At 73.7% G+C, this 100,107-nt stretch carries 87 protein-coding genes and 3 pseudogenes; 61 read left to right on the forward strand and 29 right to left on the reverse strand.

The window, feature by feature from the left end; genetic code table 11:
• From PAI11_RS26665 to PAI11_RS00845, 8 genes and pseudogenes are all read left to right on the forward strand, one after another.
• Positions 1-596: hypothetical protein (locus PAI11_RS26665; RefSeq protein ID WP_040597501.1), on the forward strand; the 596-nt coding region annotated here is incomplete at its 5' end.
• Positions 593-955 (forward strand): annotated as a pseudogene (locus tag PAI11_RS28395) (MlaD family protein); the annotation flags it as partial. The gene PAI11_RS26665 and the pseudogene PAI11_RS28395, both read left to right, overlap by 4 nt.
• 445 nt (positions 956-1,400) lie before the next feature.
• Positions 1,401-2,027 (forward strand): hypothetical protein, encoded by a 627-nt coding sequence (locus tag PAI11_RS27965; RefSeq protein WP_040597502.1) that lies wholly within the window; start codon positions 1,401-1,403, stop codon positions 2,025-2,027.
• On the forward strand, positions 2,024-3,547 hold the full coding sequence (locus tag PAI11_RS27970) for an MlaD family protein (RefSeq protein ID WP_040597504.1): 1,524 nt from the start codon (positions 2,024-2,026) through the stop codon (positions 3,545-3,547). Before PAI11_RS27965 ends, PAI11_RS27970 begins: the two co-directional genes overlap by 4 nt.
• Complete coding sequence (locus tag PAI11_RS00830; RefSeq protein ID WP_040597505.1) at positions 3,544-4,803, forward strand: MlaD family protein; 1,260 nt, start codon at positions 3,544-3,546, stop codon at positions 4,801-4,803. The genes PAI11_RS27970 and PAI11_RS00830 overlap by 4 nt, the downstream gene beginning before the upstream one ends.
• Positions 4,803-6,227, forward strand: a complete 1,425-nt coding sequence (locus PAI11_RS00835) for an MlaD family protein (RefSeq protein WP_040597507.1) — start codon at positions 4,803-4,805, stop codon at positions 6,225-6,227. Before PAI11_RS00830 ends, PAI11_RS00835 begins: the two co-directional genes overlap by 1 nt.
• A gap of 81 nt (positions 6,228-6,308) precedes the next feature.
• Positions 6,309-7,181: a hypothetical protein gene (locus tag PAI11_RS00840; protein WP_007569840.1), complete on the forward strand. Its 873-nt coding sequence runs from the start codon at positions 6,309-6,311 to the stop codon at positions 7,179-7,181.
• A 15-nt stretch (positions 7,182-7,196) separates the two neighbouring features.
• Positions 7,197-8,594, forward strand: coding sequence for a cytochrome P450 (locus PAI11_RS00845; protein ID WP_007569842.1), 1,398 nt, complete (start codon positions 7,197-7,199; stop codon positions 8,592-8,594).
• A gap of 20 nt (positions 8,595-8,614) precedes the next feature.
• Here the strand turns inward: PAI11_RS00845 and PAI11_RS00850 are convergent, their stop codons facing one another.
• The 5 genes from PAI11_RS00850 to PAI11_RS00870 are packed head-to-tail and all read right to left on the reverse strand — an operon-like array spanning position 8,615 to position 13,242.
• Positions 8,615-10,075 (reverse strand): cytochrome P450, encoded by a 1,461-nt coding sequence (locus tag PAI11_RS00850; RefSeq protein ID WP_007569844.1) that lies wholly within the window; start codon positions 10,073-10,075, stop codon positions 8,615-8,617.
• Between the two features lie 21 nt (positions 10,076-10,096).
• Complete coding sequence (locus PAI11_RS23695) at positions 10,097-11,275, reverse strand: aminoglycoside phosphotransferase family protein (RefSeq protein ID WP_138974028.1); 1,179 nt, start codon at positions 11,273-11,275, stop codon at positions 10,097-10,099.
• Positions 11,272-12,081 carry a hypothetical protein gene (locus PAI11_RS00860; protein WP_007569848.1) on the reverse strand — a complete coding sequence of 270 codons (810 nt, stop codon included), beginning with the start codon at positions 12,079-12,081 and terminating at the stop codon, positions 11,272-11,274. Before PAI11_RS00860 ends, PAI11_RS23695 begins: the two co-directional genes overlap by 4 nt.
• 2 nt (positions 12,082-12,083) lie before the next feature.
• Positions 12,084-12,734, reverse strand: coding sequence for a TetR/AcrR family transcriptional regulator (locus PAI11_RS00865; RefSeq protein ID WP_007569850.1), 651 nt, complete (start codon positions 12,732-12,734; stop codon positions 12,084-12,086).
• 22 nt (positions 12,735-12,756) lie between these two features.
• Positions 12,757-13,242, reverse strand: a complete 486-nt coding sequence (locus PAI11_RS00870) for a hypothetical protein (protein ID WP_040597508.1) — start codon at positions 13,240-13,242, stop codon at positions 12,757-12,759.
• 128 nt (positions 13,243-13,370) lie between these two features.
• On the opposite strand from PAI11_RS00870, the gene PAI11_RS00875 reads away from it, so the two are divergent.
• The 8 genes from PAI11_RS00875 to PAI11_RS00910 all read left to right on the forward strand — a co-directional run bounded on the left by PAI11_RS00875 (position 13,371) and on the right by PAI11_RS00910 (position 21,162).
• Entirely contained in the window at positions 13,371-14,360 is a 990-nt protein-coding gene (locus PAI11_RS00875; protein ID WP_007569852.1) for an ABC transporter substrate-binding protein, read from the forward strand.
• Positions 14,361-14,554: 194 nt separating this feature from the next.
• Entirely contained in the window at positions 14,555-15,427 is an 873-nt protein-coding gene (locus PAI11_RS00880; protein ID WP_007569853.1) for an ABC transporter permease, read from the forward strand.
• A 38-nt stretch (positions 15,428-15,465) separates the two neighbouring features.
• Positions 15,466-16,275, forward strand: a complete 810-nt coding sequence (locus tag PAI11_RS00885) for an ABC transporter ATP-binding protein (RefSeq protein ID WP_007569854.1) — start codon at positions 15,466-15,468, stop codon at positions 16,273-16,275.
• Between the two features lie 3 nt (positions 16,276-16,278).
• Positions 16,279-17,139 (forward strand): ABC transporter permease, encoded by an 861-nt coding sequence (locus PAI11_RS00890; protein ID WP_007569855.1) that lies wholly within the window; start codon positions 16,279-16,281, stop codon positions 17,137-17,139.
• 226 nt (positions 17,140-17,365) lie between these two features.
• Complete coding sequence (locus tag PAI11_RS00895; RefSeq protein WP_007569856.1) at positions 17,366-17,803, forward strand: VOC family protein; 438 nt, start codon at positions 17,366-17,368, stop codon at positions 17,801-17,803.
• A gap of 93 nt (positions 17,804-17,896) precedes the next feature.
• The gene (locus PAI11_RS26670; RefSeq protein WP_007569857.1) at positions 17,897-18,784 is read left to right on the forward strand and encodes an MBL fold metallo-hydrolase; all 888 of its coding nucleotides are present in this window, start codon (positions 17,897-17,899) and stop codon (positions 18,782-18,784) included.
• Between the two features lie 2 nt (positions 18,785-18,786).
• Positions 18,787-19,605 carry an MBL fold metallo-hydrolase gene (locus PAI11_RS00905; protein ID WP_170320669.1) on the forward strand — a complete coding sequence of 273 codons (819 nt, stop codon included), beginning with the start codon at positions 18,787-18,789 and terminating at the stop codon, positions 19,603-19,605.
• Between the two features lie 18 nt (positions 19,606-19,623).
• Entirely contained in the window at positions 19,624-21,162 is a 1,539-nt protein-coding gene (locus PAI11_RS00910) for a PucR family transcriptional regulator (protein ID WP_007569859.1), read from the forward strand.
• Here PAI11_RS00910 and PAI11_RS00915 read toward each other — a convergent pair.
• Both PAI11_RS00915 and PAI11_RS28400 read right to left on the reverse strand, forming a co-directional pair.
• Positions 21,115-22,182 (reverse strand): PucR family transcriptional regulator, encoded by a 1,068-nt coding sequence (locus tag PAI11_RS00915; RefSeq protein ID WP_138974030.1) that lies wholly within the window; start codon positions 22,180-22,182, stop codon positions 21,115-21,117. The two genes, PAI11_RS00910 and PAI11_RS00915, sit on opposite strands and share 48 nt — an antisense overlap.
• Positions 22,183-22,317: 135 nt before the next feature.
• Positions 22,318-22,749: pseudogene (locus PAI11_RS28400) on the reverse strand (GAF domain-containing protein); the annotation flags it as partial.
• A gap of 143 nt (positions 22,750-22,892) precedes the next feature.
• On the opposite strand from PAI11_RS28400, the gene PAI11_RS00920 reads away from it, so the two are divergent.
• The 10 genes from PAI11_RS00920 (at position 22,893) to PAI11_RS00965 (ending at position 35,658) form a co-directional block, all read left to right on the forward strand.
• Positions 22,893-24,494, forward strand: a complete 1,602-nt coding sequence (locus tag PAI11_RS00920; RefSeq protein ID WP_040597509.1) for a fatty acyl-CoA synthetase — start codon at positions 22,893-22,895, stop codon at positions 24,492-24,494.
• A gap of 69 nt (positions 24,495-24,563) precedes the next feature.
• On the forward strand, positions 24,564-25,595 hold the full coding sequence (locus PAI11_RS00925; RefSeq protein WP_007569863.1) for an amidohydrolase family protein: 1,032 nt from the start codon (positions 24,564-24,566) through the stop codon (positions 25,593-25,595).
• A gap of 30 nt (positions 25,596-25,625) precedes the next feature.
• The gene (locus PAI11_RS23700; protein WP_138974031.1) at positions 25,626-25,961 is read left to right on the forward strand and encodes a NifU family protein; all 336 of its coding nucleotides are present in this window, start codon (positions 25,626-25,628) and stop codon (positions 25,959-25,961) included.
• Positions 25,958-26,404: a GlcG/HbpS family heme-binding protein gene (locus PAI11_RS00935; RefSeq protein WP_007569866.1), complete on the forward strand. Its 447-nt coding sequence runs from the start codon at positions 25,958-25,960 to the stop codon at positions 26,402-26,404. Before PAI11_RS23700 ends, PAI11_RS00935 begins: the two co-directional genes overlap by 4 nt.
• Before the next feature lie 2 nt (positions 26,405-26,406).
• Positions 26,407-27,759 (forward strand): 3-isopropylmalate dehydratase large subunit, encoded by a 1,353-nt coding sequence (gene leuC, locus PAI11_RS00940; RefSeq protein WP_007569868.1) that lies wholly within the window; start codon positions 26,407-26,409, stop codon positions 27,757-27,759.
• On the forward strand, positions 27,756-28,322 hold the full coding sequence (gene leuD, locus PAI11_RS00945) for a 3-isopropylmalate dehydratase small subunit (protein ID WP_007569870.1): 567 nt from the start codon (positions 27,756-27,758) through the stop codon (positions 28,320-28,322). Before leuC ends, leuD begins: the two co-directional genes overlap by 4 nt.
• Entirely contained in the window at positions 28,319-29,347 is a 1,029-nt protein-coding gene (leuB, locus tag PAI11_RS00950; protein WP_007569873.1) for a 3-isopropylmalate dehydrogenase, read from the forward strand. Before leuD ends, leuB begins: the two co-directional genes overlap by 4 nt.
• Positions 29,344-32,895: an indolepyruvate ferredoxin oxidoreductase family protein gene (locus tag PAI11_RS00955; protein ID WP_007569874.1), complete on the forward strand. Its 3,552-nt coding sequence runs from the start codon at positions 29,344-29,346 to the stop codon at positions 32,893-32,895. Before leuB ends, PAI11_RS00955 begins: the two co-directional genes overlap by 4 nt.
• 240 nt (positions 32,896-33,135) lie before the next feature.
• Complete coding sequence (locus tag PAI11_RS00960) at positions 33,136-34,245, forward strand: carboxypeptidase-like regulatory domain-containing protein (RefSeq protein WP_007569876.1); 1,110 nt, start codon at positions 33,136-33,138, stop codon at positions 34,243-34,245.
• A gap of 240 nt (positions 34,246-34,485) precedes the next feature.
• Positions 34,486-35,658, forward strand: coding sequence for a winged helix DNA-binding domain-containing protein (locus tag PAI11_RS00965; RefSeq protein WP_007569878.1), 1,173 nt, complete (start codon positions 34,486-34,488; stop codon positions 35,656-35,658).
• Between the two features lie 33 nt (positions 35,659-35,691).
• Here the strand turns inward: PAI11_RS00965 and PAI11_RS00970 are convergent, their stop codons facing one another.
• Entirely contained in the window at positions 35,692-36,036 is a 345-nt protein-coding gene (locus PAI11_RS00970) for a nuclear transport factor 2 family protein (RefSeq protein WP_007569880.1), read from the reverse strand.
• Positions 36,037-36,053: 17 nt separating this feature from the next.
• Complete coding sequence (locus PAI11_RS00975) at positions 36,054-36,839, reverse strand: SDR family oxidoreductase (RefSeq protein ID WP_007569882.1); 786 nt, start codon at positions 36,837-36,839, stop codon at positions 36,054-36,056.
• A 90-nt stretch (positions 36,840-36,929) separates the two neighbouring features.
• Between PAI11_RS00975 and PAI11_RS00980 the strand changes: the two genes are divergently transcribed.
• Positions 36,930-37,652 carry a TetR/AcrR family transcriptional regulator gene (locus tag PAI11_RS00980; protein ID WP_007569883.1) on the forward strand — a complete coding sequence of 241 codons (723 nt, stop codon included), beginning with the start codon at positions 36,930-36,932 and terminating at the stop codon, positions 37,650-37,652.
• 75 nt (positions 37,653-37,727) lie between these two features.
• Here the strand turns inward: PAI11_RS00980 and PAI11_RS00985 are convergent, their stop codons facing one another.
• Together PAI11_RS00985 and PAI11_RS00990 are read right to left on the reverse strand one after the other, a co-directional pair.
• Positions 37,728-38,408, reverse strand: coding sequence for a TetR/AcrR family transcriptional regulator (locus PAI11_RS00985; RefSeq protein ID WP_007569885.1), 681 nt, complete (start codon positions 38,406-38,408; stop codon positions 37,728-37,730).
• 68 nt (positions 38,409-38,476) lie between these two features.
• Positions 38,477-39,940 (reverse strand): MFS transporter, encoded by a 1,464-nt coding sequence (locus tag PAI11_RS00990; protein WP_040597510.1) that lies wholly within the window; start codon positions 39,938-39,940, stop codon positions 38,477-38,479.
• A gap of 271 nt (positions 39,941-40,211) precedes the next feature.
• Between PAI11_RS00990 and PAI11_RS00995 the strand changes: the two genes are divergently transcribed.
• Positions 40,212-40,970, forward strand: a complete 759-nt coding sequence (locus tag PAI11_RS00995; protein ID WP_007569891.1) for an SDR family NAD(P)-dependent oxidoreductase — start codon at positions 40,212-40,214, stop codon at positions 40,968-40,970.
• Positions 40,971-41,000: 30 nt separating this feature from the next.
• Here PAI11_RS00995 and PAI11_RS01000 read toward each other — a convergent pair whose 3' ends face one another.
• Complete coding sequence (locus tag PAI11_RS01000) at positions 41,001-42,689, reverse strand: helix-turn-helix domain-containing protein (RefSeq protein ID WP_007569893.1); 1,689 nt, start codon at positions 42,687-42,689, stop codon at positions 41,001-41,003.
• A gap of 134 nt (positions 42,690-42,823) precedes the next feature.
• Between PAI11_RS01000 and PAI11_RS01005 the strand changes: the two genes are divergently transcribed.
• Genes PAI11_RS01005 through PAI11_RS23705 form a run of 9 tightly spaced genes read left to right on the forward strand, consistent with a single transcriptional unit; the run spans position 42,824 to position 54,741 of the window.
• Entirely contained in the window at positions 42,824-44,380 is a 1,557-nt protein-coding gene (locus PAI11_RS01005; protein WP_007569895.1) for an AMP-binding protein, read from the forward strand.
• A 12-nt stretch (positions 44,381-44,392) separates the two neighbouring features.
• Positions 44,393-46,273: a hydantoinase/oxoprolinase family protein gene (locus PAI11_RS01010; RefSeq protein ID WP_007569896.1), complete on the forward strand. Its 1,881-nt coding sequence runs from the start codon at positions 44,393-44,395 to the stop codon at positions 46,271-46,273.
• Positions 46,270-46,650 (forward strand): acetone carboxylase subunit gamma, encoded by a 381-nt coding sequence (locus tag PAI11_RS01015; RefSeq protein WP_007569898.1) that lies wholly within the window; start codon positions 46,270-46,272, stop codon positions 46,648-46,650. Before PAI11_RS01010 ends, PAI11_RS01015 begins: the two co-directional genes overlap by 4 nt.
• A complete protein-coding gene (locus PAI11_RS01020) occupies positions 46,647-48,836 on the forward strand; it encodes a hydantoinase/oxoprolinase family protein (RefSeq protein WP_007569900.1) in 2,190 nt (729 codons plus the stop codon). Before PAI11_RS01015 ends, PAI11_RS01020 begins: the two co-directional genes overlap by 4 nt.
• 11 nt (positions 48,837-48,847) lie before the next feature.
• Positions 48,848-51,064, forward strand: coding sequence for a hydantoinase B/oxoprolinase family protein (locus PAI11_RS01025; protein WP_007569902.1), 2,217 nt, complete (start codon positions 48,848-48,850; stop codon positions 51,062-51,064).
• A 9-nt stretch (positions 51,065-51,073) separates the two neighbouring features.
• Positions 51,074-51,901 carry a uroporphyrinogen decarboxylase family protein gene (locus tag PAI11_RS26055; RefSeq protein ID WP_007569903.1) on the forward strand — a complete coding sequence of 276 codons (828 nt, stop codon included), beginning with the start codon at positions 51,074-51,076 and terminating at the stop codon, positions 51,899-51,901.
• A gap of 32 nt (positions 51,902-51,933) precedes the next feature.
• Positions 51,934-52,260 (forward strand): Zn-ribbon domain-containing OB-fold protein, encoded by a 327-nt coding sequence (locus PAI11_RS26675; RefSeq protein WP_007569905.1) that lies wholly within the window; start codon positions 51,934-51,936, stop codon positions 52,258-52,260.
• Complete coding sequence (locus PAI11_RS01040) at positions 52,257-53,432, forward strand: thiolase C-terminal domain-containing protein (protein ID WP_007569907.1); 1,176 nt, start codon at positions 52,257-52,259, stop codon at positions 53,430-53,432. The genes PAI11_RS26675 and PAI11_RS01040 overlap by 4 nt, the downstream gene beginning before the upstream one ends.
• A 31-nt stretch (positions 53,433-53,463) precedes the next feature.
• Positions 53,464-54,741, forward strand: a complete 1,278-nt coding sequence (locus PAI11_RS23705; RefSeq protein ID WP_007569909.1) for an RsbRD N-terminal domain-containing protein — start codon at positions 53,464-53,466, stop codon at positions 54,739-54,741.
• 46 nt (positions 54,742-54,787) lie between these two features.
• Here the strand turns inward: PAI11_RS23705 and PAI11_RS01050 are convergent, their stop codons facing one another.
• The 3 genes from PAI11_RS01050 to PAI11_RS01060 are packed head-to-tail and all read right to left on the reverse strand — an operon-like array spanning position 54,788 to position 58,603.
• Complete coding sequence (locus tag PAI11_RS01050) at positions 54,788-55,807, reverse strand: MDR family NADP-dependent oxidoreductase (protein ID WP_007569910.1); 1,020 nt, start codon at positions 55,805-55,807, stop codon at positions 54,788-54,790.
• Positions 55,808-55,847: 40 nt separating this feature from the next.
• Positions 55,848-57,314, reverse strand: coding sequence for an aldehyde dehydrogenase family protein (locus PAI11_RS01055; protein ID WP_007569912.1), 1,467 nt, complete (start codon positions 57,312-57,314; stop codon positions 55,848-55,850).
• Between the two features lie 26 nt (positions 57,315-57,340).
• Positions 57,341-58,603: a cytochrome P450 gene (locus tag PAI11_RS01060; RefSeq protein ID WP_007569915.1), complete on the reverse strand. Its 1,263-nt coding sequence runs from the start codon at positions 58,601-58,603 to the stop codon at positions 57,341-57,343.
• 107 nt (positions 58,604-58,710) lie between these two features.
• On the opposite strand from PAI11_RS01060, the gene PAI11_RS01065 reads away from it, so the two are divergent.
• Positions 58,711-59,958 carry a PucR family transcriptional regulator gene (locus PAI11_RS01065; protein WP_007569917.1) on the forward strand — a complete coding sequence of 416 codons (1,248 nt, stop codon included), beginning with the start codon at positions 58,711-58,713 and terminating at the stop codon, positions 59,956-59,958.
• A 30-nt stretch (positions 59,959-59,988) separates the two neighbouring features.
• On the opposite strand, the gene PAI11_RS01070 is transcribed toward PAI11_RS01065, so the two are convergent.
• The gene (locus tag PAI11_RS01070) at positions 59,989-60,555 is read right to left on the reverse strand and encodes a TetR/AcrR family transcriptional regulator (RefSeq protein WP_007569918.1); all 567 of its coding nucleotides are present in this window, start codon (positions 60,553-60,555) and stop codon (positions 59,989-59,991) included.
• A gap of 89 nt (positions 60,556-60,644) precedes the next feature.
• Here PAI11_RS01070 and PAI11_RS01075 point away from each other — a divergent pair, with 89 nt between their 5' ends.
• A complete protein-coding gene (locus PAI11_RS01075) occupies positions 60,645-61,544 on the forward strand; it encodes an SDR family oxidoreductase (protein ID WP_007569921.1) in 900 nt (299 codons plus the stop codon).
• Positions 61,545-61,574: 30 nt separating this feature from the next.
• Here PAI11_RS01075 and PAI11_RS01080 read toward each other — a convergent pair whose 3' ends face one another.
• Entirely contained in the window at positions 61,575-62,813 is a 1,239-nt protein-coding gene (locus PAI11_RS01080) for a PucR family transcriptional regulator (protein ID WP_007569923.1), read from the reverse strand.
• Positions 62,814-63,046: 233 nt separating this feature from the next.
• Between PAI11_RS01080 and PAI11_RS01085 the strand changes: the two genes are divergently transcribed.
• Positions 63,047-63,781, forward strand: a complete 735-nt coding sequence (locus PAI11_RS01085; protein ID WP_007569924.1) for a type 1 glutamine amidotransferase domain-containing protein — start codon at positions 63,047-63,049, stop codon at positions 63,779-63,781.
• Positions 63,782-63,816: 35 nt separating this feature from the next.
• On the forward strand, positions 63,817-64,239 hold the full coding sequence (locus tag PAI11_RS01090) for a GFA family protein (protein ID WP_007569926.1): 423 nt from the start codon (positions 63,817-63,819) through the stop codon (positions 64,237-64,239).
• 67 nt (positions 64,240-64,306) lie between these two features.
• Here the strand turns inward: PAI11_RS01090 and PAI11_RS01095 are convergent, their stop codons facing one another.
• Positions 64,307-64,951: a TetR/AcrR family transcriptional regulator gene (locus tag PAI11_RS01095; protein WP_007569928.1), complete on the reverse strand. Its 645-nt coding sequence runs from the start codon at positions 64,949-64,951 to the stop codon at positions 64,307-64,309.
• Between the two features lie 73 nt (positions 64,952-65,024).
• Here PAI11_RS01095 and PAI11_RS01100 point away from each other — a divergent pair, with 73 nt between their 5' ends.
• The 5 genes from PAI11_RS01100 to PAI11_RS01120 are packed head-to-tail and all read left to right on the forward strand — an operon-like array spanning position 65,025 to position 70,374.
• Positions 65,025-65,975 (forward strand): fumarylacetoacetate hydrolase family protein, encoded by a 951-nt coding sequence (locus tag PAI11_RS01100; RefSeq protein ID WP_007569930.1) that lies wholly within the window; start codon positions 65,025-65,027, stop codon positions 65,973-65,975.
• A complete protein-coding gene (locus PAI11_RS01105) occupies positions 65,975-67,450 on the forward strand; it encodes a bifunctional 3-(3-hydroxy-phenyl)propionate/3-hydroxycinnamic acid hydroxylase (protein ID WP_007569931.1) in 1,476 nt (491 codons plus the stop codon). The genes PAI11_RS01100 and PAI11_RS01105 overlap by 1 nt, the downstream gene beginning before the upstream one ends.
• Positions 67,447-68,226 (forward strand): NmrA family NAD(P)-binding protein, encoded by a 780-nt coding sequence (locus tag PAI11_RS23710; protein WP_007569932.1) that lies wholly within the window; start codon positions 67,447-67,449, stop codon positions 68,224-68,226. Before PAI11_RS01105 ends, PAI11_RS23710 begins: the two co-directional genes overlap by 4 nt.
• A 4-nt stretch (positions 68,227-68,230) precedes the next feature.
• Positions 68,231-69,154 carry a VOC family protein gene (locus PAI11_RS01115; RefSeq protein ID WP_040597512.1) on the forward strand — a complete coding sequence of 308 codons (924 nt, stop codon included), beginning with the start codon at positions 68,231-68,233 and terminating at the stop codon, positions 69,152-69,154.
• 44 nt (positions 69,155-69,198) lie between these two features.
• The gene (locus tag PAI11_RS01120; RefSeq protein ID WP_007569934.1) at positions 69,199-70,374 is read left to right on the forward strand and encodes a cytochrome P450; all 1,176 of its coding nucleotides are present in this window, start codon (positions 69,199-69,201) and stop codon (positions 70,372-70,374) included.
• On the opposite strand, the gene PAI11_RS23715 is transcribed toward PAI11_RS01120, so the two are convergent.
• The 5 genes from PAI11_RS23715 to PAI11_RS01145 all read right to left on the reverse strand — a co-directional run bounded on the left by PAI11_RS23715 (position 70,352) and on the right by PAI11_RS01145 (position 76,161).
• Positions 70,352-70,969 (reverse strand): TetR/AcrR family transcriptional regulator, encoded by a 618-nt coding sequence (locus tag PAI11_RS23715; protein ID WP_007569935.1) that lies wholly within the window; start codon positions 70,967-70,969, stop codon positions 70,352-70,354. The two genes, PAI11_RS01120 and PAI11_RS23715, sit on opposite strands and share 23 nt — an antisense overlap.
• A 94-nt stretch (positions 70,970-71,063) precedes the next feature.
• Positions 71,064-72,674, reverse strand: coding sequence for a right-handed parallel beta-helix repeat-containing protein (locus tag PAI11_RS01130; protein WP_081488180.1), 1,611 nt, complete (start codon positions 72,672-72,674; stop codon positions 71,064-71,066).
• Between the two features lie 249 nt (positions 72,675-72,923).
• Positions 72,924-73,709 carry an enoyl-CoA hydratase-related protein gene (locus PAI11_RS01135; RefSeq protein ID WP_007569938.1) on the reverse strand — a complete coding sequence of 262 codons (786 nt, stop codon included), beginning with the start codon at positions 73,707-73,709 and terminating at the stop codon, positions 72,924-72,926.
• Complete coding sequence (locus PAI11_RS01140) at positions 73,706-74,938, reverse strand: 3-hydroxyacyl-CoA dehydrogenase (protein WP_007569939.1); 1,233 nt, start codon at positions 74,936-74,938, stop codon at positions 73,706-73,708. The genes PAI11_RS01135 and PAI11_RS01140 overlap by 4 nt, the downstream gene beginning before the upstream one ends.
• Entirely contained in the window at positions 74,935-76,161 is a 1,227-nt protein-coding gene (locus PAI11_RS01145) for a thiolase family protein (protein ID WP_007569941.1), read from the reverse strand. The genes PAI11_RS01140 and PAI11_RS01145 overlap by 4 nt, the downstream gene beginning before the upstream one ends.
• A gap of 47 nt (positions 76,162-76,208) precedes the next feature.
• Between PAI11_RS01145 and PAI11_RS01150 the strand changes: the two genes are divergently transcribed.
• The 7 genes from PAI11_RS01150 (at position 76,209) to PAI11_RS01180 (ending at position 82,810) form a co-directional block, all read left to right on the forward strand.
• Entirely contained in the window at positions 76,209-77,006 is a 798-nt protein-coding gene (locus tag PAI11_RS01150; protein WP_007569943.1) for an SDR family NAD(P)-dependent oxidoreductase, read from the forward strand.
• Entirely contained in the window at positions 77,003-77,830 is an 828-nt protein-coding gene (locus PAI11_RS01155; protein ID WP_007569945.1) for an enoyl-CoA hydratase family protein, read from the forward strand. Before PAI11_RS01150 ends, PAI11_RS01155 begins: the two co-directional genes overlap by 4 nt.
• 3 nt (positions 77,831-77,833) lie before the next feature.
• The gene (locus PAI11_RS01160; RefSeq protein ID WP_007569947.1) at positions 77,834-78,247 is read left to right on the forward strand and encodes a RidA family protein; all 414 of its coding nucleotides are present in this window, start codon (positions 77,834-77,836) and stop codon (positions 78,245-78,247) included.
• Positions 78,244-79,422, forward strand: a complete 1,179-nt coding sequence (locus PAI11_RS01165; RefSeq protein WP_007569949.1) for an acyl-CoA dehydrogenase family protein — start codon at positions 78,244-78,246, stop codon at positions 79,420-79,422. The genes PAI11_RS01160 and PAI11_RS01165 overlap by 4 nt, the downstream gene beginning before the upstream one ends.
• Positions 79,419-81,812: a bifunctional salicylyl-CoA 5-hydroxylase/oxidoreductase gene (locus tag PAI11_RS01170; RefSeq protein WP_007569951.1), complete on the forward strand. Its 2,394-nt coding sequence runs from the start codon at positions 79,419-79,421 to the stop codon at positions 81,810-81,812. The genes PAI11_RS01165 and PAI11_RS01170 overlap by 4 nt, the downstream gene beginning before the upstream one ends.
• A 73-nt stretch (positions 81,813-81,885) precedes the next feature.
• Positions 81,886-82,506: a TetR/AcrR family transcriptional regulator gene (locus tag PAI11_RS01175; protein ID WP_007569952.1), complete on the forward strand. Its 621-nt coding sequence runs from the start codon at positions 81,886-81,888 to the stop codon at positions 82,504-82,506.
• Positions 82,507-82,603: 97 nt separating this feature from the next.
• Positions 82,604-82,810 carry a hypothetical protein gene (locus PAI11_RS01180; protein WP_007569954.1) on the forward strand — a complete coding sequence of 69 codons (207 nt, stop codon included), beginning with the start codon at positions 82,604-82,606 and terminating at the stop codon, positions 82,808-82,810.
• Between the two features lie 69 nt (positions 82,811-82,879).
• Here PAI11_RS01180 and PAI11_RS01185 read toward each other — a convergent pair whose 3' ends face one another.
• The gene (locus PAI11_RS01185) at positions 82,880-83,758 is read right to left on the reverse strand and encodes a sigma-70 family RNA polymerase sigma factor (protein ID WP_007569956.1); all 879 of its coding nucleotides are present in this window, start codon (positions 83,756-83,758) and stop codon (positions 82,880-82,882) included.
• Positions 83,759-83,858: 100 nt separating this feature from the next.
• On the opposite strand from PAI11_RS01185, the gene PAI11_RS01190 reads away from it, so the two are divergent.
• On the forward strand, positions 83,859-84,482 hold the full coding sequence (locus tag PAI11_RS01190) for an NADPH-dependent FMN reductase (RefSeq protein WP_007569957.1): 624 nt from the start codon (positions 83,859-83,861) through the stop codon (positions 84,480-84,482).
• On the opposite strand, the gene PAI11_RS01195 is transcribed toward PAI11_RS01190, so the two are convergent.
• Complete coding sequence (locus PAI11_RS01195; RefSeq protein WP_007569959.1) at positions 84,479-85,696, reverse strand: serine hydrolase domain-containing protein; 1,218 nt, start codon at positions 85,694-85,696, stop codon at positions 84,479-84,481. The genes PAI11_RS01190 and PAI11_RS01195 overlap by 4 nt on opposite strands.
• Positions 85,697-85,700: 4 nt before the next feature.
• Positions 85,701-88,982 carry a hypothetical protein gene (locus tag PAI11_RS01200; protein WP_007569961.1) on the reverse strand — a complete coding sequence of 1,094 codons (3,282 nt, stop codon included), beginning with the start codon at positions 88,980-88,982 and terminating at the stop codon, positions 85,701-85,703.
• Positions 88,983-89,268: 286 nt separating this feature from the next.
• Between PAI11_RS01200 and PAI11_RS28520 the strand changes: the two genes are divergently transcribed.
• From PAI11_RS28520 to PAI11_RS01215, 4 genes are all read left to right on the forward strand, one after another.
• Positions 89,269-89,385 (forward strand): zinc ribbon domain-containing protein, encoded by a 117-nt coding sequence (locus tag PAI11_RS28520; RefSeq protein ID WP_482811930.1) that lies wholly within the window; start codon positions 89,269-89,271, stop codon positions 89,383-89,385.
• Positions 89,386-89,401: 16 nt separating this feature from the next.
• Positions 89,402-90,079, forward strand: coding sequence for a Crp/Fnr family transcriptional regulator (locus tag PAI11_RS01205; protein ID WP_007569965.1), 678 nt, complete (start codon positions 89,402-89,404; stop codon positions 90,077-90,079).
• Positions 90,080-90,146: 67 nt separating this feature from the next.
• The gene (locus PAI11_RS01210) at positions 90,147-93,302 is read left to right on the forward strand and encodes an adenylate/guanylate cyclase domain-containing protein (RefSeq protein ID WP_007569967.1); all 3,156 of its coding nucleotides are present in this window, start codon (positions 90,147-90,149) and stop codon (positions 93,300-93,302) included.
• Between the two features lie 107 nt (positions 93,303-93,409).
• On the forward strand, positions 93,410-94,624 hold the full coding sequence (locus tag PAI11_RS01215) for an oxygenase MpaB family protein (protein ID WP_040597515.1): 1,215 nt from the start codon (positions 93,410-93,412) through the stop codon (positions 94,622-94,624).
• Positions 94,625-94,668: 44 nt separating this feature from the next.
• On the opposite strand, the gene PAI11_RS01220 is transcribed toward PAI11_RS01215, so the two are convergent.
• Both PAI11_RS01220 and PAI11_RS01225 read right to left on the reverse strand, forming a co-directional pair.
• Positions 94,669-95,238, reverse strand: a complete 570-nt coding sequence (locus PAI11_RS01220) for a hypothetical protein (RefSeq protein ID WP_007569971.1) — start codon at positions 95,236-95,238, stop codon at positions 94,669-94,671.
• A gap of 126 nt (positions 95,239-95,364) precedes the next feature.
• Positions 95,365-96,339, reverse strand: a complete 975-nt coding sequence (locus PAI11_RS01225; protein WP_040597518.1) for a VOC family protein — start codon at positions 96,337-96,339, stop codon at positions 95,365-95,367.
• Between the two features lie 106 nt (positions 96,340-96,445).
• Between PAI11_RS01225 and PAI11_RS01230 the strand changes: the two genes are divergently transcribed.
• Both PAI11_RS01230 and PAI11_RS28405 read left to right on the forward strand, forming a co-directional pair.
• Complete coding sequence (locus PAI11_RS01230; RefSeq protein ID WP_007569974.1) at positions 96,446-96,952, forward strand: RrF2 family transcriptional regulator; 507 nt, start codon at positions 96,446-96,448, stop codon at positions 96,950-96,952.
• 154 nt (positions 96,953-97,106) lie between these two features.
• Positions 97,107-98,045 (forward strand): NEW3 domain-containing protein, encoded by a 939-nt coding sequence (locus tag PAI11_RS28405; RefSeq protein WP_425280451.1) that lies wholly within the window; start codon positions 97,107-97,109, stop codon positions 98,043-98,045.
• Positions 98,046-98,520: 475 nt separating this feature from the next.
• On the opposite strand, the pseudogene PAI11_RS28410 reads toward PAI11_RS28405, so the two are convergent.
• Positions 98,521-98,703 (reverse strand): annotated as a pseudogene (locus PAI11_RS28410) (TetR/AcrR family transcriptional regulator); the annotation flags it as partial.
• Between the two features lie 148 nt (positions 98,704-98,851).
• On the opposite strand from PAI11_RS28410, the gene PAI11_RS01245 reads away from it, so the two are divergent.
• The coding region (locus PAI11_RS01245; RefSeq protein ID WP_211656533.1) for an alpha/beta hydrolase at positions 98,852-100,107 on the forward strand (1,256 nt) is incomplete at its 3' end.

Below are 100,107 nucleotides of genomic sequence, written 5' to 3' on the forward strand. Positions count from 1 at the left end.
GGCGGCTGCCGGCGATGCTGGCCGAGGCCGACGGCGGGCTCGACGCGCTCGACCGGACCGCCGTCCGGCTGACGCCGCTGGTCCGCGACCTGCGGGCGAGCGCCCCGTCGCTGCGGCGGTTGACCACCGTGCTGCCACGGTTCGCGCGCACCGGCACCCCGGCGCTGGGCGACCTCCAGCGGCTGGCCCGCCGTGGCCGCCCGCAGCTGGCGGCGCTGCGGCCGCTGGCTCGCGACGTCGAGCGGCTGGTCGGCCGTCTCGGAGCCCCGCTCGACCGCGCCCGGCGGCTACTGGTCGACACCCGCGACCGCGGCGGGATCGACGAGACCCTGCGGCTGCTCTACTCGCTGTCGACCGTCACCGCGCTGCGCGACGACGTCTCGCACATCGTCAGCATCTTCGCCGGCGTCTACCCGCAGTGCCTGCTGAACCGCAGCGCCCCGGGGTGCAGCCACGTCTACGCGGCGCCGGGCAAGGGCCTGGTGCCGGTCAACGACCCGGCGTCCGGCCCGCAGGAGGCGACCGACCGCGCCGCCGCCGACCCCGATCCGACCGTCGAGCGGCTGCGCCGGCGGCTGCGGGAGCTGCTGCGATGAGCGCCGCGACCCGTCGCCGCGCGGACGGCCGCGGACGGCTGCTGGCGATCGGCCTGGCCGGGATCGTGGTCGTGCTGGCGATCGTCGTCGTCGCCTACCGGGCCAACAGCGGCCTGCCCTTCCAGCCCGTCTACGGGATCACCGTCGAGGTGCCGAACGCGTTGCGGCTGGTGCGCAACAACGACGTCCGGATCGCGGGCGTGCGGGCGGGGCGGATCGACCGGGTCGAGGCGGTGGTCGGCGGCCGCAGCACCCACGCACGGCTGACCCTGGCCCTGCGCGAGGACGTCGGGCCGCTGCGCTCCGACACCCGCACGCGGGTCCGGCCGGCGTCGATCCTGGGCACCAACTACCTCGACCTGCTGCCGGGCGAGCACGGGCGCGAGCTGCCCTCGGGGTCGGCGCTGCCGCTGGCGCGGGCCTCCTCGACCGTCGAGCTGACCGACCTGCTGGACGTCTTCGATCGCGCCAGCGGCCGTCGGCTGCAGGCGCTGCTGGGCGAGGTCGGTCCGGGCCTCGCCGGCCGCGGCCCGGGTCTGAACCAAGCGCTCGGCGATCTGCCCGGGACGCTCCGCGAGCTGGCGCTGGTCAGCCGCGCGCTGGCCCGTCCGGCGACCCGCCTGGGCCCGTTCGTGGTCGCGCTCGATCGTGCGGCGCAGGCGCTGGCGCCGGTCCGCGGGGCGCTGGCCGGGGCGATCGAGGGCGCGGCGGGCACGCTGGCCACGCTCGCCGACCACGGTCCGGCGCGGGCCGCGGCCCTCGACGGCGCGGCCGCCGGCCGAGGCGTCGACCACTCGCGCCTTCGTGAGGCTGCGGCCGGCGCTCGACGACCTGGCGCGGCTCTCGACCGCGCTCGAGCCGGCGGTCGGGCTGCTGCCGCGGGCGGTCCCGACCGTCAACCGCACGCTGACCGCCGGCCTTCGCCCGCTGCGCGACCTGCGGCCCTTCGCCGGCGCCCTCGGCGCGAGCCTGGTCGGGCTCGGCGACCTGGCGCGCACGACCGGCGTCCGCGGTGCCGTCCAGCGCGCCGCCGACGCGATCACCGCCGCCGACGGCACCCTCCGGACGCTGCTGCCGGCCCAGCTCCAGTGCAACGTGATCGGGCTCTGGGCGACCAACTTCGCGTCGACCTTCGGCACCCTCGGCACCGGCCAGGGCCCGGCGGTGGCCAACATCGGCGTCACCCACCTGGGGGCCGAGGGCGAGCTGCTGCAGAACCCGCGGCCGTCGCGCAACGCGAACATCAACCTGCTGCCGAACGCCGACCGCCAGGAGTGCGAGTCGGGCAACGAACCGGTCGACGGCGGCCAGCAGCTCGGCAACCCGCGCGGCCGCCAGCCGGCGTCGACGCGCGAGACCCGCCAGCAGCCGGCGGTCCGGCGGCTGGCGGACCGCGCCGGCCTGCTCGACCGCGGGAGGGACGGCCGGTGAGCGCCGAGGTGGTCCGCCGCCGCGCTCGTCGCGCCCGCACCCGCCGGCTCGCCGCGGCGCTGATCGCGCTGGCGCTGCTGGCGGCGATTGCCTTCGTCGCCTTCTGGCGCGGCGCGCTCTCGGGCGGCTACGAGATCGAGGCGGTCGTCGGCACCGCCAACCAGCTGCGGCCGGGGGCGGCGGTCCGGGTCGCCGGCCTCGACGTCGGCCGGCTGGAGGCGATCGAGCCCGGTCCCGGGGCCAGCTCGCGGCTGCGGCTGCGGATCGACGACGACGCGCCGCCGATCCACGACGACGCCGGGGTCCGGATCGCGCCGCGGCTGTTCTTCGAGGGCAACGCCGCGATCCGGATCGCCCCTGGCACCGCCGGTCGGCCGCCGATCCGCCCCGGGGCCACGATCCCGCGCTCGCGGACCAGCGTCGCGGTCCAGCTCGACCAGGTGCTCGACGTGCTGACGACGCCCGTCCGCGATGGGCTGCGGCGGACCGCGGCCGAGCTGGACCGCGGCTTCGGCGGCCCGGCCGGGCGGAGCGGCGCCGACGGTCTGCGGCGGGCGACGCGCGAGCTCGACGGCGCCCTCGCTGACGTGACGACGGTCGAGCGTGCCGTCCGCGGGGTCCGGCCGGGGGACCTGGAAGGGGCGATCGCCGGCACCGCCGACAGCGCCGAGCAGCTGGTCCGCGACCCGGCGGCGCTCCAGGGCGTGGTCACCAACAGCGCCCGCCTGCTCGCCGCGCTGGCCGACCGCGAGCGGCAGCTGGGGGCGTCGGTCGACGGTCTGCTGGCGGTCCTCGGCGACGCTCCGGCGACGCTCCGGCGGCTGGACCTGGCGCTGCCGGTGGTCGACCGCTTCGCCGGCGCGCTGCGGCCGGCGCTGGCGGCGGCCCCGCGGCCGCTGCGGCGGACGGCCGAGGCGCTGGAGCAGGTGCGCGCGATCACCGCCCCCGGCGAGCTGCCGGCGACCCTCGATGCGCTGCGCCCGATCACCGCCGACCTGCCGCCGCTGGCCGAGCGGCTGACGGGGACGCTGCCGCTGCTGGCCGACGCGATGCGCTGCGTCGACCGCAACGTGCTGCCGACGCTGCGGATGCAGGTGCCCGACGGCAAGCTCTCGACCGGGCGGCCGGTCTGGCAGGACGCGCTCCACATGGGCGCGGCGCTGGCCGGCGCGTCGCCGAACTTCGACGGCAACGGCACCACGATCCGGCTCGGCGTGACCGAGGGCGAGCAGGCGCTGGAGGGCGTGCTGCCGGGGATCGGGACCGTCTCGACGCTGGCCGCCGACGGCGTCGGATCGCTCAGCCCGGCCTGGCTCGGCTACGGGGTCTCGCCGCCGTTCCGGCCCGACGTCCGCTGCACGACGCAGACCCTGCCCGACCTCGACGCGCGGTCGAGCGCCCGGCTCCAGGGCTTCCGGCGGACGGCGGCGACGCCGGCCAAGGAGGCCCGGGCGCAGCAGCGCGTGGCCTCACGGACACTGCTCAGCCGGCCGCCGCTCGGCGGGAGGGGCGCGCGATGACCCGCCGCACCCTCGGCCTCCTGGTCGTCGTCGCCGCGATCGTCGTCACCGGCGTGGCCGCGGCCGCCTACGTGCTCGTCCACCAGCGGCTGCCGGTGCCGTTCCGCGACGTCTACGAGCTGCGCGCGTCGCTGGTCGCCGCCGACGGCGTGGCGCCCGGGCTGGGCCAGCCGGTCCAGGTGGCGGGGGTCAAGGTCGGCACGATCACCGCCGCTCGGGTCGAGCGCGGGCGGGCGCTGGTGACGCTGGAGATCGACCGCCGCGAGCTGCCGACGGTCCACGCCGACGCCAGCGTCGCGCTGCGGCCCGTGACGCCGCTCGACGACATGCGGATCGAGCTCGACCCCGGCCACCGCGCCAGCGGGCCGCTGCCGCCCGGCGGTCGGATCGACCAGGCCCGGACCACCACCCCGGCCGCGCTCGACGAGCTGCTCGGCGCGCTCGACGCCGATACCCGCGACTTCCTGGCCTCGCTGATCTCGTCGCTCGACGCCGGCACCGCGGGCCGCGGCGACGACCTCCGGCGGGCGCTGCGGACGCTCGGCCCGACGGTCGGCCAGGTGCGGCGGATCGCCGCCTCGTTGGCCGGCCGCCGCCGCGAGCTGTCGCGGCTGGTCGGCAACGTCGCGGTGATCACCCGCGCCGCCAGCCGCGACGACCGCCTGGCCGCGCTGGTCGCCGACGGCAACCGTACGCTGCGCGCGGTCGCCGACCAGGACGCGGCGCTGCGCCAGGCGCTGACCCGCCTGCCGCGGACGTTGACGACGACCTCGCGGGCGCTGCGCTCGGCCGGCGGCCTGGCCGCCGAGCTGCCGCCGACGCTGACCGCGCTGCAGCCGGCCGTCCGCCGGCTGCCGGCGACGCTCGCCGCGCTGGAGCCGTTCAGCGGCCGCCTGCGCGACGCGCTCCGCGACGACGTGCGGCCGCTGGCCCGCGAGCTGACCCCGCTGCTGGGCGAGCTGCGTCCGGCCGTCTCCGGCCTGCGGACGGCGGAGCCCGACCTGCGTGGGGTGCTGCAGTCGACGAACTACCTGCTCAACAGCCTGGCCTACAACCCGCCCGGCGACGACGAGGGCTTCCTCTTTTGGGCCTCGTGGTTCGTCCACAACTGGAACTCGCTCTTCAGCACCGCCGACGCCCACGGCGGCATCGGCCGCGCGATGGTGATGGTCAACTGCGGCCAGCTGACCCAGCTCGCCGACCTCGGTCCGCTCCTCAAGCTGCTGCTCGGCAGCCCGACCCTCTGCCCCGGCTGATGGAGACCCGCACCCCGACCCTCCGCCAGCTGCTGCTCCCGATCGGGTTCGCGCTCTTCTGCGCCGTGCTCGCGCTGGTGGTCTGGCGCAGCTTCGGCGGGACCGTGCCGCTGGAGCCGCGCGAGTACCGGATCACCGCCAGCTTCCCGCAGGCGTCGAACCTCTTCGCCCAGGCCGACGTGCGGGCGGCGGGGGTCGACATCGGCCGCGTGACGCGGGTCCACCGCCGCGGCCGGCGGGTCGACGTCGAGATGGCAATCGATCCCCGGATCGCGCCGCTGCGGCAGGGTGCGCGGGCGATCGTGCGGACCAAGACGCTGCTCGGCGAGACCTTCGTCGAGGTCGCCCCCGGCTCGCGGCGGGCGCCGCTGATCGAGGACGGCGGCCGGTTGCCGGCGGGCAGCGTGCGGGCGGCGCAGCGACTCGACGACGTGCTGGAGACCTTCGCTCCCGGCACCCGCCGCGACCTGCGCGAGCTGATCGCCGGCAGCGCGCGGGCGTTCGCCGGCCGCGCCGGCTCGCTCAACGGCGCCGCGGCCCAGCTGGCGCCGGCGGTTGGCGGCGTCGGCGCGGTCCTCCACCGGGTCCGGCGCCAGGAGGACGGCCTGCGGCGGCTGGTGGCCGGCTCCGGCGACGTGCTGGCGGCGGTCGGCGAGCGCGACGGCGAGATTCGGGCCGCGATCCGGGCGACCGACCATGTGCTGGCCGTGACTGACCGGCGGCGGGCGGAGCTGGGGGCGACGATCGAGGCGCTGCCGCCGTTCCTGCGCCAGCTGCGGCGGACCGCCGACGACCTGGCTGGGGCCGCGCCCGACGTCCGCCGCGCGTCGGCGGCGCTGCGGCGGGCGGCCCCGGCACTGCCGGCGGCGCTGACCGCGGTGGTCCGCGACGGGCCGGCCTTCGAGCGGCTCTTCCGCGAGCTGGCGCCGGTGCTGCGGACCGGCCGCCGGAGCCTGCCGGCGCTCGACGAGACCGCCTCCGCGGCCCGCTCGGCGCTGCCGGTGGCCGACGTCGCGATCCGCCAGCTGGTGCCGGTGCTGCGGCTGCTGGAGGCCAACCGCAGCTCGGTCCACGGGGTGCTGGCGAACGTCGGCCAGATCCAGAACGGCACGATGGCCGGCCCCGGCAACCGGGTGATCCACTACGGCAACGGCCTGCCGACGATCTGGAACGAGATCGTCGGCGGCTGGGTCAAGCGGCTGCCGACCAACCGGCTCAACCCGTACCCGAAGCCGGAGAGCCTGCGCGACATCGCCAGCGGCGGGCTCAAGGCCTACGACTGCCGCAACACCGGCAACCCGCTCTACCTGCCGCCGATCGGCCCCGGCGCGCCGCCCTGCGTGGAGCAGGGCCCCTGGACCTTCGACGGCGTCCGCGCCTACTTCCCGCGACTGCGCGAGCAGCCGCCGACCCTCCGTCCCTGATGACCCTTCGACCTTCCCGACGCGGGCCGATCCAGGCGCGCATCTGACAAGAGAATTGTCACTTATCCCGAGGAGCACCCGATGCCCACCGCACTCCTGACCGCCACGATCGAGCTCGGCGCCCAGCGTCCGGGCGACGGCCAGATCCCGCTCGCCCCCGTCCTTCACGCCGACCACACGGCCGCCCTCGTGATGGTGATCGCGGCCTTCGCCGGCGCCGCCGCCGCGCTGGTCTGGGCGCTGGTCAAGCTCGTCCGCGGCGGCGAGACGCTGCCGCTGGTGCTGCTCGCGGCCGGCGTCGTGGCGGCGAACATGGAACCGCTCGGCGACCACGTCGGCCTGATCGTCTACGCGCCCGACGTGCCGTGGTTCGACTACTGGCTGATGGGCCGCCAGATGCCCTCCTTCATCGCCGTCGGCGAGGCCAGCTACATCGCCTTCGGCGGGTACTACGCCTACCGGATGCTGGCCACGGGCCGCTCGGTCGGGCGGGTGGTGCTGATCAGCGCGGTGCTGGTCGGGATCCCCGAGATCCTGGTCGAGGTCGGCTGGCACCACTGGGGGATCATCAGCTACTACGGCGACAACCCGACCCGGATCCTCGGCGTCCCGCTCTACTCGATCGTCCAGAACTCGACCCTGCTGCCGGTCCTCGGCCTGGTCGCCTTCCTCGGCGCCGAGCACCTGCGCGGCGTCCAGCGGCTGTGGCTGGTGATCGCGGTCCCGGCGGTCACGATCGGCTACATCGTCGGCGTGAGCTGGCCGGTCTACGTGGCGATCCAGTCCTCGGCCGCGGCCCCGATCGCGTGGGCGGCGGCGCTCGTCACCTGCGCGGCCTCGATCGGCGGCGCCTGGGCGGCGATCAACTACCCGGCCGTCCGCCGGCTGCGCAAGGCCGCGGCCGGCGGCCCGGCCCCGGCCACCAGCCCCGCGACCGCGACCGCCGCGGCCTGAGCCCGGAGCACGACGATGAGCCCCACGCTTCACGCCCCGACCCCGACCCCGACCACCCTCGCCCCGTCGGCGCTGCCGCTGCCGCCGGGCCCGCGCGGCCCCGCCCGGCTGCCGGCGCTGCTGCGGCTGATCCGCGACCCGTGGTTCGGCCCGGCCGCGCTCCAGCGCCGCTACGGCGACGTGATCCGGCTGCCGGTGCCGTTCGCCGAGCTGATCCTGCTCGGCCACCCCGACCAGATCGCGCAGGTCAACGTCGCCCACCGCGAGCGCTACGGCCGCGCGGCGATGGTCACCGACACGATGCGGGTCCAGGGCTCGCCCCACCACGCCTCGTGGTTCGAGGACGACGACGGCGAGTGGGCCCGTGGCCGCAAGCTGCTGCAGCCGCACTTCACCCAGAAGGCGCTGGCCGAGCTCGGCGGCCTCTTCACCGAGGCGATCGTCGAGCAGGTCGACGGCTGGGGCGCGGCGGCCGACCGCGGCGCCCCGCTGGAACTGCACGAGCAGCTGAAGGCGCTGGCCCTGGCCGTCCTCTACAACGCGATGTTCTCGCGCCGGATCGGGCCCGACGAGATGCACCGTCTGCTGACGACGCTCGACGATCGGATGGTCGCCACCACCGTCCGGACAGCGACGTTCCCGCTGCCGGGCTGGCTGCCCCGACCGCGCCAGGCGGCCGGCGCCCGCGGCGACGACTGGCTCGACCACCACCTGGCCGAGCTGGTCGCCGACCGCCGCGCCGCGCCGACCGACGTGACCGACGTCCTCAACGTGCTGCTCGACGCGCGCTACGGCGACGGGACCCCGCTCGAGGACCACAAGATCCGGACCGAGATGCTGTTCCTCGTCATCGGCGGTCACGAGACGACGGCGGCCGGGATGGCCTGGACCTTCGCGCTGCTGGCCCAGCACCCCCAGATCGCCGAGCGGGTGCGGGAGGAGGTCGACGCGCTCGGCGGCGCCGCGGTCGGCCCCGAGCACCTGGGGCGGCTGCCGTTCGCCCGCGCCTGCTTCGACGAGGCCTCGCGGCTCCAGGGCAGCCTGGTGATCAACCCGAAGCTGGCGCTCGAGGACGACGAGCTGGGCGGCTACCGGATCCCGCGCGGGGCGACGGTCCTGTGGTCGAACGTCACCCTCCACCGCGACCCGCGCTTCTGGGGCGCCGACGCCGACCGCTTCCGGCCCGACCGCTGGCTGGAGGGCAACGCGCCGGCGGCCGCGTTCCAGGCCTTCGGCCGCGGCCCGCGGATGTGCCTCGGCAAGCGGCTGGCCTACATCGAGGCGGTCTGCACGCTCGCCACCGCCTTCCAGCGCTACCGCTTCGCGCCGCCGCCGAACTGGGAGATCCGGCACCAGTACCGGATGTCGATGGGCGTCCGCGGCGGGGTGCCGCTGCGGCTCGCGCGCCGCTGACCCGCGCGCCGCGCTCCGCCTCAGCGGGGGAGCGCGGCGGCCCGCGGCGGGTGCAGCGTGACCGGGCAGCCGCCCTTCATCCCGGTCGAGATGTGGAACTGGTGGCGGGGGACGAATCCGGGCGCCAGCCGGAAGCGGTAGCGGCGGCGCGCGGTCACCAGCGCGAAGGCGGCCTCCATGTAGGCCAGCCGCATCCCCATGCACTTGCGCGGCCCGAGGCCGAAGGGCAGGAAGGCGCCCTTGTGGATCTCGTCGCGCGCGAAGCGGGCGGGGTCGAAGCGCTCCGGGTCGCGCCAGTGGCGCGGGTCGCGGTGGAGCGCGTAAGGCGAGATCCAGACGATCGACCCGCGCGGCACCCGGTGGCCGCCCAGCTCGGTGTCCTCGATCGGCGTGCGACTGAACATCGGCCCGCCCTGCAGCCGCTGGGCCTCGTCGAAGACCGCGTGCAGGTAGGGCAGCCGGTCGAGGTCGGCGGCGGTCGGTGGCGCGTCGCCGAGGGCGGCGATCTCGTCGTCGAGCGTCGCCGCCACGTCGGGGTGCAGGTCGAGCATCGCGACCGTCCACGAGAGCGCCGAGGCGGTCGTCTCGAAGCCGCCGAAGATCAGGCCGAACAGCTCGCTGCGCAGCTCCTCGTCGGTCATCGGCCGGCCGTCGTCGTCGACCGCGTCGAGCAGCATCTGGAGAATGTCCGAGCCGCCGTCCGGCAGCTGCGCGGCGCGGCGCTCGCGAACCATCCGGTCGAGGAAGGCGTGGATCCAGCGGATCGCCCGCTCGCCGCGGCGCTGGTAGGGCAGCGGCAGCCCGCGCGGGGCGTTGGTGGCGATCATCTTGAAGGCCGCGTAGTAGGCGAAGGTCCGGAAGGCGACCACCGCCTCGTCGATCGTGCGGTCGTCGATCCGGGTGGTGAACATCGAACGCAGCAGCACCGACATCGTCAGGTCGCTCCAGGGCCCGTCGAGGTCGACCGGGCGGCCGCTGCCGACATGCTCCTGCCAGCGGTCGATCCGCTCCTCGATCGCCTCTCGCACCAGCGGGCTGACCGCCTCCAGCTGGCGGGCGCCGAACTTCGGGCTCAGCAGCCGCCGCATCCGCTTCCACGGCTCGCCGTCGGAGACCGGCAGCGGCAGGTGGCGCTCGCTGCTGAAGAGGGCGTAGTTCATCTCGCCCTTGCCGTAGTCGCTCGCCCGCCGGTTGAAGACCTCGACCACCAGGTCGGGATCGTTGACCAGGATCAGCTCGGCCCGCCCGGGGACCGGCACGCGCACGACGTCGCCGTAGCGGTCGCGCAGCCGCTCGGGCGCGCGGTAGATGTCGCGCAGCAGCAGCGGCAGCGCGCCGACCGCGGGCCAGCCGCGGGGCCCGGGCGGCAGGGAAGCCGGCCGCGGCGGTGGCGCGGGCCGGGCGCCGTGGTCGACCGGGCAGCGCGGGTCGGCCGGCGCGGGCGCTGCGGGGCAGGAGGAGGTCGGCTTGGGAGGCGTCATCGGGAGCGGTTCGCGGGGAGGTCAGGCGGCGACGGCGGCGAAGGCGTCGTGGTCGAGGCAGGCGCTGCCGATCCGGCGCAGCATCTCGCCGGAGACCTCGCGCGGCTGCATGTCGCCCGGCATCAGCCGCGGCGGGCTGAAGGTCGGCGCCCAGAAGGCGAGCGCGCCCCACAGCTGGGCGCGGTAGCGGTCGCGCAGCGCCGGCGGGTCGGCGGCGGGCCCGCCGCGGCGGTGCAGCTCCTCGCCGTAGAGCGCCAGCAGGTCGTCCTCCCAGGCCCGCCGGTCGTCGACGGCGAGGACGGTCGAGAGCGCGTAGGCCAGGTCGCGGGCGCCATCGCCGAGCACTACCCCCTGCCAGTCGCATAGCCCGATCCCGCCAGCGGCCGGGCGGTACCAGTTGCCCAGGTGGACGTCGTTGTGGAGCAGCGTCGGCGGCCGGCTCTCGTGGGCGGCGATCGAGGCCAGCACCGCCCGCCAGGTGCGCGCCGGATCGGCCCGCAGCGAGCGGTCGAGCAGCTCGCCGCACTCGCCCAGGCAGCGGCGGAAGGCCGACTCGACGTCGACCAGGGCGAAGGCGTCGCGCCACTGCCGCCCGTAGCTCTTGAAGCCCGCGGGGGGACGGCCGGCGAAGGTCGCGTGGACGGTGGCGAGGGTCCGCACCACCTGCTCGGCGTCGGCCTGGTCGACCTGGTCGCTCGGCTGCAGGAAGGTCGCGCCCTGGGTCGCCACCAGGTCCTCGAGCAGCAGCACGGTGGCCATCCGCCGCTGGTCGTAGGCGCCGTGGTGGCAGCACGGGGCGGCGACGTCGAGCTGCTCACGCAGCTGCAGGTAGAACCGCGCCTCGACGAGGCCGCTGATCGCCTGCGTGATCCGCTGCAGGACGCCGGGGCTGGACTTCGCGAAGACCGTCTCCGGCAGGCCCAGCGGAGCCGGGTCGCGGTCGTAGCGCAGCCGCAGCCGGTGTCGGCTGGTGGTGCCGTGGGAGCCGTCGATCAGGTCGACGGCGACGACCCGCGCGCGCCCGTCGGGACAGAGGGCGCGGCTCATCCAGGCCGGCGTCAAGTCGGCCACCCGCGTCGGCGCGACGGTCGGATCGTCGCTGCGGACAGGGCGCAGCCGCTCGACCGCGACGCTGGCGGCGATCCGTCCGAGCTGGGGCACGGCACGGGCACGGCCGCCCCACCGTCGCAGCGGGCTCACGCGGGCTCCGCCGTCGTCGTCGGCGGCTGGGCCGGCACGGCGGTCCGCTGGCGGTCGAGCGTGAAGCGCAGCATCGCCAGCGGGATCGCGGCGTTCATCATCGCGGCCAGCGCCCCGAGCAGCAGGAACGGCACCGTGCTCGCTCCGCCGTGCAGGGCCAGGTAGGCGGGCCAGGTGCAGAGCAGCGCGACCGCGTAGTAGCAGCCGGGGATCACCGGCAGGAACAGCAGCGCTCGCCAGCCGCGCAGGTGGGGCGCCGCCAGCGTCAGGATCGAGGCCATGAACACGTAGAGGAAGGCGTTCTGGACCATGCTCGTGATCGGCAGCCCGAAGATCCGCGTCGGGTTGTCGCCGTAGTACTCGAAGACGTTGGCCTGGATCGCCATGATCTCCAGCGGCCAGTCGATCACCCCGGCGACGACCGCGATCAGCACGATCCGCTGGAACGACGCGCCGCCGACGATCAACCGGTGCAGGAACCAGGTGAAGAGCGAGAACATCGCCCCGATCCCGAGCGCGCTGACGGGGATCACCCGACCGGCCAGCGTGTAGAGCTCGCCCGGCGCATCGGACGCGTACTGGAAGCCGAGGATCGCGTCGATGAACGGCTCGTTCGGCAGCCAGGCGGTGGCGCTCGCCAGCACCACCAACGGCAGCGCCGAGCGCAGCCGCAGCGCCTCGCGCCCGGCGACCAGGAACGACGCCGCGACCATCGCGAACGTCGCCCCGGCGAAGATCCAGAAGACCGTCGCGCTGGCCCCGGTCAGGGGGCCGGCCGGATCGAGGAAGCCGCTCTGCGCGCCCACGGTCAGGCGGCCTCGACCGCGGCCCGGACGACCGTGTCGGCGAGCGTCCGCAATCGCTGGCCCTCGGCGTCGAGCAGCACGCCGTCGCGGGTCAGGAAGAACGACGCGTTGAGCCGCACCACCACCTCGGCCATCCGCCGCGCATGAACCGGATCGAGGTTGCCGGTCGGGTCGACGAAGCGGGCCAGCGCGGCGGTCGCGGCGCGCAGCCACGGTCCGCCGCGGTCGGTCAGGTGGGGGACGATCGCCCCCGGCTCCTCGGCCAGCAGGTGCGAGGCCAGCGGGTGCTCGGCCGCGGCGCGGGCGCCGACGGCGAACGCCTCGACCGCGCGGTCGACCGGGTCACGCAGGGACTCGGCGGCTGCGGTCAGTGTGACGAAGAACGCGTGGGTCTCGCGCACGAGGATCCGGCGCAGCAGCTCGTCCTTGCCGCCGAGTCGGCGGTAGGCGGTCGGGCGAGAGACGCCGGCGCGGCGGGCGATGTCGGTCAGCGAGGTGCGCGCCACGCCATAGCGGGCGAACTCGGCGGTGGCGACGTCGAGCAGCGCCTTCAGCTCGCCGTCGCCGCTCGCCTCCGGGTCGACGGCGATGTCGAGCAGGGCGGCGAACGGGGCAGCAGCGTCGGCGGGCAGGTCGGGAGAGGGCGAAGGCATGAGACGGCTAGACGATAGCGTCTCATCGACTCTCGTGGTCGCTTTTGATCGCGCTGCACCTGCTTGCGGCGGATCGCGGCCGGCCGGCGAGCGCCATCCGGAGCGCGTCGAGGACCAGGTCGGTGCGCGGGTGCGACGCGAACTGCCAGCCGACCACTCGACGCGAGAGCATGTCGAGCACGACGCTGAAGAACGCGGGTCCCCTGCCGTCGCGCAGCAGCGCCTTCCAGGCCCGGTGAGACCCGTACGCCGCGTAGCTCGCGGCGTGCACCTGCCGGATCCGCTTCAGCAACACCCCATCCCCAATCGCCCGGCTGGACGAGGTGCGTCGTCGAGGCACGTCCGCTCCGCGAGCGTCCTCGACCAGTGCCAGATCGGCGATGTCGTCCTGAATGCGGAACCGCCCCCGTGTTTTCCCCGAATCGGGCGAAGTTTCGCTGATCGGCTCCCGCCTACAGTCGCGAAACCAGCCCGTTCGATCGCTGTGGCCGCAGTCGTGGCGATGCATGCGAGCCTCACGGCATCGGACGGTCCGGGGAGAGACGGTCGGCCGGCGGGTTCGGAACTCGTTCGCCTGAAACTGAGGAGAGAGCAATGTCCCTATGTACTTCGAGGCGGGCGCAACCGTGGTCGCGCGTGCTGTGCGTCCTCGCGACGGTCGGCCTCGCGGTCGGTGCGGTCGGATGTGGCGGCGACGACAGCTCGGGCTCGCGGCCCGCGGCCGCGGCCGGATCGTCCGGCGCGCTTCAAGAGGCGCGCGTCGTCGCCTTCCCGGCGAGCCAGATGCTGACGCCGTACATCGCGCGTGACGAAGGGCGGTTCGAGGCGGTTGGGCTGCCCGTCAAGATCGAGATGTTCTCGGCCGGGTCCACCGCGAACATCCTTCCGCAGGTCCTGGCCGGCAAGCTGCAGATCGCGCAGACCGCGCTGGCCGACATCGTGCCCGCGATCGCCAGCGGCCAGCCGCTCCAGGTCCTGCCTGGATTCGGCACCCTCATCGAGGGCAGCGTCGAGACGAGCACGAACACGATCGTCACCGACGACCCGTCGATCAAGGAGTTGAAGGACCTCGCGGGCAAGAAGGTCGGCCTCAACGCGCTCCGCACGTCCCACGAGCTCTACCTGCGCGCGCAGCTCGAGAAGGCCGGAGTCGATGCCGACTCCGTCACGTTCGTCGCCGTGCCCTTGGCCAACATGGCCGCGTCGATCAAGAAGGGCCAGATCGACGCCGGACAGGCGCTCGAGCCCTTCATCAGCCTCGCGGAGGGCGCAGGGATGCACCGCGTGGCGGCGATCGGGGCGGGCGTCGCCGACGGCCTGCCGTCGGTGGTCTTCTGGACGAGCCGCAAGTACGCCCAGGAGCACCCGGACGAGATCGCGGCCTTCGCGAAGGCGATGAAGGCGACGATCACGGAGTCGCTCGCGTCCAACCCGAAGGGCGTTGCCGACTACATGAAGAAGTACACGGAGATCCCGCCCGAGGCGATCAGCCAGATCGCCAACTTCGGGACCTTCTCGACCGACGTGACCCCGGAGAAGATCGAGCAGGTCGCCAAGGTGCTCGAGCAGGCCGGCGGCATCAAGTCCGTTCCTCCGCCGAGCGAGTGGATCGTCGGCCAGCAGTGACGCGCTGAGCGAGGGGCGCGACGCCGTTGCCGGCGGCGTCGCACCCCGCGATGCGCAGTTGTCGGCGGCCTCCTGGCCCTCGACGCGCCTGTTCTCGTCCTGAACGCGGAGAGTTGGCTGATTCGTCATCAGCTCGAGACGAAGTCGCGACTTCGGCCCGCTCGTAGCATCGATCTGTCGTGGAGGTCTCGTAGGTGCTGTCATCCTCATTCTCCGTCCGGCGGGCGGCTCGCGCCGGCGAGTCCCGGCCCGAGCGCCGCCGCGTCCGGCGGTCGTGGCGTGCCCGGATCGCTCGCTACGCCGTCGCGGCCTGGCTTCCGGTCACCCTGATCGGCCTCTGGGCGTGGACGTCGCGGGCCAGCGCTGATCCGTTCTACCCGCCGCTGGCCGACATCCTGGATCGGCTGCGCGAGCAGTGGCTCGTGGCCGAGCGGCTCACCGAGGACATCCTGCCGAGCCTGATGTCGCTGGTGGCGGGGCTCGCGCTCGCGACCGCCGTCGGCGTCGGTCTCGGGACGTCGATCGGTCTCTGCCGTCCCGTGCGCGTCGCGCTCGCGCCGTTCCTGGACCTGTTCCGTTCGCTTCCCGGGCTGGCGCTGATGCCGATCTTCGTCCTCGTCTTCGGGATCGGCAGCGGCGGTGAGATCGCGCTGATCGCGTTCGCCTGCCTGTGGCCGATCCTGCTCAACACGATCGACGGCGTGGCGGGGATCGATCCCGGGCACCGCGACGTCACGCGCTCGCTGCGTCTCGGCCGCCTCCACGGACTGCGGTACGTGATCCTCCCGGGCGCGTCCCGCTCGATCCTCGCCGGCGTGAACCTGAGCATCGCGATCGGCGTGATCTTCATGATCGCCGTCGAGATGTTCAGCTCCAGCCGCGGCGTCGGGTACCAGCTGATCCTCGCGCAGCGCAACTACGACGTGCCGGCCTCGTACGCGGGCGCGATCGTCGGCGGCCTGCTCGGCTACCTGCTGGCCGTGGGAGCGGCGCAGCTCGAGCGCCGGGTGCTCCTGCGCTGGCACTTCGAGCAGCAGGAGGCTTCGAGCGGGGGAGCGCCGCGATGACGAATGCCGCACACCACCGCAAGGAGGTCACACGACCCATGCTCGAAGTCCGATCGCTGTCGATGACGTACGCCGGGCCGGAGAGCCCCCGCGCCGTGCTCGACGATCTGAACCTCGAGGTCGCGGCCTCGGAGTTCGTATGCCTGGTGGGTCCTTCCGGCGTCGGGAAGACGACGTTGCTGCGCTGCCTGTCCGGCCTGCAACGGCCGACCCACGGCGAGGTGCGGGTCGGCGGCGGCCTGGTGGTCGAACCGCCCGCGGCGCTCTCCGTGGTGTTCCAGGACTACAGCCGGTCGCTCTTTCCGTGGATGTCGGTCGTCGACAACGTCGCGCTGCCGCTCCGCGCCCAGGGCGTGAAGCGGGCGAAGCGCCTGGCCCGGGCCGCGGAGATGCTGGACGAGGTCGGGCTCGCCGACGTGCGCAAGCAGTACCCCTGGCAGCTGTCGGGCGGCATGCAGCAACGCGTCGCGATCGCCCGTGCCCTGGTGGACGCGCCGCAGATGCTGCTGATGGACGAGCCGTTCGCGTCGGTCGATGCGCAGACCCGCTTCGACCTCGAGGACCTGGCGCTGACGATCCGCCGCGACACCGGAGTCTCGATCCTGCTGGTCACCCATGACATCGACGAGTCGGTGTACCTCGGCGATCGCATCGTCGTCCTGTCCGGCCGGCCGGCGTCCGTCGCGACCATCCTCGACGTGCCGTTCGGTCACCGTCGCGACCAGATCCGCACGCGGGCCGACCCGCGCTTCGCCGAGATCCGCACCGAGGTCCTCGTGCGAATCCAAGGCGCGGGAGAGTCCGAGGCCGCACCCGCGTCGGCCGCGAACCTCGACCTCGTGGGCTGAGCGATGAGCACGACCGCGGAGACGACGAGCACCCGGCCGACGCCCGGGGCCGACGAGATCGAACCCCGCTCGCGGACGTTCGCGGAGTGGGCTCAGCACGAGCCCAGCTTCCGGACCGTCCTCGGCCTGCGGGCGGTGATCCTCGCGTGCCTGCTCGTGGCGTGGCAGCTGCTGCACGCGCTCGAAGTGGGAGGGCCGGGCACGATCCCCTCGGTGCCAGGGGTGGTCCGCGAGCTCGCCGCCGTCACCACCGAGGCCGGGTTCGCCTCCGTCCTCTGGCAGACGGTGGGCCCGTGGCTGCTCGGGCTCGTGATCGTCGTGGTCGGAGGCGTGGCGATCGGGGTCGTCCTCGGGACGTTTTCCTTTGCCTATCGCAGCACGCGCGCCACGATCGACTTCGTGCGGTCGTTCCCCCCGGTCGCCGTGATTCCGCTGGCGGTCCTCACGCTCGGGGTCTCGACCAAGCTCAAGGTCGTCTTCATCGTGGCGACGTGCATCTGGCCGATGGTGCTGCAGACGATCGTCGGCGTCAGGTCCGTCGACCCGATCTCGCGCCAGGCGGCTCGGAGCATGCGCCTCTCGTGGTGGCAGGCCGTGCGCTGGGTCGTGCTGCCGGCGACGATGCCCTACGTGGCGACCGGCCTGCGGATCTCGGCCGTGATGGCGCTGCTCGTCACGATCGGCGTCGAGATCCTCGGCGGCGTTGCGGGACTGGGACAGAGCATCGCGACCTTCGAGGCGGCGGGGGACGTCGACACCATGTGGGGGTACCTGCTGACCGCGATGCTCCTCGGGGTGATCGTCAGCCAGGGCTTCTCGCGCTTGGAGCGCTTCGCGCTGCGCTGGCACGCGTCGCAGCGGTGACCGCTGCGGCTAGGCTGGACGGAACGTGTCACCGGCTGCGTATCCGAAGCGCGGGACGCCGTCTCCCACTCGGAAGCCGGAGGGGGCACGCGGGGCGCCCCGAGACCCTGGCGACCCGCAGGGCGAGCACGGAGTTGGGGGAGCCGTATCGGCCCTGCCGTTCCGGGGCGCGATCGCGCCCCTGCGGTTCCCGCAGATCCGGCTGGTCACGTCCCGACCGGACGCGGTGGCGGCGTGGTACGAGACCGTCGTCGGGACGCGGGCGACGCTGGACGGCGAACGGCTCGGCGGCGCTGGGCCGATCGTCCTGACGGTCGGGGAGCCGAGTCCGACGCGACGCTCGATCGACTTCCGCTATGCGTCGATCGACGATCTGCTCGCGAACTACCTGCGGCTCCAGCTCTTCGAGATCAGCCCGGTGGAGGCCGCGCTGATCGGCGACCAGACCGAGATCCGCTACCGCGACCCGGACGGCAACGGCGTCGCACTCGGGTACGTGCACGACTGCTGGAGGCCGGCGGGGACATCCGCGCCCGTGGGCGAGCACGCCTTCGATCCGAGGATCGTGCTCGACGCCCGGAAGACCGGCGCCTCGGTCAGCGAGATCACGTCGATGCTGCGGCGCGCGGTTGCCGCCGAGCCGACTGGTCCGGCCGAGTCCTGATCGCCGCGGTTCGTCGCGTCCGACCGAAACCCGACCGTTTGTCCCCAGCTGAGACGAAGATCCCGCCCGTGACCCGGGGATAGCGTCCGCTGCGTGTCCAGGGAGATCGTGACCATCACCGACGGTGCGGCGTACGCGCTGTGCAACTCGATCGTTCTGAGCGGCATGGAATCGTCGCACCCGGCCGAAGCCCGCGGCGTCACCAGCTCGAACTGCTACCTGCTCGTCGAGGGCGAGCACGCGCTCATGGTCGACACGGGCTTCGCCGTCCACCAGCGCGCGCTCGTCGCGCAGCTCGAGCAGCTGCTCGACGAGCGGTCGCAGCTGGCGCTGCTGCCGTTGCGCTTCGGCGAGTTCGCCGGCGTCTGCAACGTCCGGCCGATCGCGGAGCGCTTCGGCGCCACGCAGCTCTACGGGCGGTTCTTCGGAGAGCCGGACGAGTGGCTCGACTTCAGACCGGACCTCGACGCTCCGGGAGCTCCCGGCGGAGGCCTGGCGGAGCTGCGCTCCGTGCCCACCCCGGCAGACGGGCGGATCGCCGTCGACCCCGTGGGGCGAAGGGTCGTCGAGATCCTGGTCGCCCCGGTCCGGCTGCTGCCGGAACCGTGGGCGTACGACCACCGCACGCGGACGCTCTTCACCGGTGACCTGTTCGGATGGGTCGACTTGGAGTCGGAGGGCTCGGCGGCCGTCCTCCAGGAGTCCGACGAGGACGCCACGACGGTCGAAGCCGTGGGGACGTACCTCGAGCGCAACCGCTTCTGGTGGTTGGCCGGCGGCGACACCGAGAGCCTGCGCAACGGCATGTCGTCGCTCGCAGAGAGGCTCGAGATCGAGACGATCGCACCCGGCAACGGACGGGTGCTCCGCGGTCGCCCGGTGGTGGAGCGTCACCTCACCATGTTCGACGAGGCCCTGGCCCAGGCCGAGCAGCGTCCGTCCGTCGGCGTCGCGGCCGGCACGTGGCCGTTCGGAGGTTGATGATGCGCAGCGTTTCCGACCACAATCCGCTTCCCCGTGAGCTTGCGCCGGGCGTGTACTGGCTCGGGCAGTGCTCGATGCTGGAGTTCGGTGGCCGGGTGCTCCACCAGTACGCATCGACCTTCCTCGTGACCGGGAGCCGGACGTCGGTGCTGGTCGAAGGTGGCCTGACCCGCGACGTGCCCTGCATCCTCGAGCAGCTTGAGGGGCTGTTCGCGCAGGGCGTGCCCGAGCCCGAGTACCTGTTCCTGACGCACACCGAGATTCCGCATGCAGGTGGCATCGGGCGGTTTCTCCAGCGGTTCCCGGACGCCGTCGCCTGCGGCGAGGTGCGAGACCTCCACCTGACCTTCCCGCAGTACGCGGAGCGGTTCGTCGCGATGGATCCGGGAGACGTCATCGATCTCGGCGATTCGCAGTTCCACGTCGTCGAGGCGGTCTTCCGCGACCTCGCCTATACGCGGTGGGGCTTCGATTCGCGGCGGCGGATCCTCTTCGCGGGCGACCGATTCTCGTACTCGCACTACCACGACGTCGGGCACTGCGGCGCGGTCGCCGAGGAGGTCGACGGACTCGAGGTCGCCGACGAGGTCGCGCTCTTCGCGATGGCGGCCTTCTTCTGGACGAAGTTCGTCGACGTCGAGCCCTACATCGCTCGCCTGAACGAGCTGATCGTCGACGAGCTCGGGGTCGAGATCATCGCGCCGACCCACGGCCTGCCGATCACCGATCCGGCCGCCACCATGCCGGCGATCGAGCGAGGTCTCCGGGCGGGCAGCGCCAGCGGCATGGTCGCGAATCCGCTGGACAACCCCGGGTGATCGCTGGATCATCGGACGGTGCCCGGTCCCGAGCTCGATCCGGCCTACCGCACAGCGGTTGCCGGCGCCCTACGCGAGATCCAGAGCACGGAGCATGATCGTGCGGCGCTGCTCGACGTCGTCGCCCGTCACGCGGCGGGGCTGACCGGGGCCGACCTCGGCCTCGTCGCCCTGCGAGCGCCCTCGGGGACCGAGGAGGTGATCGCGGCCTTCCCCGTCGACGGCGGGATGGAGGGGGTGGACCCTGACGGCGCGCTCGACGCGGCCGGCCTGGCGCGCATCCGGCGCGTCGCCGTCGGGGGCGAGGGCGGCCCGGTCGGATCGGTGTGCGTCGCCTGGCGGTCGCACGCGGCGCCTCGTCCGCACGAGGCCTGGGTGCTCGAAGCGCTGGCGAAGCACGCGGCGATCGCGCTGGAGCATGGTGAGCTGCGGGATACGGTTCGGGTTCGGGTCGAGATGCTCACGCGCTACTTCACGGCCTTTCGCGAGATGACGGCCGCGACGGTCGAGGACCTGGGCGTGGTCGGGCTCGTTGGGCTCGTCGAGCGGTTCCTCGAGCGCACGGTCCGCATCGCGCCGTCGGCGGACATCGCTCCGTATCTGCCCGCGGTCGTCTGTCGCGACGCGGATCCCGGGCCGGCCGACGCGGGGACGTGGCCGATCGAGACCGACACCAAGTACCTCGGGCAGCTGGTCGCCTCCGGCGCTCGGCTCGGCGCACTCGAGGAGGGCATCCTGCGCTACGGCGCCCGCCTGATCGCGATCGAGGCCCATCGGTTGCGCAGCGCTCGCGAAGCCCAGTTCCGACTCCGCGCCGAGCTGCTCTCCGAGGTGCTGGCCGGCCGACCGATCGAAAGCGAGCCCATCCGGCACCTGGCGGCCCGTCTCGACGTCCGTCTCGACGTCCCCTACGCGGCCCTGGCGGTCTGGGTCGACGACCCTCGTCGCAGGTTGGATGCGCTCTCGGCCGTCCGCGAGCTGGAGACGAGCGGCGGCTCGATGCTGGCCGTCGAGCGCGAGCGATCCCTCGTCATCGCCGTCCCCGACGGCGCGGAGGTCGAGGAGATCGCCGCCCGGCTGCTCGCGGTGCTGGCCCGGCAGGAATGGCGGCCGAGCATCGGGGTCGGTCGGACCACGGCCGATCTCGCCGCGGCGGCGCGCGAGGCGATCGCGGCGGCGAGGCTGGCTGCCGCCGCGGACGGCGGCCTCCTGCACGCAGCGGAGCTCGGGCCGCTGGCGTTCCTCCTGGACGCTCCGGACCTGGCGAGCGCGTCCGAATCGGTGCTGCGGATCCTCGGGCCGCTGGAAGCCCACGACGCCCGGGCTCGCGTGCCGCTGACGCCGACGTTGCGCGCGATGATCGAGGGTGACGGCCACCACCCGACCGTCGCCAAGCGGTGCGGCATCCATGCCAGCACGCTGAAGTACCGGCTGGGGCGGATCGAGCATCTGCTCGGGGTGCGGCTCGCCGACCGGCGCGTCAGGATCGAGCTCGCGCTGGCGATCCGGCTACGAACGCTGCTCGAGGATCTCGGTCGCCGGCCGCTGGTCGGCTGAGAAGGGTGATGCTCCCCGGGCTTCCAGGATGCGCAGCGTGGTGACGGCCGTCTGGAACCGCAGCGCCGCGTCGGGGTCGGCGATCGACGGTCCGACGACCGACTCGACGATCCCGAGCCGGTACTTCAGCGTGCTCGGGTGGATATACAGGCGGTCCGCGAGGGACGAGCGGGTTCCGTCGGACTCGATGTAGGCCACGAACGTCTCGAGCAGCGGGATTCGCATCGTGCGGTCGGTCGCGACGAGCTCGCCGAGCACCTCGCTGACGAAGCTCCGCGATTGGCCCAGGTCCGGGACGGAGAGCAGCGCCGCGAGCGGTCCGAGGTCCTCCGCCCGCAGGACGCCTCCGTCGTCGCCGCGATCGCGCAGGATCTGGAGGCAGGTGATGGCCTGGAGGTGCGCGTCCGCGACGTTCGTCGTGGATCCGCTGACACCCACCAGGACCGGCAGCCCCACATCGGCCAGATGGCTGGCCAACTGGCTCGCCAGGTTGCGCACCATCGAGTCGCCGTCGGAGCTGTGCGTGGCCAGGACGATCCGTCCTGCCCGCTCGAAGGCGAGCACCTTGCTGACCATCTGCCCGGAGAGTCGCGCCGCGCCGTCGCGGACGCGACGCAGCACGTAGGTCGGGTCGATGGCGGTGTCGACGGCCTGCAACGCGATCAGCGGCGTGACGCGGAGAAGATCGAGGCCGGCCTGCTGCAGCCTCAGCGCGATGCGGGCCCGGGCACCGGACGCACCGTCCGGAAGGTCCACCAGCTCTTCGAGCAACGTTCCCCGGAAGGTCGATTCCGCTTCGTCGACCGCCTGCTGCCGGCGAAGCTCGATCGCGACCAGCCGGGCGGCATCCGCGACGAGGTACCGGTCGACGGTCGTCATCCTCGACGACCCGCCCTCCACGACGATGCAGCCGAGCTGGGAGCCGGCCGACATGATCGGCTCGCCGTGATCCTCGGGTGCGTCCGGCGCCGCGTCCGGCGCTACGAGCACGCGCGTCGGCGGGGAGACGAGGTCGTCCAACGCACGCTGGAGCTGCTGGAGCCCCTCGTTGCGGAAGAGCACGCCCGTGAGGCGATAGGCCCCGGCGAACGCCTCGCGAAGCGTCAGGGCCTCGGCGGCCGCGCTGGCGTGGCGCCGACCGCTGTCCAAGCCGACGGCGGCGTGACTGGCGATCAGCTCGAGCGCCGGCAGGTCGTCAGGGCCGTGCGCCCCCGCGATGCACAGGACGCCGAGGATGCGGTCGGCAAGCGCGACCGGAGCCGCGGCCACCCGAGTCGGCTGGCCGCCCGGGCCGGGGACCACGGTCGTGATCGCCGATCCCCCGCGGCGTGCCGCGTCTTCGACGCCCTCGCGGGGAACCGCCTCGACCCAGTCCAGCGGATCGTTCCCGGCGAGATGGGTGCGGCCGTCGGCGCCGTCGTCCGAGAACCACCCGGCGGTCGCCCCGAACAGCTCGACGCTGAGCGCGACCACGGCGTCGAGCATGTTGGGCGGATCGAGCTCGTAGCGCTGGATGGCTTCCAGCGCGTCCCAGATCGTGGTCGCGGGCTCGTCGCCGGGGTGCCGGTGTCGTGGCGGGGCGAGCACGTCCCGATCCTACGTCTCGCGACCTCAGCTCGGGCGACCGGAAGTCGGCCCGAAGTTCGTCGTCCGAGGTGAAGTCGCCCGCGAGCTCGGCGGATTGAATGGCCCCAGTCGTTGTCGGACGCACCGATCTCGAGCAACCACCCATGCCTTACGCACGTACCGCCTCTCCCGTCCCGACCCCCACCGCCGAGACCGCCCGCGCCCGCCGGCAGACGATGGGGGACTTGCTCAGGTGGTCGGCGGCGCGCCATCCGGAGCGCCTGGCGCTGGTGTCCGCCGGTCGGCGCGTGAGCTACGGGGACCTCGACCGCGAGGTCAACCGAACGGCGAACGCGATCGTCGGCGCCGGTCTCCGCCGAGGGGATCGCCTGGCGCTCCTGGCGCGCAACTCCCACGAGTTCGTGGTGCTCTACTACGCCTGCGCCAAGGCCGGGGTGATCGTCGTCCCGATCAACTTCATGCTCCAGGCGCACGAGGTCTCCTACATCCTCGAGGCCTCGGGAGCGGTCGCCTTCGTGGTCGACGATGCGCTCCACGTCGTGGGGGCGACTGCTCTCGGTGGCGAGCTCGGCGAGCAGGTGCGCGTCCGCGCGATGATCGGGGCGGCCAAGCCCGGGTGGCTCGACGTCGACGACTGGGCCCGGTGGGGGGACCCGACCGAGCCGATGGTCGAGCTCGACGACGACGATCCGCTCGAGCTGCTCTTCACCAGCGGGACCGAATCGCGTCCCAAGGCCGCCGCGCTCTCGCATCGCAGCGTGATCGCGCAGCACACCAGCTGCATCGTCGGCGGTGAGATGACCGCCGCCGACGTCGAGGTGCACGCGCTGCCGCTCTACCACTGCGCGCAGCTGCACTGCTTCCTGACCGTGGACATCCAGCTCGGGGCGACGAGCATCGTGCTCCCCGGAGCCGACGCCGGACAGATCCTGGCCACCATCGAGCGGGAGAAGGCCACCAAGCTCTTCTGTCCGCCGACGGTCTGGATCAGCCTCCTCCGTCACGAGGACTTCGAGCGGCGCGACCTGTCCAGCCTGCGCAAGGCCTACTACGGAGCCTCGCCGATGCCGGTCGAGATCCTGCACGAGCTCCACCGCCGGCTCCCCGGTGTGCGGCTCTTCAACTTCTACGGGCAGACCGAGCTCGCGCCGATCGCGACGATCCTGGCTCCGGAGGATCAGGTTCGGAAGGCGGGCAGCGCCGGCCGTCCGGCGGTCAACGTCGAGACCCGGGTGGTCGACGACGCCGGAGCGACGCTGCCTCCGGGCGAGGTCGGCGAGATCGTCCACCGCTCGCCCCAGGCGACGCTGGGCTACTGGGATCAGGCCGGCAAGACCGCCGAGAGCTTCGCGGGCGGGTGGTTCCACAGCGGCGATCTCGGGGTGTTCGACGAGGAGGGGTACCTCACGGTCGTCGATCGCAAGAAGGACATGATCAAGACGGGTGGGGAGAACGTGGCCAGCCGTGAGGTCGAGGAAGTGCTCTACGCACATCCGGACGTCACCGAGGCCGCCGTGTTCGCCACCGATCATCCCGTCTGGATCGAGGCGGTCACCGCAGCGGTCGTACCGCGTTCCGGCGCGGCGCTGACGACGCAGTCGGTCATCGACTTCTGCCGGGAGCGACTCGCGCCCTACAAGGCGCCGAAGTACGTGGCGATCGTCGAGGACCTGCCGAAGAACGCCAGCGGAAAGATCCTCAAGCGCGAGCTGCGCACCCGGTTCGCGGAGATCGCCGCCGCCTAGCTGCCGCGGTCGTCGACCGCCGACGTGGCCTCGGCGCCACCGTTTTCATCAACTCAGGAGGAGCAGCACATGCACGACGGGATGTTCATCTTCGACAACGCGATCCACGCGTACGACAACAGCAGCATCAACGTGCTCGAGAGCGACCGCGCAGCGGCCGATCACTTCACGGTGGGCCCGGGAAGCGTGGGCCAGACGCTCGCCGTCTTCCCCCAGCTCGATCGCAGCGGTCGGCTGGAGAGCGATCCCGACTTCGGCCACAAGCGGCTCGGGGTCGACGAGGCGCTGAAGCTGCTGTTCGAGGACTCCGACACCGACATGGCGATGGCCCAGACGGTGCCGATCAAGGACTTCTGGAAGGACTTCCTCTACCCGCTCCAGCTCAACTACGAGCTCAAGCAGGCGGCGCCGGATCGGATCCTCTTCTGCGGAGCTGTGGACCCGACGACGATGACGACCAAGGAGTGCCTGGCGTCGATGGAGCACCAGGTCCGCGAGCTGGGCGCGACGAGCTTCAAGTTCTACCAGTCAGGTGCAGACGAGCAGCACTGGATGGCCGACGACCGCGAGGTGGCCTACCCGATCTTCGAGAAGGCGCTGGAGCTGGGGGTCACGTGCTTGCAGTTCCACAAGGGCTTCGCGTTCTCGCAGCAGATCATGGGTCCGTGGCTCCGCTGCGAGGACCTCCAGCGCCCGGCCCGCGACTTCCCGGAGGCGACCTTCGTCATCCACCACCTCGGCTGGCCCTACGAGGACGCGAGCATCCAGATCGCCAGCCGCTTCCCGAACATGGTCATGTCGTACGCCGGCCTGATCCAGTTCTACCCGCTGATGCCAGACCTCACGCTGCACGCCCTCGGCAAGGCGCTGCTGTTCCTCGGCCCCGACCGCGTGCTGTACGGCAGCGAGGGCTTCGTCTGGCCGAACGTCCAGTCGACCATCGAGATGTTCAACGAGATGCAGTTCTCCGACGAGATGCAGGATCGCTGGGGCTACCCGGAGATCACCCGCGACATCCGCGAAAAGCTGTTCGGCCGGAACTTCGCGCGGATCATGGGCGTCGACATCGACGCCAAGAGCAAGCTCCTCGGGGTGTCCTGACCCGTGCGGTCGGACCTCCGTGCTTCCGTCATGGCGACGCACCGCCGTCCCGAGCGCCATGCCGTGCAGGCGGCCCTCGACGAGATCCGCCCGCGCATCCACGCGCACCACGGGGACGTCGAGATCCGGGATCTCGACGAGGACGGCACGCTGCGGCTGCGCTTCACCGGCAACTGCGTCGGCTGTCCCTACCAGGCCGTGACGTTCGGCGCCGCCCTGCACGACCAGCTCGCTGCCGTGGACGGCGTCTCCGACGTGCAGATCGAGGGACGTGTCGTCCCGCCGGCCGCTCTCGCGCGGATCAGGCGGTTCCACGGCCCCGCCCTTCCCATGTCCTCACCCTCGAATCAGGAGCCCAGGCAATGACCCAGGACACCACCACGACCACGTTCTCGCAGACCCAGATCAGCGAGGCCACCGCCCGCGCGCTCGTCTCCCGTGCCGTCGCGGTCGCCGAGCGCCAGGGCAGTCCGATGGCGATCGCCGTGTGCGACACCTCGGGCACGCCGAAGGCCATCGCCCGCATGGACGGGGCGTCGTCGCTCACCTACGACATCGCGATCGACAAGGCGCTGACCGCGGCGGCGTTCGGGCTCTCGACCCACGAGATCAAGGGCTTCCTGGACCAGGACGCGGGCGCCGCCAACCTCTCGCAGGTTCCGCGGCTGACCGCGGTTCCCGGCGGGTACCCGCTCTTCGCGGACGGGGCGTTGATCGGGGCCGTCGGCGTGTCCGGCGGTCACTACAGCGAAGATCAGGCCGTCGCCGAGGGTGCGATCGCGGAGCTGGGCCTCGGGTCGGCCGGCTAGTCGTGGGACAGACGCTCGTCGAGAAGATCTGGGCCGCGCACGAGGTCGAGCCCGGGCTGCTGTACGTCGACCTGCACCTCCTTCACGATCTCGGAGGTCCGCTGGCCTTCGAGGGCCTGAAGGCGGCAGGCCGACCCGTGCGGCGCCCGGACCTGACGCTCGCGACGGCGGACCACAACGTGCCGACGGACGGCGTGACGCGCAGCGCGCAGATCGACGACGAGCTGAGCCGGGTGCAGGTCGGTCTGCTCGAGGCCGGCTGCGCCGAGTTCGGGATCCCGCTCCACTCGATGGGTGCCCCTCAGCAGGGCATCGTGCACGTCATCGGACCGGAGCTCGGGCTGACCCAGCCCGGCATGACGATCGTCTGCGGTGACTCGCACACCTCGACGCACGGTGCGTTCGGCGCCCTGGCGTTCGGCATCGGGGTGAGCGAGGTGGAGCACGTCCTGGCAACGCAGTGCGTCGTGCAGGAACGACCCCGGACGATGCGCATCCGGTACGTGGGCGACCTGCCCTTCGGCACCACGGCGAAGGACCTGGCGCTGCACACGATCGGACGGATCGGCACGAGCGGCGCTGCCGGCCACGTCGTCGAGTACGCGGGGCCGGCGATCGAGGCGCTGACGATGGAAGGGCGCATGACGCTGTGCAACATGACGATCGAGGCCGGTGGGCGCGCGGGCCTGATCGCGCCGGACGCCATGACGCTCGACTGGATCGACCGCCACGGCGGCACGGTGGACGATGCGCGCGGGCGTCTCGCGACGGACGGCGACGCGGAGTTCGACCGCGAGGTCGAGATCGATGCGCGCGAGGTCACGCCGCAGGTGACGTGGGGCACGACGCCGGAGATGGTCGCCGGCGTGCTCGATCGCGTGCCCGAGCCGAGGACGGAGGCCGAGCGCCGGGCCCTCGACTACATGGGCCTGGAGCCCGGGACGCGGCTCGTGGACGTCGCCATCGACCGCGTGTTCATCGGCTCGTGCACCAACGGCCGCCTGTCGGACCTGCGTCACGCTGCGGAGCTGATCGCGGGCCGTGCCGTCGCCCCGAACGTGCGCGCGATGGTCGTTCCCGGATCGATGCGCGTCCGGCGAGCTGCCGAGGCCGAAGGGCTCGACGCGATCTTCACGGAGGCCGGCTTCGAGTGGCGCGGCGCGGGGTGCTCGATGTGCCTGGGCATGAACGCCGACACGCTCGATCCGGGCGAGCGCTGCGCCTCGACGTCGAACCGCAACTTCGAGGGCCGACAGGGTCGCGGAGGACGCACGCACCTCGTGTCGCCGGAGATGGCGGCCGCGGCCGCCGTGACCGGGCATTTCGTCGACGTGCGCGACTGGAGGCGCTCGTGAAGGCCGTGTCGCGGGTCGAAGGTCCGGTCTCGACGCTCCTGCGCGACGACATCGACACCGACGTGATCATCCCGAAGCAGTTCCTCAAGCTCGTGCAGCGCACCGGATTCGGTCCGTATGCGTTCTACGACTGGCGCGAGGACCCCGCATGGGATCTCCCCAGCCGGCCGATCCTGGTCACGGGGGCGAACTTCGGCTGCGGCTCGAGCCGGGAGCACGCCGTGTGGGCGCTGGCCGACTACGGCTTCGCCGCGATCGTCGCACCGAGCTTCGGCGACATCTTCCGCACCAATTGCATGAAGAACGGGCTGCTTCCGGTCCGCGTTCCGCAGGAGATCCGGGACCAGATCGCGGAGGCCGGCGAAGCAGCGGTCGACCTACGAGCCGGCACCGTGGCGTGGGCGGGCTCCAGCTATCCGCTCGACTACCCGGACGAGGCACGGCGTCGTCTCGTCCACGGCCTCGACGACGTGGCGGTGACGCTCGAGTCCGAGGACGCGATCGCGGCGTACGAAGGCCGGCGTGACACGACGATGCCCCGAACGAAGGCAGGACGAGCATGAGTGGACAGACGGTCGTCGTCCTGGGGGGCGACGGGATCGGGCCCGAGGTCACCGACGCGGCTCTCGCCGTGCTCCGGCGCGTGGCCGGAGACGTCGACTTCGACGAGCGACTGGTCGGCGTCTCCGCGATCCGCGCCGACGGGACGGCGCTGAGCGCCGCGACGCTCGCAGCGTGCAAGCGCGCCGATGCAGTGCTCGTCGGTGCGCTCGGCGATCCGGGCTTTCCACCCGGAAGCGATCCCGACCCGGGCGAGGCGCTGCTGACGCTCCGCTCGGAGCTCGGCGTGACCGTGAACCTGCGGCCGATCGCCGCGCGATCGACGCTGGCGGAGCTCGGCCCGATCCGCGCGAGTCACGTTCAGGACGTGGACTTCCTGATCGTCCGCGAGCTGAGCGGGGGCCTGTACCGCGGCGGGCGGCACGCGCGCGACGCCCGAGCGGCGCTGGACGAGTGCGTCTACACGCGCGAGCAGGTCGAGCGGGCGGCTCGGGTCGCCTTCGGCGCCGCCCGAACCCGCGTGACGAGCGTCGACAAGGCCAACGTGCTGGAGACCAGCCGCCTCTGGCGCGAGGTGGTGACCGAGGTGGCCCGGGAGTTCCCGGAGATCGAGCTCGAGCACATGCTGGTCGACAACGCGGCGATGCAGCTGCTGCTGGACGCGCGTCGGTTCGACGTCCTGCTGACCGAGAACCTCTTCGGCGACGTGCTCAGCGACGAGGCGTCGATCTACTGTGGATCGATCGGCATGCTGCCGAGCGCATCGCTCGGCACGGACGGGTCGCCGGGGCTGTTCGAGCCCGCGCACGGCAGCGCGCCCGACATCGCCGGCCTCGGTGTGGCCAACCCGGTCGGCGCGATCCTCTCCGGGGCGATGCTGCTTCGGCACGGGTTGGACCGCACCGCCGCCGCCGATGCGGTCGAGCGCGCCGTCGCGGCGGCGATCGATGCCGGAACGCGCACCCGTGACCTGCAGGGGACCGCGACCACGGGCGAGTTCACCGCCGCCGTCCTGGAGGCACTGTGACGAGCTTGACGGTCGATCGCACGGTCGCGCTGGCGGACCGGTACGAGCTGCGCGACGGGACGGTCCTGCTGAACGGGGTGCAGGCGCTGGTGCGGTTGCCGCTCGAGCAGCGGCGGGCCGACCGCCGGCGGGGCAACCGGACCGCCGGATTGATCTCGGGGTACGAAGGGTCTCCGCTCGGCGGGTACGACCTGGAGCTCGGGCGGAGCCGAAAGCTGCTGGACGAGCACGACATCGTCCACCAACCGGCGGTCAACGAGGAGCTCGCGGCGACGGCCCTGATGGGCAGTCAGCAGGCGCACCTGCAACCGAGTGCCCTGTTCGAGGGCGTCTTCGGGCTCTGGTACGGCAAGGCGCCAGGTCTCGACCGGGCGAGCGACGCGCTGCGTCACGCCAACCTGATGGGCGTCGACCGCCGGAGCGGCGCGCTCGTCTGCGTCGGCGACGACGCCCGGGCGAAGTCCTCCACCGTGCCGTCGTCGTCGGAGCTGGCGCTGATGGACCTGATGATTCCCGTGCTCCTGCCCGCCGATCCGCAGGAGGTGCTGGCCTTCGGCCTCCACGGGATCGCGATGTCGCGCTGCTCGGGGCTCTACAGCGGCCTGAAGATCGCGACGAACGTCGCCGACGGCACCTCTTCGGTCTCGATCTCCGAGCAGTTGGTGGTCCCGGTCGAGCCCGACACGGAGATCGACGGGCGGCCGTTCCGGCACCGGGTGTCGGCGCGCATGCTCGGCGCGCCGCTGCTCGAGCTCGAGGAATCGATGGTCGGGCCGCGGCTGGAGATCGCGCGCCGCTACATCGTCGCGAATCGGCTCAACCGGATCGCGTCGCGGGGACCTCAGGACACGGTCGGGATCGTGGCGGGAGGCAAGGCCTGGCGCGACCTGATCGAGGCGCTCTCGATCCTCGGCGTCCGCGACCGGCTCGAGTCGCTCGGGATCCGCCTGCTCAAGATCGGCGCTCCGTTCCCGCTCGACGTCGAGCAGGTCCGCGAGTTCGCCGGCGGCCTGCGAGAGGTCGTCGTCGTCGAGGAGAAGCGTGCGTTCCTCGAGCTGCTCGTCAAGGAGGCGCTCTACGGTGCGCTCGACCGTCCGATCGTCGTCGGCAAGTCCGACGATCGGGGTGCACCGCTGTTGCGGGCATCGGCCGATCTCGATCCGGGACTGATCGCGGCGGCGCTCCGTCGCCGGCTGTCCGAGCACATGGACCTCGACCTGGAGCCGACCCCGCCGGCTTCGACGGTGAACGTCACCCCGGCCTCCCGCGCGCTTCCGCTCGCCCCGTCGCCGGTGACCCGTACCCCCTACTTCTGCTCGGGCTGTCCGCACAACTCGTCGACCAAGGTCCCGTCGGGCACGTTGGTCGGCGGCGGCATCGGCTGTCACGGCCTGGCGCTGCTGATGCCCGAGGAACGCGTCGGCATGCTGACCGGCCTCTGCCAGATGGGCGGCGAGGGGGCCACCTGGATCGGGATGTCGCCGTTCGTCTCCGCGAACCACCTCGTCCAGAACGTCGGGGACGGGACGTTCCACCACTCGGGCTCGCTTGCCGTGCGTGCGGCGGTGGCCTCGGGCGTGAACCTGACGTTCAAGCTGCTGGTGAACTCGGCCGTCGCGATGACCGGGGGCCAGGCGATCGTCGGCGGGCGGACGGTTCCGGAGCTCTGCCGGTTGCTCGAGAGCGAGGGCGTCGCGCGGGTGATCGTGACGACCGAGGACGTCGGTCGGTACCGGGGCGTGAAGCTGACAGGGAACGTCGAGGTCTGGGACCGGTCGCGGCTGATCGAGGCGCAGGAGGAGCTCGCGAAGGTCGCCGGCGTCACCGTGCTGCTGCACGACCAGGAGTGCGCGACGGAGCTGCGGCGCAAACGCAAGCGGGGACGGGCCGAGACGCCGTCGCAGCGGGTCTTCATCAACGAGCGCGCGTGCGAGGGCTGCGGCGACTGCGGCGCGAAATCCAACTGCCTGTCGGTGCAGCCGGTCGAGACCTCCTTCGGTCGGAAGACCCGGATCCACCAGGCGTCATGCAACGTCGACGTCTCGTGCCTCGAGGGCGACTGCCCCTCGTTCCTCACCGTCACCCCGTCGAAGCGCGCGGCGACGCCGACCGAGGCGACGCGGACCGAAGCGGCGCGGATCGGTGACGGGATCGTGCTGCCCGATCCGGCCGTGCGCCGCCCCGGTCAGGCGGTCACGGTCAGGCTGGCGGGCGTCGGTGGCACGGGAATCGTCACGACGGCGCAGGTCCTCGCCATGGCGGCTCACGTCGACGGGCTGCACGTCGCGGGCCTCGACCAGGTCGGCCTGGCGCAGAAGGGCGGGGCAGTGATCTCCGACCTCAAGTTCGGACCGGAGCCGATCGAGGGGGCCAACAAGCTCGACGAGGGTTGCGACGCGTATCTCGTCTGCGATCTCGTGGCCGGGACCGCGGCCGAGAACCTCGCTCCGATGCGGCGGGAGTCGACGGTCGCGGTGATCTCGACGAGCGTCGCGCCGACGGCCGAGCAGGTGATCGCCGTCGACGCGGCGAGCTCGCCGGTCGACGAGCTCGCCACGCGGATCGAGCAGCGGTGCACCAGCTCCATGCGCCTGCGCGCGCAGGACATCGCGACGGCGCTGCTCGGGACCGATCAGGTGGCGAACACGCTGGTCGTCGGGGCGGCCTTCCAGCGCGGCGTCCTCCCGCTCAGCCTGGCCGCGCTGGAGGAGGCGATCGCCCTCAACGGCACCGCAGTCGATCTCAACCTGGAGGCGCTGCGCCTGGGACGGCTGGCCGTCGTCTCCCCCGAGACCGTCGATCGGGCTCTGGAGGGCTCGCGGCCCGTCCGGGAGGCGCCGCCGGTCGGCGCGTCGGTCCAGGCGATCATCGACGCGGTAGGCGCCGAGGCCGGGAGCGAGCTCGGGGAGATCGTCGTCGAGCGCGTCCCCGATCTCGTCGCCTACCAGAGCCGGCGCTACGCGCAGGCGTACGCCGACCTGGTCCGGGACGCCCAGCGCGTGGAGCTCGAGCGCACGGGCGTCCAGGACGGACCGCTGAGCCGTGCGGTCGCCAGGTACGCGTACAAGCTCATGGCGTACAAGGACGAGTACGAGATCGCCCGACTCAGCATCGACCCGGCGCTGACGGCAGCCGTCGAGCAGGAGTTCGGGCCGGGTGCGCGGTACGCCTACAAGCTGCACCCGCCGCTGCTCCGTGCGCTCGGGCTGAAGCGCAAGCTGACGCTCGGCCGGTGGTTCCGCCCGGCGTTCCACGTGCTCTACCGCCTGCGCAGGCTGCGGGGGACGGCGTTCGACCCGTTCGGCCGGGCCGAGGTCCGACGCGTCGAGCGCGCGCTCGTGAGCGAGTACCGATCGCAGATCGAACAGGTGCTGGAGGTCCTGAGCCCGGCCAACCACGAGGCGGCAACGTCGCTGGCCGAGCTGCCGGACCTGGTGCGGGGGTACGAGGAGCTGAAGCTCGCCAACGTCGCCCGCTATCGCGAGCGGATGGCGGCCGCCTGGAACCAGCTGCGCTCGGGCCCGTCACCGACCGCTCGACCCGGGTGACCGTCGGATCCTGGTCGTGGACCGGATTGCTCGCGTTCGTCTTGCGCTTCGATGCGCCCTTCGCCGTGGTGGGCCCCGAGCCGCTCCGCGTCGCAGCAGGGGTCCTTGCCGACCGATTGCGAGCCGCGCAAGGCCAAGCGGGCGATGCGCGCCCGAGCGGGTCGGCGCGAGTCGGCCGCTCAAGGTCCTCCTTCCGGCGGCCGATGCGGTGTGCACCGTCGCCGTTCGACCGGACGCTCCGTGCCGCCCGCCTTCGCTCTCCGCCCGCTTCTACTCTCGCTGCTGCTGCTCGTCGTGGCCGTCGCGGCGCCCGCCGCCGCCCGCGCGCAGGCGCTGCCACCTGAGCAGCCGGTGACCGGGACGGTGGTGAGCGCCGTCGACGGCACACCGGTCGCGGGGGTCCACGTCCGCTTCGCCAGCACCAGCGCCGACGTCCGCACCCGCGACCCCTCCGACGCCGAGGGCCGCTTCGGCCTGAAGATCCGGGCGGGGACCTACATGGTCGAGGCCACCAACGACGACGCCGAGCCGTTCACGGGGACCGACGACCGCTGGCTGGTCGGTCCGAGCGACGGGTCGTCGAACTACGAGACCGCGCCCCGGGTCACGGTCGCGGAGGGCCAGCCGCTGATCGGCGTCGTCGTGCGAGTGGCGCCCCGCCCGCGCTACGACGTCTGCCGCGACGGGTTGCTGCTCGAGGGCTACGAGGGACCCGATCCCGCTGGGCCGCCCGCCGGCTGCCCCCGGGGCCGGATCCCGAGGATCACCAGCCTGCCGTGGGACTACGCCGCCGTGGTCTACGTGCTCGGCACCTTCCGTCCGACCGACGCCCAGCTCGCCGCGGCGGGCTTCACGCGCGACAGCCTGCGTGCGGCCGGCGAGTGGATCCTGGCGCACCCCGACGCCGGCTGGCCGACCGTCAACTCCGGCGTGATCGCGCTCCTCCGCCACGGGATCGCCCAGATGGAGGCCGAGGCGCAGCGGCACGGGACGCCGTCGCCGGTGATCCCGTTGCCCTCGGTGGCGCCGGTGGTGCTCGGCCAGCCGACGCGGGTGCCCTCCAACGGCTCGTTCGGGATGCCGGTCGCCTGCGTCGGCAGCGACACGTGCCGCGGCACGGTGACCCTGACCACCCGCGCGCCGGCCGCCGGCCGCCGCGGCAGCGCCCGCATGGTCACGATCGCCCGCCGGAGCGTCCGCTCGCGCCGGACCGGCACCGTCGCCCGCCTGCGGCTGAACGCCACCGGCCGCCGCCTGCTCCGCACCCGCAAGCGGATCGTGGTGACCGTGGCGTGGAAGGCCCCGGGCCAGCGCACGGTCAGCGAGCGGCGCACCGTCCGGCGTCGCTGACGCGTGGGCCGGTCGGCGGGGTTCACCGTGGCGTAGCTGGCGGGAGCGGGCTCGGCGGGCTCCGGCCTCCGTCCGGGTGGCGCAAGCGGGACCCCGATGTCGAACCACGATCAGGTCAGCAACTGGCCTATATGTGCGGCAGGCTGCCGAGGACGGCATCCGGCCCCGCGCCTCCCGTCGCGCCCGAGCGCGACGGGAGCGAACCGGCTGCCGCGCAACCGCGAGCAACGAAGGAGACCCATGGGTTCCCCGGCCGACAGCGTGTCGTGGGACGAAGCGTCCGCTCGGCGCCTGGAGCGCAGCGCTCTTGCGACGCCCGCCGCCACGGCAGGCCCTGCCGAGCTGGTCCGCGCCCTCTGCGGTGCGCACGCCCAGGTCCTGTCCGCCGCCGAGCTGTCGGTCGGCATCAGGTCCGCGGTCGCGACCCGCAGCGACATCCGCGCCGCCCTGTGGGAGGAGCGCAGCCTGGTCAAGACGCACGGCCCCCGCGGCACCGTCCACCTGCTGCCGACGGCCGACCTGCCGATGTGGATCGGCGCCCTGTCGACCATGCCGCATCCGGCCAATCCGTTCCCGGAGCACATCCGGTTGACCGACGAGCAGACGGAGCAGGTGGTCGCCGCGATCGGACAGGTGCTGGCCGGCGCCGAGCTCACCGTCGACGAGTTGACCGAGGCGCTCGTCGAAGCCACCGGGCCGTGGGCCGGCGATCTGGTCATGCCCGCGTTCCAGGAGATGTGGCCGCGCTGGCGGCAGGCGGTGACCCTGGCCGCGTACCGCGGGGTGCTGTGCTTCGGCCCGAGCAAGGGCCGCAAGGTCACGTACACCAACCCACGGCGCCACCTGCCGAGCTTCGAGCCCGTCGACGGGCCCCTTGCGCAGGCGCGGCTCCTGGAGCGCTACCTGCACGCCTACGGCCCCGCCACCCCGCAGAGCTACGCGAAGTGGCTGAGTGCACCGCGCAGCTGGGCCACCGAGCTGTTCGGCTCCCTCGAAGGCAGCGGACGCATCCAGCGCATCGGCCTCGACTCGACCCCCGCCTGGGTGAACGCCGGCGACACCGGGTTCTCCCAGGCGCCGCCGCGCGGGGTGCGCCTGCTGCCGTACTTCGACGCCTACGTCGTGGCCGGCCAGCCACGCGAGCGGCTCTACCCCGGCCGGGCGGCCGAGCGTGCCCTCACCCCGAGCGGGCAGGCAGGCAACTACCCGGTGCTCCTGATCGACGGCGTCGTCTCAGGCGTGTGGCACCAGCGGCGCTCCGGCAAGAGGCTCTCGATCACCGTGGAACCGCTCGGCGAGCTGTCCACGGCGCACCGCGCCGCGCTCGACGAGCAGGTCGAGCGGGTCGCGGCCGTCCTGGAGGGCAGGCCGGAGCTCGCGATCGGCACGGTGACCGCGGGGGCGCACGCCTGACGGGCGAGCGCGACGGGACCACGCAGGGCCTTGCTACCCCGCGTGGGGCAGGACCATCAGCGCGGCGATCTGGTCGTCACGGAGCGCGAACAGGAAGTCGAGGTCGACGACGCCGCCCGGGAAGTCTCCTTCGAGGTGCTGCACGAGCTTGAAGCCGTCGCGCCCCGACGCGCCCCGGGCGACGACGGTCGCCGTGAACGTGACGGCATCCGCGGTCGCCTGGCGCCAGGCGCGGATCTCGTCGCGGCCGACGAAGGTCCGTCCCTCGTCCAGCACGACGCCGTGAGGCAGGAAGCAGGCGGCGAAGGCCGCCCAGTCCGCGGCCTCGGTGGCCTGCAGGAAGCGGTCGATCACGGCCGGGGTCTTGGTGGTGCTCATCTGCGTACCGCCGTTTCCTAGATGGTGGAGAGGGTGCCGCCGTCGATCACGTGCTCGCTCCCGGTGATCGCCGAGGCGCGGTCGGAGACCAGGAAGGCGATCAGCTCGGCGACCTCCTCGGGGCGAGCGAAGCGCCCGAGCGGGACGCCTCCCAGCGAATCCAGCAGGCCCTGGAGCGCCTCGGCGGTGCCGATGCCCTGGCCGTGGGCGATCCGCGCCACGAGCGCGTCCGCCGCGGCGGTCTGGATCCCGCCGGGCGCGACCGTGTTGACGCGGATGCCCTTCGGCGCGAGCTCGGTGGCCAGGCCCTTGCTGTAGACGCTCAGCGCCGCCTTGGCCGCCGCATAGGCGAGGGTGGCGTCGTGGAGCGGCATGCGTCGCTGGATCGACGAGACGTGGACGATCGCGCCGCCGCCCCGCTCGATCATCGCGGGGATCAGGCGCCGGTCCAGGCGCACGGCACCGAGCAGGTTGAGCTGCAGCTCCGCCAGCCACGTCTCGTCGGTGAGCGCGGCGAAGCCCCCCGCCGGGGCGCTCGATCCTCCGACGACGTGGACGACGACGTCGACCGCCTGGTTCCCCTGGAGCCGATCGGCGATCTCGTCCGCCCCCGCGGGCGTCGTGGCGTCCGCCGCGATGAACAGCTCCGGATGCGGGTAGCCGTGGGGCATCGAGCGGGCGGTCGCGAGCACCGTCGCTCCCGCCGCCCGCAGCCGCTCCACGGTGGCGGCGCCCGTGCCCTTCGTGCCGCCGGTCACCAGGGCGCGACGTCCCCGCAGGAACCGCTCGGAGTCGGTGGTCATCGTTCGTGTCCCTTCATCGATTCGATACAGAAGATCCTATAGCGATCGGATAGAGAATGTAGCATCGCTATACGCGCTATCGTCGAAGCCGTGGCCAAGAGCGACTCCGACGGCAGCAGCACCCGGGACCGGCTGCTGCTCGCGGCCGCCGATCTGCTGGAGGCCGCGCAGGGCGGCGAGGTCTCGACCCGCGCGATCTGCGAGGCCGCCGGCGTCCAGGCGCCGACGCTGTACCACCACTTCGGCAGCAAGCAGGAGCTGCTCGACGCGGTCGTCACCCACGGGTTCAAGGCGTTCCTCGCCGAGCGGCCGTCGCCGATCCGGGACGACGGCGACCCGATCGAGGACATCCGCCGCGGTTGGGACCTGCACGTCCGCTACGGGACCGAGAACCCGGGCTTCTACTCGCGCGTCTACGGTCGAGCCATCCCCGGACGCCCGTGCGGCGTCGTCGCCGAGGTCGAGGCGATGATCCTGCACGCGCTGCAACCCGCCGCGCGGCAGGGACGGCTGCGGATCGCGCCCGAGCGGGCCGCGCGACAGATCCTGGCCGCCAGCACCGGCGTGGTCCTCACGCTGATCAGCCAGCCGGACGCCGACGCCGACCCGACCCTCTCCGAGGCCGTCCGCGACGCGGTCCTCGCGCGGATCAGCACCGACTCCGACGGCGGCGACCACCCCGCGGAGCCCGGCGCCGCGACCGCCGCGACGGCGATCGCGCTGCGCGCCGCCCTGCATGAGGACGCCGGACCGCTCGGCCCCGCCGAAGCCGCCCTGCTCGACGAGTGGCTGGACCGACTCAGCCGCGGATGACGGGACGTGGCGCCCGCGCTGGCGGCAGGTTCGAGCGCCACGGCTCGGGCCGTTCGCGGCCGGGCACCGAGGCGCTCACCCGCCCGCGCGGGCGTGGAGCCCGATCGCCAGCGTGGTGAGGTAGTCCGCGAGCGTGGCGGGGAACTCGATCTGGTGGAGCGCGAGGCGCGGGTCGGCCGCGCAGGCCTCGAGCAGGGCCGCGGGCGGCCGGGCGTGCGGCCACAGCGACGAGGTCATCACCCAGATCGCGACCAGGTACTTCCAGGCGCCGTCCTCGTCGAGCTCGGGGAGGGCGTCGCGGACCAGCCCGGTGAGGGCCTCTCCGTCGGCGAGGCCGGCGAGCTTGTGGCGGGTGATCGCCTCGACGGAGACGTTGCGCTCGAGAACCGTCGACTGCGCGCTGATGAGGTCGCAGAGCGCCGGCCGCTCCGCGAGCGAGGCGGCGATCGCGCCGGCGAGCTGCTCGGCGCGGCGCGCGAACCCGGCGCGGGGCCGGACCGCGGACGGCAGCTCGGTCGCGAGCTGGGCGAGCCACTCGCGGATCGAGGCCTGGAGGAGCTCCAGCAGCACGGCCTCGCGCGAGTCGAAGTAGCGCAGGACGTTGGACTTCGCGAGGCCGACGCGGCGGCTGAGCTCGTTGAGCGAGAGCTCCGCGACGGGCATCTCCTCGAGCATCGCGGCGGCGGCGGCGAGGATCGCCTGGCTGCGGACGGCGCGCTGCTCGTCGTTGCGGGCGCGTTGGAAGGTGGCGGCCATCTGCTCAGATCCTAGGGACCGGTGGTCTGTTTCGGGGCGGGCGAGATCGCCCGCCCCGTCCGTCCCGGTCAATGGGCGAACACCGGCTCCCGGTCGGGAGCGGCGTCGGGCGCCGCGGCCGGCAGCAGCAGCCAGGCCGCGATCGAACCGGCGGCGAAGATCGCCGCGGCCCAGGTGAAGGCGGCCGCGTACCCGTGCACGGCGCTCTGCGCGGCGACGTCGGCGACCGTCCGGTGCGACGACGCGTAGCTGCTCGCCGCGCTCGCCGCCAGCGTGCTCAGGAGCGCGGTGCCGATCGAGCCGCCGATCTGCTGGCCGGTGTTGACCAGTGCCGAGGCGACGCCCGCGTCGGTGCCCTCGACGCCGCGGGTCGCCGTCTCCATCGCGGTCCCGAAGATCAGGCCGAGCCCGACGCCGAGCACGAGCAGCCCGGGCAGCACCGCCGTGGCGTAGGACGAGTCGACCTCGACGCCGGTGAACAGCAGCATCGCGGCGGCGCTGAGGACCATGCCGCCGGCGACCAGCGGCCGGGGGCCGACGCGCGGCAGCAGGCGGGTCTGGCCGATCGCGCCGACCGGCATGATCACCGCCATCATCGGCAGGAACGCCAGGCCGGAGACCAGGGGCGAGAAGCCGAGGGTCTGCTGCAGGTAGTAGGTCAGGAACAGGAAGACGCCGAACATCCCCGCGCCGACGATCGCGATCGAGAGGAACCCGCCCGCCCGCGGCCCGTCGGCGATCACGCGCAGCGGCAGCAGCGGATGCTCGACGCGCCGCTCGACGGCGACGAACGCGCCGATCAGGGCGACGCCGGCGGCGAGGCCCGCGATCGTCAGGGCCGAGCCCCAGCCGTGGGACTCGGCGTTGGAGAACCCGTAGACCAGGGCGAACAGGCCGGACGAGGCGGTGAGCGTGCCGGGCAGGTCGATCGGTGCGCGGTCGCCGGCGGTCGCGTCGCGGCTGAGCAGCCGCAGCGCCGCGACGGCCGTCGGCACGGCGAGGGCCAGGTTGACGAACATCGTCCAGCGCCAGTCCAGCAGCTCGGTCAGCGCGCCGCCGAGGATTAGGCCCAGTGCGGCGCCGGAGGCGCCGATCACGCCGAAGACCGAGAACGCGCGGTTGCGCTCCTCGGCGACGGTGAAGGTCGTGGTGAGCAGGCTCAGCGCCGCGGGCGCGAGCAGCGCGGCGAACGCGCCCTGGAGCGCGCGGGCGCCGACGAGGACGCCGAGGCTGTCGGCGAAGCCGCCGAGCGCGGACGCAGCGGCGAACCCGGCCAGCCCGGTGACGAACACGCGCTTGCGGCCGAAGACGTCGCCGAGCCGGCCGCCGAGCAGCAGCAGGCTGCCGAACGACAGCGCGTAGGCGGTGATGATCCACTGGCGCGACTCGTCGGAGAAGCCGAGGTCGGCCTGGGCGGACGGCAGGGCGATGTTCACGATCGTCGCGTCGAGCACGACCATCAGTTGCGCGATCCCGATGATCGCCAGGATCCACCAGCGACGTCCGCTGGCCTCCGTGGGTGTCGTGGGCATGGGCCCGTCCTCTCGTGATTTGCAGACCGGCGGTCTGTTGTGTCACCAGTACAGCGAACCACCGGTCTCTTGTCAAGAGACCGGTGGTCGATTATTTGGCGGCGCGAGCGGGCCGAGCCTCGTGGAACGTCGTCTTGCCGAAACCTGCGAACCGCGGCGATCGGGTTCGTCGATCGCGACGACATCCGGCGGCGGGGCCGTCGTTACGTTCGCGGCGGGTGGGTCGCCGAGGGCTGCTCCACCCGCGGATCCCCTGCAACGGAAGGAACCCATGACGGAACTGCACGGCCGTCGCGCGCTGGTCACCGGCGGCGCGAGCGGCATCGGCCGGGCCATCGCCGAGTCGCTCGTCGCGGCCGGGGCCCAGGTGGTCATCAGCGACATCGACCGGGAGGCGGGCTCGGCGACGGCGAGCGAGATCGGCGACGCCGTCCGCTTCGTGGCCTGCGACGTCACCGACGGCGAGCAGGTCGCGGCGGCGGTCTCGTTCACGACCGGCGAGCTCGGCGGCCTCGACATCCTCGTCAACAACGCGGGCGTGGAGATCCTCAAGCCGCTGCTGGAGCAGACCGACGAGGAGTTCCGGCGGCTGATGGACATCAACGTGACCGGGGTCTTCCTGGGCATGAAGCACGCGCTGCCGGCGCTGACCGAGAGCCGCGGGGTGATCGTGAACATGGCGTCGGTGGCCGGGATCAACGGCTGTCCGCTGCTCGGCTCGTACTGCGCGTCGAAGGCCGGCGTGATCCAGCTGACGCGGGTCGCCGCGCTCGAGCTGCGCGACGCCGGGATCCGGGTCAACGCGGTCTGCCCCGCCTTCGTCGACACGCCGATGGTCGACCGCGCCGGCCCGATCGTCGAGAGCGCGCTCGGGACGCCGTTCTCCGGGATCGTCGAGCAGGTCCAGGGCCGGCTCGGCACCACCGCCGAGGTCGCCGAGGTGGTCCGGTTCCTCGCCTCCGACCGGGCGTCCTGGACCACCGGCTCGCACTACGTCGTCGACGGCGGCATGACCGCCAACCTGCTCTAGGACCGCCGTGGGGCCGGCGGCCCGGCGCGGTCACGCCGGGTCGCCGGCCCCGATCGCGTCCATCAGGTCGAGGATCTTGAACGCGAGCGCCAGGCGGAACGCCAGCTCGGGGTCGCTCGGATGCGCGCCCAGCACGCGCTCGACCTGCTTGAGCCGGTAGCGCATCGTGTTGACGGCGATGAAGCAGCGCTCGCTCGCCCGGGCGTAGTTGCCGCCGCACTCGACGAACGCGCGCGTCGTCTCGACCAGCGGCGTGCGACTGCGCCGGTCGTGCTCGATCAGCGGGTCCAGCGGCTCGCGCGCGACCGCCGCCGCGTGGCGGACGCTCTTGGCGTCGAGCAGGAAGCGCAGCGATCCCAGGCGGTCGTAGTGGATGACGGCCTCGGCGTCGGCCACGTTGGTCGCCAGCCGCAGGCACCCGACCGCCCCGCGGCAGCTCGCGGCGAGGTCGGCGTCGGCCGGGCCGATCCCGACGCGCAGCGGCCCGACCGGCTTGCGCGCCGACTCCTGGATCGCCTCGGCGATCTGCGACGCGTGCCGCTCGAGCGCCGGCGGCAGCGCCAGCAGCACCTCCTGCCCGCGCTTGACGGCCAGCGCCTGGCCCCCGCTCCCCGGGGAGCGCTTGGCGATCGCGCCGCGCGCGATGTCGAGCAGCGCCCCCGACGACGTGCCGCTTGCCTGGGCCGGCGCGATCGCGAGCATCCGGTGCGGCGCGTCGACGTCGACGTTCAGGCGGGCCGCCCGTCGCGCCAGGCTCTCGGGGATCGCCCCCGGCGTCTCGAGCAGCTCCTCGAGCAGCTCGCCGCTCATCCGCCAGCCGACCTCGATCGCGGCCTGCTGCTTGAGCAGCTCGAGGGCCAGCAGCGTCGTGCCCAGCTCCACCGCCTTCGCCTGCAGCGGGGTCAGCGCGGTCACCCCGTGGATCAGGATCGTCCCGAGCCGCCCGCCGCCGCCGGCGATCGGGAACGTCACGCGCGGCCCGTCCGCCGACTCGCGGGGATCGGCTCCGGTGCGGTGGAGGTAGGGCTCGCAGATCTCCTGCTCGACCGTCAGCGGGCAGCCGACGAGCTCCGTCAGCAGCTCCGCCAGGCCGAGCAGGCCGGCCTCGTCCAGGCTCGCCTCCATCAGCCGGCGGTGGACGCTGAACGACTGCTCCAGCAGTTCGTTCTGGGTCGTGATGCGGCGGTAGAGCCGGCGACTCTCGATCGCCACCGACGCCTGCGTCGCGAGCGCGCCGAGCAGCCACGCGTCCTCGGTCGTGAAGCGCGCCGGCCGGCGGTCGGCGACGTAGAGGGTGCCGACGAGCTGGCCGTCGCGGAGCATCGGGGCGCAGACCATCGCCGCGGCGCCCTCCGCCAGCATCGTGTCGCGGACCTGGGCCGTGGTCTCGTGGGCGAACGACGCGTAGTCGTCGACGATCAGCGGCTGCTGGCGCGCGATCGCCGTGCCGCCGACGCCGAGCCCGATCGGCAGCTCGGCCTGCAGGAACGCCTGGCTGCGAAAGCCGCGGATCACGACCGGCCGCAGCACGCCGCGCTCGGCGAGCACGAGCCACGCCAGGTCCGCCTCGAGCAGCGACTGGGCCTGCTCGACGATCAGGTCGAGGGCGGCGTCGACGTCGCCGGACGCGCCGTGCAGGCGGTTGCCGATCCGCACCAGCGCCGCGTAGGCGTCCGTCCGGTCGACCGGACGGACCGTGTCGTCGCGGACGGTCCCCATCGCCCAGTCGTACCAGCCGCGCTGCGCCGTGGCCAGCTTTCGCGCTGATCGGCGACTGCGGCGGCCGATCTTCGTCGGATTGGGCAACACCGGCCGAGAAGGCCCCGGATAGCGTCGTCCCAGGTCAACCCTCCATGCGAGTCATCGACTATTTCGACAAGGGCGTCGCCCTCGACCCGGACCGCGAGCTGGTGGTCAGCGATGGCGCGTCGGTGCGCTTCGGCGAGGCGCGCGACCGCTCGCTCGCCCTGGCCGCGGCGCTTCACGCGTCGGGCTTCGCGCTCGGCGATCCGGTCGCCGTCCTGGCCCCCAACGAGGCGTCCGGGTTCGTCGCGATGCTCGGCCTGTGGCGGGCGGGCGGTTCCTGGGTGCCGCTCAACCACCTCAACGCGCCGCAGGCGAACGTCGACTTCCTCAACGACGTCGGCTGCCGCTGGCTGCTGGTCCACGAGCGGTTCGCCGGGCTCGCCGCGCAGGTCCGCGCCGCGGTGCCGTCGCTCGAGCACGTCGTCAGCCTCGGCGACGCGTTCCCGGGAGCCGTCGCGTGGAGCGACTTCCTCGCCCGCGGCGCGGGCCACGAGGTCCCCGACTGGTCCGATCCGTTCGGCGCGCCGGAGGCTCGCTGCGCGCTCTGGCCGACCGGCGGCACCACCGGCCGCTCGAAGGCGGTCGTCTGGACCAACCGCGTCTGGTCGGCGCTGAACGACCTGGCGACCCGCCACTGGCCCGCGGTCGAGCGGCCGGTCAACCTGATGGTCGCGCCGATCACGCACGCGGCCGGGGTGATGGGCGTCCTGCTGGCGTCGGTCGGCGCGACGGTCGTGATCCGGCCGGGCTTCGACGCCGACGACGTGCTCGACCAGATCGAGCGCCGCCGGGTCACCCACATGTTCCTGCCGCCGACCGCGTACTACGCGCTGCTGACGGCGCAGCAGGAGCGTCCGCGCGACGTGTCGAGCCTGGCGATGCTGCTGATCGCGGCGGCGCCGGTCTCGCCCGACAAGCTCCGGCAGGGCGTCGAGGTCTTCGGCCCCTGCGTGGCGCAGTGCTGGGGCCAGGGCGAGGCGCCGTTCCTGATGACCTACCTCTCGCCGGAGGAGCTGGCCGCGGCCGCCGCCAGCGGCGATCGCGCGCGCCTGGCCAGCTGTGGCCGGCCGACGTTCTCCTGCCAGGTCGCGACGATGGACGACGCGGGCGCGCTGCTTGCGCCCGGCGAGGTCGGCGAGCTGGTCGTCCGCGGCCAGCTGGTCACGCCCGGCTACCTCGGGCGACCCGACGCGACCGCCGAGGTCCGCGAGCGCGGCTGGCACCACACCGGCGACGTCGGGCGGATCGACGAGCACGGCTACGTCTCGATCCTCGACCGCAAGAAGGACATGGTCATCAGCGGCGGGTTCAACGTCTACCCGGCCGAGGTCGAGGCGGCGATCCTGACCCTGCCCGGCGTCCGCGAGTGCGCGGTGATCGGCGTCCCGCACGACCACTGGGGCGAGGTCGTCACCGCGATCGTCGTCGCCGCCGACGAGGACGCGGACCGGATCGTCGCGCACGCCAAGGCGGCGCTCGGTCCCGTCAAGGCCCCGAAGCTCGTGCGGTTCGTCGACGAGCTGCCGCGGACGCCGGTGGGCAAGACCGACAAGAAGGCGCTCCGCGCCGAGTACTGGCAGGGCCTCGAGCGGGCCGTCAACTAGAGGAGCCACACCGTGGTCGCGACCGACAACCGCATCACCATCGACATCGACACGGGTGGCACGTTCACCGACGGTGTCGTCAGCACCGGAGCCGAGACCTGGCCGATCAAGGTCCTGACGACGCCCCACGACCTGACGATCGCGCTGCGCGAGCTGATCGGCGAGGCCGCCGGCCAGGTCGGGGTCGACGAGGAGACCCTGCTCCAGCGCGTCGACTCGATCCGCTACTCGACGACGCTCGGCACCAACACGCTGATCGAGCGGAGCGGGCCGCGGATCGGCCTGCTCGTCAACGCCGGCGGGGCCGCGGCGGTGGCCGCGGCACCGCCGGGCTCCCTGGTCGCGGACATCCTCGACCCGGTCGAGCACCACCTGCGCCGCATCGACCTGAGCGGCGACGAGACCACCGACGCCGAGCCGGTCCTGCAGGCGGTCGAGGAGCTGCTCGACGGCGGCGCCGAGCGGCTGGTGATCGTCCTCGACGACCAGGCGGCCGAGGAGCAGGTGCGCCGGATCGTCTTCGACGAGTACCCGCGCCACATCCTCGGCGCGCTGCCGGTGCTCTTCGGCGGCGAGCTGACGTCGGATCCCGACCTGGCGCGGCGGGTCGCCACCTCGCTGCTGAACGCGTACCTGCACCCGCAGCTGGAGACGTTCCTCTACGAGGCGGAGTCGGTGCTGCGAGCGCGCGGCCTGCACCGCCCGCTGTTCGTCTTCTGCAACGACGGGACGACCAACCGCGTCGCGAAGGTGACGGCGCTGAAGACCCACAACTCCGGCCCGGCCGGCGGCGTCGAGGCGGCGGCCGCCCTGGCTCGCCACTACGGCCTCGGCCAGGTGGCGACGATCGACATCGGCGGGACCAGCACCGACGTCGCGTTCCTGACCGACGCCCGGATCGAGGAGCGCCGGCGAGGCGGGATCGAGGGCACCGAGTGCTCGATGCCGATGCGCAAGATCGACGCCCTCGGCGGCGGTGGCGGGACGATCGCCGAGGTCGGCGCGGACGGCCGCCTGCAGCTCGGCCCGCGCAGCGCCGGGGCCGCGCCCGGCCCGGCCTGCTTCGGCTTCGGCGGCACCGACGCCACGGTCACCGACGCCAACCTGACGCTCGGGGTGTTCGATCCCGAGCAGCGCTTCGCCGGCCGCGTCGCGCTCGATCCGGAGCGGGCGCGGAACGCGATCCAGGAGCACGTCGCGGGACCGCTCGGCCTGTCGGCCGAGGCGGCCGCCGACCGGGTCCGGGTCGCGCTCGAGGAGCGGATCGGCGGCTACCTCCGCGACGGCCTCGGGTCGCGCGGCGCCGGCGAGCGCGTGTTGATCGCGTTCGGCGGCGGCGGAGCCGTGCACGCCGCGCGGATCGCCGAGCACGCCGGGATCGACCGCGTGCTCGTGCCCGGCCTGTCGTCGGTCTGCAGCGCGTTCGGGATCGGCTTCGCGGACGTCGAGCACCGCTACGAGCGCGTCGTGCCGGGCGGCGGCGAGCAGCTGGCCGCCGAGGTCGAGCGGGAGCTGACCGAGCGGGCCCGGATCGACATGCGCGGCGAGGGCTTCTCGCTCGACGACGTCGTCCTCGACGTCGCCCGGGGCGAGGACGACGAGGGCCGCCTGACCGTCGGCCTGACCGCCCGCGCCCCGCTCCCGCACCTGGCCTTCGCCGCCACCGAGCGGCCGACCGACCCGCCGACCCCGAGCGGCGAGCGCGACGTCTGGTGGGACGGGACGGCCCCGCGCCGGACGCCGATCTACGCCGACGCCGACGTCCGCGCCCGCAACGCGCGGATCGCCGGCCCGGCGATCGTCGCGGGCGACATCGTGACGGTCTGCGTCCCGCCCGGCTGGGCGTTGGAGCGTGACGCGTTCGACCAGTCGTTCCTGACCCGAGAGGCATGAGCATGACCACGATCGAGCGAATCACCGAGTACCTCGAGGTCGACCTCGACAGCGAGCGCTGGCGCTGCGTGCGCTGCGGCCACGTCCACGGGCCGGCTCGCGAGAGCTACAAGCGGGGCCTGCTGGTCCACCGGCGCGATCCGGCCGAGATCCACCGCCCGCTGGTCGACGCCGAGAGGTACGAGTACACGTTCGCGCCCGACGCGCAGTGGTGCCAGATCCTCGAGTACTACTGCCCCGGCTGCGCCGTCATGGTCGAGGTGGAGTACCTCCCGCCCGGCCACCCGATCACCCACGACATCGAGCTCGACCTCGAGTGGCTGAAGCGCCGCGTCGCGGAGCGAGCCGCCGGCACCGGGACGGAGGCGACGGCATGAGGCGCATCAGCGTCGACATCGGAGGCACCTTCACCGACTGCTTCCTCGTCTGGGACGACGAGCGGATCGAGGCGAAGGCGCTCACCACCCACCACAACCTCTCCGAGGGCTTCCTCGAGGCGCTCGGCGCCGCGGCGCAGGACCTCGGCCAGGGGGTCGACGACGTCCTCAGCGGCGTCGAGTCGGTCCGCTACGCCACGACCCTCGGCACCAACGCGCTGATCCAGCGCTCCGGCCCGAAGCTCGGCCTGATCACGACGCTCGGCTACGAGGACACGATCATCCTCGGCCGCGGCCTGCAGTACGGCGACGGCCTGACCGATCTGGAGAAGTCCGACCTGCCCGGCGCCGACCGGCCGCTGCCGCTGATCGAGCCGGAGAACATCGTCGGGATCCGCGAGCGGGTCGACCACGCCGGCAACGTCGTCGTCCCGGCCGACCGCGACGACATCCGGGCCGCGGTGCAGCGGCTCGTCGAGCAGGGCGTGCGCGGGTTCGTCGTGGTGCTGCTGCACTCGGTGATGAACCCGTCCCACGAGGACCTGGTCGAGGAGGTCGTCCTCGACGAGTACCCGGGCTCGTACCTCGGCGCGTTCCCGATCGTCTGCTCGCACGACGTCTCGCTGAAGAAGGGCGAGTACGCGCGCTCGATGTCGACGATCCTCGACGCGTACCTGCACCGCGAGATGCAGCACGGGCTCCGCTCGCTCGAGCGAGCGCTGCGCGACCGCGGCTACCGCCGGCCGATGCAGATCGTCCACAACTCCGGCGGCATGTCGCAGCTCAACCGCACCCACGCGCTGCAGACGGTCCACGCCGGTCCGGTCGCCGGGCTGAGCGCGGCCGAGCAGGTCGCCGACGAGCTCGACGTCCCGGAGCTGATCACCGTCGACATGGGCGGGACCTCGTTCGACATCGGGATGGTGACGGGCGGCGGGATCCGCTTCTACGAGTTCGACCCGATCGTCGACCGCTGGCGCGTGCAGATCCCGATGGTGTCGATGGTCGCGCTCGGCGCCGGCGGCGGCTCGATCGCCAGCTACGACTCGACCCACCACGACATCCAGGTCGGGCCCGACAGCGCCGGCTCGGACCCCGGCCCAGCCTGCTTCGACATGGGCGGGCGCCACCCGACGGTGACCGACGCCGACCTGCTGCTCGGCTACCTCGACCCCGACTACTACCACGGCGGCGAGCTGAAGCTCAGCCGTCGCCGGGCCGAGCAGGCCTACAAGCGCCTCGGCAAGCCGCTCGGCCTCGAGCCGCTCGAGGCGGCCGCCGCGGTCCGCCGGATCGTCGACAACAACATGGCCCAGGGGATCTTCAAGGAGGTCGCGCTGAAGGGCTACGACCCGCGGCGCTTCACGATCCTCGCCTACGGCGGCAACGGCCCGACCCACGCCTGCGGGTTCGCGGAGGACCTCGGCGTGCAGCGCGTGCTCGTGCCGCGCAACTCGGCGATCTTCTCCGCGGTCGGCGCCGGCAACATGGACCAGCTGCACATCCACGAGCGGTCGGTCTACCTGTCGCTCTACGAGGCGCTGACGCAGTCGCTCTTCACCGACTACGAGGTCCTCAACGGCCACATCGACGAGCTGCGCGAGCGGGGCCGCAAGGACATCGTCCGGCAGGGCTGGGCGTCGGAGGACGTCGAGTTCCGCGTCGAGTTCGACATGCGCTACGGCGACCAGCTGCAGCTCACGTCGATGATCGTGCCCTTCGACCGCTTCACCTCGGCGCGCCAGGTGCTCGACATGATCAAGCGCTACCACGCCTCCTACGGCGAGCGGTTCGGCGAGGGCACCCAGACGCCGGAGACCGGCATCAAGGTCAACCAGATCCGGGTCGTGTCGTACGTCCCGCTGGAGAAGGTCGTCTTCCGCGACAGCGCTCCCCCGGGCGGCGTCGCGGGGACCGGCGCGATGGCCGCGGACGCCGGCGACGGCGGATCCGGCGGGGTCGCGACGGCGCTCGCCCCGGCGAAGCTCGTGAAGGGCACGCGCGAGGCCTGGTTCGCCGGCCGGCCGACCGAGACGACCGTCTACGACTACGCGGCGATCGGCCCGGACGACGTGATCGAGGGCCCGGCGCTCGTCGAGGCGCCGCACACGACCTTCGTCGTCGGGCCCGGCTGGCGGCTGAGCCAGCGCGACAGCTACTTCATCGAGATGCGCCACGCGGCGTAGGAGGACGGCTCATGGCTACCAACCCGACGACTCCCGATTCGACCGAGGACGAGGCCGCCGCCCTCGAGGCGGAGGTCCAGGAGTTCCTCCACAAGACGGTCCTGTACCGCGGTCCCGATCGCGAGATCATGCGCAACCACAAGCCGGCCCCGCGGACCGCGCTGGAGGAGCGGGCGATCGCCGCGGGCACCGACGACCTGACGAAGACGATCATCCGCAACCGGCTGCAGACCTCGGCCAACGAGGCGAAGGACATGCTGATGCACATCGCGTCGGCGCCGTCGGCGAAGTGGGGCGACCTGATCTCGGGCATCTTCACCGCCAGCGGCGACCTCGCGGTCGCGTCCTCCAGCGGCGTGCTGATCTTCTCGGTCCTGGCCGGACCGCCGATCAAGTACATCCTCAAGCACTGGAAGGACGAGGAGACGGTCGGCGTCCGCGACGGCGACATCTTCATGCACAACGACGCGCGCTTCGGCAACGTGCACAACACCGACCAGAGCTGCCTGATGCCGGTCTTCCACGAGGGCGAGCTGATCGCCTGGGTGGGGACGATCATCCACGAGGGCGAGAACGGCGCCACCGAGCCGGGCGGCATGCCATCGGCGGCCGAGAGCCCCTACGACGAGGGCCTGAAGATCAGCCCGATGAAGATCGGGGAGAACTTCCGCCTGCGCGAGGACCTGGTCACGTACTTCCAGAACTCGGTCCGCGACCCGAAGCTCCAGCTCGAGGACATGCGCTCGCGCCTGGCCGGCACGATGCGGCTGCGCCAGCGCCTGCTCGAGGCGGTCGAGGAGTACGGCCGCGACGCCGTCATCGCCGTCACGCGCGGGACGCTGGAGTTCACCGGCGCCGAGGTCCGCCGCCGGCTCGCCGCGATCCCCGACGGCAAGCGGCGCGTCGTGCGCTTCTGCGACAACACCCTCCGCGAGCCGATCCTGCTGAAGATCAACTGCACGATCGAGATCAAGGGCGACGAGATGATCATCGACCTGCGGGGCTCGGGCCCCGAGTTGATGAACCGCGCCATCAACACGGTGCTGGCGTCGCTGAAGGGCATGATCGCGCAGGTCTTCCTGACCTTCGTCTGGCCCGACCTGCCGCGCAACCAGGCGGCGTTCGAGCCGGTGACGGTCCTGACCGACGAGGGCTCGGCCTTCGACTGCTCGGCCGAGGTGCCCAACGCCGTCTCGATGATGACGTTCTTCCCGAGCTTCTCGGCGGTCGAGCACTGCCTCCAGAAGTTCCTCTACAACGACAAGCACACCGGCGACGAGGCGAAGTCGACCGAGATCCACGCGTCGTGGTGGCCGATGATCAACGGCTTCCTCTTCGGCGGCTACACGCAGCACGGGTACTTCGTCGGCAACGTCATGACCGACATCAACGGGATGGGCGGCGGCGCGCGCTCCGACCGCGACGGCGAGCACGCGCTGGCGCCGATCTTCTGCTCGATGTCCGACCTCGGCGAGAACGAGATGGTCGAGGACGAGCTGCCGGTGCTCTGCCTGGCCAACCGCCGGATCATGCGTGACAACCAGGGCTTCGGCCGGTTCCGGGGCGGCCACGGCCACCAGCAGGTGATGACCTTCAAGGACTCGCCGCTGTGGGGCTGGATGGCGATCGCGATCGGCTCGAAGTTCCCGCTCGCCCTCGGCCTCTTCGGCGGCTACGGGTCGCCCTGCCAGCCGCTGATGAAGGTCAAGGGCGTCAACCTGCTGGAGGCGATGCGCGAGGACCGCTCGCTGACGGTCGACGACCCGGTCGCGCTGATGAACGAGCGGCCGTTCGCGGACGCCGAGTACTCGACGGCGCACACCGGCATGCAGTTCGAGATGGCGGCGCCGGGCGAGGTCTACGCGATGAGCCAGGGCGGGGGCGGCGGCTACGGGGACGTGCTCGAGCGCGATCCCGAGGCGGTCGTCCGCGACCTGCGGCGCGATCTGATCTCGGCCTGGACGGCCCGCAGCATCTACTTCGTGGCCGTCGATGCCGCGACCGGGGCGCTCGACGCGGCCGAGACCGAGCGGCTGCGCGACGAGGAGCGACGGGCTCGGCTCTCCCGCGGGGTGCCGTTCGACGAGTTCGAGCAGGCGTGGACGACCGACCAGCCGCCGGCCGGCCTCCCGTACTACGGCAGCTGGGCCGACCGCACGGTGATCCACGCCGGCGGCCCGGACGTCACGATGCCGGCCGACGCCCTGCAGCCGGTCGCGATGCTCTAGGACGACGCCATGACCCTGCCCTACACCCCGGCCGGCGGCGGGCCGGCGTTCGTCCCCCGGACCTGCGACTTCGGCGCGCGCCTGCTCGGGATCGAGCCGGCCGCCGCCCGCACCCGGGCCGCCGACGCGATCGTCGCGGCCCGCCAGGAGCGCGACCTGCTGCGGCCCGACCTGCTCCTGCTCGGGGCGGACGGCACGCTGCTGCCGGACGCGCTCGGGTGCCCGCTGGCCCTGACGGCCAGCGGCGGCTGGACGGTCGACGGCGACGCCGGGCTGTCGCCGGAGGAGTGGGAGGAGGTCGAGCTGGGGGGCGCCGACGCGCTGCCGGCGCTCGGGACCGCGCTCGAGACGGTGCGGGCGCTGGCGGCCGAGCAGCCGACCGGCGTCCTGCTGTCGGGGCCGGTGACCCTCGCCGCGCACGTCGCCGGCCGCCGGCTGACGCTCGGCGACGACGGCGCCGAGGAGCTGGTCGACGCCTGCGGGCTCGTCGCCTGCGACGCGGCCAAGGCGGTGCTCGACGCGGGCGGCCATGTGGTGATCGAGGAGCGCTGGGCGCCGACGGACGACGAGCTGGAGCTGTGCTCGCCGCTGCTGAACCTGCTCGCGCACCGCGGCCGCCCGGCGTTGGCGCTGGTCCACGGCGACGAGCCGGGCGCCCTGGCGGCGGGCGAGGCGCTCGGCGGGGTCGCGTTCGGCCCGGCGCTGCCGGCGTGGGGCGACGGCTGGCACCCGGACGCGACGCAGGTCGCCTTCGCGCCGTCGGTCGCGCCCGCGGCCTCGCCCGAGCGGGTCCAGGAGCTGGTCCGCGGGATCCGTCCGGGAGCGCCGGCGCGGTGAGGCGGTCGAGCGCTCATCCGCACGCCACCTGGGTGCGCTGCCGCGCCTGCGGCGCCGGCTTCTATCCCGCCCAGCGACGCTGCACCGCCTGCGGCGCGTGGGACCAGCTGGACGACGAGCCGCTGCCGCGGGCCGGGTCGCTGTTCGCGTGGACGGTCGTCCACGTCGCGGCGGCCGATCCGCCGCTGCCGGTGCCCTATGCGGTCGGCTACGTCGACCTCGACGACGGCCCGCGGGTCCTCGGCCCGATCGCGGTCGACGGCGACCCGGAGACCGCGCTGCGCTCGGGCCAGCGGCTGACGCTGGTGCCGCACGATCCGGCCGACGACGTCCCCTTCCACCTGGAGGTCGCGGCATGAGCGCGACGAGCGAGCGGACCGTCGCCATCCGCGGCGTCGGAACGACGACCTTCGGGCGTCAGCCGGGCGAGACCGACCGATCGCTGGCGGAGCGCGCCGTCCAGCTGGCGCTCGCCGACGCCGACCTCGACCCGGCGGCGATCGACGCGGCGTGGATCGGCAACGTCACCGGTGGCCAGCTCGGCGGGCAGATGTCCGCGCTCGGGCAGCTGGCGCTGCGGCCGTTCGGCGTCGGCGGGCTGCCGGTCACGCGGCTGGAGAACGGCTGCGCCAGCGGATCGGTCGCGGTCCGCTCGGCCTACCTGGCGGTCGCAACGGGCCAGGCCGACGTCGCGCTCGCCTTCGGCGCCGAGCACATGACGGCCGCCCCGACGCCGCTCGCGATCGAGGTGCTCGCCGGGGCCAGCGACCTCGAGGCCGAGGCGCGCTTCGGGATCACGTTTCCCGGGGTCTTCGGCATGATCGCCCGGCGCCACATGGAGGTCCACGGCACGACCCCCGAGCAGCTCGCGGCCGTGACGGTGAAGAACCGCGCCAACGGCGCCCGCAACCCGATCGCGCAGTTCGATCAGGCGGTGACCGTCGACGACGTGCTCGGCGCGCGGCGGATCGCGTCGCCGCTCGGCCTCCTGGACTGCTGCGCGATCTCCGACGGCGCCGCGGCGGTGATCGTCGTCGCCGAGCACCTGGCCCGGCCGGGCGACCCGCGGATCGCCGCCTCGGCGCAGACGTCGAGCGACTTCGAGCCGTTCGGCGAGATGACCGGCTTCGCGCTCACGCGCCGGGCCGCCGAGGAGGCGTACGCCCAGGCCGGGATCAGCGCCGACGACGTCGACCTGGCCGAGGTCCACGACTGCTTCACGATCGCCGAGATCCTCCACACCGAGGACCTCGGGTTCTGCGAGAAGGGCGCCGGAGGCCCGTTCGTCGAGGAGGGCCAGACCGCGCGCGACGGGCTGGTCGCCGTCAACCCGTCCGGGGGCCTGGGAGCCCGGGGCCATCCGGTCGGCGCGACCGGGTGCGCCCAGGTCGCCGAGGCCGTGCTCCAGCTCCGCGGGGATGCCGGGGAGCGCCAGGTCGACGGCGCGCGCGTGGCGCTGACCCACACGCTCGGCGCGTTCGTCCACGGGGCCGCGGCGAACTGCGCGCTCCACGTCCTGGTCGCCGCGTAGCGCGGCCGCCCGCTCCGGGAGGAGGGAATCCGTGCCGACCCACGAGGTACTGCCCACCGCTCCGGCGACCGTCCCGAGCCCCGGGCGCGATCTGGTCGCCGCCCTGCTCGACGCCCGCGCCGACCTCGCGTCGCAGATGGCGGAGGACGCGCACGCGCGGGTCCCGGAGCTGGGCGAGGTCGTCGACCAGCGAGCGGCGCTGGCCGAGACCGAGGGCGCCTGCCGGGCGAGCGTCGAGCAGATCGCGGAGCTGCTGCGCGACGGCCGGCCGGCGACGGCGCTGATCGTCCCCGAGGCGGCCCGCGAGCACGCCGTCGGGCTGGTGCACCGCCGGATCACGCTGGCCGCGCTGCTGCGGACCTACCGGGTCGCGCAGAACGTCCTCTGGTCGGCGGCGTCGCGCCACCTGCGCGAGACGGCCGACGACGACGTGGTGGCCCCGACGCTCGAGGCGCTGGCCGGGTTCCTGTTCGAGTACGTCGACCTGCTCTGCGACGACCTGGTCGACGCCTACCGCGACGAGCAGGATCGGTGGGTTCGCAGCGCCGCCGCGGTGCGCGCCGACACGACCCGCGAGCTGCTCGGCGGGCAGGCGCTGGACGACCAGGTCGCCTCGAGTCGGCTGCGGTACGAGCTGTGCGGTCACCACGTCGGGCTCGTCCTCGCGACCGATCGAGGGCTCGGAGGCGGCCGCGTCCTCGAGCGCGAGGCCGCCGCGGCCGCGCGCACGCTCGGGTGCGGCGAGCCGCTGCTGGTGCCCGACGGCGCGTCGGTGCTGTGGGCGTGGTGCGGCGCCGCTCGAGCGCCGAGTGCCGAGGCGTTCGCGCGGCTCGAGCGCTACGAGCCGCGGGACGGCGTGCGGCTGGCGATCGGCCGCCCGGCGCGCGGGATCGCGGGGTTCCGCGTGACCCACGACGAGGCCCGGCACGCCGCCGGCCTGAGCCGCCGCTCGCCCGCCGCGGTCGGCCCTACGGTGTCCTACCGCAGCGTCGAGCTGGTCTCGCTCCTGGCCACCGACGTCGACCGGGCGCGGCGCTTCGTGACGAGCGAGCTGGGAGGGCTCGCCGCGCGCGAGGCCCACGTCGGCCGCCTGCGCGAGACCCTGCTGTCGTTCCTCGCCCACGGGGGCAGTCACCTGCTGGCCGCCGAGGCGCTCCACCTCCACAAGAACACGGTCTACACCCGGGTCCGGCGCGCGGGCCAGCTGCTCGGGGCGCCGATCACGCACCGCCGCGTCGAGTTGCAGACCGCCCTGATGCTCGCCGTGACGTTGGGCGACGAGGTCCTCGGCCCTCGCGGCGACCGGTGACGGGGCAGGAACGAGGCGCGGTCGCCGAGCCCCGGACGATCGAGGCTCAGCCGGGATCGTCGGCGACGCGGACGAGCCGTTTCCCGACGTTCTCGCCGGCCAGCATCCCGATCAGCGCCTCGGGGGCGCGATCGAGGCCGACGAGCACGTCCTCGAGCACGCGCAGGGCCCCGGACTCGACGTGCCGGACGAGGTTCGCCGTGGCGTCGGCCCACCGGTCCACGAGGTCGAGGACGATGAACCCCTCGATCCGCAGGCGGTGCGTCACGACGCGACCGGGGACCTGCCGCAGGCCGCTCCAGGCCGACGCGTCGTCGTACGCGGAGACCGCGCCGCAGCAGACCACGCGGGCGTTGCGGCTGGTGCACCGCAGGACGACGTCCAGGAGCGGCCCGCCGACGTTGTCGAAGTACAGGTCGACGCCGTCGGGACACGCCGCGCGGAGCGCCCCGAGCACGTCGGGATCGCGGTGGCAGACCGTCGCGTCGAAGCCCAGGTCGCGCTCGAGCATCGCGTTCTTCTCGGGCGACCCGGTGATCCCCACGACCCGGGCGCCCGCGATCCGCGCCAGCTGTCCCGCGACGTTGCCGGTGGCGCCGGCCGCGGCCGACACGACGACGGTGTCGCCGGCCCGGACGCGCCCGACGTCGTGCAGGCCGAGATGGGCGGTCAGGCCCGAGACGCCGAGGACGCTGACGTGATGGGTCAGCGCGGCGACGCGCCGCACCGGCGTCGCATCGGTCGCCGGGACCGTCGCCCACTCCTGCCAGCCGGTGTCGGCGAGGACCAGGTCGTCGGCGGCGAACGCGGCGTCGCCGGCATCGACGACCTCCGCCAGTGCGTACCCGGCCATGACGTCTCCCGGCACGAGTTGCGGGCGGTACGTCGGCCCGTTCATCCACGCGCGGCTGGCGGAGTCGATCGACAGCACGATCGGTCGCACGAGCAGCTCTCGTGGACCGGGGACCGGCCGCGCTCCGTCGCGGGCGACGAAGTGCTCGAGCCGCAGCGGGCCGGATCCGGGCAGCTGGGCCAGGACGATCTGGCGGTTGCGCGACTCGCTCACGGTCGACCGGCCCGGCCGCGGCGCACGGCCACGGCGACGCTCATCCGCCGTACGCCGCGTCGAGGATCGCCCGCGCCTTCTCGTCGTAGGGCGGATACAGCGCATCGATGCTGTCGCCGCTGCCACGGACGACGACGCCGCGGGCGGTGCTGAACTCGCGGAAGCCCTCGATGCCGTGGTGGCGACCCATGCCGCTGGTCCCGCTGCCCCCGAACCCGAGCGTCGGCAGGGCCCCCTGCAGCGCGCACGTGTTGATGCAGGCCCCGCCCGACCGTGCCCGGCTGACGACCTGCTCGCACTCCTCGACGTCGGCGCCGAAGACGTAGAGGGCCAGCGGTCGGTCGTCGGCGTCGATCGCGGCGACGGCGTCGTCGAGGTCCTCGTAGGGCAGCAACGGCAGGATCGGCCCGAAGATCTCCTCGCGGCAGAGGCGCAGGTGCGGCGGCGGATCGACCACGAGCGTGAGCGGCATCCGTCGCGTCGAGGGGTCCGCGCGCACCCCGGGCTCGAGCTCCACGATCCGCGCGCCGGCCGCCCGCGCCTCGTCGAGGAGCTGCTCGATCCGGGCCAGGTGGCGGTCGCTGACGATGCCGGTGCAGTCCGCCGTCCGCGAGTGCTCGGGCACCGTGTCCCGTGCGTGTGCACGCACGAGCTCGACGAAGTCGTCCACGCGGTCGACCGGCAGGCGGACGTGGTCGACCGAGATGCACATCTGGCCGTTCTTGACGAGCTTCGTCCCGACGATCGACTCCGCCGCCTGCGCGGTCACGCCGCTGGCGGTCAGGACCGCGGGGCACTTGCCGCCGAGCTCCAGGGTCACTGGGACGAGGTTCTCGGCCGCGGTGCGCATGATCTCGCGCCCAACGGCCGGGCTGCCCGTGTAGAGGAGGTGGTCCCACGCCAGGCTCGAGAACTCGCGGGCCAGCTCGAGTCCCCCGACGGCCACGGTGACGTGCTCGCGGTCGAACGTCGACGCGACGAGCTCCTGGAGCAGCGCGCCGCAGGCCGGCGTCAGGTCGGAGGGCTTGACGATGACGCGGTTGCCGGCCGCCAGCATCTCGACCAGCGGACCGCAGCCGATCTCGAACGGGAAGTTCCACGGGGCGATGTTGCCGATCACGCCCTTCGGCTCGTAGCGCATCGTGGCACGCGCCGTGCCGTAGACGTCCGGGTTGGCGGCCCGCTCCGACGGGGCCATCCAGTCGGCGAGGTGCTCGATCGCGGTGGCCGCGCGGCCGGCGGGCCCGAGGATCTCCAGCAGATCGGTGAACACGGCCGGGTGGCTGCCGAAGTCCTCCGCGATCGCGTCCGCGATCCGCTCCCGATTGGCCATGAGCATCGCGGCCAGGGCACCGAGGTGTTCGATCCGCTGGGAGATGTCGGGGTGCGGATCGCGACGGAACGCCGCCTGCTGGAGCGCGAAGCTCTCGTGCAGGGTGGCGATCGCGGACGCGTCGGTCGGTCCGTCGACCGGGCGGTCGACGAGGGGCGAGGTCTGGAGCGACATGGTGGTGCTTCCGTTCGGGATCGTGGTCAGGCCGCCACGTGCGGGTGCCGCACGGGCGTGAAGGTCAGCGGGACGTGCTTGAAGCCGTCGACGAACCCGGAGCGGATCCGCTCCGGGGTGCCGGCCAGGCGGAGGTCGTCGACGCGCGCGAGCAGCTCCTCGAAGAACACGGTCAGCTCCAGCCGCGCCAGGCCGGCGCCGAGGCAGAAGTGCCGGCCCCCACCGCCGAACGCATGGTGCGGGCACCGCTTCCGGCCGCGGGTCACGTCGAAGCGGTCGGGGTCGTCGATCGCCCGGGGGTCGCGGCTGGAGGACTGGAGCCAGACGACCACGGAGTCGCCGGCCCGGATCGCCTGGCCGCCGAGCTCGACGTCCCGCGTCGCGGTCCGGCGCTGGTGGGTGAAGGCCGGCGTCCAGCGCAGGATCTCCTCGACCGCTCCCGGGATCAGGCTGGCGTCCTCGCGCAGGAGGGCCAGCTGCTCGGGGTGCTCGAGCAGGGTCAGGACGCCGTTGCAGATCGTGCCCTTGGTCGAGTCGATCCCGGCCGCGAAGAGCTGCGAGAAGACGCCGACTTGCTCGTCGGCCGGCATCGGCCGGCCCTCGTACGTCGCGACCCCGAGGGCCGTGATGAGGTCGTCTGCCGGCTGGTCCCGGCGCTGCTGCATCAGGCCCGCGAGGTACTGCGCCGAGGCCAGCATCGCCTCGTCGCCGCTCATCCCGCCCGCGACTTCGTCGTCGGACGACAGGAAGGCGTCGGTCCAGCGGTTCAGCTGCTCACGGTCCTCCTCGGGGACTCCCAGGAGGCCGCAGACCGTGGCGTTGGCGAGGGGACCGGCGAGGTCCGCCGCCAGGTCGCAACGCCCCGCCCCGGCGACGGCCTCGATCAGCTCGGCGACCCGCGCGCGAAGCTCGTCCTCCAGGTCGCGGACCCGCCATGGGGTGAAGGCCTTGTTGACGGTGCCGCGCATGCGGGAGTGCTCGGCGCCGTCCTTGCCGATCATGACGCTGCGCTGGACCTCGATCGACCCGACCTCGCCGGCTCGCATCGTGAACCCGCCCAGCGCCGACGAGAACGTCTCCGGGTCCTTGCTCACGCGCTCGACGTCCTCGGCGCGCGTCACGTTCCAGAAGCCGGGCTGGTCCTCCTCCGGCCACCACGCGGGCGCGGTGGTCCACATCACCGGCGCGTCCTCGCGCATGCGGGCGAAGAGCGCGTGCGGCGGACCGTCGGCGAACGTCTCGGGATCACCCAGGTGCGTTTCGAAGGGCTCGTATCGCGTCTCGACCATGACGCGACGCTAGCCCCGGCCCACCGACCGCAGCTTGTGCGGCTCTGCCTGATTCGAGCGGGCGCCCTTGGGCACATGGCGCACCCGTGGCGTGCGATGCTCGTCGCATGGGCAGCGGCCGCTCGCGGAATCCCCAGGCGGAGGCCGAGGCCCTGATCCGCCGTGCCGCCGAGGCCCACGCCGCATCGATCCCGGAGCTCGCCGAGGCGATCGTCGCCCGTCTTCGCGCGACGGTGCCCGAGTTCTTCGCGGACGACGACGTCGCCTACGACATGGCGGCCGCGATCGACGCGAACGTCGCGCGCGTGCAGGCCCTCCTCGCCGCGGCCCCGGCCGGCGCCCGGGCGGAGGCGCTGCCGCTCGAGGCCAGCGACCTGCTGCAGAGCACCATCCAGCACGGGATCCCGCTGATCTCCCTGCTGGAGGCCTATCGGAGCGCGCAGGGACTGGCCGTCGAATGGTGGCAGGGACACCTGGATCGCACGGCGGGTCCGCGGCTCCTGGGCCTGGCGGCGACGACGCTGAACCGGCTCATCGTCGCCTACATCGACGCGGCCGCGACGCAGATCCGTGCCTCGTACGAGGCCGAGCGGCAGGCGCACGAGAGCAGCGCCGAGGGCCGCCGGGCGCACCTGATCCGCAAGCTCCTCGCCGGAGAGGCGATCGATCCCGTCGCGGCCGCTCGCACGCTCAACCATCCGCTCGACGTCCGGCACGTCGCCGTCGTCCTCTGGCGGACCGACGCGGACGGGCCGGACGATCTCCTGCACCGGGTCCTCGACGACCTCGCGGCCGCCGTCGGCCCGGGCGTGCGGACGCTCACCACGGCCGCTCGCCACCGCGTCTACGCATGGCTCAGCGCGAGCCGGCCGCTCGACATCCGGCGGTTGGAGCGCACCGCGGTCCCGTCCGGCGTCCGCGTCGCCGCGTCGGGCGCGCACGGCGGGGTCGACGGCTTCGTCCGCGCCCACGCCGACGCCCTCCACGTGGCCGCGATCGCCCGCGAGCACCGCACCGTCGACCGTGCGATCGCGGTCTACGACGACATCGAGCTGGTGTCCCTGCTCTCTCGCGACCCGGACGCCCGGGACCGCTTCGTGCGGCGCGTCCTGGGGGCGCTCGCCGAGGATGCGCCGGGCGCGGAGCGCACGCGCGAGACGCTCGGCGCCTACCTGGCCGCGGGATCGAGTCCCTCCCGTGCCGCCCGCCGCCTGGGGGTGCACCGGAACACCGTGACGTACCGGCTCGCCGGCCTGCCGATCGCCACCGACGCCACCGACGACGTCCGCCGGCTCGAGACCGAGCTCGCACTGCGCATCGTCGCGCAGCTCGGTGCGCCCGCGCCGCTGCACTAGCGTCGCCGGCAGCGGCCGGTCCGCCTCGCATCAACCGTCGAGGACCACGTCGCGCAGGTCCCTGCGCGCCGCGTGCATCAGCGAGCGCAGGGTCTGCCGCGCCCCCGGCGTCGCCCACCGCCCGAAGGCCACCTGGAAGATCGCGACGCCGGCGCGCGCGGTCAGCAGCGCGCGGGCCTCGGCGACTCCGCGCTCGCGCAGGGCGGCCGTGATCGCGGTCGTCAGCCGCTCCAGCTTGATCAGCTCGCGCTCCTGCAGCTCGGGGTGCGCGGTGATGACCGCCTGGCGCGCGGTCGCGAAGGCCCGGCGCTCGTCGAACATCGCCGCCGTCGCGTCCAGGCCGGCCATGACCGCGTCCAGCGGCGCGGCGTCAGGGGGCGCGGCGGCGAGCCCGGTCACGATCAGCCGCTCCAGCTCCTCGGAGCCCGAGAACAGCACCTCGCGCTTGTCGGCGAAGTGGCGGAAGAACGTGCGCTTGGTCAGGCCGGCGCGCTCGGCGATCTCGGCGACCGTCGTGCGGTCGTAGCCGTGCTCGCCGTAGAGGTCGAGCGCGGCCTTCGCCAGGCGGCTGCGCGCGTCGGGTTGCCATCGGGCCATCGCGCCCTGAAGGCTAGTCGATGACACCCGGTGTCATCGCCGTGCTAGGGTGATGACACCAGGTGCCATCACTTCTCGCGGAGGTTCTCATGCGCGTCTTCATCACCGGAGCGTCGGGCCACGTCGGCTCGGCGCTCGTCCCCGAGCTGCTCCAGAACGGCCACGCGGTCGTCGGCCTCGCCCGCTCCGAGGCCTCCGCCGCCGCGCTCGAGCGGGCTGGGGCCGAGGTCCGCCGCGGCGACCTCGACGACCTCGACGGCCTGCGCGCTGCGGCCGCCGACGCCGACGGCGTCGTCCACCTGGCCTTCAAGCACGACCTGATGTTCTCGGGCGGCGCCGAGGAGGCCGTCGCCGCCGACCTCCGCGCGATCGAGGCGCTCGGCGACGGGCTGGCGGGCTCCGGCAAGCCGTTCGTCGGGACCTCGGGCACGCTGATGCTGGCGGTCGGCGGCGTCGAGGGTCGCGCGGGCACCGAGGACGACGCCTTCGCGGGCGGTGGGCGTATCGATGCCGAGAACGCCGTCGTCGCGCTGGCCGACCGCGACATCCGCTCGTCGGTCCTCCGCCTCCCGCCGACCGTCCACAGCGACCTCGACCTCCACGGCTTCATCCCGTCGCTGATCGGGATCGCGCGCGACACGGGCGTCGCCGGCTACGTCGGCGACGGCGCCAACCGCTGGCCCGCCGGTCACACCCGCGACGCCGCGCGCCTCTACCGCCTGGCGCTGGAGTCCGCGCCCGGCGGCTCGCGCCTGCACGCGGTCGGCGACGAGGGCATCCCGTTCCGCGACATCGCGGCGGCGATCGGCGAGCAGCTCGGCCTGCCGGCGCAGGCGCGCGACCCCGAGCACTTCGGCTGGCTGGCGGGTCTCGTGGTCCTCGACAACCCGACCTCGGCCGCCAGGACGCGCGCGCTGCTGGGCTGGGAGCCGACGCATCCGGGCCTGCTCGAGGACCTGCGCGCCGGGTTCTACTTCGCCGCCCGCTAGCGCGTCGGCGGCGCCCGCCGCGACGCCGGGTCAGGCGCCGAGCGACTGCGCGAGCAGCGGCAGCCGCGAGAGCCGCAGCGCGACGTGCAGCTCGGTGCGACGCTCGTGCAGCGGGTGGTCGAGCGTGGTCTCGAGGCGGCGCAGGCGCTGGCGGATCGTCTGCTCGTGGACCCCGAGCAGCGCCGCGGCCCCGACGTAGGAGCCGGTCGTCAGCCACGCGTCGAGGGTCGCGTGCATGCGCGCGGTCAGCAGGCCCTCGTCGATCGCCGGTCCGAGCTCGCGCCGGATCAGCGCGTGGGCCCCGCGGGCGTCGCCGAGAGCGAGGATCTCGATCCGCACGTCGTCGGCCCAGATCACCCGCGGCGCGTTGTCGCCCAGCATCGCCTGGACCTTGGCGGCGTTGCGGGCGGACTCCATCGTCCGGCGGAACCCGGCCAGCTCGCGGTCGACGTCCCCGAAGGCCAGGCGGGCGCCGGCATCGGCCGCGGCGGCGTGCAGCGCCTGGCGGGTGGCCGCGGTCATCGGCCCCCGCAGCCCGAGCCAGAGCTCGCCGATGCCGTCCGCGCGGCTGAACAGCAGCGAGTCGCGCTCGTGGCAGGCCTCCTTGAGCGCGGCGACGACCCGTCGGCGGTCGGCCTCGCCGCCGTCGATCACGCCGGCCAGGTGATGGCCGTCGAGGGCGTAGTTGAGGAATCGCTCGGTGCCGACGCCCGGGTCGGTGAGCGTGCCGTCGAGCAGCTGCTCGACCAGGCGCAGACGCCGGTGCTCGAGGGACTGGCGGCGCTCGGCGACCGCGCCGTGGTACGCCGCGAGCGAGCCGAACAGGAGCCGGTCGACGAAGCCGAAGAGCAGCGGGATGCTGGCGCGGGCGACGTCGATGACGGGGGCGCCGGTGGCGTGCCCATGCCGCTGCACGACGTCCATCCACCAGTCCCAGAGCGCCTCCTGCCCGACGCGGTAGGACCGCTCGAAGACCTGCTCGGAGACGCCCTGGCGACCGACCTCGGCCGCGAACAGCAGCGACGAGGGCGCGTCGACGTCCTCGAGCGCGACGTCGCCGGCGATCAGCCCGACCAGGCATGCCGCCTTCTCGCGCGTCGCGCGCTGCAGCGGCGCGCGCAGGACGTCGGGGTCGATGACCTGGCCGTAGACCTCGTCGAGCATCACCTCGGTCAGGTGCGCGCTGAGCGCGTCGACGTCGATCGTGGCCGCGAGCGGGCGAAGGTCGACGGTGTCCCGGCGCTGCTCGGCGCTGTGCTCGACGGACAAGGTGGGCCTCCGCGGGGAATCGACCCGCGACCGGCCGGCGTGGCCGCTCGACGGATCCGTGCGTGCCGGAGTCTACGCCGGCGTCGCGACCCTCCGACCCACGAGATCCGTGTCTCGGCATGGCGAACTCCACGGAAGTCGCAGGTCCCGGCGGAGCGGGCGCGGCCTAGCGTTGAGGGCGGTTCGGATCGACGACCGCCTGCCCTGGGGGCCGGCTCCGAGAGGGAGAGACGATGACCAACGTGCTGATGGTGGTGTCCGGCGCTCACGCCTGGACGCTCGCCGACGGATCCGCCCACCCGACCGGCTTCTGGGCCGAGGAGCTGGTGGCCGCCGACCGCGCCTTCCGCGACGCCGGCTGGACGGTCGAGATCGCGACGCCGGGCGGTCGCGCGCCGCAGGTCGACCCCAACAGCCTCTCGCCGCAGTACACCGGGGCCGACGAGGCGGCGCTCGCGGACCTGCGCGCCCACCTGGACGCGCTGGGCGACGAGCTGACCCGGCCGACCGCGCTCGAGGAGGTCGACGTGCTGTCCTTCGACGCGCTGTTCCTGCCCGGCGGGCACGGGCCGATGGAGGACCTCGCGGTCCTTCCCCTGATGGGCGAGACGATCGTCGCGATGCTGGACGCCGGTCGTCCGGTCGCCGCCGTCTGCCACGCCTCGGCGGCGCTGCTCTCGGCCGACCGGCCCGACGGCTCCTGGGCGTTCGACGGCTGGCGCCTGACCGGCTTCACGAACGCGGAGGAGGAGGCCGTCGGGCTGGCGCCGCTCGCCGCCTGGCTGCTCGAGGACCGGCTGCGCGAGCGCGGCGCCCAGTTCGCGTCCGGCGAGCTGTGGGCGCCGTTCCTCGTCGCCGACCGCAACCTCTACACGGGGCAGAACCCGGCCTCCTCCGGGCCGCTGGCCGAGCACGTCGTCGGCGTCGTCGGCGCGGCCGCCGCGCCGTCGGCGACGTCGACCCGCTGACCCCTGACCCCCGACGAACCCGAGGAGCACGACCGATGCCGAAGATGAGCGGACACTGCCTGTGCGGCAACGTGTCCTACACCGTGAGCGCCGACCCGGTGATCACCGCGATCTGCCATTGCGACACCTGCCAGCGCCAGACCGGATCGGCCTACTCGCTGGTCGTCGGCGTCCCGCGTGAGAGCCTCGCGGTCTCCGGCAGCACGCTGGCGTCGTTCCAGACCACGACCGAGGCGACGGGCACGCCGACCCAGCGGCAGTTCTGCAGCAACTGCGGCTCGCCGCTGGCGACGCTCCCCGAGGCGCTCCCGGCGCTGGCCATCATCAAGGCGGGAACGCTCGACGACCGCAAGGGCCTGGCCCCGGCGGTCGAGGTGCACTGCGACAGCGCGCTCGCCTACCTGGCGGAGGAGTCCTCGGAGCGTCAGCGCTTCCCCGCCGACCTGCCCGCCGGCTGACGCGGGCCACCGCCCGGCCGCGCCCTCACCCGCGCGGGCCGGGCCGCGGGGCCCGAGCGCCGCGGGCCTAGCGCGGCGTCGCCGGCGTGGGCGCCGGCCGCGTGGGCAGCGGTCGGCGGGCGACCTCGTGGGCCTCGTCCCGGTCGAGGCCGAGCAAGCGGAGGACGCCCTCCGCGTGGTGGACGTCGGCGTCTGGCGGGGCGGCTCCGTCGAGCACCAGTCGCATGACGGCGAGCAGCGCGCCGCCCATCGCGTAGAGCGCGATCGTCTCGTCCGGCACCTGCAGCCGGCCGCTCGCGACGCCCACGCGCAGGTCGCTCTGCGCGTAGGGCCCGAGCGACGCGCGCAGCACCCCGTGCGACATGTCCAGGCGCAGCAGCAGCCAGCCCCAGTCGGGGTCGCTGCGCGCGCGACGCACGAACGAGCGGTGGGCGGCCGCGACGACCTCGGCGGGGTCGTCGATCGCGGCGGTCAGCGCGTCGATCGCGGCGGCCTGCGCGGCGATGGTCTCGGCCAGGACGGCCTCGACGATCGCGTCCTTGCTCTCGAAGTGGTTGTAGAACGACCCGAATCCGACGTCGGCCTCGTCGGTGATCTCCTGGATCCGCGTGCTGTCCGCCCCCTGGCGGGCGATCAGGGTCCTCGTGGCGGCGACCAGCTTCGCGCGGGTCGCCTCGCGGCGCCGGGCGTGGCGGTCGGGGGCATCGGCCATGCCCGAACGGTACCTCGATCGGCACTCGCCGTCATATTTGACGAGATCATCAGATTTGCGTAGGGTCGTCAGCATGAAGCTCCGGATGACCGCAGAGGGCCTGATCGCCCACGACGCCGAGCGCGATCGCTGGGTCCGGCTGCCGGGCGAGGACGACCTGGTCGCCTTCCTGGCCGAGGGCGCGCCGGCCCGGGCGCGGGCGGCGGCGGCGCTGGCGTCGCCCGACGCCGTCGAGGTCGATCCCGCGACGGCGGTGCTCCCGTTCCGGCCGCGGTCGATGCGGGCCTTCATGCTCTGGGAGTCGCACGTGATCGGCTCCAGCCGGATGCTGGTCAAGCACTTCTTCCCGGCGCCGATCTGGCGGATCGTCAGCGCCTTCGAGAAGACCGGCCGCACGTTCCCGAAGCTGAAGCCGACGAAGGGCTTCTACGAGCACCCGACCTTCTACGTCGCCAACCACACGATGGTCCTCGCCGACGGCCAGGACATGTGGTGGCCGTCGCACACCACCGCCCTGGACTTCGAGCTCGAGCTGGCGTTCGTCCTGACCAAGCCGCTGGTCGACGCCACGCCGGAGGAGGCCCTCGACGCGGTCGGCGGCTGGTTCGTGCTCAACGACTGGAGCGCGCGGGACGTGCAGGCGGACGACGCGCGGCACAACGTCTTCGGCCCGGTCATCAAGTCGAAGACCTTCGCCAACTCGATCGGCTGCGACGTCGTCACGGCCGACGCGTTCGGCGACTGGAAGGCCGCGACCGGCCGCGTGCGGGTCGACGGCGAGCTGTGGTGCGAGGGGGGAACCGCCGGACCCGCGCACGAGCTCGGGGCAATGCTCGCCTACGCGTCCCGGGGCGAGCGGCTGGACGCCGGCGACGTGATCTCGACCGGCACGATGCCCGGCTGCTGCGGCCTCGAGCTGGAGCGCTGGATCAGGCCCGGGCAGACCGTGCAGCTGGAGATCGACGGGATCGGCACCCTGACCAACCGCGTGTCGGCCGAGGCGGTCCCGGCGACCGCGGTCTGATGGACGCCGACGTCCTGATCTGCGGGCTCGGGCCGGTCGGCCAGCTGCTCGCGCTGCTGCTCGCCGACCTCGGCGTGCGGACGATCGCCGTCGACGAGGCGCGCGAGCCCCACCCCCTGCCGCGCGCGGCGGTGGTCGACGACGAGGTGCTGCGGATCTTCCAGGCCGTCGGCCTCGACCAGCGGATCCTCGCCGACGCGCAGGTCCAGCAGACGGTCAGCTTCGTCACCGCCCGCGGCCGCGCGATCCCGGCGCTGCGCCCGGTCCACGGCGACCTCGGGCAGCCGCCGCTGGTCTCGATCCACCAGCCGTCGATGGAGCGCACGATGGTCGCCGCGCTGCAGGAGCGGGAGGCGGCGCAGCTGCGCTGGGGTCAGCGGCTCGAGGTCCTCGACCGCCGTGCCGAGGGGGTGACGGCGTGGGTGCGGCCGGTCGAGGGCGGACGGGCCACGCGGCTCGACGCCCGCTACCTGGTCGGCTGCGACGGCGGACGCAGCGCGGTTCGCGGCCGCCTGCAGGTGCCCTTCGGCGGCTCGACCTTCGTGCAGCGGTGGCTGGTGCTCGACGCGCTCGTCGACCGCCCGATCGCCCGCGTTCCGCACCCCTGCTTCGTCGGCGATCCAGCGCGCCCGATCGTGACGCTGCCGATGTCGCCGGGCCGCCACCGCTGGGAGTGGATGCTGCACCCGGGAGAGGACGCCGCCGCGTTCCTCGACCGCGACCGGATCGACGCGCTGCTGGCCCCGTGGATCGGCGACGAGCAGGTCGAGGTCGAGCGGGCGGTGGCCTACACGTTCCACGCCCGCACGGCCGACCGTTGGCGGGCCGGACGGGTCCTGCTTGCCGGCGACGCCGCGCACGTGATGCCGCCGTTCGTCGGCCAGGGGTTCTCGTCGGGCGCGCGCGACGCCGCCAACCTGGCGTGGAAGCTCGACGCGGTCCTCCACGGCGCGCCGGATGGCCTGCTGGACAGCTACGAGGCCGAGCGCCGCCCGCACGTGACGAGCATGCAGCGGCTCGCGGTGCGCTGGGGCGGGCTCGTGCAGACCACCGCTCCCCGGACCGCGTGGATCCGCGACGCCGCGCTGGCGCTGCTGGACCGCAGCGGCGCGCGCGAGTGGATCAGCGAGCAGGCCAAGCCGCTCCCCACCTACCGTGCGGGCGCGTTCGCCCGCACGCCCGACCGGCTGCCGCTCCGCCGCCGCGTCGGATCGCTGTTCCCGCAGCCCGACCGGCTCGACGACCGGCTCGGCCGCGGCTGGGCGGTCGTCGCGAGCACGCCGGAGGCGGCCAGCGGCTGGCGCGCCGCCGGCCTGCACGTCGTCGAGCTGCCGCACGAGCGCGACTGGACCCTGCTGCGACCGGACCGCTACGTCTTCGCCTGCGAGGACCGGCCGCAGGCGCTCCGGGCCCTGCGGGCCACGGTCGGGTCGGGGCTGCGCACCGGTCGGCCGGCGATGGCGGTCGCCGCATGATCGCCGTGCTCGGGGCGACGGGCACGATCGGCCGCCGGGTCACCGCCGAGCTGGCCGAGCGCGGCGTCGCCCATCGCCCGCTGCGCCGGCCGGCGGTCGACCTCCGCGACCGGCGATCACTCGACGCGGCCCTGGAGGGCGTCGAGCAGCTCTTCCTGCTGACCCCGCACGACCCCGACCAGGATCGATGGGAGGCCGACGCCGTGGCGGCCGCCGTCGCCGCCGGCGTCCGGCGGATCGTCAAGCTGTCGGGCGGCGCCCCGGCGCTCGGCCCCAACGGCCCGACGAGCACCGCCGTCGCGCACTGGCGCAGCGAGCGGCGGATCGAGGAGTCGGGGCTGCGCTTCGCCTTCCTGCGGCCGTCGTTCCTGATGCAGAACCTCGCCACGATGGCGCCGCGGGCGGGGCTCCTGCTCGCGCCGATGGGGCACGGGCCGATCGCGATGGTCGACGCGGCCGACGTCGCGGCCGCGGCGGTCGCGGCGCTCCGCGACGTCGACGGGCCGGACCGGGCGTGGCACCTGACCGGCCCGGCGGGCGTGACCTTCGACGACGTCGCCCGCGCGATCGGCGCCCGCTACGTCAGCGTGCCGCCGCGGCTGGCCGCCCGGGCGCTGCGCCGTCGCGGCGCGTCGGACTTCGAGGTCGACCACGCCCTGCGGATGGCCGCCTACTTCGCCACCGGCGCCGACGGCACGCCCACCGACGACGTCCGCCACCTCACCGGACGCGCCCCGCGCTCGCTGCGCCGACACCTCTCCGAGAAGGACGCCTGACGACATGGTCACCACCCGCATGGGGCACATCGGCCTCCGCGTTCCCGACCTCGACGCCGCCGTCGCGTTCCAGCGCGACGTGATCGGCATGGTCGAGGTCGAGCGGACCGCCGGCGCGGCCTACCTGACCTGCAACGACCGCCACCACGAGCTGATCCTGATCCAGGACCCGGTGCGCCGCGGCTACGACCACATCGGCCTGGAGGTCGCCGACCCGGCCGCGCTCGACCAGGCGGCGCGCACCGTGCCGGCGGCCGGCGGCACGGTGCTGGGCGCCGTCTACGACGGCGAGCCGGGCATCGACCGGGCGCTCCTGGTGCGCAGCCCGGAGGGCCACGTGTTCAAGCTCTTCTGCGGGATGCAGCGCGGCATCGAGCTGGAGCCCGGCGACCGCCCGCTCAAGTTCGAGCACGTCTCGGTCAAGGTCCGCCGGCCACGCCGGTTCGAGCGCTTCCTCCGGGACGGCCTGGGCTTCCGCTTCTCCGACCGGATCTTCCCGATCGCCAGCTGGTGGCACTGCGACGCCGATCACCACGGGATGGCCGTCGTGCTCTCGCCGACCGTCGAGCTCTCGCACTACGCCTACGCCTGGCCCGACCTCAACGCGCTGGGCCGCGTCGCCGACCGCCTGAAGGCCCGGCGCGGCGCGAAGCCGATCTGGGGCCCCAGCCGGCACGGGCCGGGCAACAACCACTTCCTCTACCACCACGACCACGACGGCGCGATGGTCGAGCACTGCTCCGAGCTGGAGCAGATGCCGCCGGCGGGCGACTACCAGGCTCGCTCCTGGCCGCTCCTGCCCGATCCGATCAACCAGTGGGGCGGCTCGCCGCCGCTGCGGTTCGTGCTGACCGGGTTCCCGGCGCTGGAGCCGGCGGCCGGCCGGCCGAGCTGGGCGATGGGCCGGGACGACGGCGCGGCGGCCTGATGCCGAGGGGCCCGTCCGCTGCTCGCGGGTCCGATGCGCCGCGGGTGGACCTCGACCTCTACGGCGACGCGGCGCTGCGCGACCCGGCCGCCACGTACGTCGCCGTCCGCGACGCCGGCCCGGCCGTCTGGCTGCCGCGCCACGCGCTCTTCGCGATCGGCCGCTACGCCGACGTCCGCGCCGCCCTGAAGGACGCCGAGACGTTCACCAGCGGCCACGGGGTGGCGGCCAACCCGCTCGCCAACCGGCTCGGCCGCCGCACGACGATCTCCGCCGACGGCGCCGCTCACGCCACCCGCCGCGGCGTCCTGTTGCGCTCCGTCGGCGCGCGGGCCCTCGGGGACCTCGACGAGCAGGTGCACCGCGAGGCCGCGGCGGTGGTGGCCGAGTTGCGGCGGGCCGAGGGGTTCGACGGCGTGCGGGACTTCGCCAGCGCGCTGCCGCTGCGCGTCGTCGCCGACCTCGTCGGCGTCCGCGTCCCGCGCGAGCAGCTGCTCACCTGGGGGCGGGCGACGTTCGACGGGCTCGGGCCGGCCAACCGGCGAGGCATGCGCGCCGCGCTCGCCGCGCTCGACCTCTGGCGCTACAGCCGCCGCCTGCGTCGCCGGATGGTCGTGCCCGGCGGCTGGGCCGAGACGGTCTTCGACGCCGCCGACGCGGGCGAGATCACCCAGCTGGAGGCGCGGACGATGGTGATCGACTTCGTCGCCCCGAGCCTCGACACGACGATCCTCGCCTCGGCCGCGCTGCTGCGGCACCTGGCCACGGTCGACGGGCTCTGGGCCCGGCTGCGCGCGGAGCCCGACCGGATCCCCGCGGCGGTCGTGGAGTCCGTCCGCCTGTCCTCCCCGATCCGCGGGTTCACGCGCCGGATCGCGCGCACGACCGTCGTCGACGGCGTCACGCTCCCGGCCGGCAGCCGCGTCGCGCTCCTGTTCGCCGCCGCCAACCTCGACGAGCGGCAGTTCCCCGATCCGGAGCGCTTCGACCTCGACCGCCGGCCGGCGGCGAACCTCGGCTGGGGCAACGGGCCGCACACCTGCGTCGGCATCCACCTCGCCAAGCTCGAGATGCGGGCGCTGCTCCAGGCGATGGTCCCGGCCGTCGCCGCGGTCGCGACGGGCGAGCCGCGGCTCCTGCGGAACAACACCCTGCAGGGGCTGGTCCGGCTGCCGGCGCGGTTCCTCGCCGAGGGCGTCAGCGGGGCCGCAGGCCGTTGAGCAGCAGGTCGACCATGCCGCCGAGCGCGTCGGCGGTGGTGACGCGGCTGGTGCGGGTGAAGTCGGGGTCGGTGAAGGTGAGGACCGACGCGAACATCACCTCGGCGACGACGCGGCCGTTGACGGGGCGGATCTCGTGCTCGGCGATCGCGCGGGCGATCAGGTCCTCGAGCATGTCGCGGCAGACGGCGATCCAGTGGTCGAGGAGCATCCGCGCGGGCGGGTGGCTGCGGACGGCGTCGAGGTAGCGCGGGCCGAGGTCGGCGAAGTCCAGCGCGCCGCTGGTGAGCATCGCGCGTATGCGGTCCATGTTGCTGCTCGCCTCGTTGATCGCGGCGGCGCCGCGGAGCGAGATCCGGCGCATCATCCGGTCGAGCACCAGGAGGAACAGGTCCTCCTTGCTGGGGGCGATCTCGTAGAGGGTGCTGCGCGAGCAGTTGGCCGCGGTGGCCAGGTCGCCCATCCGGACCCCGCGCAGGCCCTCGCGGCGGAACAGCGTCTCGACGGTGTCGATGACCTCTTCCTGGCGGGGAGAGAAGCGTTGCCGGCCGGGGGCGAGGACGCCGGAGTCGGCGATCCGCGCCGGGTAGCTCATCGGCCGAGGCTAGCAGCGGTCCGTTCGCTCGCCGCGGCTCGACCGGCGGCGGCCGGACCCCGTGGGGCCGGCCGCCGCGCGTCGAGTCGTCCGCCTAGTTGACCTCGTGGAACCCGCGGGTCGGGGCGGCGGTGGCGGAGACGGGGCGTCCGAAGAAGTCCCGTCCGCCGTTGTCGGGGATCAGCGCGCCGGTGCCCACCGCGGGCGAGGTCGGGGCCAGCTGGTAGCCGCCGACGTTGGCGATGCCGTACGGCGCGGTGTCCGACGGCGCGAGCATCTGCGGGTCGGCCGTGATCTTCTGCGGATCGGCCGGCTCACCGGCGGTGTGGTTGCCGTAGATCAGGTTGTTGCTGATCGTCGTGCCCGCGCCCTTCGGCAGCGCCCAGGTACCGGTGCCGTGGTTGACGACGACGTTGTTGCGGAACCACCAGCCGTTGTTGTTGTCGCCGCTCCAGCCCTGCTGGGCGATCGGCGGGGAGTTCAGGCCGGCCTTGATGTAGATCGTGTTGTTGTAGATCTTCGAGCCGTTCAGCAGGCCGCTGGACAGCGACACGATGCCCTTGTCGCCGGCGAAGCCGTCGTTGACGCTGAGGTTGTAGCGGACGGTGGCGTTGCTGCCGGAACCGAGGCCGCCCATCAGCAGGATCAGCCCGCCCTCGTTGTCGTGGCTGTAGTTGTGCTGGACGATCGTGTTGTAGGCGAACAGGTCGACGTCGTAGGCGTGGCCGTCGACGACGTGCGTCTGCACGCGGGAGACCTCGTTGAACTGCATGACGGTGTTGGTGGTCTTGGCCACGAACATGCCGACCGTGCCGGGCTGGGTTCCCGAGACGGTGACCGAGCCGGCACCGTCGACGGTGTTGTGCTCGATCAGGTTCTCCTTCGAGCCACGCAGGATGATGCCGTCGCTGTCGATGTCCTTCAGCGTGTTGCGCGCGATCGTGACGTTCTTGCTCAACGCGTCCTGCGAGACGAAATAGAGCAGGAAGCCGGTCGAGTAGTCGTCGAAGTTGATCCCGGTGCGGCCGACGCGCTCGACGACGTTGTCGGTGATCTGGACGTCCTTGTAGCTGCTGGCGCCGTTGCCGAGGCCGTTCATCGTGTCGGCCACGACCGAGATGCCGCCGTTGGTCTGGCCGTTGGCGCCGTTGCAGTTGAAGCAGCCGTTGACGTCGCGGACGTAGTTGTCCTTGATCGTGATCCCCGTCTTCAGGTTCCCGCTGGTGTTGTTGACGAGGATCCCGACGCGGTTGCTGCCGACGACGTTGTTGGTCCCGTTGTCGTTGGTGACCTCGAGGCCGGTGATCGTCCAGTAGCTCTGGTTGACCAGGTAGACCGCGCCGCCACCCGCGCCGCCACCGGCGACGTTCTTGCCGTCGACGATCGGCTTGGCGCCGCCGCCGTAGTTGCCGATCGTGATCGGGTTGCCCGCGACGCCGGAGCCCTTGGGCCGCAGCTGCTCGACCCAGGTCTGGTCGGTGTGCAGCAGGATCTTGTCCCCCGCCCCGAAGGTCGTGGCGTTGACCTTGGCCAGCGTCTTCCACGCCGTCGCGGTGCTCGTGCCCGCGTTGGCGTCGGACCCGCTCGCCGCATCGACGTAGTACGTCGTATTGGCCGCGGCGGCTGGCCCGGCGAGGGCCAGCGCTCCGACACCGATCGTCGCTGCGACGCACATGGCCGCGGTCGCCCTGCGAATCCTGCTCATGCCTGCTCCTTCGTTGACCTACGGGGGTGCGGGCGAGGCGCGTTCAGCCTTCGGACAAAGACTGTAATTTTGCCCGCGGTCGAGTACGGTAGACGAACGGCGGGCCCGCGGGCAAGAAAAAATGCCGGGCGACCGCGTCGCCGATCCCGAGCGGGTTGACGAGGTCGCCGACCTCCTTGACGTCGTCGCGTGGCGAGACCCAGGTCCCGCCCCGCAACGGGCGACCCCGCCAGCGCGTCGCGTCCTCGCTCAGCGTCCCGTGAAGCGGGGCGGGCGCCGCTCCAGGAACGCCGCCATCCCCTCGCGGCGGTCGTCGCTGGCCATCGCCAGCAGGAACAGCTCGCGCTCGACCGCGAGGCCGGCGCCGAGCGAGGTCTCGTCGGCCGCGAGGACCGCGCGCTTGGCCAGCTGGACGGCGATCGCCGGGCGGCGGGCGATCGTCTCCGCCAGCTCGAGCGCCGCGTCCTGCAGCCGCTCGGCGGCCACCACCCGGTTCACGAACCCGAGCCGCTGCGCCTCCTCCGCGCTGACCCGCCGGCCGGTCAGCACCAGGTCCATCGCGCGGTGCTTGCCGAGCGTCCGGGCCAGCCGCTGGGTCCCGCCGCCGCCGGGGATGATCCCCAGGCGGACCTCGGGCTGGGAGAACTCCGCCGTGTCGGCGGCGACGACCAGGTCGCAGGCCAGCGCCAGCTCGCAGCCGCCGCCGACGGCGGGCCCGGCGACGGCGGCGATCAGCGGCTTGCGGACCGCGGCCAGCCGGCCCCAGAGCCGGGCGCCGCGGGCGGCGATCGCGTCCTGGAACCCCTGGTCGCGCATCGCGCGGATGTCGGCCCCGGCGGCGAAGACCTCGGAGCCGCCGGTCAGGACCACCGCGCGGACGTCGGCGTCGGCGTCGGTCGCCTCCAGCGCCGCGATCAGGCCGTCGCGGAGCTCGTCGTCGAGGACGTTGCGGGACGCGGCCCGGTCGAGCGTCAGCAGCGCGACGCCGTCGCGCGGGTTGCTGCGGCGGACCGCGGAGCGCTCGTCGGGGCTCATCGTGGCTCCTCGGTGGTCGGGGTCGGGGCGGGTCGGCGGTAGACCGGGTCGCCCGCCGGCCCCGCCAGGTGGTCGAGGAAGCCGTCGACTCGCGCGCCGCCGATCCACGCCGACCAGCGGGCGGGGCCGACCGGGTGGTTGAGGCCGACCGTCATCCCGACGTCGATCGCGTCGGCGGTGGCGACGCCCTCGGCCTGCGCGAACCGCGCCTCGTTGACGAGCTGGACGAGGATCCGGGCCAGCGCGACGTCGGCCGCCGGTGCGGGCCGGCCGGTCAGCGAGGCGTCGATCGCGGCCCCCGCGCGGTCGGCCGCCTCCTCGGCGGCGACGACCCGGTCGGCCGGACGGGCGCGCCCGCGCACCGGGGCGCCGTCGCCGTAGGCGTGGAACCCGCGCTCGCTCTTGCGGCCGAGCTGGCCGTCGGCGACCCGCTGCTCCTGCAACGGGCTCGGGCGCCAGCGGGGCTCGTGGTCGCCGCGCTGCCACATCGACCGGGTGACGGCCAGGCTGACGTCGATGCCGATCAGGTCCATCAGCGCGAACGGGCCCAGCGGGAACCCGGCCTCCTCGCACGCGCCGTCGATCGTGGCGACGTCGGCGAGGCCCTGCTCGACGGCCCGCAGCGCCTCCAGGTAGTACGGCCGGGCGCAGCGGTTGACGACGAACCCCGGCGCGTCCGTCGCCTCGACGACGGTCCGCCCGAGGGCCGCCGCGACGCGCCGGGCGACGTCGACGTGGGCGGGGAGCGCGCGCGGCGGCACCACCAGCTCGACCAGCTTCATCTCGGTCGGCGGGTTGAAGAAGTGCAGGCCGACGACCCGCTCGGGCTCGTCGAGGCCGGCGGCGATCTCGGCGATCGGGATCGACGAGGTGTTCGACGCCAGGGTCGCCCCGGGCCACGCGGCCGCGGCTCGCGCCAGCACCCGCCGCTTCAGCTCGAGGATCTCGGGCACCGCCTCGATCACGGCGACCGGGTCGGCCGTCGCGCCGTGGTCGGCGACGACGGCGATCCGCGCGAGGACCGGATCGGCGTCCGCGGCCTCCAGCGTCCCGCGCGCGACCCGTCGCGCCAGGGCGCGCTCGACCCGCCCGCGGGCCGCGTCGGCCGCGTCGGCGTCGCCCTCGAGGACCGTCGCCCGCTGGCCGTGGAGCGCGGCGAGCAGCGCGATCCCGGCGCCCATCGTCCCGCCGCCGACGACGACCAGCGGCCCGTCGAGCGCGGCGGTCATCGGCCGCCCCCGGCCGACGGCTGCTCCAGCACGACGGCGACGCCCTGCCCGACGCCGACGCAGAGCGCCGCCAGGCCCCAGCGCGCGCGGCGGCGGCGCATCTCGTGGACGAGCGAGCCGACGATCCGGGCGCCGGACGATCCGAGCGGGTGGCCGAGGGCGATCGCGCCGCCGTTCGGGTTGACGATCTCGGGGTCGAGCCCGAGCTCGCGCACGCAGGCCACCGCCTGCGCCGCGAACGCCTCGTTCAGCTCGACCACCTGCAGGTCCTCGATCCCGATCCCGGCGCGCTCGAGCGCGCGTCGCGTCGCGGGAACCGGCCCGATCCCCATGTACGCCGGGTCGACCCCGGCGACCCCGACGCCCGCCACGCGCACGGTCGGCGTCCAGCCGTGCTCGGCGACGGCGCGCGTCGAGGCGAGCAGCAGCGCCGACGCCCCGTCATTGAGCGACGACGAGTTGCCGGCCGTGACCGAGCCGCCGGCGCGGAAGGCCGGGCGCAGCCGCCCGAGCCGCTCCAGGTCGGTGTCCTCGCGCGGGCCCTCGTCGCGGTCGACGAGCACCGGGTCGCCACCCCGCCGCCGCGGCGGCGTCGCGACCGGCACCACCTCGTCGGCCCAGCGGCCGTCCGCCCAGGCGGCGACCGCGCGCCGGTGCGAGGCGAGGGCGAAGCGGTCCTGGGCGTCGCGGTCGACGCCGTAGCGCTCGGCGACGTTCTCGGCCGTCTCGCCCATCGAGTCGAGCGACGCGACCTGCGCCATCCGCGGGTTCGCGAACCGCCAGCCGATCGTCGTGTCGACCAGCTCCGACGGCCCGGTCGGGAACGCGCGCCCGGGCTTCAGCGCCACCCACGGTGCGCGGGTCATCGACTCGACGCCGCCGGCGACCATCAGGTCGGCGTCGCCGCAGCGGATCGCCCGGCTGGCTCCGACGACCGCTTCCATGCCCGACGCGCAGAGCCGATTGACCGTGGCGCCGGGAACGCCGTGCGGGAGCCCGGCGAGCAGCGCCGCCATCCGCCCGACGTTGCGGTTCTCCTCGCCGGCGCCGTTGGCGTTGCCGAGGACGACGTCCTCGATCTGGTCCGGTGGCGCGCCGGTGCGCGCCACGAGCGCCTCGATCGCGGTCGCCGCCAGGTCGTCCGGCCGGACGCCGGCGAGGACGCCGCCATGCCGGCCGATCGGCGTCCGCACCGCGTCGACGATCCATGCATCAGCTGCCATCCCACAACACTTTACATCGTTGCCCGCTGATGTGTAGAGTATCGCCAATGGATGGTCTGCACACCACCTCGACGACAAGTGGCCCATCAGGTCCCGGTCGCCTGGTGGTCGTGACCGGCGCGTCGGGCGGCGTCGGCCGGGCCTGCTGCGCCCGCTTCCTGGCGGCCGGCGACCGCGTCGTCGCCCTCGGCCGCCGCGCCGAGGCGCTCGACGCCCTGGCCCAGGGGCTGGACGGCGAGCGGCTGACCGTCCGCCGCTGCGACGTCACCAGCGAGGCGGACGTCGTCGACGTCTTCGGCGCGCTCGACGGCACCCCGGACGTGCTCGTCAACAACGCCGGGATCGCCCGCAGCGCCCCGCTCCACCGCACCACGCTGGCCGATTGGGAGGACCACCAGCGCGTCAACGCGACCGGGCCGTTCCTCGGCACGCGCGCGGTGATCGCCGGCATGCGGGCGCGCGGCAGCGGCGCGATCGTCACCGTCGCCTCGACCGTCGGCCGGGTCGGCACGCCCTACACCGCCGCCTACGCCGCGTCCAAGCACGCCGCCGTCGGCCTGATGCGCGTCGCCGCGGCCGAGCTGGCCGGCAGCGGCGCGACGGCCAACGCCGTCTGCCCGACCTTCGTCGACAGCCCGATGACCGATCGCTCGGTCGACCGGATCGCGGAGCGGACCGGGCGGGACGCCGACGAGGCCCGCGACGCCCTCGGCGGCAGCTCGCCGCTCGGCCGGCTGCTCGATCCCGACGAGGTCGCCGCGGCGGTCGCCTGGCTGGCGTCCCCCGACGCCCGTTCGCTCAACGGCCAGACCCTGATCCTCGACGGAGGAGGAATCCAAGCATGACCCCGTTCCGCGCCTCGGCCGCTCTGACCGAGCGGTGGGAGCACTTCGACTTCGCGATCGCCGATGGCGTCGCGACCGTCACCTTCAACCGCCCCGACAAGCTCAACGCGCTGACGTTCGAGGCCTACGCCGATCTGCGGGACCTGGCCGCCGAGCTGCCTCACCGCGGCGACGCCCGCGTGCTGGTGCTGCGCGGCGCGGGCCGCGCCTTCTGCTCGGGCGGGGACGTCGAGGAGATCATCGGCGAGCTGCGGAAGTTCTCCTCGACCGAGCTGCTCGAGTTCACGCGGATGACCGGCGCCGCCGTCCGCGGCCTGCGCGAGCTGTCGCTGCCCGTGATCGCTGCCGTCAACGGCGTCGCCGCCGGGGCCGGCACGGTCCTCGCGCTGGCCAGCGACTTCCGGATCCTCGGCGCCTCGGCCAGCTTCGCCTTCCTCTTCACGCGGGTCGGGCTGGCCGGCGCCGACATGGGCTCCGCCTACCTGCTGCCGCGGATCGTCGGCCTCGGCCGCGCGACCGAGCTGCTGACCCTCGGCGACCGGATCGACGCCCAGCGGGCCTACGAGATCGGCCTGGCGACCGAGGTCGTCGAGGACGACGAGCTGGGTGCCCGCGCCGAGGCGCTCGCCCGGCGGCTGGCCGACGGGCCCGCCCAGGCGTTCGGGGTCACCAAGAGCCTGCTCGTCCGCGAGCAGGACATGGACCTGGCCGGCGCGATCGAGCTGGAGGCACAGGCGCAGGCGCTGCTGATGCGCTCCGACGACCACCACGAGTTCCTGGACGCCTGGCGCGAGAAGCGCCGGCCCGAATGGAAGGGACGCTGAACGATGGCCAACGAGATCGTCACCGCGCCCGGCCTGGCGCCGTCCAGCGGCTATGCCCACGCGGTCGTCGCCGGTCCCGGCCGGACCGTCTACCTGGGCGGGCAGACCGCGCTCGATGCCGACAACCAGATCGTCGGAGAGACGCTGGTCGCGCAGTTCGACCAGGCCGCGGCGAACGTCGTCGAGGCGCTGGCCGCCGCCGGCGGAGCGCCCGAGCACCTGGTCTCGCTCCAGATCTTCGTCACCGACGTCGTCGACTACCGGCTCCACGCTCGCGAGATCGGCGCCGCCTGGCGCGCCCGCTTCGGCCGCCACTTCCCGGCGATGGGCCTGTTCGGCGTCACCCGGCTGTTCGACCACGACGCTCGGATCGAGCTGATGGGGATCGCCGTCGTGCCGGAAGGGGCGGCGGCGTGAGCGTCGACCTGCCGGTGCTCGACGCGCACCTGTCCGACGACGAGCGCGCGCTGCTGCGCGACTGCCTGCGGATCGCCCGCGACGAACTGGCCCCGATCGCCGAGGCCGGCGAGGAGGGCCGCGTCAACGGCGAGCTGCTGCGAGCGCTGGCCGGCCACGGCCTCTTCGACCGGCTCTACGCGCGGGACGAGGACGGCTGGCGCGGCGACGTCTCCGCGCTCGACCTCTGCCTGATCCGCGAGGGCCTGGCCCGCGGCAGCACCGAGGCCGAGACGGCGTTCGCCGTCCAGGGCCTGGGTTCGTTCCCGCTGCTGCAGTCCGGCACCGCCGCCGCCCGCGACCGCTGGGTCCCGGGGCTGGCCGCCGGCGAGTACGCCGCCGCCTTCGCGCTCAGCGAGCCGGAGGCCGGCAGCGACGTCGCCTCGCTCGCGCTGCGGGCCACGCCCGACGGCGATGGCTTCCGCCTCAGCGGCGAGAAGATCTGGATCTCGAACGCGCCCGACGCCGGCGTCTACACGGTCTTCGCCCGCACCACCCCGGGTGCCGGGGCGCGCGGCCTGACCGCCTTCGTCGTCCCCGCCGACAGCCCCGGGCTGCACGGCGAGCGGCTCGAGCTGGTCGCGCCGCACCCGGTCGGTCACCTGTTCTTCGACGACGTCCCCGTCGCCGCCGACCAGATCCTCGGCGAGGTCGATCGCGGGTTCGCGGTCGCGATGCGGACGCTCGACCTGTTCCGGCCGAGCGTCGGCGCGTTCGCCGTCGGCATGGCGCGCGCCGCGCTCGACGAGGCGGTCGTCCACGGTCGCGAGCGCCACGCGTTCGGGCGGCCGCTCAAGGATTTCCAGGCGGTCTCGCACCGCCACGCCGACATCGCCGCCCGCGTCCAGGGCGCGCGGCTGCTCGTCCACCACGCCGCCCGGGCCTACGACGCCGGCGTGCGGCCGGTGACCCAGGCCGCGGCGATGGCGAAGCTGGTCGCGACCGAGGTCGCGCAGGAGGCGGTCGACGCCGCGATCCAGACCCTCGGCGCCCGTGGCCTGCAGCGCGGGCACCGGCTCGAGCACCTGTACCGCGAGGTCCGCGCGCCGCGGATCTACGAGGGCGCGTCCGAGATCCAGCGGGAGATCATCGCCCGCGGGCTGTTCGCGGCCGACCAGAACGAGGAGGCACGATGAGGATCGCCGTCTGCGGCGGCGGGCCCGGCGGCCTGTACTCCGCGATCCTGCTGCGCAAGCTCGGCCACGACGTCGACGTCTGGGAGCGCAACGCAGCCGACGACACGTTCGGCTTCGGCGTCGTCTTCAGCGACGAGACGATGTCGGCCTTCGAGGTCTCCGACCCGACGAGCTTCGCCCGGATCGTCGAGCGCTTCGCGCACTGGTCCGACATCGACGTCCACTACCGCGGCGCCACGCTGCGGTCGGGCGGCCACGGCTTCTCCGCCCTCAGCCGCAAGGTCCTGCTGGGCCTGCTGCAGGAGCGCGCGGTCGAGCTCGGCGCGGCGGTGCGCTTCAGCCAGGAGCACCCGCCGATCGAGCGGCTGTCGGCCGAGTACGACCTGGTGATCGCCTGCGACGGCGTCAACAGCGCCGTGCGCGCCGCGCGGGAGCAGGCGTTCGGCACGACGCTCGACCCGCGGCGCAGCCGCTACATGTGGCTGGCCACCGACCTGGTCTTCGACGCCTTCACCTTCCACGTCCTGGAGACCGAGCACGGGGTCCTGCAGGTCCACGGCTACCCGTTCGACGACCGGTCGAGCACCTTCATCGTCGAGACCGACGAGCGCACCTGGCGCGCCGAGGGGCTCGACGCGGCCGAGCACGCCGATCTGCCCCCGGGCGCCAGCGACGAGGCGAGCATCGAGCGCTGCCGCGAGCTGTTCGCGCCGATGCTCGAGGGCCACTCGCTGTTCGGCAACAACTCGAAGTGGCTGCGCTTCACCACCGTCCGCAACGCCCACTGGCACGACGGCAACGTCGTCCTGCTCGGCGACGCCGCGCATACCGCGCACTTCTCGATCGGCTCCGGCACGAAGCTGGCGATGGAGGACGCGATCGCGCTGGCCTGGGCGGTCCACGACCACGGCGAGGACGGCGTCGACGCGGCGCTGGCCGCCTACGAGGCGGACCGCCGCCCGGTCGTCGAGAGCACTCAGCGGGCCGCCCAGGCCAGCCTCGAGTGGTTCGAGGAGATCGCTCGCTACGTCGGCCAGCCGCCGCGCCAGTTCGCGTTCAACCTGCTGACCCGCAGCCGCCGGATCACCTACGACAACCTGCGCGTGCGGGACGAGTCCTTCGTCGACGGCTGCGACCACGAGCTCGTGGGCGACGACGCGCCGGGCTCGACCAACGGCGGCCGTCCGGAGCCGGCCCCCCATCGGCCGCCGATGTTCCTCCCCTATCGGCTGCGCGACCTGCGGCTGGAGAACCGCGTCGTCATCTCGCCGATGGACATGTACAGCGCGGTCGACGGCACGATCGGCGACTTCCACCTGGTGCACCTGGGCAGCCGCGGGATCGGCGGCGCCGGGTTGGTGATGAGCGAGATGATCTGCGTCTCGGAGCAGGGGCGGATCACGCCCGGCTGCGCCGGCCTCTACCGCGACGACCAGGTCGAGGGTTGGCGGCGCGTGGTCGACTTCGTCCACGGGCACGGTCGGGCGCGGATCGGCGCGCAGATCGGCCACAGCGGCCGCAAGGGCTCGACCAAGCTGCTCTGGGAGGGCTCGGACGAGCCGCTCGACGGCGACAACTGGGAGGTCGTCGCTCCGTCCCCGATCCCCTGGGCGGCGCGCAACCAGACCCCGGTCGAGATCGACCGGGCCGGGATGGAGCGGGTCCGCGACGAGTTCGTCGCGGCCACCCGCCGGGCCGCCGAGGCGGGCTTCGACCTGCTCGAGGTCCACCTGGCCCACGGCTACCTGCTGTCGTCGTTCCTCTCGCCGCTGACCAACCGGCGGACCGACGAGTACGGCGGCGACCTGGCCGCCCGCGCCCGCTTCCCGCTCGAGGTCGTCGACGCCTGCCGCGCCGCGTGGCCGGCCGATCGTCCGCTGTCGGTCCGGATCTCGGCCACCGACTGGGCCCCCGGCGGGTTCACCGGCGACGACGCGGTCGAGCTGTCGGCGCTGCTCCAGCGGCACGAGGTCGACATCGTGCATGTCTCGACCGGCCAGGTCTGGGCCGAGCAGCGCCCCGCCTACGGCCGCAGCTACCAGACGCCGTTCGCCGACCGGATCCGGCACGAGGTCGGCATCCCGACGATCGCCGTCGGCGCGATCTCCAGCGCCGAGGACGTCAACACGACGATCCTCGCCGGCCGCGCCGACCTCTGCGCGCTCGGCCGCCCGCACCTCTACGACCCGTACTGGACGCTCCACGCCCAGGCCCAGCAGGGATACCGCGGCGACCCCTGGATCCCGCAGTACCGCTCGGGCCGCCGGCCGCCGAACGACGGGACGCTGGCGGCGAAGACGATGCCCCGATCGTTCGACGAGGCGGCGGTCGCGCACGGCTGGCGCCCGGTCGCGGCGAGCGGTGCGAGCCGGCCGGGGGGCGCGCAGTAGCCCGCGGCCGCCGACGACTCGCCGAGCACCGCTGGCCGGCCGACGTCACCGCGAGCGGCGGTAGCATCCGTCGATGAGCTTCTCGGCGAGCATCGCGCACGCCGGCGTCCTCGAGCCGGGCCGGAAGTCGTTCTCCCCGCGCCAGCAGGAGGTGCTCGACGTCGTCGAGCGGGTCTTCCTCCGCGAGGGCATACGCGCGGTGCGGATGGCCAAGCTCGCCGACGAGGCCCAGTGCTCGCGCAGCACCCTCTACGAGCTGGCCGCCAGCAAGGAGGATCTCCTCCTGCTCGTCCTCGACCGCATGATGCGGCGCACCGTCCAGCGTGCCGGGGACGCGATCCGCGAGGCTCCGGGCCCGGTCGACCAGGTCCGCGCGATGCTCACGAGCGGCGCGCTCGGCTTCTCCGCGCTGGGCCCGAACTTCCTCGACGCGATCCGTGGATACCCGCCCGCGCGCCTGCTCTTCGACCGCTGGATCGCCGTCGGCCGCGACGCGCTCGAACGGATGATCGACGAGGCCGTCCGCGCCCGGGAGTTCCGCCCCGTCAACGCCGCCGTCGTCGCCGAGGGGATGTTCGCCGTCGTCATGCGCTTCACCGATCCGGAGTTCGCGCGCTCGACCAGGGTCAGCGCCAGCGACGGGCTCGCCCAGCTCGTCGACGTGCTCCTCGACGGCCTGCGCCCGCGATCGTAGGGCGGCCCCGCCCGACCCGCGTCCCTTTCCGACGCCGAAGTCGTGCAAAAGCGGTCAAGTCGGCCCTGTCGTCGGCGGGCGCGACGGCCGCCGAGCGGTGGACGTCCAAGGCCGACTACGGGAGGGACTGATCGGCCGCGTCGCCGCGGTCGCCCTCGGCGGCGTCGCCGACGAGCGCTCCCAGCTGATGATCGACGGGTGGCTGGGGTTCGTCGAGCGGCTGGTCCGCACCAGGGTCGCCGGGGCCGGCGACGTCGGCGACCTGGCGACGACGCTGAAGGACGGGCTGCGGCGGCTCCTGTAGTCCGCCGACCGGGCCGGCCAGGGTCGCGCGGCGTCGTGGCCGGCCCGCCTGGGCACGCGGCGGCGCAGGTCACCGCGCGAGCCTCGCGATGTCGAGCCGCGCGAGGCGCCCCGGGTCGGCCAGGATGTCGATCGCGACGATCCGCCGGCCGCGGATCGTGTAGGCGCCGACGGCGGACGGCCTGCCGTCCTGGAGCGTCACGACGCCGACGACCCCGTTGATCAGGGCCGGGCGGATGTCGAGGTCGCGCCGCTGGTAGTCCGATGCCTGGCGGGCGACCGTCTCGGCGCCGCGGATGACCTGGACGCCGCCGGACGCTCCGAGGTCGGCGCGCAGGACGACGTCGGGGTCGAGCAGGCCGACGAGCGCCGCCAGGTCGCCGTCGCGCGCGGCGGCGCGGAACGCGGCCGTCACCTCGCGCTGGGTCGCGAGGTCTGCGTCGGGCTCCGTCGGCGCGCTCCGCACGCGGCGGCGCGCGCGGCTCGCGAGCTCGCGGGCGGCGTCGGGCGACCGGTCGACGACGCGCCCGATCTCGTCGAACGGGATCGCGAACAGGTCGTGGAGCACGAACGCGATCCGCTCGGCTGGGCTGAGGGTCGACAGCACGACCAGCAGCGCGAGCCCGACCGAGTCGGCGATCAGCGCCTCGTGCTCGGGGTGGGTGCCGTCGGGGGCGTCGACGATCGGCTCCGGCAGTCGCAGCTCGAGCGGCTCCTCGCCGCGCCTCTCGCGCGAGCGCAGCATGTCCAGCGACAGCCGCGCGACGACCGTCGTGAGCCAGGCGCGCAGGTTCTCGACCTCGTCGACCTCGCTGCGGTGCAGGCGCAGCCACGCCTCCTGGACCGCGTCGTCGGCGTCGCTCAGCGATCCGAGCATCCGGTACGCCACGCCGCGCAGGTGGCCGCGGTGCTGCTCGAACTCCTCGGAGAGCCGTTGCTGCTCGGTCATCGGTCACGTTCCCCGGTCGCGGCACGTCATACCAGTGAGACGGATCGGCGGCCGCCGACGTGACGGCGCCCGCGACCTCCCACGACGAACAGGAGTCCAGGTGACCCGCATTCTCGGCCTGTCCGGCAGCCTCCGCGCCGGCTCGTACAACAGGCAGCTGCTCGAGATCGCCGCCGACCGCGCGCCGGAGGGCGTCCAGGTCGACGTCCACCCGCTCGGCGAGGTGCCGCTGTTCGACGAGGACCTCGACGGCGCCGACGTGCCTGCCGCGGCGGCCGCGCTGCGCGATGCGGTCGCCGCCGCCGACGCGGTCCTGATCGCTACCCCGGAGAACAACCGCTCGCTGCCCGCGGTCCTGAAGAACGCGATCGACTGGCTCTCGCGGCCGTGGCAGGCGAACGCGCTGATCGACAAGCCGGTGGCGGTCATCGGCACCTCGCTCGGCCCCGAGGGCGGCGCACGGACGCACGACCTGGTCCGCGAGCTGGCCGGCGCGATCGGCGGCGCGGTCGTCGAGCAGGCGCGGCTCTCGGTGCCGCGGTCGCTCTCGCGGTTCGCCGACGTCGATCCGCGCGACGACGTCGAGGTCGCCGACCAGGTCGCTCAGGCGGTCGCGACGCTCGCCGCGGCGGTGCCGGTGCCCGAGAGGACCTACGGCGACGTCCCGCCGCCGGCCTCCGCCGCAGGGCTCGCGACCTCCCGGCGCCGCCGGCGCCAGGCCTAGAACCGCAGCCCGCGGTCGGGGGTCAGGTACTGGGTCAGCCGCCCGAAGAGCGTGGCGCTGATGCTCTGCGGGTCCGCGAGCGGGCCGAGGGTGTTCTCCAGCACGATCGTCATCCGCCGCACGGGCAGCCGGGCGACGATCCCGTGGTAGCCGTTGAACTGCGGGTTCTGGAACAGCCAGCCCTTGGCGACGACGATCCCGAGCGCGTAGTCGATGATCGGCGGCGCGTGCTCCAGGCCGCGCGACAGCGGCGCGACCAGCTCGCGGCGCGCCGTCCGCGAGACGAGGCGGCCGGATCCGATCGCGCGGATCATGGCGGCCATGTCGCGGGCCGTCGTGGTCATGATCAGCCCGTCGCCGAGACCCCACGACGGGCTCCACGAGGTCGACTCCTCGTACACGCCCCGCTCGCTGACGTAGGCGTGGAGGGCGGGCTCGGGAACGGTCGCGAGCTTCGAGATCCGGGTCTGTCGCATGCCGAGCGGGCGCAGGAAGCGCCGCGTCAGCATCGTGGCGACCGACCGCCCGGTGACGCGCTCGAGCACCCGCCCCAGCAGCACGAAGTTCGTGTGCGCGTAGTGGAAGCACGCTCCCGGCGCGCAGGCCGCCGGCTGCGCGAACGCGTAGCGCAGCAGCTCGTCGTCGGTCCAGCGCCGGAACGGATCGCCGAGCCAGCGGGTCACGAACGCCTGGTTGCCCTGGGCGTAGTCGGGGTATCCCGATGTCGAGCTCGCCAGCATCCGCAGCGTCACCCGGTCGGCGTTCGGGTACCGCGGGTACCAGCGCGCCAGCGGCGCGTCGAGGTCCAGGCGCTTGGCGTCCTGCAGCTGCAGCGCCAGCGTGGTCAGCAGCGGGATCGTCATCGAGCCCGGCCGGAAGCGCATCTCGGGCCGGGCCGGGACACCGGCCATCGACGTGCCGAACGCGCGGCGGACCACCGTCCGGGCGCCGATCTCGACCCGGACGATCATCGCGCGGGCGTGCCGCTCGGCCATCATCGCCCGCGTGATCCGCGCGACCTCGGCGGCCGCCGCCCGGTGGGTGGTGCACGTTCCCCCGCGGTCGAAGCTGTCGCTCGGGCAGCTCCCCGCGTCCGCCGTCGCGGGAACGGCGGCGGCGATCGCGCAGGCGGCGGCGATCGCGCCCGCCCGGCCGAGCGCCGTGCCGCCGCGCGCCCGCGTCCCCCGCCGCCGCGGTCCCCAGTGGCGATCCACGGCCCTAGTCCCCGGAGTCGATCGTGTAGCACGTGTCCCCGCGCTGCGGGTCGCCCAGCTGCCAGAACCAGGTCGACTTCTCGAGTCCGTAGCTGGTGGGCCGGACGCCGGCGGGGTGCTCGCCCGTCGGCTTGAACATCCGATCGGTGATCTCCTCCGGCGGCGCCACGTGGGTGATCGAGCGCGGGGGCGTCATGACGATCGTCTGGAAGTCGTCCTTCAGGCCGTCGGGCGCCCGGCGGAACCCGATCCACGCCGACTCGGGGACGTTCGTCCACTGGAACGGACCGGGGCCGCGCTCGATCGCCAGGCGGCACGTGGCGGGCGGCATCGGCCGCGGGAAGTCGCTCTCCCGGTCGGGCTTCAGCAGCCACGGCTCGTAGCCGACCCGCAGCAGCGCCGTGGTGAAGTAGCGGTCCGCGCCCAGCTCGAGCCCGCTCACCAGGTTCGGGACGCTCGGCGTCGCCGAGGTGGCGAGCTGCCCGACCGTCGAGAGCCGGCCGTAGTCCGAGATCGCCACGGCCCGCACCGCGTCCATCGCGTCCTCGGTGTCGGCGACGCTGTCGGCCATCTCCTTGGCGAGCTGGTCGGAGCGCGCCGCGATCCGGTCCGAGATCGGCTCCCCGTTGCCGTCGCTGGCGACGTAGCTGCCGATCTCGAAGAGGGTCGCGAAGAGCCCGAACGGCGCGCCCTCGACCTCGCCGACCTCGGCGATGTCGTTGAGCAGGTACCCGATCAACGTCACCAGCTCGTTGTCGCTGCCGCTGAGCTGCTCGTCGATCTGGTCACCGATCGTCGCCAGGTCGAGCCCCGACTTGCCCTGCTGGCGGTCGAGCGCCTTCTCGTAGGCGTCGAACAGCGATCGCGTGTTGTCGATCCACTTGAACTCCTTGGCCAGCTCGTTCACGAGGTCGCAGAACTGGTCCCGGCTGTAGACGGGCGGATCGTCGACCGGGGTGCCGGGCTTCTCGGCGCAGGTCGTCCCGTCGCCGGGGTACTTGGCGCCGTAGAGGGAGCCCGGGTCGTTGCCCAGGCTGTCGTGGTAGACCGAGTCCTGGACGCCGAGGAACGCCCGTCGGAGGTACGAGTCGCGGATGTCGGTGTAGTCGGCCTTGAAGTCGTCGAGCTGGCTCGTCAGGTAGGTCATCGCCGCCGCGTAGGCGGGCGCCTCGGGCCCGGTGGCGTGCGGCCACGGCGTGGCCGGCCGGAAGACGCCGTCGTAGACCGCGCCACCGCCGACCGTCGCGTCGTCGAACGCGGGCGCGTAGACCCCGTCGTGCCGCATCGTCAGGTGTCCGTCCAGCGAGCCGCGCTGGTAGGCGTCCTTGGTGGTCCCCTCGAGCAGGTTCGAGCTCGACTGCGCGACCTCGGCCCGCGAGAGCGACGGCCCGCCGAGGAACGCGTAGTGCGAGCCGGCCTTGGCCGGGTCGAGGAAGTTGAATCCGTGGGGGTTGGCGCCCAGCGCGATCAGGCTGCTGCTGACCGCGCCCCACGCCGACGCGCGGTAGCCGACGTTGCCGATGCTCTGGACCGCGGCGTACGTGCCGTTGGCCCGGATCCGGTCGAGGAACGCGGCCATCGCCTCGAGGCCGTCGCCGGCGTCGTCGCTGCCGTTGGTGACGAACGTCTGGTTGCCCTCGACCGCCATGTCGTAGGGGTCGACCTCGACGACCTGGAACCCGGCGGTGCCGGCGGGGAGCGACTCCGAGTGGACGGTGGCGGCCGCGATCGTCATCGCGTTCTGCGTCGCCGACGACTCCGGCGCCTGGGTGTCGAATGCCTGCCGCTGGGGCTGGAACCGGAGCAGGAACCGCTGGTCCGAAGCCTGGGTGCCGTCGGGCATCAGCCAGCCCTGGGTCGGTGCCGCCGCTCCCGTCTTGGACGGGATCTGCGCGCTGCCGTTCCGCCACACCCAGCCGGTCCCGAGCGGGGCGCCGGGGATCCCGAGGATCGAGACCTGGTCGCCGCTGACCCTGAACTCGTCGGCGCTCAGCGGCTCGACCCCGATCAGGGCCAGCGCCTCGTTGAACTCGTCGAGCTGGTCGGGGGTCAGCGTGATCCGCCCGGGCGGGATCGCGATCAGCACGATCCGGTCCCCGTCCGGGTCGTCGAGCGTCTTCGCCAGGTCCGCCAACGACATCTGCGACGACCCGCTGCAGCACGCGGCGTTGCCCTTCACCTCGCCCGTGTCGACCGGTGCGAGCGTTGCCCGGTCGAGGGTCAGCCACTGGATCGTCGCGCCGGCGCCCGGGTGGTGGAAGAAGCGGTCGCCGATCGTGATGCCGCGCGGCTCGACCGGGAACGCGTTGACCGTCACCGGCAGCAGCGCCGAGGACGGCGAGGCGGTGACGGCGACGTGATCGACCGCCGTCCCACCCGTCGTCCGCAGCGATCCGCCGACTCGGCGTCGCTCGCTCACGTGCTGGCGGAGGACGTAGCGCCCGGGGACGTCGGGCACGATCGCCGGGTGCGCCCGGGTCGCGCCGAGGACCCGGGCGCTCGACCCGCTCGGGCGCTCGACCAACGTCCAGCGGTGCCGCAGCACGGTCCCGCCGTGGGCCGGCTTCGCGCTGCCGCCGAGGCGCACCCGTGCCCCGGGGTGGGTCCCACGGTCGCGACCCGCGGACGCCAGCGGCCGGTCGCGCCGCACGCGGAAGCGCCGGTCGATCGACACCACGCGGCCGGCGTGGGCCCCGACGACGCGCACGCGCAGCCGGTTGATGCCGAAGCGCAGCCCGTGGGTGGCCGACAGCGACACGCTGTAGCGGGTCCGGCTCAGCTTGGTGACGTCCCGCGTCACCTCGTTGCCGTTGAGCCACGCGCGCACCCGGCGGCCGGGCTCCGCGCGGCGGGCCCGCACCACTCGTGGATGGACGCGGATCCGGGCCCGCAGCGGCACGCCGCGGCCGATCGTGACGCGGGCCGCGCCGCCGTCGCGACGCAGCAGGAAGAAGTGCCGGACCTGGCGCACGACGCGCTTGCCGTCGACCAGCTCGGCCACGACGAGCTTGTTGCGTCCGTAGCGGAGCATGCGGCGACCGGTCGTGAGCCGGCCGCGCAGGCGTCCCCGCTCGGCGCGCAGCAGGAAGGTCACGCTGCGGCCGTTGAGCAGGACCCGGGTGGCCTTGCGGCCGGCGGGCGCGCTGACGCTGACGGCGACGGCGGAGCCGGTCACGGCCGCGTCGGCAGCGGGAGCGGTGATCCGCGGCGACGCGGCGCTCGCCGCGGTCGTGCTCGCCAGCGTGGCGAGCACGGCCACCGCGAGCAGGCTGGTGCGACTGGACATGCGGCTCTCCTTCGAGTCCCAGGGAACGGGGGCGGGGCGTCCCGCGCCGATGCCGGCGCCGGGAACGCGGTCAGGCTCGCGGCGACCCCCGCCAGCACCTCGACCGACGCCCGGCGGCCGGCATCTGCGGCGACCCCCCGCTGACCCACGAGCGCGACGCTACGGCGGGCGCGTCAGCGGAACCACCCAGTTCTGGACGCTGCGGGTCGGCGCGGAGCGAACCACCCAGAACTGAGTGGTCGCCGTGGATGCGCCGCCATACGGTGCCGGGATCGCCGAGGCACCCGTGATCCCCTGTTCGGTCTGCGGCCAGATGCCGTCCGCGGGCGCCCGCTTCTGCCGGCGCTGCGGCGCGCGGCTGCCGCCGACGCCTCCTCCTCCGGGAGAAGCGCATGGCGCGTAGGGGCTAGCATCCAGCCGTGGCCGCCGGACACGCAGAGCCGGGGACCTTCCTGGCCCTGCTGTCGGCCGCCGATCGGGACGCGTTGCTGGCCCTCGGCGGACATCGCCGCTTCGTGCGCGGGCAGCGCCTGATGCAGCAGGGCGAGCCGGGCGACCGCGTGCTCGTGCTGCTCGACGGGCACGTCAAGGCCAGCACCAGCGACGCCCGCGGGCACGAGACGGTGCTCAGCTTCCGCGGGCCGGGGGACGTCCTCGGCGAGCTGACGTTCATGCACGCCGAGCCGCGCTCGAGCAACGTGACGGCGATCGGGCCGGTCGTCGCCCAGGCGCTCGCCGCGCCCGAGTTCCGGTCCTTCCTCGAGCGGGCGCCGACCGCGGCGCTGACGCTGATCGACGTGATCAGCCGCCGGTTCCGCGACGCCAACCGCGCGCGCATGCAGTTCGCGGACCTCGACACCGTCGGCCGCGTCGCCGCGCGACTGGTCGAGCTGTGCGAGCGCTACGGCGAGGGCACCGACGCCGGCATCGCGATCCGGCTGTCGATCACGCAGGACGACCTGGGCAGCTGGGCGGCGTCCTCGCGAGCCGGCGTCGCCAGCGCGCTGCGGACGCTGCGCGAGCTGGGCTGGATCGCGACCGAGCGCCGGCGCATCACCGTGCTCGACCTCGCCGCGCTCCGCCACCGCGGCACCTGATGCGGGCGGCGCGGATGACGGTATCCGCGACGACCCGTAGCCTCGGCCGCCTGGGAGACGATCGAGGTTGAGGCAGTGCGCCGACTGCGGACACCGCGCGACGGACCGCGCGCGCTTCTGCGAGCGCTGCGGCGCGCCGTTGCGGCCGAGCGCGACGCCGCTGCGCGCGCCCCGGACGCTCGAGGCGAAGATCCTCGACGAGCGCACGGCGATCGAGGGCGAGCGCAAGCAGGTCACGGTCATGTACACCGACATCGTCGGCTCGATGCAGCTGACGGACCTCCTCGACGGCGAGCGCTGGGGATTGATCCTCGATCGCTTCCTGGCGATCGCCGCGCGCGCCGTCCACGCCTTCGAGGGGACGGTCAACCAGTTCACCGGCGACGGCCTGATGGCGGTCTTCGGAGCGCCGCTCGCGCACGAGGACCACGCGCGGCGCGCGTGCCTCGCGGTCCTCGAGCTCCAGCGCGAGGTGGCCGGGCTGGCGGCCGAGGTCGCGCGCGTCGACGGCGCCGAGTTCGCGGTCCGCTGCGGGCTGAACTCCGGCGAGGTCGTCGTCGGGGCGATCGGCGACGACGTCCACATGGACTTCGTCCCGATCGGGAACACGACCGCGCTCGGCAAGCGGATCGAGTCGCTGGCGCCGCCGGGGTCGTCGGCGATCAGCGCGGCGACCGCGGCGCTGATCGGCGGCGAGTTCGTCCTGCGCGAGCTCGGCGAGTTCGCGGTCAAGGGCTCCGCGCGACGCCAGCGCGTGCTGGAGCTGGTCGGTCCGGGGACCGCGCGGACGCGCCTGGCGGCGATGGCGGCCACGCGCGGCCTCTCGCCGTTCACCGGCCGCCGTGCCGAGCGCGCCATGCTCGACGCGGCGCTCGAGCGCACGCTGGCCGGCGACGGGCGGGCGGTCGGGATCGTCGGCGACGCGGGCATCGGCAAGAGCCGCCTGGTGCACGAGTTCGCCGCCGACTGCGTCGCTCGCGGCGTCTCCGTCAGCGCGACGAGCGGGATCGCGCACGGGCGGTTCGTCCCGTTGCTGCCCGTGCTCGCGCTGCTGCGCGACTCGTTCGGCGTCGCCGAGCACGATCCGCCGGACGTGGCCCGCGCGCGGATCGAGGCGACGATGCTGGGGCTCGATCCGGCGTTCGCGGCCGACCTGCCGCTGCTGTTCGACTTCCTCGGCGTCGGGGACCCCGACCGGCCCGCTCTGCCGCTCGATCCCGAGGCGCATCAGCACCAGCTGCTGAGGGTGGTGACGCGGATGGTCGCGTCGCGGGCCGGCTCCGGGGCGGCGGTGCTGGTGGTCGAGGACCTGCACTGGCTCGACGACGCCAGCGCCGCGTTCCTCGAGCAGCTGGCCGAGGCGGTCGTCGGCTCGCGTACGCTGCTCGTCGCGACCCACCGGCCGGAGCACGACGCCCTCTGGGCGATCGAGGAGCCCCACGTCCAGATCAGCCTCGATCCGCTCGACGCCGACGCCACGGACGCCCTGCTCGGCGCATTGCTCGGGCGCGACCGCTCGCTCGCCGGACTGGCCACGTTGATCGACGCGCGCGCCGGCGGCAACCCGTTCTTCGTCGAGGAGATCGTCCAGGCGCTGGCCGAGAACGGCCACCTCGCCGGTGCCCGCGGGACCTACGAGCTGGCGGACGGACTCGAGGGCCTGGTCCTGCCGCCGACGGTGCAGGCGGGACTCGCGGCGCGGATCGACCGGCTGTCCCCGCGCGAGAAGGCGCTCCTGCAGACGATGTCGGTGATCGGGACCGAGATCCCCGGGCCGTTGCTGCGGACGGTCGCCGGACTCGACGAGGGCGAGCTGGCCGACGCGGTCACGGTGCTCGCCGACGCCCAGTGGGTCGTCGCGCGCGGGCCGCGGGGCCAGTACGGGTTCAAGCACCCGCTCACCCAGGAGGTCGCGTACGCGTCCCAGCTCTCCGAGCGCCGGGCGCGGGCCCACCGCGCCGTCGCGGCCGCGATCGAGCGCACGTACCCCGGCGGCCTCGACGAGCGGGCCGCGCTGATCGCCCACCACGCCGAGGCGGCGGGCGACACGCTCGCCGCCGCCGCCTGGCACGCGCGCGCGGCGGCCTGGGCGGAGACGCCGTCGCCCGCCGACTGCATGCGCCACTGGCGGCGCGTCCGGGCGCTGACCGACGGCCTCGACCCGGCCCCCGAGCGGGACGCGTTGAGGACCAGGGCCGGCCTCGGCATCCTGAGCGTGTCCTGGCGGCTCGGGATCTCGCCCCAGGAGATCACCGCGATCCACGCCGAGACGCAGGTCGACCTCGAGCGATTCCGGGGGAACCTCTACTACGCGGGGTCGCTGATGCACGGCCGCCGCGAGCGGGAGGGACTGGACGGGTTCCGCGAGGCCAGCCGGGAGGCCGTCGCGGCCGGCGATCCCGGGCGCATGCTGACCGCGTCCACGGGCGTCGCGTACGCGAGCTGGATCGCGGGCTCGCTGACCGAGGCCGTGGAGACGCTCGACCGAGCGCTCGCGGTGGCGGGCGACGACCCGACGACGGGCGCGGGCGTCGGCTTCGTCTGCCCGCTGGCCCACGCACTCCAGAGTCGTGGGCTGAGCGTCGGGCACATGGACGAGCTCGAGACGGCCCTCCGCGATTTCGACCGCGGGATCGTGCTGGCGCGCGAGCACCGCGACCCCCAGACCGAGTCCGCGTGCCACGCGAACCGCTCGCTGCTGGAAGTCAACGCCGGCCGGACGGTGGCCGCGCTCCGCGGCGCCGCGCTGGGCCTCGCGATCGCCGAGCCGGCGGGCGACACGGTCCACGTCATCGCCTGCTCGACCCCGATGGCCGCGGCGCAGGCGGCGATGGGACGCTTCGCCGAGGCGCTCGCGCGCGCGGAGGCGAACCTCGCGACGATCCGGGAGCACGGGATCGGCCTGTACTACGAGCCGCTGCTGCTCGCGACGATCGCCCGGTCCCGGCTCGGGCTCGGGGAGCCAGACGCCGCGCTCGCCGCCGCCGAGGAGGGCGCCGGGATCGCGAGCGCCCGCGGCCTGACGACGTGCGCCCTGCCGGCGCCGATCGCCCTGGCGCAGGTCCTGCGCGCCACGCAGGGTGCCGCCGCCGGCGAGCGGATCGACGCCGTCCTCGCCGGCGCCCTCCGCGTCGCGCGCCAGAGCCGCGCGCGGCTCTTCGAGCGCCAGATCGGCAGCGACCTCGCGGCGCTGGCCAGCGCGCGCGACGGCGACCGCCCCTAGAGCGGCCGGGCGCGGCGTTCCCGCCCCGGGACAAAGATACAACACAAGCCACTTCGTCTCGACTATGTTCGTCGTCGGAGAGACGACCTGTCGGAGGACGGTGCATCGTGGGGCAGATCAGCAGGCGGCAGTTGCTCAAGGCCGGGGGCGCCGTGGGGGTGCTCGGCATGGTCGGCGGGGCGACGCCCGCCTGGGCGTGGTCGGCGTCGCAGTCGGTGGCCGGACTCGGCGGGCAGGTCCCGCCGTGGCTGGTCTGGGACGAGCAGGCCGACCCGATCGTCGCCGGCGTGATCGAGCGCGGCGAGGCCGCGGCGGTCAACGCGCTGCTGCGGACGTGGACCCGCAACGGCCAGCCGCTGCCCGCCGGCCTGCCGGTGGAGCTGCGCGACTTCATCGAGGACGCCCGTCGCCTGCCGGCCTGGACCGACACGCGCAAGCTCGCCGCGGCGGTCGAGTTCAACAAGCGGCGCGGGACCTACCTGGGCGTCTCCTACGGCTTCGTCAGCGGCATGATGAGCACGGTCATCCCGCACGAGGCGCGCGCGGTCTACTACTCCAGGGGCGGGGCCGACATGAAGCACCGGATCTCGCGCACGGCGAAGTTCGGCTACGACATCGGCTCGCGCAACGCGTTCCAGCCGGACGGCTCGATGATCGTGACCGCCGTGAAGACGCGGATGGCGCACGCCGGCGTCCGGCACCTGCTGCCGCAGTCGTCGCACTGGACCGGCGTCGCCGACGAGGACGTCCCGATCAGCCAGCGCGACATCCTCGTCACCTGGCACAGCCTCCCGACGTCGGTGATGAAGGCGATGCGGTCGTGGGGCGTGCGGATCTCGACCAGCGAGGCGGACGCCTTCCTGCACTCGTGGCAGATCGCGGCGCACCTGCTCGGCGTCCGGGACGAGTACATCCCGGCGACCTGGGCCGACGCGAACGCCCAGGCGCCCCAGATCCTCGATCCGGTGATCGGGCCGACGCCCGAGGGCATCGAGCTCGCCGACTTCCTCGTCAACCTGGCGGCCGAGACCGACGGCGGGCTGCTCACTCGACCGCTGCTGCAGGCGATGACCCGCTACTTCCTCGGGGATCGGATCGCCGACTGGCTGGAGCTGCCCCGGAACCCGGGCTGGGACCAGGCGATCGCCGCCGGCTGGCCGCCGTTCGTGATGCTGAAGGAGACGGGCCTGCTGCTGCCCGGCATCGACGAGCTCTACTGGCTGTTCGACGAGTTCCTGCGCCAGGGCGCGCTCTGGTACCTCGGCGAGGGCCAGCCGCTCGACATCGAGATCCCCGACGCCAACAACCCGAACCACTCCTGAGACTGGTTCGGGAGGCTGTCGGCGGACCTGATCGCGACGCCGGCTCAGCGGAGCCAGGGCCACCGCTGGACTGCCGGCACGCGCGCCCAGCGCTCGCCGAGCCCGAGGGTGCGGTCGGCGCGGGCCAGCAGCAGGCCGACCAGGACGACCGAGTAGATCAGGTGCTCGTCGACGAACGGGTTGGTCGCCACCGGCAGGTGCGAGGACCACATCAGGACGAGCATCAGGACGCCGCCGATGGTGCCCAGGCGCGAGCCGATGCCGAGCATCAGGGTCAGGCCGACGCCGAGCAGCCCGGCCATGAAGAGGACGTTGACGACCGGGTCGCCGGCGATCGAGTGGTAGAGGCCGTCGAACGGTCCGGTGGCGCTGGACAGGTAGCCCTTGGTCGGGTTGCCGCCGTCGATCCAGGCGTCGGCGGAGGCGGTCGAGCGGCCGAGGCCGAAGGTCTTGTCGACGAACGCCCACAGGAACAGCCAGCCGACGGCGATCCGCGCGACGGCCCAGGCGTAGGGGGCGAGCGCGGCGGCGCGCGAGGTCGTGTCGGCGGGGACGTCGCGCCGCGTGGACGTGGTGCGGGTCGTTGGCGAGTGGGGGGAGGCGATGGTCGGCATGGGGTCCTCGAGGTCGGGGCGAATGCTGCCTGCAACCGTAGGCGCGCCCGTCGGCGCCCTCATCGGCGTGAGCCCGCACGTCGGATCCGTGGAAACCCCTGCCCGCTGCGCCCCGCCCCGGGCGCGTCAGGCGTCGCGACCCACCCGGACGGTGATGCCGGCCGGGTCGCTCGACTCGATCGCGCCGTCGTCGAGGCTCGCGACGGCGAAGCCGTGCTGCCGGAGCCGCGAGGCGGTGGCGTCGACATCGGCCTGGTCGGGCAGGATGAGCGACCAGCGGCGGATGCCGGCCAGCTCGAGCCCGGCGTCCGGTCGGCGGTCGAGCTTGCGCCAGGCGTTGACGGCGACGTGGTGGTGGTAGCTGCCGACGCGGCCGAACAGGACGCGCCAGGCGAGGTGCTCGGCGTTGAGCTCGAAGCCCAGCGCCGGGACGTAGAAGTCGCGTGCCCGCTCGTAGTCGGCGACGGCGGTGTCGAAATGCACGTGGTTCACGCTCCACCTGGTGGCTCCACGGGCAGGCGCGTAGGCGCCGCCGGCGGGTTGCGCGGCGGCGGCCAGCGCGTCGAGGTCGAGGGCAGGAGGGGGCGGCGAGCGGTAGTACAGGTCGATCTCCTCCTGCAGGACGCCCCAGGCCTCTGCCGGCTTGTCGACGAGCAGCTCGACCGTCGATCCATCGGGATCGTCGATGTAGATCGACGAGTGCGGCCAGTGGTCGATCGCGTAGGCCAGCGACCCCCCGGCGTCCAGGATCCGGCGATACGTCAGCGCCAGCTCGTCGCGGGAGGGGGTCTTCAGCGCTACGTGGAAGAGGTTGGCGAAGCTCCCGGAGGGCCGCGCGTCAGGGCGCTCGACGAGCGCCAGGAGCGGCTCGCTGCCGCCGTCGGGGGCGGCGGTCAGGTCCACTCGGTCACGGTCGCGGGCGTGTGCGTGAAGGCCGAGCTGCTCCTCGTAGAAGCGGATCGAGCGCTCGAGGTCGCTGACGACGAGCTCGACGGTGCCCAGCCGAGCTGCCGCCGGCAGCCGACCGCCGGCAGCGTCCGTCGGACGCGCGGCCTCACCGCTGGCCGGAAGGGTTGCGCTGACGTCGAAGGTCTTGCTCATCGGATCTCAATTCGTAGCCATTTACACGACGAAATAAACGTAGCAGATTCGGATACGATTACGAAGGGGCCGGGGTCACCGACGACGAGGGGTCGCAGCAGCGGACATGAGCAGCCCGAACAACACCCAGTTCTCGGTCGCGGTGCACGCGGTCGTGCTGCTCGGCGCCTCGCCCGATTCGCTGCTGCGGTCGGAGACGCTCGCGGCGAGCGCCCGGGTCGGCCCGGTCTACGTCCGGCAGATCATGGGGCGACTACGCGACGCGCGGATCGTCGCGTCGCGGCCGGGCCCCGGTGGCGGCTGGAGCCTGACGGCCGATCCGCGGAAGCTGACCCTGGCCGAGATCTGGCGGGCCCTTCGCGGCGACGCGTCCGTCCTCGCGCTCCACGAGGGCGCCGGCGACTGCAACACCGGTGACGCGCTGCGCCTGATCGACCGCGGCGTGGCGCGAGCGATCGAGGACGAACTGCGGAACACGACCATCGCGGACCTGGTCGCGGCGCACCGGGCCGGTCTCGCAGGCACTGTGGCACCTGCGTCGCCGGGACCAGGGTCGTCCGACGACGCCGAGGACGCGGTTCCGTCCGCCGGCGCTCGCGAGCGCTCGGGCTGAGCGCGCGGCACGTCGCGCACCGGGGCGTCGGTGGCGTCGCGAAGGCAGTCGGCGCCCCCGGCCGGCGCGGTGGCTACGATCGGCGAAGGCGCCGTCGGCGTCGCGCGTCCCCGTTCAGCGCGACGCTCCGGTGCGTCCCCCCGAGGAGGTTCGGATGTCGCGTAGGTGGTTCAGCTGGAGCGTGGCCGCGTTGGCCGTGGTCGTCACGGGCACGGTCGTCCCGGCCGCCCAGGCGAACTTCCTCGCGGCCGGCCCCGACCCGGCCGGCGACGCGACCGATCCGAGTCCGGGGCGCGACGTCGTCGGGGCGGCGCTCGCCTACGACCGCCGCGCGGGCACGGTCCGCGGTGGCGTCGCCCTGCGCGGCGCGCCGACCGGCACGTCGGGGGCGACGATCGCGATCATCGCCGGGGTCCGGACGCCGGCCGGGTGCACCGCCTACCCGGCGATCGGGCTCTCGTCGCCGACCACCGGCGCGGGCGCGGAGTGGTCGCGGTTCGACGCCGCCGGGCCGCCGGCCGCGACCGGCCAGGCCGCGAAGGACGGGGCCGGTACCGCGGTCCAGATGATCGAGGTCGCCGACGCGGCGCTCGCCGGTCGCGCCGTCGACTGCATCGAGGCGGGACTCGCCGACCCGGCCGACCCGCGGCGCCTCTACGACAGCACCGGGCCGCTGACGCTGAAGCCGCGCCCCCAGCTGGCGGCGAAGCTCGGACGGCCGCCGGCGGCGATGCGGCTGGGCCAGAAGCGGAAGATCCGCCTGACGCTGCGCAACGGCGGCGACGCCTCGACCGGCCGCCTCAAGCTCTCGATCGCCCGCCAGCCGGGTCTGACGGCCCGCGCCGCCCGGACCGTCAAGGCGCTGAAGGCCGGTCAGCGCCGGACCGTCTCGGTCGAGGTGACGCTCGGTCGCCGCGCGAAGGCGACGACGCCGCTTCGCGTCACCGTCACCGCCGGCGACCTGCGCGTGCGCGAGACGGCGTCGCTGTACCGCCGCAAGCGGTCCGGCGGGTCCGGGTCGGGGACCGGCACGTGCGCGTCCTACGCCCCGGTGCTCGGAGGCGTCGGCGACGTCGTCGTCGCCCCCTGCTGATCGGCGCCGCCCCACCCGGGCAGCCGCTCGAACCGCGGGACGCCGTCGGGCTCCCGCTACGCGAGCGTCCGCAGCAGCCGCTCGCGGGAGGCCGCCCAGCGGCGATCGACCGCGCTGCTGCCGCCGCCGCTCGCGGCCCGCAGCAGCGCCGGCCGCGGACCGTCGCGAGCGCGAACTCGAGGTCGTCGAGCAGCGCCGGCTGCGAGGCGAGGTCGGGCACGGCCTCGGTGGCCACGGCCAGCGCGGCCTGCGTCACGTCGCGCTCCAGCGCGAGCAGCGCGTGGCGCAGCTCGCCGTCGGTGCGCGCCGCGATCCACAGCTCGAGGGTCGCGTCGAAGAGCTCGCCCTCGTGCGCGGCCCAGAGCAGGTCGAGCAGGGCCGGCAGCCGGTCGGCCCCGGGGGACAGCGGCTCGAGCAGGAGCGCCCGCAGCTCGTCGATCCGCTTGGCGGTCAGGTGGGCGACGGCCGCCGAGACGAGCGACGCCTTGGTCGGGAAGTAGTTGATCTGCGCGCCGCGGGAGAGCCCGGCGAGCTGGGCCACCCGGCCGGTCGTGACGTTCGCGTAGCCGAACTGCACGAGGCAGGCGATCGTGGCGTCGAGGAGCGCCGTGCGGGTGCTCTCGCGACGCTCGGCCTGGGTCTGGTGGGCGCGGGACATCGCAGCGAAGCCTAGGCGCACGGACGAGTCACGGCGGCGTCGCCGAGGAGATATATGCAGATCGGTAGTTACGTGCACAGCTGCCTGTTAGTGTCGCGTCATGGGGAGAGAAGGACGTTCCGCGCGTCGTCGCGCGTTGGTGGCCGCGATGCTGGCGTGCGGGCTGCTGCTCGGCGGCGCAGCGTCGTCCGCGCACGCGAACCAGCTGGTCGAGATCACGGTCCCGGCCCGCAAGGCGCAGATCCCGGACGTGTGGCTGCGCTACCCGAGCCCGCCGCGGGCACGGGTGCTGCTGCCCGACGGCTACGACCCCGGGAAGCGCTACCCGCTGCTGGTGCTGCTGGCCGGCGCGAGCAGCAGCTACAAGACCTGGTCGATCGCGGACCTCGGCCGGATCAAGACGACGGCCGCCGGGTTCCCGGGGATCATCGTGATGCCCGAGGGCGCGACCGGCTTCTACACGGACTGGTGGAACGGCGGCCGCCGCGGCGACCCGTCGTGGGAGACCTACATCCTCGACGACGTCCTGCCGCAGATCCTCGCCCGCTACCCGATCCGGCCGGAGCGGCGGTGGCATGCGCTGGCCGGCGTCTCGATGGGGGGCCTCGGAACGGCCTACCTCGGCGGTCGCGTTCCGGGGTTCTTCGGCTCGATCGCCCTGATCTCGGGCGTCCCCGACCTGGCGCTGTTCCCCGGCATGTCCGACTTCGCGGCGCTGGTCCCGCAGGCGACCGCCGGCCAGCCGTTCGACGGCTACCAGGTCTACGGCTCGCCGGACGGGTTCTACGCCCAGGGTCACTCGCCGATGCGGCTGGCGGCCAACCTGCAGCACACGCGGGTCTTCATGGCGGCCGGCGACGGCACGCCGACGAGCGACGGCGAGCCCAACGGCAACAGCCTCCTGAGCGACACGGGCGCCGAGGTCGTGCTCGTCCGGCCGGGGTCGGACCACTACGCCCAGGCGCTGACCGACGCCGGAGTCGACCTCACCTACCAGCCGCACCAGGGCATCCACGACTTCGCGAACTTCCGCCGCGAGCTGCGCGACGCGATCGCCTGGAACCTCTTCGCCCCGGTCGCCGAGCACCCGACGAGCTGGGTCAACGACACGGTCGCGACCCACGGCGAGCTGTGGGGAGTCCAGTACCGGTTCGACGCGGCGCCCGATCGGATCGTGCGCTTCCGCCGGGCCGGGGGGCGGTTGTCGGTCGGCGCGGCCGGCTCGCCGGTGACGCTGACCACCGACGGCGGCTGCCGCTTCCGGATCGCGACGCCGGGCGCGATCGGCCTGCCCGCCGCGCCGTGCGCCAAGCCGGCGGCAGCGCCCGCGGTCAAGCCGGTGGTGCGGGTCAGCCCGCGGCGGCTGGCCACCGGCCGCTGGCGGACGGTGCGGGTCGCCGCACA

This window comes from Patulibacter medicamentivorans, from assembly GCF_000240225.1.
Lineage (GTDB): Bacteria > Actinomycetota > Thermoleophilia > Solirubrobacterales > Solirubrobacteraceae > Patulibacter > Patulibacter medicamentivorans.

Coding starts and splice junctions, on each gene's coding strand:
- PAI11_RS01175 (WP_007569952.1), top strand. CDS start 81,886: ATGAGCTTCTCGGCGAGCATCGCGCACGCCGGCGTCCTCGAGCCGGGC.
- PAI11_RS01150 (WP_007569943.1), top strand. CDS start 76,209: ATGGATGGTCTGCACACCACCTCGACGACAAGTGGCCCATCAGGTCCC.
- PAI11_RS01225 (WP_040597518.1), bottom strand. CDS start 96,339: ATGAGCAAGACCTTCGACGTCAGCGCAACCCTTCCGGCCAGCGGTGAG.
- PAI11_RS01230 (WP_007569974.1), top strand. CDS start 96,446: ATGAGCAGCCCGAACAACACCCAGTTCTCGGTCGCGGTGCACGCGGTC.
- PAI11_RS26055 (WP_007569903.1), top strand. CDS start 51,074: ATGACCCTGCCCTACACCCCGGCCGGCGGCGGGCCGGCGTTCGTCCCC.
- PAI11_RS01075 (WP_007569921.1), top strand. CDS start 60,645: ATGCGCGTCTTCATCACCGGAGCGTCGGGCCACGTCGGCTCGGCGCTC.
- PAI11_RS00935 (WP_007569866.1), top strand. CDS start 25,958: ATGACCCAGGACACCACCACGACCACGTTCTCGCAGACCCAGATCAGC.
- PAI11_RS01005 (WP_007569895.1), top strand. CDS start 42,824: ATGCGAGTCATCGACTATTTCGACAAGGGCGTCGCCCTCGACCCGGAC.
- PAI11_RS01040 (WP_007569907.1), top strand. CDS start 52,257: ATGAGCGCGACGAGCGAGCGGACCGTCGCCATCCGCGGCGTCGGAACG.
- PAI11_RS00975 (WP_007569882.1), bottom strand. CDS start 36,839: ATGACCACCGACTCCGAGCGGTTCCTGCGGGGACGTCGCGCCCTGGTG.
- PAI11_RS23715 (WP_007569935.1), bottom strand. CDS start 70,969: ATGAGCTACCCGGCGCGGATCGCCGACTCCGGCGTCCTCGCCCCCGGC.
- PAI11_RS00990 (WP_040597510.1), bottom strand. CDS start 39,940: ATGCCCACGACACCCACGGAGGCCAGCGGACGTCGCTGGTGGATCCTG.
- leuB (WP_007569873.1), top strand. CDS start 28,319: ATGAGTGGACAGACGGTCGTCGTCCTGGGGGGCGACGGGATCGGGCCC.
- PAI11_RS01155 (WP_007569945.1), top strand. CDS start 77,003: ATGACCCCGTTCCGCGCCTCGGCCGCTCTGACCGAGCGGTGGGAGCAC.
- PAI11_RS23700 (WP_138974031.1), top strand. CDS start 25,626: ATGGCGACGCACCGCCGTCCCGAGCGCCATGCCGTGCAGGCGGCCCTC.
- PAI11_RS01085 (WP_007569924.1), top strand. CDS start 63,047: ATGACCAACGTGCTGATGGTGGTGTCCGGCGCTCACGCCTGGACGCTC.
- PAI11_RS00830 (WP_040597505.1), top strand. CDS start 3,544: ATGACCCGCCGCACCCTCGGCCTCCTGGTCGTCGTCGCCGCGATCGTC.
- PAI11_RS00995 (WP_007569891.1), top strand. CDS start 40,212: ATGACGGAACTGCACGGCCGTCGCGCGCTGGTCACCGGCGGCGCGAGC.
- PAI11_RS01055 (WP_007569912.1), bottom strand. CDS start 57,314: ATGTCGCTCCAGACCTCGCCCCTCGTCGACCGCCCGGTCGACGGACCG.
- PAI11_RS00835 (WP_040597507.1), top strand. CDS start 4,803: ATGGAGACCCGCACCCCGACCCTCCGCCAGCTGCTGCTCCCGATCGGG.
- PAI11_RS01095 (WP_007569928.1), bottom strand. CDS start 64,951: ATGGCCGATGCCCCCGACCGCCACGCCCGGCGCCGCGAGGCGACCCGC.
- PAI11_RS00925 (WP_007569863.1), top strand. CDS start 24,564: ATGCACGACGGGATGTTCATCTTCGACAACGCGATCCACGCGTACGAC.
- PAI11_RS28405 (WP_425280451.1), top strand. CDS start 97,107: ATGTCGCGTAGGTGGTTCAGCTGGAGCGTGGCCGCGTTGGCCGTGGTC.
- PAI11_RS01070 (WP_007569918.1), bottom strand. CDS start 60,555: ATGGCCCGATGGCAACCCGACGCGCGCAGCCGCCTGGCGAAGGCCGCG.
- PAI11_RS00850 (WP_007569844.1), bottom strand. CDS start 10,075: ATGACGCCTCCCAAGCCGACCTCCTCCTGCCCCGCAGCGCCCGCGCCG.
- PAI11_RS01170 (WP_007569951.1), top strand. CDS start 79,419: ATGAGGATCGCCGTCTGCGGCGGCGGGCCCGGCGGCCTGTACTCCGCG.
- PAI11_RS01015 (WP_007569898.1), top strand. CDS start 46,270: ATGAGCATGACCACGATCGAGCGAATCACCGAGTACCTCGAGGTCGAC.
- PAI11_RS01090 (WP_007569926.1), top strand. CDS start 63,817: ATGCCGAAGATGAGCGGACACTGCCTGTGCGGCAACGTGTCCTACACC.
- PAI11_RS01130 (WP_081488180.1), bottom strand. CDS start 72,674: ATGAGCAGGATTCGCAGGGCGACCGCGGCCATGTGCGTCGCAGCGACG.
- PAI11_RS01020 (WP_007569900.1), top strand. CDS start 46,647: ATGAGGCGCATCAGCGTCGACATCGGAGGCACCTTCACCGACTGCTTC.
- PAI11_RS01025 (WP_007569902.1), top strand. CDS start 48,848: ATGGCTACCAACCCGACGACTCCCGATTCGACCGAGGACGAGGCCGCC.
- PAI11_RS01200 (WP_007569961.1), bottom strand. CDS start 88,982: ATGTCCAGTCGCACCAGCCTGCTCGCGGTGGCCGTGCTCGCCACGCTG.
- PAI11_RS00865 (WP_007569850.1), bottom strand. CDS start 12,734: ATGCCTTCGCCCTCTCCCGACCTGCCCGCCGACGCTGCTGCCCCGTTC.
- PAI11_RS01160 (WP_007569947.1), top strand. CDS start 77,834: ATGGCCAACGAGATCGTCACCGCGCCCGGCCTGGCGCCGTCCAGCGGC.
- PAI11_RS01105 (WP_007569931.1), top strand. CDS start 65,975: ATGGACGCCGACGTCCTGATCTGCGGGCTCGGGCCGGTCGGCCAGCTG.
- PAI11_RS00845 (WP_007569842.1), top strand. CDS start 7,197: ATGAGCCCCACGCTTCACGCCCCGACCCCGACCCCGACCACCCTCGCC.
- PAI11_RS00890 (WP_007569855.1), top strand. CDS start 16,279: ATGAGCACGACCGCGGAGACGACGAGCACCCGGCCGACGCCCGGGGCC.
- PAI11_RS00840 (WP_007569840.1), top strand. CDS start 6,309: ATGCCCACCGCACTCCTGACCGCCACGATCGAGCTCGGCGCCCAGCGT.
- PAI11_RS00920 (WP_040597509.1), top strand. CDS start 22,893: ATGCCTTACGCACGTACCGCCTCTCCCGTCCCGACCCCCACCGCCGAG.
- PAI11_RS00870 (WP_040597508.1), bottom strand. CDS start 13,242: ATGCATCGCCACGACTGCGGCCACAGCGATCGAACGGGCTGGTTTCGC.
- PAI11_RS01000 (WP_007569893.1), bottom strand. CDS start 42,689: ATGGGGACCGTCCGCGACGACACGGTCCGTCCGGTCGACCGGACGGAC.
- PAI11_RS01145 (WP_007569941.1), bottom strand. CDS start 76,161: ATGGCAGCTGATGCATGGATCGTCGACGCGGTGCGGACGCCGATCGGC.
- PAI11_RS00970 (WP_007569880.1), bottom strand. CDS start 36,036: ATGAGCACCACCAAGACCCCGGCCGTGATCGACCGCTTCCTGCAGGCC.
- PAI11_RS01220 (WP_007569971.1), bottom strand. CDS start 95,238: ATGCCGACCATCGCCTCCCCCCACTCGCCAACGACCCGCACCACGTCC.
- PAI11_RS00965 (WP_007569878.1), top strand. CDS start 34,486: ATGGGTTCCCCGGCCGACAGCGTGTCGTGGGACGAAGCGTCCGCTCGG.
- PAI11_RS01100 (WP_007569930.1), top strand. CDS start 65,025: ATGAAGCTCCGGATGACCGCAGAGGGCCTGATCGCCCACGACGCCGAG.
- PAI11_RS01060 (WP_007569915.1), bottom strand. CDS start 58,603: ATGGTCGAGACGCGATACGAGCCCTTCGAAACGCACCTGGGTGATCCC.
- PAI11_RS01185 (WP_007569956.1), bottom strand. CDS start 83,758: ATGACCGAGCAGCAACGGCTCTCCGAGGAGTTCGAGCAGCACCGCGGC.
- PAI11_RS01115 (WP_040597512.1), top strand. CDS start 68,231: ATGGTCACCACCCGCATGGGGCACATCGGCCTCCGCGTTCCCGACCTC.
- PAI11_RS01140 (WP_007569939.1), bottom strand. CDS start 74,938: ATGACCGCCGCGCTCGACGGGCCGCTGGTCGTCGTCGGCGGCGGGACG.
- PAI11_RS00905 (WP_170320669.1), top strand. CDS start 18,787: ATGCGCAGCGTTTCCGACCACAATCCGCTTCCCCGTGAGCTTGCGCCG.
- PAI11_RS01065 (WP_007569917.1), top strand. CDS start 58,711: ATGGGCAGCGGCCGCTCGCGGAATCCCCAGGCGGAGGCCGAGGCCCTG.
- PAI11_RS01135 (WP_007569938.1), bottom strand. CDS start 73,709: ATGAGCCCCGACGAGCGCTCCGCGGTCCGCCGCAGCAACCCGCGCGAC.
- PAI11_RS00885 (WP_007569854.1), top strand. CDS start 15,466: ATGCTCGAAGTCCGATCGCTGTCGATGACGTACGCCGGGCCGGAGAGC.
- PAI11_RS23710 (WP_007569932.1), top strand. CDS start 67,447: ATGATCGCCGTGCTCGGGGCGACGGGCACGATCGGCCGCCGGGTCACC.
- PAI11_RS00985 (WP_007569885.1), bottom strand. CDS start 38,408: ATGGCCGCCACCTTCCAACGCGCCCGCAACGACGAGCAGCGCGCCGTC.